Annotated in this window: 108 protein-coding genes (2 of these 108 only partly in view); 66 read left to right on the top strand and 42 right to left on the bottom strand. The window is 57.3% G+C overall.

What is annotated here, in order from left to right:
* Positions 1-62, top strand: the final stretch of a protein-coding gene (locus ACW4YW_RS05735) for a TonB-dependent siderophore receptor (RefSeq protein WP_457136692.1). It extends 2416 nt beyond the left edge of the window; the window shows 62 of its 2478 coding nt (coding positions 2417-2478); its start codon lies beyond the left edge, outside the window; the stop codon is at positions 60-62.
* A 71-nt stretch (positions 63-133) separates the two neighbouring features.
* On the opposite strand, the gene ACW4YW_RS05730 is transcribed toward ACW4YW_RS05735, so the two are convergent.
* From ACW4YW_RS05730 to ACW4YW_RS05660, 15 genes are all read right to left on the bottom strand, one after another.
* Positions 134-541 carry a PIN domain-containing protein gene (locus ACW4YW_RS05730; RefSeq protein WP_457136691.1) on the bottom strand — a complete coding sequence of 136 codons (408 nt, stop codon included), beginning with the start codon at positions 539-541 and terminating at the stop codon, positions 134-136.
* A 3-nt stretch (positions 542-544) separates the two neighbouring features.
* On the bottom strand, positions 545-778 hold the full coding sequence (locus tag ACW4YW_RS05725; RefSeq protein WP_309565747.1) for a type II toxin-antitoxin system Phd/YefM family antitoxin: 234 nt from the start codon (positions 776-778) through the stop codon (positions 545-547).
* 93 nt (positions 779-871) lie between these two features.
* Positions 872-2140 (bottom strand): FAD-dependent monooxygenase, encoded by a 1269-nt coding sequence (locus ACW4YW_RS05720; RefSeq protein WP_457136690.1) that lies wholly within the window; start codon positions 2138-2140, stop codon positions 872-874.
* A complete protein-coding gene (locus ACW4YW_RS05715; protein WP_457136689.1) occupies positions 2130-3443 on the bottom strand; it encodes a hemolysin family protein in 1314 nt (437 codons plus the stop codon). The genes ACW4YW_RS05720 and ACW4YW_RS05715 overlap by 11 nt, the downstream gene beginning before the upstream one ends.
* A gap of 12 nt (positions 3444-3455) precedes the next feature.
* Positions 3456-4433: a lipoyl synthase gene (gene lipA, locus ACW4YW_RS05710; RefSeq protein WP_457136688.1), complete on the bottom strand. Its 978-nt coding sequence runs from the start codon at positions 4431-4433 to the stop codon at positions 3456-3458.
* Positions 4434-4653: 220 nt separating this feature from the next.
* Positions 4654-5355 carry a lipoyl(octanoyl) transferase LipB gene (gene lipB, locus ACW4YW_RS05705; protein ID WP_457136687.1) on the bottom strand — a complete coding sequence of 234 codons (702 nt, stop codon included), beginning with the start codon at positions 5353-5355 and terminating at the stop codon, positions 4654-4656.
* A 21-nt stretch (positions 5356-5376) separates the two neighbouring features.
* On the bottom strand, positions 5377-5670 hold the full coding sequence (locus tag ACW4YW_RS05700; protein ID WP_457136686.1) for an HP0495 family protein: 294 nt from the start codon (positions 5668-5670) through the stop codon (positions 5377-5379).
* A 5-nt stretch (positions 5671-5675) separates the two neighbouring features.
* The gene (locus ACW4YW_RS05695) at positions 5676-6542 is read right to left on the bottom strand and encodes a D-amino acid aminotransferase (protein ID WP_457136685.1); all 867 of its coding nucleotides are present in this window, start codon (positions 6540-6542) and stop codon (positions 5676-5678) included.
* An 11-nt stretch (positions 6543-6553) separates the two neighbouring features.
* On the bottom strand, positions 6554-7711 hold the full coding sequence (locus ACW4YW_RS05690; RefSeq protein ID WP_457136684.1) for a D-alanyl-D-alanine carboxypeptidase family protein: 1158 nt from the start codon (positions 7709-7711) through the stop codon (positions 6554-6556).
* A gap of 50 nt (positions 7712-7761) precedes the next feature.
* Complete coding sequence (locus ACW4YW_RS05685) at positions 7762-8694, bottom strand: septal ring lytic transglycosylase RlpA family protein (RefSeq protein ID WP_407993287.1); 933 nt, start codon at positions 8692-8694, stop codon at positions 7762-7764.
* Between the two features lie 43 nt (positions 8695-8737).
* A complete protein-coding gene (gene rodA / locus ACW4YW_RS05680; protein ID WP_457136683.1) occupies positions 8738-9832 on the bottom strand; it encodes a rod shape-determining protein RodA in 1095 nt (364 codons plus the stop codon).
* Positions 9822-11759: a penicillin-binding protein 2 gene (gene mrdA / locus ACW4YW_RS05675; protein ID WP_457136682.1), complete on the bottom strand. Its 1938-nt coding sequence runs from the start codon at positions 11757-11759 to the stop codon at positions 9822-9824. The genes rodA and mrdA overlap by 11 nt, the downstream gene beginning before the upstream one ends.
* Before the next feature lie 8 nt (positions 11760-11767).
* Positions 11768-12247 (bottom strand): rod shape-determining protein MreD, encoded by a 480-nt coding sequence (mreD, locus tag ACW4YW_RS05670; protein WP_457136681.1) that lies wholly within the window; start codon positions 12245-12247, stop codon positions 11768-11770.
* Positions 12234-13166 (bottom strand): rod shape-determining protein MreC, encoded by a 933-nt coding sequence (gene mreC, locus ACW4YW_RS05665; protein WP_457136680.1) that lies wholly within the window; start codon positions 13164-13166, stop codon positions 12234-12236. The genes mreD and mreC overlap by 14 nt, the downstream gene beginning before the upstream one ends.
* A 122-nt stretch (positions 13167-13288) precedes the next feature.
* Complete coding sequence (locus ACW4YW_RS05660) at positions 13289-14332, bottom strand: rod shape-determining protein (protein WP_230342680.1); 1044 nt, start codon at positions 14330-14332, stop codon at positions 13289-13291.
* A 120-nt stretch (positions 14333-14452) separates the two neighbouring features.
* Here ACW4YW_RS05660 and gatC point away from each other — a divergent pair, with 120 nt between their 5' ends.
* Genes gatC through gatB form a run of 3 tightly spaced genes read left to right on the top strand, consistent with a single transcriptional unit; the run spans position 14453 to position 17654 of the window.
* Positions 14453-14740, top strand: a complete 288-nt coding sequence (gene gatC, locus ACW4YW_RS05655; RefSeq protein ID WP_457136679.1) for an Asp-tRNA(Asn)/Glu-tRNA(Gln) amidotransferase subunit GatC — start codon at positions 14453-14455, stop codon at positions 14738-14740.
* 8 nt (positions 14741-14748) lie between these two features.
* Positions 14749-16221 carry an Asp-tRNA(Asn)/Glu-tRNA(Gln) amidotransferase subunit GatA gene (gene gatA / locus ACW4YW_RS05650; protein WP_457136678.1) on the top strand — a complete coding sequence of 491 codons (1473 nt, stop codon included), beginning with the start codon at positions 14749-14751 and terminating at the stop codon, positions 16219-16221.
* Positions 16218-17654 (top strand): Asp-tRNA(Asn)/Glu-tRNA(Gln) amidotransferase subunit GatB, encoded by a 1437-nt coding sequence (gene gatB, locus ACW4YW_RS05645; protein WP_457136677.1) that lies wholly within the window; start codon positions 16218-16220, stop codon positions 17652-17654. The genes gatA and gatB overlap by 4 nt, the downstream gene beginning before the upstream one ends.
* 23 nt (positions 17655-17677) lie before the next feature.
* Here the strand turns inward: gatB and ACW4YW_RS05640 are convergent, their stop codons facing one another.
* The 3 genes from ACW4YW_RS05640 to pyrE form a co-directional block, all read right to left on the bottom strand.
* Positions 17678-18316: a DUF4124 domain-containing protein gene (locus ACW4YW_RS05640; RefSeq protein WP_457136676.1), complete on the bottom strand. Its 639-nt coding sequence runs from the start codon at positions 18314-18316 to the stop codon at positions 17678-17680.
* A gap of 94 nt (positions 18317-18410) precedes the next feature.
* Positions 18411-18920, bottom strand: coding sequence for a DNA-deoxyinosine glycosylase (locus tag ACW4YW_RS05635; protein WP_457136675.1), 510 nt, complete (start codon positions 18918-18920; stop codon positions 18411-18413).
* A 138-nt stretch (positions 18921-19058) separates the two neighbouring features.
* Positions 19059-19700 (bottom strand): orotate phosphoribosyltransferase, encoded by a 642-nt coding sequence (pyrE, locus tag ACW4YW_RS05630; RefSeq protein ID WP_457136674.1) that lies wholly within the window; start codon positions 19698-19700, stop codon positions 19059-19061.
* 24 nt (positions 19701-19724) lie between these two features.
* Between pyrE and ACW4YW_RS05625 the strand changes: the two genes are divergently transcribed.
* Genes ACW4YW_RS05625 through ACW4YW_RS05615 form a run of 3 tightly spaced genes read left to right on the top strand, consistent with a single transcriptional unit; the run spans position 19725 to position 22428 of the window.
* Complete coding sequence (locus ACW4YW_RS05625; RefSeq protein WP_457136980.1) at positions 19725-20495, top strand: exodeoxyribonuclease III; 771 nt, start codon at positions 19725-19727, stop codon at positions 20493-20495.
* A gap of 39 nt (positions 20496-20534) precedes the next feature.
* Complete coding sequence (locus ACW4YW_RS05620; protein ID WP_457136673.1) at positions 20535-21770, top strand: AmpG family muropeptide MFS transporter; 1236 nt, start codon at positions 20535-20537, stop codon at positions 21768-21770.
* Positions 21763-22428, top strand: coding sequence for a sulfite exporter TauE/SafE family protein (locus ACW4YW_RS05615; RefSeq protein WP_457136672.1), 666 nt, complete (start codon positions 21763-21765; stop codon positions 22426-22428). The genes ACW4YW_RS05620 and ACW4YW_RS05615 overlap by 8 nt, the downstream gene beginning before the upstream one ends.
* A gap of 21 nt (positions 22429-22449) precedes the next feature.
* Here ACW4YW_RS05615 and metW read toward each other — a convergent pair whose 3' ends face one another.
* Positions 22450-23079: a methionine biosynthesis protein MetW gene (metW, locus tag ACW4YW_RS05610; RefSeq protein WP_457136671.1), complete on the bottom strand. Its 630-nt coding sequence runs from the start codon at positions 23077-23079 to the stop codon at positions 22450-22452.
* Positions 23076-24215 (bottom strand): homoserine O-succinyltransferase MetX, encoded by a 1140-nt coding sequence (gene metX, locus ACW4YW_RS05605; protein WP_457136670.1) that lies wholly within the window; start codon positions 24213-24215, stop codon positions 23076-23078. The genes metW and metX overlap by 4 nt, the downstream gene beginning before the upstream one ends.
* Positions 24216-24237: 22 nt before the next feature.
* On the opposite strand from metX, the gene ACW4YW_RS05600 reads away from it, so the two are divergent.
* From ACW4YW_RS05600 to blaOXA, 3 genes are all read left to right on the top strand, one after another.
* Positions 24238-24813: a gamma carbonic anhydrase family protein gene (locus tag ACW4YW_RS05600; RefSeq protein ID WP_457136669.1), complete on the top strand. Its 576-nt coding sequence runs from the start codon at positions 24238-24240 to the stop codon at positions 24811-24813.
* A gap of 216 nt (positions 24814-25029) precedes the next feature.
* Positions 25030-25944: a DMT family transporter gene (locus ACW4YW_RS05595; RefSeq protein ID WP_457136668.1), complete on the top strand. Its 915-nt coding sequence runs from the start codon at positions 25030-25032 to the stop codon at positions 25942-25944.
* 70 nt (positions 25945-26014) lie between these two features.
* Positions 26015-26797 (top strand): class D beta-lactamase, encoded by a 783-nt coding sequence (gene blaOXA / locus ACW4YW_RS05590; RefSeq protein ID WP_457136667.1) that lies wholly within the window; start codon positions 26015-26017, stop codon positions 26795-26797.
* A 32-nt stretch (positions 26798-26829) separates the two neighbouring features.
* On the opposite strand, the gene prmC is transcribed toward blaOXA, so the two are convergent.
* From prmC to hemA, 4 genes are read right to left on the bottom strand one after another with little or no spacing between them, the layout of a single operon-like run.
* Positions 26830-27684 carry a peptide chain release factor N(5)-glutamine methyltransferase gene (prmC, locus tag ACW4YW_RS05585; RefSeq protein ID WP_457136666.1) on the bottom strand — a complete coding sequence of 285 codons (855 nt, stop codon included), beginning with the start codon at positions 27682-27684 and terminating at the stop codon, positions 26830-26832.
* 10 nt (positions 27685-27694) lie between these two features.
* Positions 27695-28126: a DUF2127 domain-containing protein gene (locus ACW4YW_RS05580; protein ID WP_457136665.1), complete on the bottom strand. Its 432-nt coding sequence runs from the start codon at positions 28124-28126 to the stop codon at positions 27695-27697.
* Between the two features lie 6 nt (positions 28127-28132).
* The gene (gene prfA, locus ACW4YW_RS05575) at positions 28133-29215 is read right to left on the bottom strand and encodes a peptide chain release factor 1 (RefSeq protein WP_457136664.1); all 1083 of its coding nucleotides are present in this window, start codon (positions 29213-29215) and stop codon (positions 28133-28135) included.
* A gap of 43 nt (positions 29216-29258) precedes the next feature.
* Positions 29259-30503, bottom strand: coding sequence for a glutamyl-tRNA reductase (hemA, locus tag ACW4YW_RS05570; protein ID WP_457136663.1), 1245 nt, complete (start codon positions 30501-30503; stop codon positions 29259-29261).
* A gap of 297 nt (positions 30504-30800) precedes the next feature.
* Between hemA and rpe the strand changes: the two genes are divergently transcribed.
* The 8 genes from rpe (at position 30801) to hemB (ending at position 39943) form a co-directional block, all read left to right on the top strand.
* Positions 30801-31499 carry a ribulose-phosphate 3-epimerase gene (gene rpe / locus ACW4YW_RS05565; RefSeq protein ID WP_457136662.1) on the top strand — a complete coding sequence of 233 codons (699 nt, stop codon included), beginning with the start codon at positions 30801-30803 and terminating at the stop codon, positions 31497-31499.
* 136 nt (positions 31500-31635) lie between these two features.
* Positions 31636-33120 carry an anthranilate synthase component I gene (gene trpE, locus ACW4YW_RS05560; RefSeq protein ID WP_457136661.1) on the top strand — a complete coding sequence of 495 codons (1485 nt, stop codon included), beginning with the start codon at positions 31636-31638 and terminating at the stop codon, positions 33118-33120.
* A 2-nt stretch (positions 33121-33122) separates the two neighbouring features.
* Positions 33123-35723 (top strand): EAL domain-containing protein, encoded by a 2601-nt coding sequence (locus ACW4YW_RS05555; RefSeq protein WP_457136660.1) that lies wholly within the window; start codon positions 33123-33125, stop codon positions 35721-35723.
* Positions 35724-35778: 55 nt separating this feature from the next.
* On the top strand, positions 35779-36345 hold the full coding sequence (locus tag ACW4YW_RS05550; RefSeq protein WP_457136659.1) for an aminodeoxychorismate/anthranilate synthase component II: 567 nt from the start codon (positions 35779-35781) through the stop codon (positions 36343-36345).
* Positions 36345-37370, top strand: a complete 1026-nt coding sequence (trpD, locus tag ACW4YW_RS05545; protein ID WP_457136658.1) for an anthranilate phosphoribosyltransferase — start codon at positions 36345-36347, stop codon at positions 37368-37370. The genes ACW4YW_RS05550 and trpD overlap by 1 nt, the downstream gene beginning before the upstream one ends.
* A gap of 264 nt (positions 37371-37634) precedes the next feature.
* Positions 37635-38096, top strand: coding sequence for a DUF3465 domain-containing protein (locus ACW4YW_RS05540; RefSeq protein ID WP_457136657.1), 462 nt, complete (start codon positions 37635-37637; stop codon positions 38094-38096).
* A 41-nt stretch (positions 38097-38137) separates the two neighbouring features.
* Positions 38138-38926, top strand: a complete 789-nt coding sequence (gene trpC, locus ACW4YW_RS05535) for an indole-3-glycerol phosphate synthase TrpC (protein WP_457136656.1) — start codon at positions 38138-38140, stop codon at positions 38924-38926.
* A 9-nt stretch (positions 38927-38935) separates the two neighbouring features.
* Positions 38936-39943 carry a porphobilinogen synthase gene (gene hemB, locus ACW4YW_RS05530; RefSeq protein ID WP_457136655.1) on the top strand — a complete coding sequence of 336 codons (1008 nt, stop codon included), beginning with the start codon at positions 38936-38938 and terminating at the stop codon, positions 39941-39943.
* Positions 39944-40103: 160 nt separating this feature from the next.
* Here hemB and ACW4YW_RS05525 read toward each other — a convergent pair whose 3' ends face one another.
* Entirely contained in the window at positions 40104-40736 is a 633-nt protein-coding gene (locus ACW4YW_RS05525) for a hypothetical protein (protein WP_457136654.1), read from the bottom strand.
* A 66-nt stretch (positions 40737-40802) separates the two neighbouring features.
* Complete coding sequence (locus ACW4YW_RS05520) at positions 40803-43178, bottom strand: penicillin-binding protein 1A (RefSeq protein ID WP_457136653.1); 2376 nt, start codon at positions 43176-43178, stop codon at positions 40803-40805.
* 163 nt (positions 43179-43341) lie between these two features.
* Here ACW4YW_RS05520 and ACW4YW_RS05515 point away from each other — a divergent pair, with 163 nt between their 5' ends.
* The 16 genes from ACW4YW_RS05515 (at position 43342) to ACW4YW_RS05440 (ending at position 56158) form a co-directional block, all read left to right on the top strand.
* Positions 43342-44412 (top strand): pilus assembly protein PilM, encoded by a 1071-nt coding sequence (locus ACW4YW_RS05515; RefSeq protein WP_457136652.1) that lies wholly within the window; start codon positions 43342-43344, stop codon positions 44410-44412.
* On the top strand, positions 44412-45002 hold the full coding sequence (locus ACW4YW_RS05510; RefSeq protein WP_457136651.1) for a PilN domain-containing protein: 591 nt from the start codon (positions 44412-44414) through the stop codon (positions 45000-45002). The genes ACW4YW_RS05515 and ACW4YW_RS05510 overlap by 1 nt, the downstream gene beginning before the upstream one ends.
* Complete coding sequence (locus tag ACW4YW_RS05505) at positions 44999-45634, top strand: type IV pilus inner membrane component PilO (protein WP_309565705.1); 636 nt, start codon at positions 44999-45001, stop codon at positions 45632-45634. The genes ACW4YW_RS05510 and ACW4YW_RS05505 overlap by 4 nt, the downstream gene beginning before the upstream one ends.
* Entirely contained in the window at positions 45631-46158 is a 528-nt protein-coding gene (locus tag ACW4YW_RS05500) for a pilus assembly protein PilP (protein WP_457136650.1), read from the top strand. The genes ACW4YW_RS05505 and ACW4YW_RS05500 overlap by 4 nt, the downstream gene beginning before the upstream one ends.
* A 10-nt stretch (positions 46159-46168) precedes the next feature.
* Complete coding sequence (gene pilQ, locus ACW4YW_RS05495) at positions 46169-48340, top strand: type IV pilus secretin PilQ (RefSeq protein ID WP_457136649.1); 2172 nt, start codon at positions 46169-46171, stop codon at positions 48338-48340.
* Positions 48341-48403: 63 nt separating this feature from the next.
* On the top strand, positions 48404-48916 hold the full coding sequence (gene aroK, locus ACW4YW_RS05490) for a shikimate kinase AroK (protein ID WP_457136648.1): 513 nt from the start codon (positions 48404-48406) through the stop codon (positions 48914-48916).
* A 2-nt stretch (positions 48917-48918) separates the two neighbouring features.
* Positions 48919-49998 (top strand): 3-dehydroquinate synthase, encoded by a 1080-nt coding sequence (gene aroB / locus ACW4YW_RS05485; RefSeq protein ID WP_457136647.1) that lies wholly within the window; start codon positions 48919-48921, stop codon positions 49996-49998.
* On the top strand, positions 49995-51113 hold the full coding sequence (locus ACW4YW_RS05480; protein WP_457136646.1) for a deoxyguanosinetriphosphate triphosphohydrolase: 1119 nt from the start codon (positions 49995-49997) through the stop codon (positions 51111-51113). Before aroB ends, ACW4YW_RS05480 begins: the two co-directional genes overlap by 4 nt.
* Before the next feature lie 255 nt (positions 51114-51368).
* Positions 51369-52538: a porin gene (locus tag ACW4YW_RS05475; RefSeq protein WP_457136645.1), complete on the top strand. Its 1170-nt coding sequence runs from the start codon at positions 51369-51371 to the stop codon at positions 52536-52538.
* Positions 52539-52643: 105 nt separating this feature from the next.
* Complete coding sequence (locus ACW4YW_RS05470; protein ID WP_457136644.1) at positions 52644-52883, top strand: hypothetical protein; 240 nt, start codon at positions 52644-52646, stop codon at positions 52881-52883.
* Positions 52858-53289, top strand: coding sequence for a DUF2335 domain-containing protein (locus ACW4YW_RS05465; RefSeq protein WP_457136643.1), 432 nt, complete (start codon positions 52858-52860; stop codon positions 53287-53289). Before ACW4YW_RS05470 ends, ACW4YW_RS05465 begins: the two co-directional genes overlap by 26 nt.
* Before the next feature lie 306 nt (positions 53290-53595).
* Positions 53596-53886 (top strand): nucleotidyltransferase family protein, encoded by a 291-nt coding sequence (locus tag ACW4YW_RS05460; RefSeq protein ID WP_457136642.1) that lies wholly within the window; start codon positions 53596-53598, stop codon positions 53884-53886.
* Positions 53883-54014, top strand: coding sequence for a hypothetical protein (locus tag ACW4YW_RS05455; RefSeq protein ID WP_457136641.1), 132 nt, complete (start codon positions 53883-53885; stop codon positions 54012-54014). Before ACW4YW_RS05460 ends, ACW4YW_RS05455 begins: the two co-directional genes overlap by 4 nt.
* Positions 54011-54232, top strand: coding sequence for a HepT-like ribonuclease domain-containing protein (locus ACW4YW_RS05450; RefSeq protein ID WP_457136640.1), 222 nt, complete (start codon positions 54011-54013; stop codon positions 54230-54232). The genes ACW4YW_RS05455 and ACW4YW_RS05450 overlap by 4 nt, the downstream gene beginning before the upstream one ends.
* Before the next feature lie 289 nt (positions 54233-54521).
* Positions 54522-54827, top strand: a complete 306-nt coding sequence (locus ACW4YW_RS05445; RefSeq protein ID WP_457136639.1) for a transcriptional regulator — start codon at positions 54522-54524, stop codon at positions 54825-54827.
* Positions 54824-56158, top strand: a complete 1335-nt coding sequence (locus tag ACW4YW_RS05440; protein WP_457136638.1) for a HipA domain-containing protein — start codon at positions 54824-54826, stop codon at positions 56156-56158. Before ACW4YW_RS05445 ends, ACW4YW_RS05440 begins: the two co-directional genes overlap by 4 nt.
* A gap of 134 nt (positions 56159-56292) precedes the next feature.
* Here the strand turns inward: ACW4YW_RS05440 and ntrC are convergent, their stop codons facing one another.
* The 4 genes from ntrC to glnA all read right to left on the bottom strand — a co-directional run bounded on the left by ntrC (position 56293) and on the right by glnA (position 60889).
* Positions 56293-57681 carry a nitrogen regulation protein NR(I) gene (ntrC, locus tag ACW4YW_RS05435; protein WP_457136637.1) on the bottom strand — a complete coding sequence of 463 codons (1389 nt, stop codon included), beginning with the start codon at positions 57679-57681 and terminating at the stop codon, positions 56293-56295.
* A gap of 55 nt (positions 57682-57736) precedes the next feature.
* Positions 57737-58834 carry a nitrogen regulation protein NR(II) gene (gene glnL, locus ACW4YW_RS05430; RefSeq protein WP_457136636.1) on the bottom strand — a complete coding sequence of 366 codons (1098 nt, stop codon included), beginning with the start codon at positions 58832-58834 and terminating at the stop codon, positions 57737-57739.
* Positions 58835-58886: 52 nt separating this feature from the next.
* Positions 58887-59375 carry a DUF4124 domain-containing protein gene (locus ACW4YW_RS05425; protein ID WP_457136635.1) on the bottom strand — a complete coding sequence of 163 codons (489 nt, stop codon included), beginning with the start codon at positions 59373-59375 and terminating at the stop codon, positions 58887-58889.
* Between the two features lie 104 nt (positions 59376-59479).
* The gene (gene glnA, locus ACW4YW_RS05420) at positions 59480-60889 is read right to left on the bottom strand and encodes a type I glutamate--ammonia ligase (RefSeq protein ID WP_457136634.1); all 1410 of its coding nucleotides are present in this window, start codon (positions 60887-60889) and stop codon (positions 59480-59482) included.
* A gap of 251 nt (positions 60890-61140) precedes the next feature.
* On the opposite strand from glnA, the gene ACW4YW_RS05415 reads away from it, so the two are divergent.
* Genes ACW4YW_RS05415 through ACW4YW_RS05390 form a run of 6 tightly spaced genes read left to right on the top strand, consistent with a single transcriptional unit; the run spans position 61141 to position 64777 of the window.
* The gene (locus ACW4YW_RS05415) at positions 61141-61596 is read left to right on the top strand and encodes a rhodanese-like domain-containing protein (protein WP_457136633.1); all 456 of its coding nucleotides are present in this window, start codon (positions 61141-61143) and stop codon (positions 61594-61596) included.
* Between the two features lie 8 nt (positions 61597-61604).
* Positions 61605-62417, top strand: a complete 813-nt coding sequence (gene aroE, locus ACW4YW_RS05410; protein WP_457136632.1) for a shikimate dehydrogenase — start codon at positions 61605-61607, stop codon at positions 62415-62417.
* Positions 62414-63103 carry a monofunctional biosynthetic peptidoglycan transglycosylase gene (gene mtgA / locus ACW4YW_RS05405; RefSeq protein WP_457136631.1) on the top strand — a complete coding sequence of 230 codons (690 nt, stop codon included), beginning with the start codon at positions 62414-62416 and terminating at the stop codon, positions 63101-63103. The genes aroE and mtgA overlap by 4 nt, the downstream gene beginning before the upstream one ends.
* A gap of 56 nt (positions 63104-63159) precedes the next feature.
* Positions 63160-63291, top strand: coding sequence for an LPS translocon maturation chaperone LptM (gene lptM, locus ACW4YW_RS05400; protein WP_457136630.1), 132 nt, complete (start codon positions 63160-63162; stop codon positions 63289-63291).
* 7 nt (positions 63292-63298) lie between these two features.
* Positions 63299-64549: a diaminopimelate decarboxylase gene (lysA, locus tag ACW4YW_RS05395; RefSeq protein WP_457136629.1), complete on the top strand. Its 1251-nt coding sequence runs from the start codon at positions 63299-63301 to the stop codon at positions 64547-64549.
* A 39-nt stretch (positions 64550-64588) separates the two neighbouring features.
* The gene (locus ACW4YW_RS05390; protein WP_230348638.1) at positions 64589-64777 is read left to right on the top strand and encodes a YqaE/Pmp3 family membrane protein; all 189 of its coding nucleotides are present in this window, start codon (positions 64589-64591) and stop codon (positions 64775-64777) included.
* Between the two features lie 58 nt (positions 64778-64835).
* On the opposite strand, the gene ACW4YW_RS05385 is transcribed toward ACW4YW_RS05390, so the two are convergent.
* The 7 genes from ACW4YW_RS05385 to purU all read right to left on the bottom strand — a co-directional run bounded on the left by ACW4YW_RS05385 (position 64836) and on the right by purU (position 76180).
* On the bottom strand, positions 64836-66551 hold the full coding sequence (locus ACW4YW_RS05385; RefSeq protein ID WP_457136628.1) for a peptidase domain-containing ABC transporter: 1716 nt from the start codon (positions 66549-66551) through the stop codon (positions 64836-64838).
* Positions 66551-69529: a beta strand repeat-containing protein gene (locus ACW4YW_RS05380; protein WP_457136627.1), complete on the bottom strand. Its 2979-nt coding sequence runs from the start codon at positions 69527-69529 to the stop codon at positions 66551-66553. The genes ACW4YW_RS05385 and ACW4YW_RS05380 overlap by 1 nt, the downstream gene beginning before the upstream one ends.
* A gap of 73 nt (positions 69530-69602) precedes the next feature.
* Complete coding sequence (locus ACW4YW_RS05375) at positions 69603-70940, bottom strand: hypothetical protein (RefSeq protein WP_457136626.1); 1338 nt, start codon at positions 70938-70940, stop codon at positions 69603-69605.
* 27 nt (positions 70941-70967) lie between these two features.
* Positions 70968-72224, bottom strand: a complete 1257-nt coding sequence (locus tag ACW4YW_RS05370) for an HlyD family type I secretion periplasmic adaptor subunit (RefSeq protein ID WP_457136625.1) — start codon at positions 72222-72224, stop codon at positions 70968-70970.
* Positions 72225-72259: 35 nt separating this feature from the next.
* Entirely contained in the window at positions 72260-73033 is a 774-nt protein-coding gene (locus ACW4YW_RS05365) for a hypothetical protein (RefSeq protein ID WP_457136624.1), read from the bottom strand.
* 12 nt (positions 73034-73045) lie between these two features.
* On the bottom strand, positions 73046-74923 hold the full coding sequence (locus tag ACW4YW_RS05360) for a TolC family protein (RefSeq protein ID WP_457136623.1): 1878 nt from the start codon (positions 74921-74923) through the stop codon (positions 73046-73048).
* A 402-nt stretch (positions 74924-75325) separates the two neighbouring features.
* Positions 75326-76180 (bottom strand): formyltetrahydrofolate deformylase, encoded by an 855-nt coding sequence (purU, locus tag ACW4YW_RS05355; RefSeq protein WP_457136622.1) that lies wholly within the window; start codon positions 76178-76180, stop codon positions 75326-75328.
* A 273-nt stretch (positions 76181-76453) separates the two neighbouring features.
* On the opposite strand from purU, the gene ACW4YW_RS05350 reads away from it, so the two are divergent.
* From ACW4YW_RS05350 to ispH, 3 genes are read left to right on the top strand one after another with little or no spacing between them, the layout of a single operon-like run.
* Positions 76454-77014, top strand: a complete 561-nt coding sequence (locus tag ACW4YW_RS05350) for a GyrI-like domain-containing protein (protein ID WP_457136621.1) — start codon at positions 76454-76456, stop codon at positions 77012-77014.
* Positions 77011-77925 carry a CobD/CbiB family protein gene (locus tag ACW4YW_RS05345; RefSeq protein WP_457136620.1) on the top strand — a complete coding sequence of 305 codons (915 nt, stop codon included), beginning with the start codon at positions 77011-77013 and terminating at the stop codon, positions 77923-77925. Before ACW4YW_RS05350 ends, ACW4YW_RS05345 begins: the two co-directional genes overlap by 4 nt.
* Positions 77926-77959: 34 nt before the next feature.
* Entirely contained in the window at positions 77960-78886 is a 927-nt protein-coding gene (gene ispH, locus ACW4YW_RS05340) for a 4-hydroxy-3-methylbut-2-enyl diphosphate reductase (protein WP_457136619.1), read from the top strand.
* 68 nt (positions 78887-78954) lie between these two features.
* Here ispH and ACW4YW_RS05335 read toward each other — a convergent pair whose 3' ends face one another.
* A complete protein-coding gene (locus ACW4YW_RS05335; protein ID WP_457136618.1) occupies positions 78955-79359 on the bottom strand; it encodes a DoxX family protein in 405 nt (134 codons plus the stop codon).
* Between the two features lie 176 nt (positions 79360-79535).
* Between ACW4YW_RS05335 and ACW4YW_RS05330 the strand changes: the two genes are divergently transcribed.
* The 3 genes from ACW4YW_RS05330 (at position 79536) to ACW4YW_RS05320 (ending at position 81852) form a co-directional block, all read left to right on the top strand.
* Entirely contained in the window at positions 79536-79964 is a 429-nt protein-coding gene (locus tag ACW4YW_RS05330; RefSeq protein ID WP_457136617.1) for a GNAT family N-acetyltransferase, read from the top strand.
* 118 nt (positions 79965-80082) lie between these two features.
* The gene (locus tag ACW4YW_RS05325; RefSeq protein ID WP_457136616.1) at positions 80083-81090 is read left to right on the top strand and encodes an SdiA-regulated domain-containing protein; all 1008 of its coding nucleotides are present in this window, start codon (positions 80083-80085) and stop codon (positions 81088-81090) included.
* A gap of 66 nt (positions 81091-81156) precedes the next feature.
* A complete protein-coding gene (locus ACW4YW_RS05320; protein WP_457136615.1) occupies positions 81157-81852 on the top strand; it encodes an FxDxF family PEP-CTERM protein in 696 nt (231 codons plus the stop codon).
* Positions 81853-82215: 363 nt separating this feature from the next.
* On the opposite strand, the gene ACW4YW_RS05315 is transcribed toward ACW4YW_RS05320, so the two are convergent.
* Positions 82216-82896 (bottom strand): ArsR/SmtB family transcription factor, encoded by a 681-nt coding sequence (locus ACW4YW_RS05315; RefSeq protein ID WP_457136614.1) that lies wholly within the window; start codon positions 82894-82896, stop codon positions 82216-82218.
* Positions 82897-83065: 169 nt separating this feature from the next.
* Between ACW4YW_RS05315 and ACW4YW_RS05310 the strand changes: the two genes are divergently transcribed.
* Entirely contained in the window at positions 83066-83452 is a 387-nt protein-coding gene (locus ACW4YW_RS05310; RefSeq protein WP_457136613.1) for a hypothetical protein, read from the top strand.
* Positions 83453-83789: 337 nt separating this feature from the next.
* Here the strand turns inward: ACW4YW_RS05310 and uvrA are convergent, their stop codons facing one another.
* Positions 83790-86609: an excinuclease ABC subunit UvrA gene (uvrA, locus tag ACW4YW_RS05305; protein ID WP_457136612.1), complete on the bottom strand. Its 2820-nt coding sequence runs from the start codon at positions 86607-86609 to the stop codon at positions 83790-83792.
* Positions 86610-86702: 93 nt separating this feature from the next.
* Between uvrA and ACW4YW_RS05300 the strand changes: the two genes are divergently transcribed.
* The 3 genes from ACW4YW_RS05300 (at position 86703) to ACW4YW_RS05290 (ending at position 89708) form a co-directional block, all read left to right on the top strand.
* Positions 86703-88079, top strand: coding sequence for an MFS transporter (locus ACW4YW_RS05300; RefSeq protein ID WP_457136611.1), 1377 nt, complete (start codon positions 86703-86705; stop codon positions 88077-88079).
* A 2-nt stretch (positions 88080-88081) separates the two neighbouring features.
* Positions 88082-88588, top strand: coding sequence for a single-stranded DNA-binding protein (gene ssb / locus ACW4YW_RS05295; RefSeq protein WP_457136610.1), 507 nt, complete (start codon positions 88082-88084; stop codon positions 88586-88588).
* A 154-nt stretch (positions 88589-88742) separates the two neighbouring features.
* Positions 88743-89708, top strand: a complete 966-nt coding sequence (locus ACW4YW_RS05290; protein WP_457136609.1) for a PEP-CTERM sorting domain-containing protein — start codon at positions 88743-88745, stop codon at positions 89706-89708.
* 6 nt (positions 89709-89714) lie between these two features.
* Here ACW4YW_RS05290 and ACW4YW_RS05285 read toward each other — a convergent pair whose 3' ends face one another.
* Positions 89715-91493: a putative bifunctional diguanylate cyclase/phosphodiesterase gene (locus ACW4YW_RS05285; RefSeq protein WP_457136608.1), complete on the bottom strand. Its 1779-nt coding sequence runs from the start codon at positions 91491-91493 to the stop codon at positions 89715-89717.
* Positions 91494-91739: 246 nt separating this feature from the next.
* On the opposite strand from ACW4YW_RS05285, the gene gspG reads away from it, so the two are divergent.
* From gspG to ACW4YW_RS05230, 11 genes are read left to right on the top strand one after another with little or no spacing between them, the layout of a single operon-like run.
* Positions 91740-92168, top strand: coding sequence for a type II secretion system major pseudopilin GspG (gene gspG, locus ACW4YW_RS05280; RefSeq protein ID WP_457136607.1), 429 nt, complete (start codon positions 91740-91742; stop codon positions 92166-92168).
* Position 92169: 1 nt separating this feature from the next.
* Positions 92170-93351, top strand: a complete 1182-nt coding sequence (locus tag ACW4YW_RS05275) for a type II secretion system F family protein (RefSeq protein ID WP_457136606.1) — start codon at positions 92170-92172, stop codon at positions 93349-93351.
* A 14-nt stretch (positions 93352-93365) separates the two neighbouring features.
* Positions 93366-95027, top strand: coding sequence for a GspE/PulE family protein (locus tag ACW4YW_RS05270; RefSeq protein WP_457136979.1), 1662 nt, complete (start codon positions 93366-93368; stop codon positions 95025-95027).
* Entirely contained in the window at positions 95008-95796 is a 789-nt protein-coding gene (locus tag ACW4YW_RS05265; RefSeq protein WP_457136605.1) for a hypothetical protein, read from the top strand. Before ACW4YW_RS05270 ends, ACW4YW_RS05265 begins: the two co-directional genes overlap by 20 nt.
* Complete coding sequence (locus tag ACW4YW_RS05260) at positions 95793-96332, top strand: PilN domain-containing protein (RefSeq protein ID WP_457136604.1); 540 nt, start codon at positions 95793-95795, stop codon at positions 96330-96332. The genes ACW4YW_RS05265 and ACW4YW_RS05260 overlap by 4 nt, the downstream gene beginning before the upstream one ends.
* Positions 96333-96343: 11 nt before the next feature.
* Positions 96344-96928, top strand: coding sequence for a hypothetical protein (locus tag ACW4YW_RS05255; RefSeq protein WP_457136603.1), 585 nt, complete (start codon positions 96344-96346; stop codon positions 96926-96928).
* Complete coding sequence (locus ACW4YW_RS05250; RefSeq protein ID WP_457136602.1) at positions 96925-97524, top strand: hypothetical protein; 600 nt, start codon at positions 96925-96927, stop codon at positions 97522-97524. The genes ACW4YW_RS05255 and ACW4YW_RS05250 overlap by 4 nt, the downstream gene beginning before the upstream one ends.
* On the top strand, positions 97525-99474 hold the full coding sequence (locus tag ACW4YW_RS05245) for a secretin N-terminal domain-containing protein (protein ID WP_457136601.1): 1950 nt from the start codon (positions 97525-97527) through the stop codon (positions 99472-99474).
* 4 nt (positions 99475-99478) lie between these two features.
* A complete protein-coding gene (locus tag ACW4YW_RS05240; protein ID WP_457136978.1) occupies positions 99479-99952 on the top strand; it encodes a type II secretion system protein in 474 nt (157 codons plus the stop codon).
* On the top strand, positions 99952-100332 hold the full coding sequence (locus tag ACW4YW_RS05235) for a type II secretion system protein (RefSeq protein WP_457136600.1): 381 nt from the start codon (positions 99952-99954) through the stop codon (positions 100330-100332). The genes ACW4YW_RS05240 and ACW4YW_RS05235 overlap by 1 nt, the downstream gene beginning before the upstream one ends.
* A complete protein-coding gene (locus tag ACW4YW_RS05230; RefSeq protein WP_457136599.1) occupies positions 100319-100900 on the top strand; it encodes a type II secretion system protein in 582 nt (193 codons plus the stop codon). Before ACW4YW_RS05235 ends, ACW4YW_RS05230 begins: the two co-directional genes overlap by 14 nt.
* A 762-nt stretch (positions 100901-101662) precedes the next feature.
* Here ACW4YW_RS05230 and ACW4YW_RS05225 read toward each other — a convergent pair.
* On the bottom strand, positions 101663-102253 hold the full coding sequence (locus ACW4YW_RS05225; protein ID WP_457136598.1) for a lytic transglycosylase domain-containing protein: 591 nt from the start codon (positions 102251-102253) through the stop codon (positions 101663-101665).
* Positions 102254-102519: 266 nt separating this feature from the next.
* Here ACW4YW_RS05225 and epsA point away from each other — a divergent pair, with 266 nt between their 5' ends.
* From epsA to ACW4YW_RS05200, 5 genes are all read left to right on the top strand, one after another.
* Entirely contained in the window at positions 102520-103311 is a 792-nt protein-coding gene (epsA, locus tag ACW4YW_RS05220; protein ID WP_457136597.1) for an XrtB/PEP-CTERM-associated transcriptional regulator EpsA, read from the top strand.
* 272 nt (positions 103312-103583) lie between these two features.
* A complete protein-coding gene (locus ACW4YW_RS05215) occupies positions 103584-104333 on the top strand; it encodes a PEP-CTERM sorting domain-containing protein (RefSeq protein WP_457136596.1) in 750 nt (249 codons plus the stop codon).
* An 83-nt stretch (positions 104334-104416) separates the two neighbouring features.
* Positions 104417-105817, top strand: coding sequence for a hypothetical protein (locus ACW4YW_RS05210; RefSeq protein ID WP_457136595.1), 1401 nt, complete (start codon positions 104417-104419; stop codon positions 105815-105817).
* A gap of 295 nt (positions 105818-106112) precedes the next feature.
* The gene (locus tag ACW4YW_RS05205; RefSeq protein ID WP_457136594.1) at positions 106113-107672 is read left to right on the top strand and encodes a ShlB/FhaC/HecB family hemolysin secretion/activation protein; all 1560 of its coding nucleotides are present in this window, start codon (positions 106113-106115) and stop codon (positions 107670-107672) included.
* 16 nt (positions 107673-107688) lie between these two features.
* Positions 107689-113961 carry the 5' portion of a filamentous haemagglutinin family protein gene (locus tag ACW4YW_RS05200; protein WP_457136593.1) on the top strand. 3573 nt of this gene lie beyond the right edge of the window, so 6273 of the gene's 9846 nt are visible here — the first part of the coding sequence; the start codon lies at positions 107689-107691; its stop codon lies off the right edge, out of view.

Raw genomic sequence — 113961 nt, 5'->3', positions numbered from 1 at the left:
ATTTGAACAATTATGTAGGCGAGCCACGGAAAGTTTTATTGACCTTAAGGTATAAATTCTGACGTTCGGTTAACGCTCTGGACATTACATCTGACCACTGCCGGTTTTCTACGGCAGTGGTTTTTTGTATTAGTCATTCCACTATCCAGTTTTCCAGAAACAGGCCGGGCACACGTTGAAATTCGCGCTGGTTGTCGGTGACCAGCGTAGCGTCGATCGCAAGGGCCTGGGCGGCGATCCAGAGGTCGTTGGCGCCGATGGGGGTGCCTTGCCGCTCGAGCAGGGCGCGGATACGGCCATAGTGTTGTGCGGTGTCGTGATCGACGCCGATTGGCTGCAGGCGATGGGTGAGTTCGGCCAGCCTGGCGTGGTTGCGTTCGGCGAAAGCGCTTTTTTCCGTGCCGAACTCTAGCTCTCCCAGTACGATGCTGGAAAGCCGCAGGCTGCTAAGCGGCGTGTTTTCCAGATGCCGCTGAACCGTGGGATGGGCTTTTAGCGCTGCAATCAGGATGTTGGTATCGAGCAGGTAAATGACAGCCATGCATTAATCATCCAGCGAGGCGACATCTTCGGCAGGATTGTCACTGGGGGCTTGCAGGTCGTTTTCCTTGTCGGCCCAGAGGTCGCGGAAGGCTTCTGCGGCCATGCGCGGCCGATCCGGCACCAGGCGGGCGACCACCTTTCCGTGTCGTGTCACTGCGATTTCCTCACCGGCTTCGACTTCTGCGAGCAGTGAGGAAAAGCGGCTCTTGGCTTCCACTACCGAGATGTTTTTCATGAGGCCTCCAATTTGACTGGTTAATTATGACTATAAGGTCATATTATCAGTGGGAGTGCATCATGTCATCTTTAACCTTGCTATTTCATGATGCTATGTATGCCGCTGGATGAGTTTCTGCAAAGGGGAAAACAAGCGGGAAGCAGGTTGCGGATTCAATCCCAATGCATAGCGGATGACTTCCCGCTTGAGCAGGCCGTCGTGATCGGCAAGCCTGAGCCCGAGATTGCGTAAGGCGCGCAAAGGGGTGATATTGTTGCTGAAGCCATAGCTGAACGCGTCCATGGCGCGCTGCATGACGAGGTTGGCGAGCTTGCGCTGGCGCTCATAGCCTTGCAGGCGGGACAGTGCGGCAAAGTCGCCGCCTTCTTGCCAGGCTTGCAGCAGAATTTCGCTGAGCACGGCAGCATCCTGGAATCCGAGGTTCACGCCCTGGCCTGCAAGCGGATGGATGGTATGGGCGGCGTCGCCGATCAGCGCGATGCCCTGGCGCGCGTAAACCTGTGCATGGCTGCATGCGAGCGGGAAGCTGCCGCGTTGCACCAATCCCGTTATCTTAGGCAATGCGGCGGGGAAGTGCTGGCGGAACGCTGCCAGCAGCGCATCGTCGTCCAGCGTCAACAGCCGGCGCACTTCGCTTGGGCGGTGGTACCAGACCAGCGAGGCATAGTCCCCGGGCAGGGGCAGCAGCGATTGCGGCCCGTCGGGGGTGAAGCGCTGCCAGGTGATGTCACGTTCGCCTCCTTGGATGCCGACGGTGGCGACCAGCGCATGCATGGGGTATTGCTGGCTATCCAATGCAATACCGGCGGCCTTGCGCACTTGCGAGTTGGCGCCGTCGGCACCGATGAGGAGTCTTGCCTCGAAGGCCTGGTCGCTTTTCAGGCGGATGTGGCTGCCTTCGGGCCGATAGGCAATCTGATCGATTTCGTCCGGGCACAATAAAGTGACGTTGTCGTAACCTTGAATTGCCTCCAGGCAGGCGAGCTGCACCAGCCTGTTCTCGACGATATGGCCGAGCCAGGGCGCATCGACTTCCTCGGCATCGAACAAGGTACCTTGGTCCTGGCGGTTTTCCCAAACCTGCATGCGCTTGAACGGCGCAGTACGCATGGCTTGTATAGCCGGCCATGCCTGGGCTTGCTCAAGAAAGCTGATCGAGGCGGGGCTCAAGGCCGATACGCGCAAATCGGGCGTGCTGGAAGCGTCAAAAGCGGCGGGCGGATGGTTCTCCAGCAGGGTGATCCGCATGCCGCTGGGCGCGAGCCTGGCAGCTAGCGCGCTGCCTATCATGCCGCCGCCGACGATGAACAGGTCGACTTTTTGCGGGTAGTTCACTTCGGCCACTGTATTACTCATCATGCTTCTGCTTCGGGTGGATGCGGACCAGGATGATGCGCGGGCCGTTCATTTTCTTGACGACGATGTCGAATTGCTCGAAGGCGATGCTCTCGCCCTCCTTGGGGATGTAGCCCAGCTTGGACAGCACCAGCCCGCCGACGGAATCGACTTCGTCGTCGTTCTCGATCTCGATGCCCAGGGCGCGTTCCAGCGTGAAGATCGGCAGGCTGCCCTTGCCGATCAGCGTGCCGTCGTCGAGCTTGGTCCAGTCGTTCTGGCTCTGGCGGAACTCGTCGCGGATCTCGCCGACCAATGCCCCCAGCATGTTATCCAGTGTGATGAAGCCCTGGGGTTCCTGCCCCTTGCGCCCGACGATGGCGAAATGGCTGGCCTTGCCTTCGCGAAAGCGGCGGAACAGCTCTATCGCAGGCAGGTCGGGAGAGACAAATGGCGCTGGGTGCACGAAGCGGCTCAGGTCCTGCAATTCGTCCTCTTCAAACTTGGCGAGGAACAGGCTCTTGAGGTGGATGACGCCCTTGACCTTGCCGTCCTGCTCCACAAAAGGATAACGGCTGTAGCGGTGCTGGGAGATGATTTCCAGGTTTTCCTCGAAGCTATTTTTTGCCGACAGGGAAATGGCCTCGTTGAAGGGGCGCATGAGGTCGGCGACTTCCAGGTCGCTGAAATCCAGCGTATGGGCGAGGATGTTCCATTCATCTTTGGTGAGCTCTTCCGAGGCACGGCTGCTGCGCAGGATCAGTTTCAGCTCGTCGGCCGAATAATGGGCGTCGCTGGCATGGCCGGTGCTTAGGCCGAATTTCCGCAATATCCAGTTGGAGCTGGCATTCAGCAGCCAGATGGCGGGGTACATGACCCAGTAGAAAACATACAGGGGGGCGGCCGTCCATAGGCCGACCGTTTCCGACTGGCGTATCGCCATGGATTTGGGGGCAAGCTCTCCCAGTACGATATGCAGGTAGGAGATGGTGAAGAAGGCAACCACGAATGAGATGCCGTGCACGAGTTCGGGGGCGGTGACGCCAACGCTGAACAGCAAGGGCTCCAGTAATTGGGCAAACGCCGGTTCGCCAACCCAGCCCAGGCCGAGTGAGGCCAGCGTAATGCCCAACTGGCAGGCGGACAGGTAGGCGTCGAGCTGGCCATGAACTTTGGCGAGGATGCGGCCGCGCCAGCCGTGGGTCTTGGCAATCGCCTTGACGCGGGTTTGCCGGAGTTTGACCAGCCCGAACTCGGCCGCCACGAAGAAGCCGTTGAGCAGGACCAGGAAGAATGCGAGCAGGATGAGTAGAAGGTTGCTTTCCATGATGGTGGAATGTTAGAAACTGACTCCTGCTTGTTGTGCCTGGTTGTCGGCATGGTAGGAGGAACGCACCATGGGGCCGCAGGCGGCATGGGTGAAGCCCATGGCGAGCGCTTGCTGCTCGAATTCGGCAAAGCGCTGCGGCGTGACGAAGCGCTTGACCGGCAGGTGGTGCGGGCTAGGCTGCAGATACTGGCCCAGGGTGAGCATGGTGACATTATGCGCGCGCAGGTCGCGCATCACTTCCAGGATTTCCTCGTCGGTTTCGCCCAGCCCCAGCATCAAGCCGGACTTGGTCGGCACTTCCGGGTGCAGTTCGCCGAACTCCTTGAGCAAGTCCAGCGAGTTCTGGTAATCGGAGCCGGGACGCGCTTCCTTGTAGAGTCGTGGCACGGTTTCCAGGTTGTGGTTCATGACGTCTGGCGGTGCGGCCTTGAGGATATTGATGGCGCGATCGAGGCGACCGCGGAAGTCAGGCACCAGGATTTCCACCTTGATATTGGGTGAGTAGGTGCGTACTGATGCGATGCATTCGACAAAATGCTGGGCGCCGCCGTCGCGCAAGTCGTCGCGGTCGACGCTGGTGATGACGACATACTTGAGGCGCATCTGGGCGATGGTGCGGCCCAGGTTCTCCGGTTCGTTGGCATCGGGCGGCAGCGGTTTGCCGTGCGACACGTCGCAGAACGGGCAGCGGCGCGTGCAGATGTCGCCAAGGATCATGAAGGTGGCGGTGCCGCCGCTGAAGCATTCGCCGATATTGGGGCACGATGCTTCTTCACAGACAGTGTGCAGGTTGTTCTCGCGCAGCACCTGTTTGATTTCCTGGAAGCGTGCGCTATCCGGCACTTTCATGCGTATCCATTCCGGCTTGCGCATGGCAGGCATGGGAATGATCTTGATCGGGATGCGCGCCATCTTCTCGGCGCTGGTTTCCTTTACGCCCGCGACCTTGCGCGGCGGCGGGACGATGCGTTCGGTAATTTCTGTCATAAGGTGTTCTCGATGGGGTCTGTTCCCGTTTTATTCGTGTCTGCGTTGCTGTGGCAAATGGTGTCAGGCAAGACGCGGGGCGCAGGCAATGGTGATTCCCTTGTCAAGTCCCGCAACGCAGCATGGCGCCATTTGCCACAGCAACCCTAAAGGGCCGGCACCGGTTTTTGCACGGCGCTGCGTTATTCGTCGTTCATTTGGAATGACCAAATTTCTCTCCTCATGCCTTGCTCCGCACAAAAACCGGTGTCGGCGCGGACTCGAATAAAACGGGAACAGACCCCGGACAATCAGTATAGCCTAACTGTGATGTCAATTTATCAAGCAGCTTTTGTGCCGCCGCCTCGGGTGCCAGGCCTACTCCCAGGTCGCGGGCCTGGGTGACCTGCAGGCCTTTGTAGCCGCAAGGGTCTATGGCGAGGAACGGGGCCAGGTCCATGTCGATATTCAGCGCCAGGCCGTGATAGCTGCGCTGGTTCTTCAGGCGCAGGCCGAGAGAGGCAATCTTGGCGCCGTTGACGTATACGCCGGGCGCATCGGCCTGCGCCACTGCCGTGACGCCGTGCTCTGCGAGCAGGGCGATGATACTGTCTTCCATCGCGCTGACCAGCGAGCGGACAGTGAGACTGCTGCGCTTGAGGTCGAGCAAGACATAGATGACGACCTGGCCTGGGCCATGGTAGGTGATTTTGCCGCCCCTATCGACCTCGATCAGCGGAATATCATCCCGGCTCGGCGGGCGCACGGCCTTGCGGTTCAGCCCCAGGGTATAGACGGGGGCGTGCTCGGTGAGCCAGAGTTCATCATTGCTGTGTTCGGTCCTGGACTGTGTGTAGGCCTGCATGGCCTGCCAGGTGGCGAGGTAATCTGTGCGGCCCAGCGTACGGATTACCAAGGGCCGGTTCATGCGCTCATGCTGCATGGGGTATCGCTGTTGCCGTCATCAAAGTACGTATTTCACCTTGGGGTGCGAGGTGAGCGAGCGGTAGATGTCATCCAGCTGGGGCTTGGAGTGCACGAGCACGGTGCAAGTCAGGCTGACGTATTTGCCGCCGGTGCTGGCCCGCATCTCGATGCGCGTGGCGTCGAAATCCGGCAGGTGCTGCTGGATCACGCCCAGGATCAGGTTGGCGAATTCCTCGTGGGCCTCGCCCATTACCTTGATGGGAAAGTCGCAGGGGAATTCGATCAGCGTTTCCTGATCGTCGGGCTTGTTGTCATTGGGCGCATTTGCCATATTGCTTACCTCGCGGGCCTCATTACTTGGTTCTTGAACGCCTGGTACAGCGCATGCATGCGCTTGAATACCGGGCCGGGCTTGCCGTCATTGACCGTTACGCCGTCCAGCGCGACCACGGCAAGCACTTCCTTCGTGGATGAGGTGAGCCAGATTTCATCCGCCGCGCGCAATTGCGCCTCGCTTACCGGGCCGACCTTGAGCGGCATGGCGTTTGCCTGCGCAAGCTCCAGCACCACGTCATAGGTGATGCCGGGGAGCATGAACTGGTTCTTGGGCGGGGCCAGCAATATGCCTTCTTTCACGATAAAGATATTGCTGCTGCTGCCTTCGGTGAGATAGCCGTCTCGCAGCATCAGGGTTTCCGCCACGCCGTGATCCACGGCTTCCTGCCGCAACAGTACATTGGCAAGCAGGGAGATGGCTTTTATATTGCAGCGCTGCCAGCGAATATCAAGTGCCGTGATCGCGCTCACGCCGGATTCCACCAGTTCGCGCGATGGCGTCACCAGGGGCATGCTCATCGCCAACACGGTCGGGCTGACTTCCGGCTGGGGAAACGCCTGGTCGCGCGGTGCGACGCCGCGCGTGACCTGGATATAGAGCGATTGGTCGGTCAGCCCGGCATTGGCTGCGACCAGGCGCGTGCAGACATCATGCCATCCGGCCGTGTCGAGCGGGTTGGGGATACGGATCGCTTCCAGGCTCTGGGCTAGCCGGGCGAGGTGTTCGTCAAGGCGGAACGGTTGTCCCGAATAGACCGGGACGACTTCATACACGCCATCGCCAAAGATAAAGCCACGGTCCAGCACCGGGACCGTGGCCTGAGCCAATGGCAGGAATGAGCCGTTGAGGTAGACGGTTTCATCCATGCGCTGCGGGATTACTCGAACCAGAGCTTGATCGTGTCCAGCAGGCGGCCGAAGATGCCGGCCACTTCCACGCCTTTGGCGGCAACCAGTTTGTGTTCGGCGATGACCTTGTCATCCAGGATGAACTGGATGGTGCCCACCTGCTGCCCGGCGCTTACCGGCGCCACCAAGGGCTGCTGGCTAACCACCTTAGCCTTGACGCGGGCATATTCGCCCTTGGGCAAGGTGATGGAGACGTTCTTGGCCACGGTGGCCACGACATTATTTTCCGCGCCCTTCCATACCTTAAGGCTGCTGACTTCAGCGCCGCGCTTGTACACCAGCTTGGATTCGTAGAACTGGAAGCCGTAGTTGAGCAGCTTCTGGCTCTCTGTCGCACGCGCGGAGTCGGACGGGGCGCCGAGCACGACTGAGATCATGCGGGTGTCGCCGCGCTTGGCCGAGGTGACCAGGCAGTAGCCCGCGCTCTTGGTATGGCCGGTCTTCATGCCGTCAACGTAAGGGTCCAGCCACAGCAGGCGGTTGCGGTTAGGCTGGCTGATCTTGTTATAGGTGTACTCCTTCATGGAGTACAGGCGCTTGTATTGGTCCGGAAAGTCGCGGATCAACGCGGCCGCGAGCAGGGCCAGGTCATGCGCGGTGGTGTAATGCTGCGGGTCGGGCAGGCCGGTGGCGTTGACGTAATGGGTCTCGCGCATGCCCAGGCGCGTGGCTTCCTTGTTCATGAGTTCGGCAAAGCCTTCCTCGGAGCCGGCAATGCCTTCGGCCAGCGTGATGGAGGCATCGTTGCCGGACTGGATGATCATGCCGTGCAGCAATTCGTCGACCGTCACGGGCTTGTTGGGCTCGATGAACATCTTGGAGCCTTCCACCTTCCAGGCCTTGACGCTGACCGGAAGGGTCTGCGTCAGGGTCAGGTGGCCGTTCTTGATAGCCTTGAAGGCCAGGTAGGCCGTCATGATCTTGGTGAGCGAAGCCGGCTCGACACGGGAGCTGCCATCCTGTTCCGCAATCACGCGCTCGCTGTTGAAGTCATAGAGCTGGTAGGACTTGACGGCCAGCGCCGGGGGTTGGGGGATGTCTGCCGCTTGCGCCGTCAGAGCGCTGGTCACAAAGGCGGTCACTGCAGCGATGAGGATCGCTGGCTTGCGGATGGAAAGATAGGACATAGAATCTCTTTAACTCAATGATTTAGGGTTCAAGCCGGCAGCTAACAAACTCACTGGTATACCACGATCGCGTTGGTATTGAGTGTCTGCTTGATTTTTGCCGCCGCTGCCTCGGCCTGCTGGCGGCTGCTGTATGGCCCGAGGCGCACGCGATAAGTTCCGGCATTATACCAATTCTCTACCTGGACATTGTCCGCGAGCTGGTTTTGCTGCAAGGTCTCGACCAGCCGGTCGCCGTTGGCTTTGACCGAGAAGGCGCCAACCTGCACATAGGCGCCGGTGATCGGCTGGTTGGTGACGGTTTCATTCATGGCGTTGGTGAGGCTGCCGTTGCCTGCCTCCGCAGCGGCGGGCTTTGCCTGTTGCTCGACGGTGGCGCCGGCTGGGTTTGAGATCGGCCTGCCATTTTCGTCCAGCGCCTCTACATCGACGATGCCGCTGCCTTTTTCGACCAGGCGCAGCTTATAGGCTGCAGCGTAGGAAAGGTCGATCAGCCGGTTGTCATGGAATGGGCCGCGGTCATTGATGCGCACGATGACGGAGCGACCGTTCTCCGGGTTGGTGACGCGTACGTAGCTCGGCAGCGGCAGAATGGTATGCGCGCCGGTCATGGCGTACATATCGTAGACTTCGCCGCTCGAGGTCTTTTGCCCGTGGTAGCGCTTGCCATACCATGAGGCGATGCCGCGTTGCTTGTAAGGGGTGTGTTCCGTCAGCGGGGTGTAGCGGCGGCCCAGCGCGCTATATGGGCGCATGGCGCGCGGCAGCGGCGTTTCGGCGCGTGGCTTGGCATCCGGAATGCTGTCGATGTCGGCGGGCGGGTTATCGCCAGGGCCGTCATCCAGGTAGTAGCCGCCTTTCTTGGGTGCGGGCTGTGTCGTCGGGGCAGGCTTGCCCGCTTCCGGTTTGACGCTGGTGCCGCCGCCACAGGCCACCAGGGTGAGGGCAATCATGCCAGGAATCAGGTTGCGTATCAGTTTCATGAGGTCTGCAGGCTTTCGACGGCCCGACTCGCTCCTTTCTTTCCTATGAGGTAACAAGCTTCTTATGCGTATGGATACTCATGAGTATGCCAAAACCGACCAGCAAGGTGACCAGCGAGGTGCCGCCGTAGCTGATGAGCGGCAAGGGCACGCCCACTACCGGCAGGATGCCGCTGACCATGCCGATATTAACAAACACATAAGTGAAGAAGGTCAATGTAATGCTGCCTGCCAGCAAGCGGCTGAACGTGCCTTGCGCCTGTGCCGCGATCACGAGGCCGCGGCCGATGATGACAGTGAACAGCAGGATCAGCAAGACGTTGCCGAGCAGGCCGAACTCTTCGCCGAACACGGCGAAAATGAAGTCGGTGGTGCGTTCCGGCAGGAAGTCGAGCTGCGACTGGGTGCCGTTGAGCCAGCCCTTGCCGGCGAGGCCGCCTGAGCCGAGCGCAATGCTGGCCTGGATGGTATGGTAGCCTGCCCCCAGGGGGTCCTGGTACGGGTCGAAGAGGATCTCAATGCGCCGCCGCTGGTAATCGTGCAGCATCGACCAGAGAATGGGCGCCATGACGCCAACGCTGACCGCCGCGCCGATCAGGATGCGCCAGCTCAAGCCGGCCAGGAACAGGACATAGAAGCCGGAGGCGGCGATCATTAGCGAGGTGCCAAGGTCTGGCTGCTTCATGATCAGGCCGACCGGGATGGCTAGCAATATGGCGCCAAAGACATGGTCCTTGAACGTCGCGGCGGATTCTCGGCGGGAAAAATACCAGGCCAGCAGCATGGGTACGGCGATTTTCATCAGTTCCGAAGGCTGTATCTTGGCGACGCCGATATGCAGCCAGCGCCTGGCGCCGTGGCTGATCTCGCCGAACAGCGCGACGCTGATCAGCAGCAGCACGCCCAGCACATAGGCGGGCAAGGCGATACGTTCCAGTATCTGGGGCGAGATATTGGCGGCGATCCACATGAGGCTGAGCGCCACCGTGATGTTGACCAACTGGTTGCTGATCTTGCCCATGCTCTGCCCGGAGGCGCTATAGAGCACGCACAGGGCCAGCATGATGGTGACGATCAGGCAGCTCATCAGGAAGCCGTCGATGTGCTTCACCAGTCGCTTTATCAATTTACTCATCATGGCTTTGGGCCTCCGGAGTGACGGGCGCGCCAACACTGGCATCTTCCACAGCTGGTTTTGCCGAAGGGGGCTCCTTGCCCAGCAAGTAGTAATCCATCACGCGCCGCGCGATCGGCCCAGCGGTGGAGCCGCCATGGCGGCCGTTTTCCACAATCACGGCAATCGCGATCTTGGGGTCTTCCGCCGGCGCGTAAGTGATGAACAAGGCATGGTCGAGGTGTCGCTCGTGCATCTTGCTTTCATTGTACTTCTCATTCTGCTTGATCCCGACCACCTGGGCAGTGCCGGTCTTGGAGGCCATGAGGTATTGGCTGTCGGCTCCCAGCCGCGCCGCGGTACCGCCCGGCAGAGTGACGTCCATCATGCCTTGTTTCACGATCTCGATATTTTTCGGGTTGAGCGCAACCTGGTCGATGACTTCGGGCGAAATGGAATGTACATGGCCGCCCTTGCTCTCCTGGATCGCAGCGACCAGGTGCGGTTTCATGGCTTTGCCGTTGTTGGCGAGAATGGCGGTTGCCTGCGCCAATTGCATGGGGGTCGCGAGCATATAGCCCTGGCCGATGCCGACAATCACGGTTTCGCCCGGGAACCATTTCTGCTTGAAGCGCCGGCCTTTCCATTCCGGGGTCGGCAGCAAGCCGCCCAGCTCACCCTTGATGTCGATGCCGGACGGCTTGCCGAAGCCGAAGTGGCTAACGAACGAAGCGAGCCTTTCTATGCCCAGCTCCATGGCTAGCCCGTAAAAGAACGTGTCGCAGGAAACCGCGATCGCCTTGCGGATATCCACGGTGCCATGGCCGCTGGGCTTCCAGTCACGGTAGCGGTGCGAATTGCCCGGCAATGTGAAAAAGCCCGGGTCGCTGATGCTGAAAGGAGGAGCGCGCTTTCCCGCTTCGAGCCCGGCCATGGCGACGAACGGCTTGAAAGTCGAGCCTGGAGGGTAAATGCCGCGCAACGGGCGGTTGATCAGGGGTTTGTCCAGCGATTCGTTGAGTTCTTTCCAGCTTTCGCTATCGATGCCATCGACGAAAAGATTGGGGTCATAGCCGGGCTGGCTGACGTATGCGAGCACTTCCCCCGTGCTGGGCTCGATCGCCACCAGGGCGCCGCGGTAGTCGCCGAAGGCTTCTTCGGCGATGCGCTGCAATTTGCTATCCACGGAGAGGATCAGGTTGTTGCCCGGGACCGGAGGGGTGCTGGAGAGCACGCGCACGGCATGGCCGCCCGCGTCGATTTCCACTTGCTGAAAGCCGGTGATGCCGTGCAGCTGCGACTCGTAATACTGCTCCAGGCCGCTCTTGCCGATATGGTCCGAGCCCTTGTAGTTCGAGAGGTCGCCGGACTCCTTGAGGTTCTCCAGGTCGCGGTCGTTGATGCGGCCTATGTAGCCGATGATGTGGGAGCCTGATTTTCCTTGCGGATATTGGCGGAACAGGCGCGAGCGGATTTCCACGCCCGGCAGGCGGAAGCGATTGACGGCGATTTTGGCGGCCTCGTCCTCGTTGAGATGCGTGCGGATGGGCACGCTCTCGAAACTGTGGGTCTGGGCACGCAGCTTCTTGAAGCGCTTGCGGTCGTTAGTGCTGACGTCGATCAGTTTCGCCAGCTCGTCTATGGTTTCCTCCACGTTGGTGGCGACCTTGGCCGGCGTGATTTCCAGCGTATAGACAAAGGAGTTCTGCGCCAGCACCTCTCCGTTCCGGTCCAGGATCAGCCCGCGGTTGGGCACGATGGGAACCAGCGAAATGCGGTTGTTCTCGGCCATGGTCTGGTAATGGTCGTATTTCGCGTATTGCAGGTAGACGAAGCGGCCGATGAGGATGCCGAAGCAAGTAATGACCAGCAATGCGCCGGCAGCCAGGCGCGCACGGAAGTCGTGCTGCTCCTTCTGGTAGTTCTTGAGTTCTGAGCGGCGGGATCTCATGCGCAGGATCAGGCCTGGTTGGATCGGCTATCGATACGAAGGCGCGAGAAGCTGACGAACTGCCAGAGCAGGATGCCGCTGACGCTGGGCAGAAAATATTGCCAGCCCGGCAGTTCCCCGCCTGCGAACAGCTTGAGCACCAGGGTAATCACCTGGGTGAGCAGCAGCAGCAGGAAGACGTAGCCGGCTTGCTGCCAGATATTGAACAAAGCCAGGCGCCTCTGGTAAGCCACCGCGAAATAGGAGGTGACGGAGTAAGCGAGCGCAAACTGACCGAACAACCCGCCCGAGATGAGGTCCATGAGCAGCCCGGCAAACCAGGCGGTGCCGATGTTGCACAAGTGCGGCGCGCGCAGAGTCCAGTACAGCACGGTCACCAGGAGGAACTCGGGGCGTATCGTCAGCAGGCTGCCGGACCATGGCAGGATTTGCAGTATCAATGCCAGCAGCAACGACAGGTATACAGGTTTGAAGCTAGTTGTTGACATGGCGTTTCGGCGGCGTTGTTTTTTTGGGGGCAGGCTTGGCCTTCACGGTATTGCTGTCCGCCGGGCGTTCGGCCTGGGGTATGCTGACCAGCAGGAGCTGCCTATGGTGTTCGATGCCTGCGAGGGGCTTGCCGATAATGTGGGCAAATGGCGAATCGGCATCGGTGTCCACTTGGACGACTTCCGCGACGGCAAGTCCTGGAGGGTAGATGCCGTCAATGCCGGAGGTGACCAGCTTGTCGCCTACCCGGATATCGACATTGGCCGGCAGCGAGGGCAGTTCTACCGTCGCATTGCGGCCTTGTCCGAATGCGATCGCCCGCAGGCCGTTGCGCTCGACCTGCACCGGGACGGAGAGCTCCTTGTCGGTAATCAGCGTCACTTCGCTGCTGAAAGGGTAAACGCGCGTGACCTGCCCGACCACACCCGCTTCGTCAATCGCTGCCTGGCCTGCCACGATGTTCTGCCGAGAGCCCAGGTTGACGACGACTTTGTGGCTGAACGGGTCGCGTCCCATATGCAATATCTCGGCGAGCCGTGCCGGCTGGCTGGAAAGCTGTGCGGCGCCCAGCAAGCTGCGCAGGCGTTCGTTTTCAGTCGTCAGCGCCTTGAAGCGCTGCAGCTCCGCCGCATGTTCCAGCGCCTGTTGGCGCAGGTGCGTGTTTTCTTCAGTGAGCGTGGCCTGGGTATGCAGGTAGGCACTCACGTCCTGCGCGAGGTTGAGCGGAGCGTTGGCAATGATCTGCAACGGGTGCAGCAGCGCGATGAATCCCTGGCGGACTTCGACCAGGTAGTTCAGCCGTGCGTCGGTGGCGATCAGTACCAGGGACAGCACGGAAAAGAAGAACAAGCGCGCTGTAGGGCTCGGGCCGCGAACAAAGAAGCCAGTGTGGTGTTGGTGTTCTAAGGCGCGTGGCATGAGAGGTGTGTGGTGGTTGTCTGGTCTAGTGTGCTAGTGGTGTTCCGGAACCTGCGAAGCTCCTGATGATAAAAAACAGGCCATCGTGACATGGCCTGATTCTGTGCTCATGATAACGCAAATTACTCGTAGGCAAACACATTGCCCAGCTTGTCCATTTCTTCCAGCGCACGGCCACAGCCTCGGGCGACACAGCTCAATGGGTCTTCCGCCACGATTACCGGCAGGCCGGTTTCTTCCAGCAGCAGGCGGTCGAGGTCGCGCAGCAATGCGCCGCCGCCGGTCAGCACCATGCCTTTTTCTGCGATGTCGGCGCCGAGTTCGGGAGGGGTCTGCTCCAGCGCGGACTTCACTGCGCCGACAATCGCGTTGAGCGGCTCGGTCAATGCCTCGAGGATTTCATTGCTGGAAATGGTGAACTTGCGCGGCAGGCCTTCAGCGAGGTTGCGACCAGTCACTTCAAGCTCCAGCACTTCGGAGCCAGGGAATGCGGAGCCGATCTGCTTCTTGATCAGTTCGGCAGTGGGTTCGGAAATCTGCATGCCGTAATTGCGGCGGATGTAGTCGATGATGGCCTGATCGAACTTGTCGCCGCCGACGCGCTCGGATTTCGCATAGACAATGCCGCCCAGCGAGATCACGCCGACCTCGGTAGTGCCGCCGCCGATATCCACCACCATGGAGCCTGTCGCTTCTGCGACCGGCATGTTGGCGCCGATCGCTGCCGCCATCGGTTCCTCGATCAGGTAAACCTGACGCGCACCGGCCATCTCTGCAGATTCCTTGATTGCGCGGCGTTCCACCTGGGTGGAGCCGACGGGAACACAGATGATGATGCGGGGGTTGGGGCTGAACAGGCGGGATTCGTGAATCTTGCGGATGAAGTACTTGAGCATCTGCTCGGTGATGGTGAAATCGGCAATCACGCCGTCCTTCATCGGGCGGATCGCCGTGATGTTGGCAGGTGCGCGACCCAGCATGCGCTTGGCTTCCAGGCCGACCGCCAGCAAGGTTTTCTTGCCGGTGGGGCCGCCTTCCTGGCGAATCGCCACCACGGATGGCTCGTCGAGGACGATACCCTTGCCGCGTACGTAAATCAGGGTGTTTGCTGTGCCAAGGTCAATGGCGAGATCGTTGGAAAAGTAACTGTTTAAAAGACCGAACATTATTTGTATCCTGACGAGCTGCCGCAGGCTGTGTGGGCCTTATGTTGCGGCTGAAGATGTGCGTAAAATCAAGGTATAATACCTGATATCTCCTAGAAATTTAAGATTTGGATTGGATAAATGTCACTCAACACACATGACGTCAAAAGGATTGCGCACCTGGCGCGGATCGCCGTCAGCGAGGAAGAGGCCGAAGCGACCCTGGTCAAGCTTTCCGGAATCCTTGGCCTGATCGAGGAAATGCAGGCGGTGGATACCAGCGGAATCGCCCCCATGTCGCACTCCCAGGACGTGGTCCAGCGCCTGCGCGAGGATGCGGTCACCGAAAGCAACCAGCGAGAATTGCTGCAATCCATCGCGCCTGCCGTCGAGAACGGCCTCTACCTCGTTCCCAAAGTCATCGAATAAGTCCTGTCATGATCAATCATAGTTTGAAGCACCTGGCCGGCATGCTGGCCAGCAGGGAGATTTCCAGCGTCGAGCTGACGCAGGAATACCTCAACCGCATTGCGCGTCTCAACCCCGAGATCAATGCCTATATCACGATTAATCCCGAGCTGAGCCTGGCTCAGGCCCAGGCGGCCGACCAGCGCATCGCCAATGGCGACGCGGGGCCACTGACCGGCATCCCGGTCGCGCAGAAAGACATTTTCTGTGCCAAGGGCTGGAAGACCACCTGTGGTTCCAAGATGCTGGAAACCTTCATTGCCCCATATGACGCCGGCATCATCGAGCGCTTCAATGCGGCCGGCGCCGTGAACCTGGGCAAGACCAATATGGACGAGTTCGCGATGGGCTCCTCCAACGAGACTTCCTATTTCGGCAAGGTGCAGAATCCCTGGGATCGCAGCCGTGTTCCCGGCGGCAGCTCGGGCGGCAGCGCGGCTGCCGTGGCGGCGCGCCTCTGTGCGGCTGCGACCGGTACCGATACCGGCGGCTCCATTCGCCAGCCAGCCTCGCTATGCGGCCTCTCCGGCCTCAAGCCTACCTACGGCCTAGCTTCCCGCTACGGCATGATCGCCTTCGCCTCCAGCCTGGATCAGGCTGGACCGATGGCGCATTCCTCCGAGGACATGGCGCTGATGATGAACGTGATGACCGGCTTCGACGAGCGGGATTCCACCAGCCTGCAGCGCGATAAGGAGGACTACACTCGCGAATTGGGCAAGTCGCTGGCAGGCCTCAGGATCGGCTTGCCCAAGGAGTATTTCGCCGAAGGCCTGGATGCCGGCGTGGCGAAGGTGATCGAGGCGGCGGTAGACGAATACCGCAAGCTGGGCGCGGAAATTGTCGAGGTCAGCCTGCCCAATACCATGCTCTCTATCCCTGTTTACTACGTGCTCGCACCGGCCGAGGCTTCCAGCAACCTGTCGCGCTACGACGGCGTGCGCTTCGGCCATCGCGCTGCCGAGTACGACGATCTTATGGAAATGTACTGCAAGAGCCGTGCGGAAGGCTTCGGTGCGGAAGTAAAGCGCCGCATCCTGATCGGCACTTATGTGTTGAGCGCTGGCTACTACGATGCCTATTACCTCAAGGCGCAGCAGATCCGCCGCTTGATCGCGGAGGATTTTGCCAAGACCTTCGAGCAATGCGATCTCATTCTCGGCCCGACCGCGCCTTCTACCGCGTTCAAGTCCGGCGAGAAGGCGGATGACCCGGTCGCGATGTACCTGCAGGATATCTACACCATCGCCGTCAACCTCGCCGGTTTGCCTGGCATGAGCATCCCTGCCGGGTTTGCGCCTGCCGCAGATGGCAAGGAATTGCCAGTGGGCCTGCAGATCATCGGCAACTATTTCGACGAAGCGCGCATGCTCAACGCCGGGCATGCCTATCAACAAGTCACGGACTGGCATACCCGCATGCCTGAAGGAATTGCATCATGAGTAGTTGGGAAGTCGTCATCGGGCTGGAGACGCACGTCCAGCTCAATACTAAATCCAAGATTTTCTCTGGCAGCAGCACTGCGTTCGGCTCCGAGCCCAATACCCAGGCCAACGTGGTCGACATCGCCCTGCCCGGCGTATTGCCCGTGCTCAACAAGGAGGCCGTGCAATGCGCCATCCGCTTCGGCCTGGCGGTGGATGCCGAGATTGCCCCGCGCTCGGTGTTCGCGCGCAAGAACTACTTCTATCCCGACCTGCCCAAGGGCTACCAGATCAGCCAGTATGAACTGCCGGTGGTCGGCAAGGGTTCGCTGACGATCCAGGTCGGCGATGCCGAGAAAACCATCAACATCACCCGCGCGCACCTTGAAGAAGACGCGGGCAAGTCCGTGCATGGCGCCAGCCCGGGCCAGTCCGGTATCGACCTCAACCGCGCCGGTACGCCCTTGCTGGAAATCGTCACCGAGCCGGACATGCGTTCTGCTGCCGAGGCCGTGGCCTATGCGCGCAAGCTGCACGAGCTGGTGCAGTGGATCAATATCTGCGACGGCAATATGCAGGAAGGCAGCTTCCGCTGCGACGTCAACGTCTCCGTGCGCCGCAAGGGAGAGGAAAAGCTGGGCACGCGCCGCGAGATCAAGAACCTTAATTCGTTCCGCTTCATGCAGCAGGCGATTGAATACGAAACCCGCTGGCAGATCGAGACGCTGGAGGACGGCGGCAAGATCGAGCAGGCGACTGTACTGTTCAATCCCGATACCGGCGAGACCCGCGCCATGCGCAGCAAGGAAGAAGCCAACGACTACCGCTATTTCCCCGATCCCGACCTGTTGCCGTTGGCGATCTCGGCGGAAGACATCGACGCCATCCGTGGTACCTTGCCCGAATTGCCATCCGCCATGAAGGCACGCTTCGAGCGCGACCACGGCTTGTCGGCCTACGATGCCTCTGCACTGACCGCCTCGCGCGGCGTGGCGGATTACTTCACTGCGGCATTGGCCGAGTTCGGCGGCGAAGCCAAGCTGGTGGCCAACTGGGTGATGGGCGGCGTGAGCGCCAAGCTGAACGAAGAAGGCCGCGAGATCGCCGATGCGCCGGTATCGCCGGCCCTGCTTGCTGGCTTGCTCAAGCGCATTGCCGACAACACCATCTCCAGCAAGATCGCCAAGGATGTATTCGAGGCGATGTGGGCAGGCGAAGGCGATGCGGACGCCATCATCGAGCGCAAGGGCCTGAAACAGGTGACTGATAGCGGCGCGATCGAGGCTATCGTGGACGAAGTGCTGGCCGCCAACGCCGCCATGGTCGAAGAGTTCCGCGCAGGCAAGGAAAAGGCGTTCAACGCCTTGGTGGGTCAAACCATGAAGGCTTCCAAGGGCAAGGCCAACCCAGCCCAGGTCAACGAAATCCTCAAGCGCAAGCTCGCAGGTTAACGCAATCTACTAGGTTAACCAATCTAATGTGCCGTGCTGGCGCCCTCGCCAGCCGGCACGCCCGTCTTCAATTCAATGAAACGCTTCTTGTCGTTTTCAAAGCGCAAGCGCATGGTTTCCATATGGTGTTTGCGCTCCGCGATTTGCTCATCTATCTTGCCGATGTCGAGCAGGGCGGCCTTGAAATCCTTTTTGAACTCTTTCGGCAACGGCTGGCCGCGCTTGATGTAGCTGGCTTCTGTGTTCTTGAGATCCTGCAGGCGCGCCGTGACGCTGAGCTTGCGCTGTTCCAGTCCTTCCAGCATGGCCTGGTCCATTTGCAGATTGCGGTCTCGCGCGAGGTCGATTTCGTGTTCCGAGCTGTAGACCGCTTGCAAGGTCCTGTCTCGCCTTGCCTGTTCGCTCTTTTTGCCGGGGGTTTCCGATGCTGTGCTGTTGCCCGTGTCGGTTTGCGGCGTGCCGCGGGGGCTGATACTGCTTTCCTTGCCCGAGTATTGGGGCGGCAGGGTGTCGCCATAATGGGTGGTGCCTTGCTCGTCCACCCACTTCATGATCTTGCCGCTGGGCTGCTTGGATTCCGTAGCCGCCCATACGGTACTGGCGTTTAGCGTCAATAGCAGGTATGCCATGACGTTCGCTGGCAGATGCGATCTGCGTAGCATGCCGTTCCTCCCTTTGGAATAATCGTGATTGTTTTGTGCCACTATCGCATGATTTCGTGCCGGATTATACCCTTTATCAAAATAAGGGAATTGTTCAGCCGGCGATCACGGACGTGATCCGTTGCCATTGCGCGAGCTTGTGCTCCTTCTTGATCGAGGCATTGGCGGGGCTGGTGGAAGGCAGCTTGTGGTAATGCAGGTGGGCGGGAATGGTCTGCCGTTTGAGCACGTGGCGGCGAAACGCCTGCTCGGCCTTGCTGCCGTTGAAGAAGATATGCCGGATATGCGGAAATTGCGTAAACAAGGCGCTGAAATCATTGGCAACGATGGAGGCTTCCTCGATGTCGCCGTCCAGGCTGCTGATGCGTATGCATTCCTTGAGTACATCCCATATGCCGATATGCTGCTGGTTCAGCAGCCTTAACCTTTCATGGTATCCGGTCTCGGGCGGAATGTTGAAGATATGGGCGATGAACGGCCAGAACAGGTTCTGCGGATGGGCGTAGTAAGCCTGCATTTCCAGGGAGCGCTTGCCGGGCATGGAGCCCAGTATCAATACCCGGCAACCTGGGGTGATGGCTGGAGGAAAGCTATGGACTAGCATGTGCCGCCGAGGCTTTTCTTAGAGCAGCTAACAAAACCCAGCGCAGCGGTCCTGGCTAGGCGCGCTGCCGCAGGCAGTACAAGTCGTACGGCAAGGCAGCGCAACAACGCCAGGAGCGTTTTGTTAGCCGCGCTTAATCTATTCGACACCATAAGCGCTGCGGTATGCGGCGATGGCGGGGCGGTAGGCCGCCAATTCGCTGTTTTGCTCCAGGTATTGGATCAGGGCGCGCAGGTTGGCAATGCTGATCACGGGCAGCTGATGTTGCTGCTCGACTTCCTGCACGGCTGATAGGGCGCCCAGGCCGCGCTCCTGGCGGTCTAGCGCAATCGCGACGCCGCACGGCGTGGCGCCGCTGGCGGTGATGATGTTGACCGATTCGCGTACCGAGGTGCCGGCCGAGATCACGTCATCGACAATCAGCACCCTGCCTTGCAGGGAAGCGCCTACAATAGTCCCTCCCTCGCCATGGTCCTTGGCTTCCTTGCGGTTGAAGGCATAAGGCACGTTGCGGCCTTGCCGCGCCAGTGCGATGACGATGCTGGCGGCCAGGGTGATGCCCTTGTAAGCCGGGCCGAACAGCATATCGAACTGCACGCCGGAGCGCACAATGGCGGCAGCATAGAATTCGCCCAGGCGCATCAGGCTTTCACCGTCGTTGAACAGGCCCGCGTTGAAGAAGTAGGGGCTGAGCCGACCGGCCTTTGTGGTGAACTCTCCGAAACGTAATACCTGCTTTTGGATGGCGAATTGGATAAAATCTTGCGTTGAATCTGACATGATGAGTGAAGAAAGGTTGTAGTGTTGCGTATTATATCCCTGAATCTCAATGGCATCCGTTCCGCTGCCAGCAAAGGCTTTTATCCGTGGATGCAGCAACAGCAGGCAGATATCGTCTGTTTGCAGGAACTGAAGGCGCAGGAAGCCGACATGACGGCGGAAATGCTGCAACCGGAAGGCTATTACGGCTATTTCCATTACGCCGACAAGAAAGGGTACAGCGGTGTGGGCATTTACTCGCGGCAGAAGGCCGATGCCGTGATCGTGGGGCTGGGGATGGCCGATATCGATAGCGAGGGCCGCTACCTGGAGGCGCGCTACGGCAATTTGAGCGTGGTGTCGCTTTACCTGCCTTCCGGTTCCAGCGGGGAAGAGCGGCAGTCATTCAAGTTCAGCGTCATGGAGCGTTTCATGCCGCACCTCGAGTCATTGATCCGGGATGGCCGCGATGTCGTCATCTGCGGCGACTGGAATATCGCCCACCAGGAGGCCGATCTCAAGAATTGGCGCGGCAACCGCAAGAACTCGGGCTTCCTGCCGGAAGAGCGCGCCTGGCTCACGGATTTGTTCGGCCGCATCGGCTGGGTGGACGTTTACCGCTTGCTGCATCCGGATACCACCGATGCCTGCTATACATGGTGGAGCAACCGCGGGCAGGCGTGGGCGAAGAATGTCGGTTGGCGCATCGATTACCAGGTGGCAACGCCGGCATTGGCTGCCCGGGCGGTCAGCGCCTCGATATACAAGGATGCGCGCTTCAGCGACCACGCGCCGCTTACCGTCGATTACCAATAGTGTTTGGTAGGTCAATCATTTGACAAGTCAGGATACATAATGATCAAGCAAGGCTGGGGGGCTACCCTCAAGGCCGTGGTGAGCGGGCGCATGCTGGTGGCACTGATGATGGGGTTCGCGTCGGGATTGCCTCTGCTCCTGACCGGTTCCACCATGCAGGCCTGGCTCAAGGAGTCTGGCGTGGACCTCGCCATGATAGGCGCAGCGGCGATGATAGGCCTGCCGTATACGCTCAAGTTCCTATGGGCGCCATTGTTCGACCGTTACACCATCCCGCTGTTCGGGCGGCGGCGCGGCTGGCTGGCCCTGAGTCAATTGGCGTTGGTGTTCGCCTTGCTTGCCTTGAGTATGAGCGACCCGGCCAGCAGTTTGTGGGGCGTGGCGGTTGCTGCCTTGCTGGTGACCTTTTTCTCGGCGTCGCAGGATATCGTCATCGATGCCTATCGCCGTGAAAGCTTGTCCGACCAGGAGCTGGGCCTGGGGTCCGCCATGTTCGTCAACGGCTACCGCGTCGGCATGCTGCTCGCTGGCGGTGGCGGCCTGATACTCGCCGACCTGCTGACGTTCCCCAAGATGTACCAGCTGATGGCCCTGTTCATGGGCTTGTGCATCCTGGTGACGCTATTCTCCCCTGAGCCCAGGGAAGCCGCAGGCAGCCCCCGCACCTTGCGCGAAGCTGTGGTGGAGCCGTTCCTGGAATTCTTCAAGCGGCCCGAGGCCATTACCATCCTTGCCTTCATCCTGCTCTACAAGCTGGGCGATACCCTGGCTTCGGCCATCAACGTGCCCTTCTATCTCGACCTGGGCTTCAGCAAGAGCGAGATCGGCGCTATCGCTAAATTGTTCGGCTTCTGGGCTACGCTGATAGGCGGCACCATGGGCGGCATCTGGATATTGCGCATCGGCCTATACCGCTCATTGTGGCTGTTCGGCTTCCTGCAAATGGCATCGACTTTCGGCTTTGTACTGCTGGCGCAGGTGGGATACAACCTGCCCATGCTGACCGGTGTCATCGCTGTGGAGAACTTTACCGGCGGCCTGGGCACCGCTGCTTTCGTCGGCTTCATGGGCGCCATGACCGACAGGCGATTCACCGCCACCCAGTACGCCTTGCTTTCCAGCCTCATGGGCGTGCCGCGCGTGATTCTCTCCACGCCTACGGGATGGATGGCGGGAGAAATTGGCTGGACCATGTTCTTCCTCTTGTGCACCGTGCTTGCCATACCGGGCCTGCTCATGATCCGGCGCTTCAGGAGCTGGGAGCCGCATGCCTGAACTCAGCCTGTTCGCTGCCCTGCTGGTTGGCCTGTTGGGCGGTGGGCATTGTGCGGGAATGTGTGGCGGCATCGTGGGCGCCGTAAGCATGAGCATGCCTGGCAGCCGGCCGCAATGGCGCTTGCTGCTGGCCTACAATCTCGGGCGAATCGGCAGCTATGGCATTGCCGGTGTGATTGCTGGCGCGGTAGGCGCCAGCAGCTTCTTTCTGCAGCACCTCCTGCCGGTCGGCAAGGTGTTGTATGCATTAGCGAATATCATGCTGATTTTGCTGGGGCTTTACCTTGCCAATCTCTGGCATGGCGTGATCGCCCTGGAGCGAATTGGCGCGGTGTTATGGAAGCGGTTGCAGCCGTTCAGCAAGCGCTGGCTGCCGGTGCGCAACATTGCCCAAGCGGGCATGCTGGGCGCGATCTGGGGCTGGCTGCCGTGTGGGCTGGTCTATAGCGTGCTGATCGCCGCCCTGGCGACAGGTAGTCCAGAGCAGGGCGGGCTGCTGATGCTGGCTTTCGGGGTGGGAACATTGCCGACCCTGCTGGCAATGGGCATGGCGGCGGTGCGTCTCAAGGCTTGGTTACAGCGGTTGTGGATCCGGCGCGTCAGCGGCCTGGTGGTGCTGCTGTTTGGCGTGCTTGGCTTGGTGCGCCTCTGGTTTTGAGTCTGTAACCCAGGATTGGGATCAATAACTGATCGGCCAGCCGGCCTGCTCGAAACGGTAGATCGCCAGGCTGCCCAGCAGGTTGGGCATGAAGCTGACGGTGTCGCCTTCGTTGATGACGATGCGGTCGGTGATGCGGATATTCATCTTGGCGCACAGCGCCTCGAAGTCGTCGATGGTGCACAGGTGCAGGTTGGGCGTGTTGTACCACTGGTGCGGGATATTGTCCGACACCGGCATATGTCCGGCCATGAGCTGGATGCGGTGGCGCCAGTAGCCGAAATTGGGGAAGGTGATGATGCCTTGCTTGCCCACGCGCAGCATTTCGCGCAACACGCCTTCGGTATTGACCATCGCCTGCAGGGTCTGAGACAGGATGACGTAATCGAAGGACAAGGAGTCAAACCCTGCCAGTCCCGCCTCAAGGTCCATCTGGATCACATTCACGCCATGGTCGATGCAGGCCAGCACGTTATTGTCGTCCTTGTCCACGCCGTAGCCCTTGACTTCGAGCTTCTCGCGCAGGAACGACAATAGGGAGCCGTTGCCGCAACCCAGGTCCAGTACCTTGGATTGGGGTTGTATCCAATTTGCGATTAACGCAAAGTCGTGTCGATTTTCTGCTTCTCTCACAATTTCCGTTGTGCTCATGTGCTGGCTCCTGTATCGATTTTGGCGAGATAGGCGCGCAGAATCTGGTGGTAGTGCGGGTCGGGCATCAGGAATGCATCGTGCCCATGCGCGGCGGTGACTTCCGCATAGCTGACGCTCAATTCGTTATCCAGCAGGGCCTTGACGATCTCGCGCGAACGCGCCGGCGAGAAGCGCCAGTCACTGGTGAACGATACGACCAGGAAGTCCGCCTTGGCCTTGGCAAGCGCGAGGCTGAGGTCGCCGCCGTGCGTAAAGGCGGGGTCGAAGTAATCGAGCGCCTTGGTCATGCGCAGGTAGCTGTTGGCGTCGAACGCGGTGGCGAACTTGTCGCCTTGGTAGCGCAAGTAGGATTCCATTTCGAACTCCACCTCGAAGTTGTACTTCAGGCTGCCGTCGCGTAGTTTGCGGCCGAATTTCGCGCCCATTGCGTCATCGGAAAGATAAGTGATGTGGCCCAGCATGCGCGCGATGCGCAGGCCGCGGTTGGGCACTACGCTGTGTTCGTAATAGTCGCCGTTATAAAATTCCGGATCGGTCATGATGGCCTGGCGCGCGACTTCATTGAAGGCCAGGTTCTGCGCCGTGAGGTTGGGGGCGGAAGCGATCACCAGCGCATGGCGCACGCGCTCGGGGAAGTCCAGCGTCCATTGCATGGCCTGCATCCCGCCCAGGCTGCCGCCGACGACGGCGGCCAGTTGCCTAATGCCGAGCTGGTCGAGCAGCATGGCTTGCGACTTGACCCAGTCCTCCACCGTCAGCATGGGAAATTTCGAGCCCCAGGGCTTGCCGGTGGCCGGGTTGATGCTGGCAGGGCCGGTGCTGCCGTGGCATCCGCCCAGGTTGTTGAGCGCGATGACGAAGAACTTGTTGGTATCCAGCGGCCGGCCGGGGCCGATGAGGTTGTCCCACCAGCCGGGGTACTTGTCGTCTTCCTTGTGCTTGCCTGCCGCATGATGGTTGCCCGATAGCGCATGGCAGATCAGCACGGCATTGGATTTGCCGCTGTTCAATGTGCCATAGGTCTCGTAGACAATCTCGAACGAGGGTAGCGCTTCGCCGCTTTTCAGGATGAGCGGTTGCTGGAAATGGGCGGTTTGCGGGGCGACGATGCCGACGGATGAAGAATCTTGCATGGATGGGATTATACTATGGCTTATGTCAGACCATCATACCCCGCAAGCGGGTTCTGTGCTTGCCGCTTACCAGGGAATCTCGCCGCAAATCGGGCGGGAAGTTTACATCCATCCTGCGGTGGTGATCATTGGGGATGTGGTGCTGGGCGACCATGCCTCAGTCTGGCCGGGCACCGTGATCCGTGGCGACGTCAACCATATCCGCATCGGCGAGGGTAGCAATATCCAGGACGGCTCCATCCTCCATGTCAGCCATAAATCCAGCTGGGAGCCGGAAGGTTGCCCCTTGGTCGTGGGCGCCAATGTGACGGTGGGGCACAAGGTAATCTTGCATGGTTGCACGCTGGAAGACGAATGCCTGATCGGCATGGGCAGCATCGTCATGGATAAAGTTGTCGTACAAAAGCACGTATTGCTCGGCGCAGGCAGCCTGGTGCCGGAAGGCAAGGTGCTGGAAAGCGGATTCCTCTACCTGGGCAGTCCGGCGCGCAAGGTCAGGGCGCTGACGGAAAAGGAAATCGCCCATTTCATGTATTCGGCCCAGCATTACATGCGCCTGAAGCAGCATTACCTGATGGCTGCCGGCAATGCGCTGTAGACAGCAGTTCTGCCATCGCCTAAAGTAGCAAGCATTATGAATGCCTTCAATCTTCTGCTGATTCTGCGACTGTGGCGGCTACCTGCCATTGCCCGGCGCGTCGGATCATTGCATTGAGTTGTTGATCTTCAGATGGCGATGCGGGCCTTGTCCCGTTGTTGCTGTCTCTCCGTGATAAGGCCTGTGTTTTTGAATGTTTAGATACAGGTTTTCCTTATGCATCCATTTCTTGCAAAATTCTTTTCCTCGCGTCAGCAGGCGTTGGGCGTATTGTTTGCGCTGGTGTCGGCGATTGGTTTTTCCGCCAAGGCGATTTTCGTCAAGCTAGCCTATGTCGAGCCTGTCGATGCGGTGACGCTGCTGGCCTTGCGCATGGCATTTTCGGTGCCGTTCTTCATCGTTGCCATGTTTTACGGACAGGAAAAAGCAGCGGAGATGCAGCGGCGCGATTGGCTTGCGGTGCTGGTCCTGGGCTTCGTCGGATATTATCTTGCCAGCTTCCTGGACTTTCTCGGCCTGCAATACATCAGCGCCGGGCTGGAGCGCCTGATCCTGTTCCTCTACCCGACAATGGTGGTGCTCATCAGCGCGCTGGTGTTCCGCGAACGTATCGGCAGGACGGTGATGGTTGCACTCTTGCTGAGCTATGCCGGCATCGTGCTGGTGTTCGTGCATGATTTCAGCATGAACGGCGATGGCCTATTCCTGGGCGGCGCATTGGTGTTTGCCAGCGCGTTTGCCTATGCGGTCTACCTAGTCGGGGCCGGGCATACCATTGCCCGCATCGGGGCCATGCGCTTCACGTCGTATGCGATGACGGTGGCTTGCCTGGCCTGCATAGCCCAGTTCCTGTTGACGCATCCGCTGGATGCATTGCGGCAATCGGGCCGGGTTTATGTCTTGACGGCGAATATGGCGCTTTTTTCCACGGTATTGCCGGCATTTGCCCTGGCGGCCGCCATGAAGCGCATCGGTTCGATGCGGACCTCGATGATAGGCGCGTTGGGGCCGGTAGCGACGATTTACCTGGCATACGTCTTCCTCGGCGAGCAATTGTCGCTGATCCAGTTCCTGGGGTCGGTGCTGGTGCTGGTTGGGGTGATGATGATTAGTTTGCGGAAGAAGAAGTGATGGGACGACACGCTATCGTCATCATGGCTTGCAAAGTGTGCAAAGGATGATGGGGTGTTGGGGAAATAAAATGAAATATGTATTGGCTATCGTTGTCGCCCTGCTCGTTTTCCCGGTTGAGGCGGCCGGCTGGAAGGAGAGCGACGATATTGGCGCACTTTTCAAGAATGCCGGCATCAACGGCACATTTGTTCTTTATGATGTTGCCGATGATGCATATATTGGTTACAACCAGTCCAGGGCTGAGACGAGGTTTGTCCCGGCTTCAACCTTCAAGATTCCGAATGCGCTGATTGGGCTCTCGGTTGGCGCGGTGAAGGATGTGGATGAAGTCCTGCCTTACGGCGGCCAGCCCCAGTTTATGAAAGCGTGGGAAGAGGATATGGGCTTGAGAAAAGCCATTATCCTGTCCAATGTTCCGATTTATCAGCATCTCGCGCGGCGTATTGGACTTGAGCGCATGCGGGAAAACATCGTGAAAATGGATTATGGGAACCAGGAGATTGGTTCCCAGGTGGATCGTTTCTGGCTGGATGGCCCGCTCAAGGTCAGCGCGATAGAGCAGGCTCGGTTCCTTGCCAGGTTGGCTCAGGGCATATTGCCGTTCCCCGCACCGTTGCAGGCGAGCGTCAGGGAAATTATCCAGGTGGATCAGGGTAAGGACTGGGTGCTATATGGCAAAACCGGTTGGGAGAGTGCCCCTAATCCCGGAGTTGGATGGTGGGTGGGATGGGTGCATAAAAACAATCGTATTTACACATTCGCCTTGAATATGGATGTTCATAACGCCTCTGATGCAGACAAGCGAGTGGCGTTTGGCAGGAAAAGCCTTGCACTGTTGGGAATATTGTAAGCGCAGCGCAGGGCGCATTCGTTTGCAGACGTCTACGCGAGCTGTCCTAGCGTAACCCTTTCATGCCCTGCCAGATCAGTCGCGGTGTCGATATTGGTAAAACCATGGTGTTGCAGGATATTGCGTACCGCAGCGCCTTGCTGGTAGCCGTGTTCCAGCATGAGCCAACCGTTGGGGGTGAGATGGTCCGCGGCTTGTGCACTGATGATGCGGATGTCATCTAAGCCATCTGCACCGGAGGCCAGGGCGGTGACGGGTTCAAAGCGCAGGTCACCTTGCTGCAGGTGCGGGTCGGCGGTTTCGATATAGGGCGGATTGCTGACGATGAGGTCGAAGCGCTGGTCTTTCAGGGCGCTGAACCAGTCGCTGTGCAGTGCTGCGACATTGTGCGCGGATAATTGTCGGGCGTTCTCCCTGGCAATCGCGAGGGCGGCTTCCGAATAATCCACGATGGTGACCTTGGCGTGCGGCCGCTCGAGCGCCAGCGTGATGCCGATCGCCCCTGTGCCGGTGCCCAGGTCTAGAATTCCGCAGGCTTGGTTAACTGAGATGCGATCAAGGGCGGCTTCCACCAGGGTTTCGGTATCAGGCCGCGGGATCAAGGTGTCTGGCGTCACAATGAAATCCCGGCCGTAGAATTCGCGCCTGCCCAGGATATGGGCAACGGGCTCGCCCTTGATGCGCCGGGCGAGCAAGGATTCAAATCGTGCGCGAAGCGCGTCTGTTACGGCGTCGTCGCCATGCGCAATCAACCAGGCATAGTCGACGTTGCCAAGGCTGTGCTGCATGAGGGCGCGGATTTCTATGCGTGACTCAACCATATCCAGGCCGCCAGCTTGCTGCAGGCGGTTGGCGGCGCAGGACATGAGGTTCTTGAGCTTGGCCATGGTCTGGCTGTTAGCGGTGATGGCGCCAGAGGATGGCCACGATCACGATGTTGGCGGCAAATACCGCAAACCCAAGCCAGCTGAAATGCGCGAGCAATTCCAGTATCTCGAATGGCAGGTAAAGGCCCGCGCTGGCCATGCCGAGCACGACGGCCCAATGCCGGCCCAGCCATAGGCCGTAGGCTTCCAGCAGGCGGATGGCGGCATAGAACATGGCGCCGAATGCCAGGGCCATCAGCCTGGGCTCGGTGATATTGCCGGCCCAGTGCAACAGGATGCGTGGGTAATGGTTGGCAGGGTTGAGGTGCAGGTGGCGGACCAGGGTCTCCGCATACGCCTGCCAATCGGCGTTGACGAAGCGGAACAGGGCGAGCGAGGCGCCTAGCACCAATATCCCCTTGCTGGCCTCGAACAGGGCGATCGTGCGCAGGCTGGCGTTCATTCCGGTCTAGTTTTCCTCGCCCAGCGTGGCGAGCAGGTCGGCCTGGTGCTCCGCTGCCAGCGCATTGATCAGCTCGTCCATGTCGCCTTCGGTGATGGCGTCGATCTTGTACAGCGTCAGGTTGATGCGGTGGTCGGTGATGCGGCCTTGCGGATAATTGTAGGTGCGTATGCGCTCACTGCGGTCGCCCGAGCCGATCAGGCTGCGGCGCTCGCTGGCGATCTTCCTCTGCTGTTCGTCCACTTGCTTGGCCTTGATGCGCGCGGCAAGCACTTGCATCGCCTGGGCCTTGTTAGAATGCTGGCTACGGCCGTCCTGGCATTCCACCACAATGCCGGTAGGGAAGTGGGTGATGCGCACCGCGGAATCGGTCTTGTTGATGTGCTGGCCGCCCGCGCCCGAGGCGCGGAAGGTGTCGATACGGATGTCGGCAGGGTTGATGGTGACGTCGCTAACCTCGTCCACTTCCGGCAATACCGCCACGGTACAGGCGGAGGTGTGGATGCGGCCCTGGGTCTCGGTTTCCGGCACGCGTTGCACGCGGTGGCCGCCCGACTCGAACTTGAGTTTGGAGTAGGCGCCGAAGCCTTCGATCTTGGCGATGACTTCCTTGTAGCCGCCGACTTCGGACTCGCTGGCGGAGACGATTTCCACCTTCCAGCGCTGGCGTTCCGCGTAGCGTGAATACATGCGGAACAGATCGCCGGCGAACAGCGCGGATTCATCGCCGCCAGTGCCGGCGCGGATTTCCAGGAAGATGTTGCGTTCGTCGTTGGGGTCCTTGGGCAGCAGCAGCTTTTGCAGCTCCTGAGCAATATCCTCGAGCCTTTGCTTGCCGCTTTCCAGCTCTTCCTGCGCGAATTCCTTCATCTCCGGGTCGGAGAGCATGGCCTGGGCTTCCTTGATGTCGTTGCCGGCTTGCTCGTAGGCGCGGAATTGCTCGACGATAGGCGTGATCTCGGCGTGTTCGCGTGTGATCTTGCGATAGTTGTCGATGTCGTTGGTCGCATCCTCGCTCGACAGCAGGCGATTCAGTTCGTCCAAGCGCTCGCTCAAGGTGGCGAGCTTTTTAATCATTGAAGGTTTCATTGCTGGGAAAATTGGAACACTAAAGGTGAATGTCGGGGTTGGATTAATGATGGATCTGGTACAGCTGGCGCAGCATAGCTTCCAGTTGGTCGCGGTCTTCGCCGCTGACATTATTGAGCGCGTGGCTGGGGCCGTGCAGCAGTTTGTTGGTGAGCGCATTGCTCAATGCGTCCAGCACCTGCGCCGGGTCGTCCCCGCGGGCCAGTAGTTTGCGCGCTTTTTCCAGCTCGCTCAGGCGGTGGCGCTCTGCCTGCTCGCGCAATGCGCGGATGGTTGGCACCGCGCTGCGGGTTTTCAGCCATTGCATGAAGTTGTCCACACGCATGTCGATGATGGCCTCGGCTTCCGCCGCAGCTTCCTGGCGGTTCTCCATGCCCTCCTGCACCACTTGCGCGAGGTCGTCCACGGTGTAGAGGAACACGTCGTCGAGCTCGCCCGCTTCCGGTTCGATATCGCGCGGGACTGCCAAGTCCACCATGAACATTGGCTTATGCTTGCGGTTGCGGATCGCGCGCTCCACCATGCCCAGGCCCACGATGGGCAATTGGCTGGCAGTGGAAGTGATGACGATGTCGAATTCCGCGAGGCGGTCGGGCAAGTCGGCCAGCAGCATGCTGGTGCCGCCGATACTGGCAGCGAGCTCCTGGCCGCGCTCCAGCGTGCGGTTGGCCACCGTCAGCGACAAAGGCCGATGGGCGGCAAAGTGCTCGGCGCAGAGTTCTATCATCTCGCCTGCGCCAATGAACAGCACGTGCTGGTTGTTCAGCGCGCCGAAAATGCGCTGCGCAAGGCGAGTGCTGGCGGCAGCCAGCGATACCGAGTTGGCGCCGATATTGGTATTGGTGCGCACTTCCTTGGCAACCGAGAAAGTGCGCTGAAACAGCTTGTGCAGCAGTGTGCCAAGTGTGCCGGCATTTTCCGCGATTCGCACTGCCTGCTTCATCTGGCCCAGGATTTGGGCTTCGCCCAGCACCATGGAGTCGAGTCCGGAGGCTACGCGGAAGGCGTGCTTGACGGCGTCTTCCTGTGGCAGGGTATACATGTAGGGAGCAATGGTCTGCGGTTGCAACTGATGGTAACCGGCCAGCCATTCCAGGGCTTTTTGCGGGTTGTCGGTGTTGCAATAGAGTTCGGTGCGGTTGCAGGTAGACAGGATGGCGGCTTCGCGGATGCCGTAAGAGTTCAGGTCGCGCAGCGCGCCGCCGAGATGCTCGTTCTGGAAAGCGACGTTCTCACGTATGGAAACTGGTGCGGTCGTGTGATTAACGCCGACTGTAAATAAATGCATCCTGCAATTTTCCTGTATCGCGGCAACTTGAGCAACAATTTCAAGCAATTAAGCTAAGGTAATTGTGCGCGGCAGGCCGCTATCATACTCTCATTTGACGGCATTGAATGAAGCTGTTCATTAGCGGGCGAAATATTGGTGCCCGAATTTTCCTGTCGCCATGGTGCTGAAGCGCCTCGTATCCTAAGTATAAACCTGATTACAGTATGGATTTTGCAATAAGCGTTGCTGAGGCCGGGTGCGTTGACACATTTTCGGTTAAAATAAGGATTTTTTACGCTATACAACCTCAATATCATGGCTAAACCATTCAGAATTGCCCCTAGTATCCTTTCCGCCAACTTTGCCAAGCTGGGCCAGGAAATCACCGATGTGATCACTTCCGGCGCGGATATTGTCCACTTTGACGTGATGGACAACCATTATGTTCCCAACCTGACCATCGGCCCATTGGTCTGTGAGGCGATTCGTCCGATTACCGACGCCATCATCGACGTGCATCTGATGGTGAAGCCGGTGGATCGCATCATCCCCGATTTCGCCAAGGCGGGTGCCAACATCATCACTTTCCACCCCGAGGCTTCCGACCATATCGACCGCAGCCTGTCGCTGATCCGTGACCAGGGCTGTAAGTCCGGCCTGGTGTTCAATCCTGCCACCCCGCTGTCGTACCTGGACTACGTTATGGACAAGGTCGACATGGTGTTGCTGATGTCCGTGAACCCCGGCTTCGGCGGTCAGAAATTCATTCCCGGCACCCTGGACAAGCTGCGCGAAGCGCGTGCGCGTATCGATGCCTACACTGAGAAGACTGGCCGCGAAATCTGGCTGGAAATCGATGGCGGTGTGAACCCTGCCAATATCGCCGATATCGCCCGCGCCGGTGCCGATACGTTCGTGGCAGGCTCTGCCGTGTTCGGCGCAGGCAAGGATACCGATCCTAACCGTTACGACACTGTCATCAGCGCATTGCGTGCCGAGCTGGCCAAAGTATAGGCAGCATGCGCATGAACGCCCGAATCCTGAATTATCGCAGCAGCTGGCGATGGTGGCGCTGAAGTAGCCGCCTTGACCCATGAAGACTCATGGGCGCCACTCAATTAGAAAATCATCAGGATTCGGGAGTTTTTTCATGCTGCAAACCATCAGTCAACAGGAGTTTGATGCCCTGGCGAGCCAGGGTTACAACCGCATTCCCCTGGTCATCGAGACATACTCCGATCTCGACACGCCGCTTTCACTCTACCTCAAGCTGGCTAACCAGCCTTATTCCTACCTGCTCGAATCGGTGCAGGGCGGGGAGCGCTTCGGCCGCTACTCCATCATAGGTCTGCCTGCCCAGGTGCGCATAGAGGCGCACGGCCAGGCAGTCAAGGTGCTGGACCGCGACGCGGTGATCGAAGAGGTGCAAGATGTGAATCCGCTGGATTTCATCCAGGCCTACCAGGCCAGGTTCCGCATTCCTACCTACCAGGGGCTGCCGCGCTTTACCGGCGGCTTGGCGGGATACTTCGGCTACGACACCATCCGCTATATCGAGCGCCGCCTGGCGGGCAAAGCCAAGCAGGATGCGCTCGGCGTGCCTGATATTCTGCTCATGGTCTCGGAAGAGATTGCCGTGGTGGACAACCTTTCCGGCAAGCTGTATTTCATCGTGTATGCCGACCCGGCAAGCGAAAGCGCCTACACCAAGGGCATACGGCGCCTGAGCGCATTGGTGCAGCGCTTGCGCCAGCCGGTGGTTATTCCTGATGCCGCCGCCATGCCGGCAACCGAGGCCCATTCGGAGTTCGGCGAGGCGAGCTTCAAGGAGGCGGTGGCCAAGTCCAAGCAGTACATTTTTGATGGCGACATCATGCAGGTGGTGCTGTCGCAGCGCATGGCCAAGCCTTTCACGGCGCCACCGTTGTCGCTCTACCGTGCCTTGCGTAGCCTCAATCCCTCGCCCTATATGTTCTATTACGACATGGGGGACCACCATGTCGTCGGCGCTTCCCCGGAAATTCTGGTGCGCCTGGAGGACGACACGGTGACCTCGCGGCCGATTGCCGGTACGCGCCCCCGCGGCAAGACCCGCGAGGAGGATGTCGCCCTGGCGGAAGAATTGCTGGCCGATCCCAAGGAAATTGCCGAGCACGTGCAACTGATGGACCTGGGGCGCAACGACGTCGGCCGTGTTGCGCAAGTCGGCAGCGTCGCGGTGACGGACAAGATGGTGATCGAGCGTTATTCGCACGTGATGCATATCGTCTCGAATGTCGAGGGCAAGCTCAAGCCTGGCTTGCATGCCATCGACGTGCTCAAGGCGACCTTCCCTGCCGGCACCCTGAGCGGCGCGCCCAAGGTGCGCGCCATGGAAATTATCGATGAACTGGAACCGAGCAAGCGAGGCATTTATGGCGGCGCTGTCGGCTACCTCGGCTTCAATGGCGACATGGACCTGGCGATTGCCATCCGCACCGGCGTAATCAAGGATGGCATGCTGTATTCCCAGGCCGGAGCAGGCATCGTCGCCGATTCGGTGCCGGAAAACGAATGGATAGAAACCCAAAACAAGGCGCGTGCAGTATTGCGCGCAGCGGAGATCGTACAGGCAGGGCTCGATAACAAGGAGTAGGTATGGCGGCAGCTAACAGCCGGATCTTGCTCCGGCTTATCATTCTGGCACTCGGGTGTTTTGTCGTGGGCATGCTGGGTAGGGTACTGCCGTTCTCCGTCTTGCAGGCTAATCTCGTCTGGCTGCCCGCAGGTGTCGCGGTTGCCGCCATGCTTCGCTGGGGCATGGCCTATTGGCCTGCTGTTCTGGGGGCGCAGCTTGCACTGGCTTTCACGACCTACGACCCTGTTCCCGCCAATGCGCTCTTGATCGTCGCACTGCCGCTGGCCAATACCGTGACCTATGCCTTCACCGCGTGGATATTGCGGTTGAGCGGCTTCCATCACGGGCTGGACAGGATACGCGACATTCCCGTCATGGTCCTTAGCGTTGCTGCGGGGATGCTGGTATCGACCGTGGTCAATGTGGCGATTCTGCATCAGGCAAAGTTGGTCGATCTGCAAGGCGTTCTGCCGTCTTTGTTGTTCGGCTGGGTCGTCAATGTGCTCGGTATGTTATTGCTGCTGCCTTTGCTGTTGAATGTCACCTGGGCGGAAATCCAGAGTTTCTGGCAGCGGCGCGCGCGTTTCACCTTACTGGCCGTGGTCGCGGTGGCAGTGGAGTGGGCGATCTTCCAGCTGGCGCCGAATTATGCCGATCAATACATGTGGTTTGCTTTCCTGGTCCTGCCGCTGGTGGTGTTGATCTCCATGCGCATGGGCATCACCGGCGCCTCCATCGTGGTGCTGGCCTTGTCCATCGTGGCGATGGCATCGGCCCGGGTTGATTACCAGGCCGGGCTGGACTATGCGGGATATCAGCCGGTATGGGCGCTATGGGTGTTGATGAGCACGCTTTCCATCGTCGGCATGCTGATTGCCGCCCTGCAATCCTCGCGCGAGGTGACCGAAAAGGCATTGCGCAACAGCGAGACCAAGTTCAGGGCGGTGATCGAGAATGCCCAGGACGGGATTGTCAGCATTGACGAACAAGGCAGGCTGGTGGAATTCAATCATGCGGCAGAGGTCATGTTCGGCTACCGCCGTGAAGACGTGCTGGGCAAGATGCTGGCGGATACCTTGATCCCGCCTGCGATGCGCGAGGCGCACAGGCAGGGCCACCAGCGCTACCTGACTTCGGGCGTCAGCAAGATGCTTGACCGCAGGCTGGAACTCAGCGCCTTGCGTGCTGACGGCACCGAATTCCCGGTCGAGCTGACCATCACTTCGCTCAAGGAGCAGGGCGTGCCGCTCTTGACGGGATTCTTTCGCGACCTGACCGAGCGCCGCAAGGTCGAGTCCGAGATCCGCAACCTGGCTTTTTACGATGCGCTGACCAGCTTGCCGAACCGCCGTTTGCTGCTGGACAGGTTGCAGCAGGCGATTGCGGCAAGCGTCAGGCATGGCAAGCATGGCGCTGTGCTGTTTATCGATCTGGATAATTTCAAGGCGCTCAATGATTCGCGCGGACATGATGTCGGCGACTTGCTGCTGGTGGAAGTGGCGCGCCGCCTGCGCCAGTGCGTGCGCAACGAGGATACGGTAGCCCGGCTAGGCGGCGACGAGTTCGTGATCGTACTGGAGGACCTGAGCCTCAACCTGGAGCAGGCCATCGCGCAAACCAGGCAGGTCGCGCAAAAGGTCTTGGAGATCATCAATCATCCGTACGAGTTGGGCGAGATCGAGCATCACAATTCATCCAGCATCGGCATTGTCCTGTTCAATGGCAATTTCGTTACCATGGAGGAATTGCTCAAGCGTTCCGATACCGCCATGTACGAGGCCAAGGCGGCCGGGCGCAATACATTGCGTTTCTTCGATCCCGCCATGCAGGCTGCCCTGGAGAGACGGGTCGATATGGAGTTGCAGCTACGCCTGGCGATCGTGCAGAAGCAGCTTAGGCTGTTTTGCCAGGTGCAGGTGGATGCCGAGCGCAAGGTCTTCGGCGCGGAGGTCTTGCTGCGGTGGCAGCATCCAGAACATGGCCTGCTTTCCCCCAAGGAGTTCGTCGGCATTGCCGAGGACAGCGGGCTGATCGTGTCGATAGGCCACTGGGTGCTGTACAACGCCTGCCTGCAGCTTAAGGCCTGGGAGGACCGTCCGGGGTTCGATGGTTTGCAGCTTGCCGTGAATGTGAGCGCCCGCCAGTTCCGCCACGTCGATTTCGTCGACGAGGTCAGGAAAATCCTGCAGAGCACAGGGGCGGACCCCAGCCTGCTCAAGCTGGAACTGACGGAGAGCGTGGTGCTGGACAATATAGCGGATGCGGTTGCGAAGATGAACGCCTTGCGGGAGCTCGGGGTGCGATTCTCCATGGATGATTTCGGCACCGGGTATTCCTCGCTGGCTTATCTCAAGCGCCTGCCGCTCAGCCAAGTCAAGATCGACCGCTCATTCGTACGCGATATCGCCGAGGACGCCAGCGATGCGGCCATCGTGCAGGCCATCCTGGCGATGAGCAATACCCTGGGGCTGAAGGTGATTGCAGAAGGCGTGGAGACCGAGGTGCAGTTCGAATTGCTGCAAAGCTACGGCGGCCGGTTCTTCCAGGGATATTTGTTTGCCAAGCCCATGCTGATACAGGATTTTGAACAGCTGGTGCAGGACAAGGACTTTTTTTTATGATGAATTGCGCCCACAATAACAGGTTCGCCCGGGTGCAAGATGAAGGATGCACATTATGCTGTTGATGCTCGATAACTATGACTCGTTTACCTACAACCTCGTACAGTACCTTGGCGAGCTTGGGCAGGATGTGCAGGTCTACCGCAACGATGAGATCGACCTTGCGGGCGTGGCCGCGCTGAACCCCAGGCATATCGTCATTTCGCCCGGTCCCTGCACGCCTAACGAAGCCGGCATTTCCGTGCCGTTGATCCACGAGTTCGCGGGCAAGATCCCGATCCTCGGGGTGTGTCTCGGCCACCAGAGCATAGGCCAGGCCTTTGGCGGCAGGATCGTCCACGCCAAGCAGCTCATGCACGGCAAGACCTCCGAAATCCACCATGCCGACCTTGGCGTGTTCAAGGGCTTGCCCAATCCCTACACGGCAACGCGCTATCACTCGCTGGTGATCGAGCGCGAGTCGATTCCGGAGTGCCTGGAAATTACCGCCTGGACCGAAGATGGCGAGATCATGGGCGTGCGCCACAAAACCTTGCCGATCGAGGGCGTGCAATTCCACCCCGAGTCCATCCTCACTCAGTACGGACACGAGCTGCTGAACAATTTTCTGAAAGCGTATTGATGAGCATTACCCCCAAGATTGCCTTGCAACGGCTGATTGACCATACCGATTTCACGCATGAGGAAATGCTGGAGGTGATGCAGCAGATCATGGGCGGCGCCTTCACCACGATCCAGATTGCCGGCTTCCTTGCCGGCTTGCGCGTCAAGGGCGAAACTGTCACGGAGATTGCTGCAGCGGCGCAGGTGATGCGCGAGCTTTCCAGCAAGGTAGAGGTGGAGGACAGCAGCCACCTGATCGATACCTGCGGTACCGGCGGCGCGCCCAACAAGGCATTCAACGTGTCCACGGCGTCGGCCTTCGTGGCTGCCGGGGCGGGTGCGCGTATCGCCAAGCACGGCGGGCGCGCGGCTTCCTCCAAGAGCGGCTCCGCCGATGTGCTGGAGGCGCTAGGCGTCAACATCAGCCTCACGCCCGAGCAAGTGGCACGGTGCGTGAACGAGGCAGGGATCGGCTTCATGTTCGCTCCCAACCACCATGCGGCGATGAAGTACGCCGCGCCGGTGCGGCGCGAGCTCGGCGTGCGCACCATGTTCAACCTGCTGGGGCCGATGACCAATCCGGCAGGGGCCAAGCGCCAGGTGATGGGCGTATTCCATCGCGACCTGGTCAGCCTGCTGGCGCATACGTTGAAAAAGCTTGGCAGCGAGCATGTGATGGTGGTGCACAGCGCGGACGAAATGGATGAAATTTCTTTCTCCGCGGATACCTACGTTGCCGAGCTCAAGCATGGCGAGGTGAGCGAATATACGCTCAATCCTGCCCAGTTCGGCATGCCTTTGCATGACATCGACAGCATCCATGTGGAAAACGCCCAGCAGTCCAGCGAGATTATCCTCGGGGTGTTCTCCGGTGCGGGCGGACCGGCGCGCGACATCGTGCTGTTGAATGCGGGCGCCGCCATTTACGTGTCCGGCATTGCGGGCGACTTGCAGGACGGCATAGCGCGGGCTGCGGATTCGCTGGATTCCGGTGCGGCATTGAACAAGCTGCAGCAGCTCAAGGCGCTGAGCCAGGCGGCATGATGCGCCTAGAGCCTGTTCACGATCTTTTCATAGGGTGCGCATGGCTCCAGGACGCGTCCGATCAAGGCGCGGACCGCAGGCAATGCTCATTGCCTTGCCAAGGGCTGCAACGCAGAGCGGGAGCGTCTTGGAGCCATGCCCTTCGGGTTGTCCCGGCAGCGCAGCCGCTGCTGCGTTGCAAATCCTCGCCGGGCAATCAGCACGGCTTCGGTTTGCGCCTTGCATCGACTACACTGCCGGGGCAACGCGCCCTATGAAAAGATCGTGAACAGGCTCTTATGGCTGGTGGCTGCCATTGCAGTCGCCTATACCTTTTTCCATTTCACGCAGCCTGGGCAGCATGCTGTTCCCGCTGACGAGGTTCAGGCGGTATCGGCATCATCCCATGCTGCGGCAAACCAGCGCATGGCGCAGGCGTTCAGCCAGCGTGAGCATGGCGTGGCAATACAATCCGCGGGCGTCGTGAGCAAGGTTCTGCCGGATGACAATGACGGATCGCGCCACCAGCGCTTTATCCTTGAGCTGGACAACGGCATGACGGTGCTGGTGGCGCATAATATCGATCTTGCGCCCAGGCTGGATGGCCTCCGCGCTGGTGACGCCGTGGAATTCAACGGTGTTTATGAATGGAATGCCAAGGGCGGTGTCGTACATTGGACCCATCATGACCCTCGCGGCCAGCATGCGGAGGGATGGCTGCGCTATCAAGGCAGGATGTACCAATAGTCAGAAATGTAGTCAGGATTAACGAAAGCGATCGCAGGGCAATGTCAGACATACTCAATAAAATTCTGGAAGTGAAGCGGGCGGAAATCGATGCCGCGCAACAGCGCAAACCATTGGCCGAGATTGAGGCGGAAGCCTTGGCCCAGCCTGCGCCGCGCCCATTCCTCAGCGCAATTCAGGACAAGATCGCGGCAGGCAAGGCGGCCGTGATTGCGGAAATCAAGAAGGCCAGCCCTTCGAAGGGCGTGATCCGGGAAGATTTTCGTCCTGCCGAGATTGCCGCCAGTTACGCCGGCCATGGCGCTGCCTGCCTTTCCGTATTGACCGACGAGCAGTTCTTCCAGGGTAGTGCCGAATATCTCAAGGCAGCGCGCGCCGCCTGCGATATTCCCGTATTGCGCAAGGACTTCATGATAGATCCCTACCAGGTGTTCGAGGCACGCGCGATGGGCGCCGATTGCATCCTGCTGATCGCGGCAGCGCTTGACCTGCCCCGGATGCGTGAGCTGGAAACCATCGCCCACCGGCTCGGCATGAGCGTGCTGGTGGAAGTGCACAACGGCGAGGAACTGGAGCAGGCCTTGCAGCTAAAGACGCCGTTGCTGGGCATCAACAACCGCAACCTGCGCACGTTCGAGGTGACGCTGGACACGACATTGTCGCTGCTGCCCCGTATCCCTGCACGCAAGACCGTCGTCACCGAGTCGGGCATCTTTACTGCCGAGGACGTTGACTTGATGCGCCGCCATGAGGTGCATACCTTCCTCGTCGGCGAGGCGTTCATGCGCCAGCCTGATCCCGGCCTGGCGTTGGCCCAGGTATTCGCATAAGGAATTCGTATGACCGCATCATCACGCCAGTTTCTCGCCATTCGCCCACGCCGCATGCGGCGGGACGATTTCTCGCGCCGGCTGATGCGCGAGCATGTGCTTACTGCCAACGACCTGATCTACCCTGTATTCGTGCTGGAAGGGGAAAACCGGGTCGAGGAAGTCGCTTCCATGCCCGGCGTGCAACGTCAGAGCATAGACCGCCTGCTGGACACTGCCGGACAATGCGTGGCGCTGGGCATTCCCGCGCTGGCGCTGTTTCCCGTCGTCGACCAGCAATACAAGAGCCTGACCGCGGATGAGGCATGGAATCCCGACGGGTTGGTGCCGCGCACCGTGCGTGCGCTCAAGGCGGCATACCCGCAACTGGGCGTCATCACCGATGTCGCGCTCGACCCTTACACCACGCACGGGCAGGACGGCGTCATCGACGATACCGGCTATGTGCTCAACGACGAGACAGTGGCGATCCTGGTGAAGCAGGCGCTTTGCCATGCGCAGGCAGGGGCGGACGTGGTGGCACCCTCGGATATGATGGACGGCCGCATCGGTGCGATCCGCGACGCATTGGAAGAAGCCGGGCACATCCATACCCGCATTCTTGCCTATTCCGCCAAATACGCCTCCGCCTTTTATGGCCCTTTCCGCGATGCGGTGGGTTCTTCCGCCAACCTGGGCAAGGGCAACAAATACAATTACCAAATGGATCCCGGCAATTCGGACGAAGCCTTGCGCGAGGTAGCGCTCGACCTCGAGGAAGGCGCCGATATGGTCATGGTCAAGCCCGGCATGCCATACCTCGACATCGTACGCCTCGTAAAGCAGGAATTCGGCGTGCCGACCTATGCCTACCATGTGAGCGGCGAATATGCCATGCTCAAGGCCGCAGTGCAGAATGGCTGGCTGGATGAAAGGACCGTGGTACTGGAGGCCATGCTCGGCTTCAAACGCGCGGGGGCAGACGGCATCCTGACCTATTACGCCATGGATATTGCCCGCTGGCTGCGCGAGGCTTAGAACCGCTAACAAAATCCTTCTATCGTCGTTGCTCTTCCTTGCCGTACTAGTTTTGTACTGTCTGCGAAAGAGCGCCTAACCAGAATCGCTTCGCTGGCTTTTGTTAGCGACTCTTGATCGGGAATACATAGCAACTAGGCGCGTTTAATACGATTAAATCTCAGGATAAAGGCTCGCTCTGCTGTATCAGGCTGGCGAGCGCTTCGATATTGGCCCGGCTGGCGTTGCTGCCATTGACCGGGCTTTTTGTCGGCATGCGCATGTCGTCGACCTCGAACACGCTGAGCCTGATCAGCCCGTGCGGGCCTTCCAGGGTGAACACCGGTACCTTCTTGCGCTCCATGCTGCGGCGTTCGCTGATGCGGTAGGATTTCTCATCCGTGGCATAGGGGATTTGCTGGTTGAGCAGGAATATCTCGACTTCCTTCAGGCTGTCCGCGAACAGGTGGATATGCGTTTCTGCGTATTTTCCCGCCGTACCGTCCAGCACCGCGCCGGTCAGGTGCGGGTTGAAGCGTTCCAGCAACTGCATGACCAGCAATGCGTCCTTGCGTAGTTGCAGCAATGCTTCAGGCTGGTCGTCGCTATTGTAGATTTCGTGGTAAACGCGGATTTCTTCCTCGATCTCGCTATTGGTCGGCATGCATTGCGAGTCGGTGACGCCAAGCTGGCGGCTTGCCTTGCGCTTGGCGTGGGCGTAATCGGAGATGCCCTCTTCCGCCATCATGCGGGCAGCCAGCTGCGCAATCAGCTGGCGCAACTGGGATTGGCGATTGCTGCTGTCTTTTGCCATGGTGCAAACGCCCTTCTGAAAATTAAGCTGGCTGCCCGCATTCAGGGAATGCGGGTGCGCAGGATTCTAAAACAGTTGATCCGGCCTCGGCGGGGTATTGTCCTGCTTTTCCGTAGGCGGTGGCGAACCATGCCCGGGAATAGGGAAGCCGGGAATGATGGAGAAAATGGATTCCTCTGGCTCGGGCGGCGGAAATTCATGATAGAAATATTCCATGACGCCTTCGCCATCCCCCTTCGCCTGCATGCCCGTCGCCGGGTCGATGCGAATGGCGCTGACGCCGGCTGGCACTTCCGGTACCACCTCTGGCACGCCCTTGAGGGCGGAACTCATATAGTCGATCCAGATCGGCAGCGCCGCCTTGCCGCCGGTTTCCAGGCTGCCCAGTGACTTGGGCTTGTCATACCCCATCCAGGCGATCGCGACATGTTTCGGGCTGTAGCCTGCAAACCAGGCATCGATCTGGTTGTTGGTTGTGCCGGTTTTGCCTGCCAGGTCGGAGCGGCCCAGGCTGCGCGCGCGCGTGGCAGTGCCCAGGCGCACTACGTCCTGCAGCATGGAGTTCATGATGAAGGCGTTGCGGCCGTCAATCACGCGCGCGGCGCCCTTGCCTGCCAGCAACGGCTTGGATTGCTCCAGTACCTTGCCTCGGCTGTCGACGACCTTGTCGATGATATATGGCTTGACGCGATAACCCCCGTTGGCAAACACCGAGTAGGCCCCGGCCATCTGCCACGCGGTCACCGAGCCCGAGCCCAGCGCCATCGCGAGGTAGGGAGGGTGGTCCTTGGGCGAGAAGCCGAAACGGGTGATGTAATCCTGCGCGTAGTTGACGCCTATGCCTTCCAGGATGCGGATGGAGACCATGTTCTTGGACTTGGTCAATGCCGTGCGCATGCGCATCGGGCCTTCGTACTTGCGGTCGTAGTTCTTGGGCTCCCATGCCGAGCCGCTACCGGTTTCCCGTGCCGAGACCGAGATGGGCTCGTCTTCTATCATGCTGGCCGGGGTAAAGCCTTTCTCCAGCGATGCGGAGTAGATGAAGGGCTTGAAGCTGGAGCCGGGCTGGCGCCACGCCTGCGTCACGTGATTGAATTTGTTGCGGTTGAAGTCGAAGCCGCCGACCAGGGCCTTGACCGCGCCAGTTTCTGGGTCCATCGCCACCAAGGCCGCCTCTGCCTGCGGCAACTGCACGATATGCCAATTGTCGCCCTGGCGCATGATGCGGATGACGGCGCCTGGCTTGATGGTGCGTTTGGCCGCATCTTTCTCGGCAAGCTGCTTCTGCACAAATGCCAACCCGTCGCCGCTGATCTCGATATTGTTGCCGTCCTTGGCGTAGACGCTCACCACTTTGGGCGTGACCTTGGTCACGACGGCAGGCATCATGCCCTGGAAGCTTTCCAGGTCGTCCATGGCGTTATCCAGCCAGTTGCCGCTGCCTGCCTCGTTGGTGCCCGGCGCGACGGTCTTTTCCGGGCCGCGGTAGCCGTGGCGGCGGTCATAATCGATGATACCTTGCAGGATGGCGCGATTGGCGGCTTCCTGGTTGCTCTTGCGGATCGTGGTGTAGATCTTGAGGCCGCTGCTGTAGATGTCATCCTTGTAGCGCTCGTACATTGCCTGGCGCACGATTTCCGCGACATAGTCCGCAGAGAGGTCGCGCATCTTGCGCGACTTGCGGAAGCGGTGCGGCTCCTGCAGCGCTGCTTCGTATTGTTTCTGATCGATGAAGTGCAAATCCTTCATGCGGCGCAGCACGTAGCGCTGGCGCGCTTCTGCGCGCTTGGGGTTGGCGAAGGGGTTGTAGCGGGAAGGCGCCTTGGGCAAGCCGGCCAGCATGGCGACTTCCGCGATGCTGAGCTGGTCCAGCGGCTTGCCGTAATAAACTTGCGAGGCGGCCGCAAAGCCATACGAGCGGTGGCCCAGGTAGATCTGGTTGATGTAAAGCTCCAGGATCTGGTCCTTGGTCAGGTTGTGCTCTATCTTGATCGAGAGCAATGCCTCGCTGAGCTTGCGGGTGGCGGTCTTTTCGCTGGAGAGGAAGAAGTTGCGGGCAACCTGCATGGTGATGGTGCTGGCACCTTCCTTGAAACTGCCGGAAGTCACGTTGGAGATGGCGGCGCGCAGGATGCCCAGCGTATCGATACCGCCATGCTGGTAGAAGCGTTCGTCTTCGGCGGCGAGAATGGCTTGTTTCAATGCCTTCGGCGTCTCGTTGATGCCGATGAAGGCGCGGCGCTCCTCGCCGAATTCGCCTATCAGGTGGCCGTCCTCGGAATAGACGCGCATGGGAACCTTGGGCTTGTAGTCGGTCAAGGCTTCAAGGGAGGGGAGTTCGGGATAGATCAATGTGGCAGCCAGTGCCACCAGCGCAGTTGTCACCAATCCCAGGATAATGCCGGTGAGGATCAGGAACTGCCACCATTTTTTCGGGAGCATTGATTAGGGTTCAGTATTGGTAACAGACGCCGTTATTATAAGTGTCATTACCGTGATTTTAAAATCAAATAATCTGCTTTGACTTCACAGATGCTTGTTGCTAGCATCTAAAGTAAATTATTAGAAATAATTGTAAATAACCGTATTGGAAAGGGAATTTCGTTTGAAATTCGACTTTTTTTCAGAGCGCACACCGCCTCTGATAGGCGTGGACATCAGTTCCAGTTCGGTCAAGATGGTCGAGCTGACACAGGGGAACAAGGGAGCTTATCACTTGCAGGGGTATGCCATTGCCTCCATGGCAAGGGATGCGGTCGTGGATGGCAATATCGTCGGCCTAGACCTGGTGGCGGATGCGGTCAAGCGCGCCTGGAAGCTGCTGGCTTCCCGGGAAAAACGCGTTGCACTCGCTTTGCCGGCTACTGCCGTGATCACCAAGAAAGTCATCATGCAGGCCGGCATGCGCGAGGAGGATATGGAATTCCAGGTCGAGGCCGAGGCCAACCAATACATTCCTTTCCCGCTTGATGAAGTCAACATCGATTTCCAGGTACTGGGTCCGGCACCCAGCAGCGCCGATGAGGTCGAGGTGCTGATTGCCGCTTCACGCAAGGAAAAGATCGAGGATAGAGTCGCTGCGGCCGAGGGGGCGGGGCTCAAGGTGTTGATCGTCGATGTCGAGTCCTACGCGACCGAAGCGGCCTATGCGCTTGCGGCAACCGAGTTGCCTAAATCCGGCAAGGGACAAACCGTCATGGTGGTGGACGTAGGAAGCGCCATGACCCATGTGCACGTCTTCCATGATGGACAACTCGTGCACAGCCGTGAGCAAGCCTTCGGCGGCAACCAACTGACGCAGGAGATTCAGCGCCGTTTCGGCATTTCCAGCGAAGAGGCCGAGATTGCCAAACGCAACGGCGGGCTGCCGGAGAGTTACGAGAGCGAGGTGCTGCAGCCTTTCGTACAGTCGCTGGCACAGGAAGTGGTGCGCAGCCTGCAATTGTTCACCAATTCCACCCAGTACAATAAAGTGGACCATATCCTGTTCGCTGGGGGGTGCGCCGCCATTCCGGGCTTGGCAGCGCTGATCCAGGAAAAAACCCAGGCCAATACCCTGATCGCCAATCCGTTCAACCATATGTCCGTCAATCCGCGCCTCAAGCAATTGCAAGTCATTGCGGATGCGCCGGCGTTGATGATCGCCTGCGGCCTGGCCTTGCGGAGGTTCGACTAATGGTCAGGATCAACCTCCTCCCCCACCGCCAGATCCGCCGCGCCGAGCGGCAGCGCGAATTCAACCTCATGCTGGCATTTGCCGCTGCTGCCGGCGTTGCAATCGTATTCCTTGGCAGTACCATCCTGGGCAGCAAGCTGGATGAACAGACGAATCGCAATGCGCGGCTGGAAACAGCGAGTGCCAACCTCGACAAGCAGATCGAGGAAATCAAGGAGCTCAAGTCGCAAATCCGCAACGTGCTGGACCGCAAACAGATTGTGGAGAACCTGCAAGTCAACCGCAGCCAGTCGGTCATGATGCTGGATGAAATCAGCCGTCAGCTGCCCGAGGGTATGTACCTCAGGGCCTTGAAGCAACAAGGCCACTTGGTGACGCTGGAGGGCGTGGCGGATACCAATGCTCGCGTCGCCACCCTGGTGCGCAACCTTTCCGGTTCCGAGTGGCTGCAGTCGCCCAATCTTGTGGAAATCAAGTCCGCAACCGTAAATGGCATCAGGCAGAACAACTTTACGGTGAATGCCCAGCTAAAGGCGCCGCCATCACCTGAGGATGAGGTGTTAGGCGCGAAGAAGGGCGGTGCACAGTGAACCTGCAGGATTTCAACAATATCGACTTGAAAAATGCCGGCAGCCTGCCCTGGCCCGTCAAAGGTGTCTTGCTGGGCTTGCTGCTGGTGGTAATTGTGGTTGCCGGTTATTGGTTCTTCTGGAGCCCCGCGATGGAAGAGCTGGAGCAGGCGCGGGCGAAGGAAAACGAGCTGCGCGAAACCTTCCTTGCCAAGAAGCGGCAGGCAATCAACCTCGAAGCCTACAAGCAGCAAATGGTGGAAATCGAGCGCACGTTTGGCGCGCTGGTCAAGCAATTGCCCGACCGCTCACAGATGGACGGCCTGCTCACCGACATCAACCAGGCTGGTCTTGAGCGCGGTCTGGAATTCGAACTATTCAAGCCTGGCCAGGAGGTCATTGCGGATTTCTACGCCGAAATGCCGATCTCCATCAAGGTAACCGGTTCCTACCATGACCTTGGCGAGTTCGCAGGCGATATCGCAAGGCTGCCGCGTATCGTCACCTTGAACGATATCGTGATCAATACCGCAGGCAAGGACAGCAAGGACGGCCGACTGGTCATCGAGGCGGTGGCCCGCACTTACCGTTACCTAGACGCGAGTGAGATTGCCAGCAAGAAGCAGGCGGAAAAGAAAGAGGCGCGCAAATGAGCATGAATATTTGGCGTGAGCGCGGGCAATGCGTTCTTACTCTCATGTTATGCCTGTTGCTGAGCGCCTGCGGTGACGGACAGGGTGATGACCTGGACCGCTTCATCCGCGATGCCGGCAATGATATGCATGCGCGCGTGGATCCGTTGCCTGAGGTCAAGCCGTATACCGCTGCGACCTATAATGCCGACGGCATATTGAACGACCCGTTCAAGGCGCGCAAGATCGTCAGTTCGCGCAGCAGCCTGCAGCCCAACATGAACCGGCCGCGCGAGCCGCTGGAGGCTTTTCCGCTGGAAAGCCTAAAGTTTGTTGGCTCCTTGTCGAAGGAGAAGTTGAAGTACGCCCTGATCCTGACACCGGATAACCTGGTTCAGCAAATCAAGGTGGGCGGGTACATGGGGCAGAATTTTGGCATGGTGACCGAGATCAGCGAAGGCGGCGTGAAGCTCAAGGAAATCATACAGGACGAGTTAAGCGGTGACTGGGTAGAACGTATCTCCAGTATTGAGTTGCAGGATTGAGGGTGAACACATGAATATTATAAAGTGGGCCGCTGGGCTGTTTTTTCTGCTATTGATGCCGCTGTCGCAGGCGGCCGAGGAGCAGGCTGAGTTTGCCAATAAGATCGAGAAGATCGACTTTGTTGCCATGTCGGGAGGCAGGGTAGCGATACAGCTGCAGACAACTGCTCCATTGGCAAATCCGCCAGCCGGTTTCACACTCAACAATCCTTCACGCATTGCACTGGATTTCCCGGCCGTCGGCAATGGGCTCGGCAAGAATAATGTGCAGGCGGCGCAGGGCGTGCTCAAGGGCGTGAACCTAGCCCAGGCCAGGGATCGTACCCGCGTCGTGCTGAACCTTGCCAAGATGGTGGCGTACAACACCACCACCCAGGGACGTGAAACCACGATCATCCTGCAGGCAAATGAAGCGAGTGCTGCCAATAGCAATACCGTTGCCCGTTTTGCCGAGGCCAAGGCCGGGGAGAAGTTCCACACCTTGAACAATATTGATTTCATGCGTGGCAAGAATGGCGAAGGCCGCATTGTGGTCGATCTTTCCGACGCCTCTGCCGGGATCGATATCCGCCAGCAGGGCAAGACCGTAGTCGTGGATTTTCACAATACCGAGTTGCCGCAAAATCTCCAGCGCCGGCTCAATGTCATCAACTTCAATACCCCGGTCTTGTATGTCGATGCCATCAAGCAAGGGAATAACAGCCGCTTGGTCATCGAGCCCAAGGGGCTGTGGGAACAGTCGGCCTACCAGGCGGACAAGCGCTTCATCATCGATATCCGCCCTGTCGTGGAAGACCCGAACAAGTTGGTGCAGGGTTCCAAGCCCGGCTATGCGGGCGAGAAGCTGTCGCTGAATTTCCAGAATATCGACGTGCGTTCAGTATTGCAGGTGATCGCCGACTTCACCGGCCTCAACATCGTCACCAGCGATACCGTCACAGGCAACCTGACCCTGCGTCTCAAGGACGTGCCCTGGGACCAGGCGCTGGACATCATCATGTCCAGCAAGGGGCTGACCCAGCGCAAGACAGGCAACGTGATCTGGGTGGCGCCGTCTGACGAAGTGGCCGCCAAGGAAAAGCTCTTGCTCGAAGCCAGCCAGCAGATCGAGGAGCTGGAGCCGATGCGTACCGAAGTCTTCACACTGCGCTATCAAAAGGCCGAGAACTTCAAGAATATCATCAGCGACAGCAAGCAAAAGATCCTGTCCAAGCGCGGCAGCGCCGTGGTGGATGCACGTACCAATACGGTATTCGTGCAGGATACGGTCAAGCACCTGGAGGAAATCCAGAGCATCATCAACAAGATCGACATCCCGGTGAAGCAGGTGATGATTGAGTCGCGCCTGGTCATTGCGGATGAGAAATTCGGCCGCAGCCTGGGCGCGCGTTTCGGTGTGCAGAAGCAGCAGGCGAGCGGGGATACCCGTTACGGCTCCAGCGGTACCCTGGGAAATACCATCACCCAGCGTACCATAGACCCGACGACGGGCGTCATTACGGAAACCATCGCCAACCGGGTGGGTTCCTCCACCTTGGCTACCACTTCCATTCCTGGTACGGTCGGCGTGGGCGTGAGTGCCGATGGCGCGCAGGACTTGAACGTCAACCTCCCGGTTGCAAACGCTTTCGGTAACTTTGCCTTCAGCTTGTTCCGCCTGCCAGCAGGCTTCCTGCTCAATCTCGAGCTGTCTGCGCTGGAAACAGACCAGCGCGGCAAGATCGTTTCCAGTCCGCGTGTCACAACGGCCAACCAGCAAAAAGCTATTATTGAGCAGGGTACGCAGATTCCATATCAACAGTCGACCAGCAGCGGCGCTACTGCGGTGCAGTTCAAGAACGCCTCCCTGAGCCTGGAAGTCACGCCGCAGATTACACCTGACGAGAAGATCATCATGGACTTGGAAGTGAAAAAGGATAGGGTGGGTACGGTTTTTAACACTGTTCCCTCTATCGACACTCAGCGTGTACAGACCCAGGTGCTGGTAGCCAATGGTGAAACGGCTGTACTGGGCGGTATCTATGAGCAGACCGAGCGTAACGACGTGGACAAGGTGCCGTTCTTCGGCGACCTGCCCTTTATTGGCAATGTCTTCAAAAGGCGCGTCAAGCAAAGCGACAAGACCGAACTGCTGATCTTCATTACTCCCAAGGTCATGGACGAAAGCTTGTCGTTGCGTTAGCCATATCTGACAGTTAAGCCAGATTCCCTTAAAATGCTCGCTTGCGTATGGCGGGCATTTTTTATGGCAGCAAATATTTTCTTTGTCGGGTTGATGGGGGCGGGCAAAACCACCATAGGCCGCATTATTGCCAAGCATCTCAACAAGACTTTTTACGATAGCGATCATGAGATTGAGCGCCGTACCGGTGTCAGCATTCCTGTCATCTTCGAGTTGGAAAAGGAAGATGGCTTCCGCAAGCGGGAAGCCACGGTGATAGAAGAATTGAGCCAGATGCAGGATATTGTCCTGGCAACCGGGGGCGGAGCGGTTTTATTGCCTGAGAACCGCAAGCAGCTCATGGAAAATGGTACCGTGATTTATTTGCGCGCCAATGTGCACGAACTCTGGCAGCGCACCCGCAACGACAAGAACCGTCCGCTGCTGCAAAACGACAACCCGCGCAAGAGGCTGGAACAGTTGTTTGCCCAGCGTGATCCCTTGTACCGCGAAGTCGCCTCCATTATTGTAGATACCGGCGGACAGCCGGTGAATGCCATCGTCCACCAGATCGAACAGAAACTTTTATCTATATAACCATGCAAACTTTACACGTAGACTTGGGCGAGCGCTCCTATCCTATCCACATCGGCCGCGGCCTGCTAACCCAGCCAGAGCTGATTTTGCAGCACCTCAAGCGCAAGCAAGTGGCGATCGTCACCAATACCACAGTGGCGCCCTTGTATCTGGAAAAGCTGGCCCAGCCTTTGCGTGATGCCGGTGTCAAGGTCATTCCCATCGTGTTGCCGGATGGCGAGGCCTACAAGAATGCCGCCACGCTCAACCTGATTTATGATGCCTTGCTAGAAAACCGCTGCGAGCGCAGCACCACCGTCATTGCCCTGGGCGGCGGGGTGATTGGCGACTTGGCCGGCTATGCTGCAGCGACGTATTTGCGCGGCGTGCCTTTCATCCAGGTGCCGACAACCCTATTGTCCCAGGTGGATTCCTCTGTCGGCGGCAAGACCGGCATCAACCACCCGCTTGGCAAGAATATGATCGGCGCGTTTTACCAACCGCAAGTGGTGCTGGCCGATATCGATACATTGTCCACATTGCCCGAGCGTGAGCTATCAGCTGGCCTTGCCGAGGTGATCAAATATGGCTTGATCCGCGACGAACCATTCTTCACATGGCAGGAAGCCAACATGCAGAAGCTCCTCGCGCTGGAGACGGAAGCCATGAGCTATGCCATCTACCGCTCATGCGAAAACAAGGCGGAAGTGGTGGCGGCCGACGAGCGCGAGTCTGGCGAGCGGGCCTTGCTCAACCTGGGCCATACCTTTGGCCATGCCATCGAAAATGCCATGGGCTATGGCGTTTGGCTGCATGGTGAGGCTGTGGCGGCAGGCACCATCTTGGCTGCTGATCTTTCATATCGTCTGGGGTGGCTCAATGACGGGGACATCGACCGCATTAAAGCCATCTTCAAGGAGGCCAGGCTACCGATAGAGGCGCCGGCGCTGGGTGTGGAACGCTATCTCGACTTGATGGGGCTGGATAAGAAAGTCGTTGACGGCCAGATTCGCCTCGTGTTGCAGCAAGGCATCGGCAAATCGCTGGTAACCAGCGACTATGATGCCAGCCTATTGAAAGAAACCCTGGCGATCGCTGCATGATCGGATTGGCGCCCTATGCCGCCGACCCGGCCTTGACCAAAGGGCGGGTCCATGAAGAGCCGGCGCCGGCAACACGCAACCATTTCCAGCGCGACCGGGACCGTATCATCCACTCAGGTGCATTCCGCCGGCTGGAATACAAAACCCAGGTGTTCATCAACCATGAAGGCGACCTGTTCCGCACCCGCCTGACCCATAGCCTTGAAGTCGCGCAGATAGGCCGCGCGATTGCACGCAACCTCAACCTGCACGAAGACCTGATCGAGGCGGTGGCGCTTGCGCATGACCTGGGACATACGCCATTCGGCCATGCCGGGCAGGACCAGCTCAACGATTGCATGCGCGAATATGGCGGGTTTGAGCATAACCTGCAGTCATTACGTGTCGTGGACCATCTGGAATTGCGCTACGCCGAGTTCGACGGCCTTAACCTGACGTTCGAGGTGCGCGAAGGCATACTCAAGCATTGTTCCCTGCCCAACGCAAGGCTGCTCGGTGAACTAGGGGAGCGCTTTATCAAAAAGCAGCAGCCCTCACTTGAGGCGCAAGTGGCGAACCTGGCCGACGAGATTGCCTATAACAACCATGATGTCGACGATGGTTTGCGCTCCGGCCTGATCACAATGCAACAGCTTGCCGAGGTACGGCTATTTGCCGAGCAGTTTTCCCTGGTGCAGCGGCAATATCCCGCGTTGGCCGGCCGCCGCCTGATCCATGAAACCGTCAGGCGCATGATCCATATCCTTGTGACGGATTTATGCGAGCAAAGCCGCAGGAATATCGCAGACCATGCCCCCAAGACACTGGGCGATGTCCGGGCGCTTCCGCCGTTGATCGGCTTCAGTCCGGCCATCGACGAGCAGCAGCTTGAGTTGAAGCGCTTTCTCAGGGCCAACCTCTACCGGCATTACCGCGTCAACCGCATGACTTCCAAGGCCAGACGCATCATTGCGGAGTTATTCAACGCCTTTCTATCAGATCCCACCCTGCTGCCTGATGAGTACCAGGTTGCAGATGGCGAGGCACAGCCGCGGGTGATTGCGGACTACATTGCGGGCATGACGGACCGTTACGCGATCCGGGAACACCAGCGGCTCTTCTCCATTTCTGAATAAAAGCTTTAGCATTCTTTTCTAACTGTTTAGCAGGGAAGCGCTTTTTTCATCAAAGATTGGTTGTGGCATTAATCTGTTGCGTAATTGCAACACAATCCCCAGCTCAGCATAAAAAAACCACAAGATTGCTTGCAGCCCCTGAATCGCCTTTGGCATACTGCCCATAACTTCTTTAACAAGAAGTAGGCGAAATACTCTCGAAGCGGTGGTTAAAAAACTGCACGAGAGCAAACTAAAACGCATTAGGAGATATACATGAACAAGAAACTAGGCTTGGCAGTTGCCGGCGCTGTAATGGCGTTTGGCGCTTCCGCTGCAAACGCAGGTATCATCATCCCAGCAGGTGACTGGACCATCGATATCGGTGGTAACGTCAATGCTTACTACACTAACACTCGTTACAGTGGTGATCTTTTTGCTGGTAATGCGCGTAGCAACCAAGTTCAAACAGGTCTTTTGCCATCTGCTCTGGGTATCGGTGGTAAGACCCGTCAGAACGACCTGGATATCGCATTCCAGTTCACATTCTTCACTGGTACTAACTCCAGTGACGGTGTTCGTCAGAGTTCTGCTGGCGATTACAACAGTATCAACATTCGTCAATCTTACTTGACCTTTGGTGATGCTTCCTGGGGTACTATCAAGGCTGGTCGTGACCTCGGCCTGTTCGGTTCCGACGCTATCCTCTCCGACATGACCCTGTTGGGCGTTGGTGTTGGCGCTGGTAACCCTGGCAACTCCACACTGGGCCGTATCGGTTCCGGTTATGTGTACGCTGACTGGATCGGTCAAATTCAATATGCATCTCCTAACTGGAATGGCTTTAGCTTTGCTGTAGCTGCTCGTGAAGGTCTGCGTAATGTTGATACTATCACTGCTGATGACAAGACTCAGCTCGGTTATGATGGTAAGTTGAGCTACGAATGGACTGGTGACTTTTCCGGTAAAGTTTGGGCTGGTTTCCTTACTCAAAAGCATGAAAGTGCTGTTGTAGGTGACTACCGCTCCCGTGGTTATGAATTGGGCGGTAAAATCAATGTAGCAGACTTCGGTTTGGTTGGTTACTACTACGACGGTAAGGGCCTTGATGGTCAAACCGGTGGTGTAGTTGGTGGCCTGCAATTCCGTAGCCCAACTAAGACTGACGACAAGGGTGGTTATGTTCAAGCAACATACAAGCTGCCAGGCGTTGGTACCAAGCTGGGTGTTTCCTACGGTATTTCCAAGTCTGATGATGGTATCTACCAAGGTACTGCAGCCGATTTCGAGAACAAGTCCTGGATTGTTGGTGCTTACCATCCTCTGACCAAGAGCCTGAACCTGGTTGCAGAATACGCACACCAAAAGGTTGAAGTTGATCAAGCTGCTGGTAACACAGATGGCAAGGCCAAGACTATCAGCTTGGGCGCGATCTTGTTCTTCTAGGATTTAAATCGCAAGATTTAGCTTAGAAAGCAATCGTAAAAACGGCACCTTCGGGTGCCGTTTTTTATTTGCAATATCTGGCAGGGTCTTTATACTGATAACACCATGTTAATCATAGATTTCAATAAGTCCATCAAAAGGGCATTTGCTTTTGGCTTTGCGAAAGGGCTATCTGCGCCTTTGATGTTGCATGGACATTTTAAGGCCCCAGATATTCATACGGTAGAGCTTTTGGAGATTCCTGCTATTTCCACTGCGAAAGCAATCAAAAGCGATTGGGAAGCCGTAGGGATGGATATCCAGTCATCCGCACAGCAATATGGCCAGACCACCTCGCAAAAGTAATCCTTCCCAAGACCATCAACAAGACCATTTGGTCGCGCAGCACACCTCGTTTGAAGGCCCGGTGCCTCATCCAACAATCTTGCAAGGATATGAAGATATTTTGCCGGGTGCTGCCGAGCGCATTCTTGTGATGGCTGAAAACCAAAGTCAGCATAGAATTGAGCAAGAGAAAAAGGTGCTAGACGCGAATGAAAAGATAAGGCTCATGCAAGCCGAGATTAATCGTTCGCAGGTTCGATGGGTGGGAGTGAGTGATTTTGTAGGGCAGTTATTTGGTTTAGTCGTCAGTCTGGCGTGTGTGGGTGGTGGCGTGTGGTTGGTTTATTTGGAGCATGATTGGGCAGGTGCTGCTTTGTTCTCCATTCCGATTGCGGGCATCATTAAAGCATTTAAGCAAAAAGGATGACTTGATTAGATAGTTTAAGCGCGGTGCGTTCTTGCCCCAGGAGGTCTCGTCTTGCCCTGGAAAGCGCGATAGCTTTGTCGATTCTATCTAGCTGCCATTTGATGATGCTGTCATTCTATTTCGAAGGGGCGCTTTTCGTTTCTTTTTCTTTTCCCGCGAAGAGCCGTGTATGCAAATTCATGATATCCCCTATCATGCCGGAACTTGATCCGGCATCTTGATAGCGCTGCTCTCTATTGATGTTGAGTTGTGATAACTTTTTGCTACTCTGCGATCACAGTTTAAAAAAGCATAGGAGTCAATGATATGAAGCCTTCAGAAGCCTTGAATAAGCATCGTATCGCTATTCGCCAGGTGGTCGAGGCGAGTCGAGCACAAAATCCCAGGGTATTTGGCTCCGTGCTGCATGGCAAGGACGGAGCTGCCAGCGACCTTGATCTATTGGTTGATACCTTACACGAGACAACATTATTTGATTTGGGAGGTTTGCAAGAGGATTTGGAGGCCTTGCTTGGCATTCAGGTTGATCTTCTAACTCCGGCAGACATCTCGGCTAAATTTCTGGATAAGGTGCTTGCAGAAGCACAGCCGGTATGAATGAGAGCCGCTTGTCGGATTATCTTGAGCACATCTATCAGGCGGCAGTGGATGCGGTAATTTTGTTGATGGATTGGATAAGCACGATTTTCTGGCAGATAAGTGAGCCCAACAAGCTGGAATCATGAGTTTTGTGATTATTGGTGAGGCGGCGGCGAAGGTGATGGGTACTAATGCCGAGTTTGTTGAACAGCATCCCGAAGTTCCTTGGAGAAATATGCGTGGTATGCGTAACCGGATTGCTCATGGTTACTTTGATATTGACCTGGATGTCGTGTGGCAGACTGTTCAACGTAATATTCCAGATTTGGTGAGGCAAATTGGCCTGCTCAGGAAAAGTCTTTGATTTCCTTGGATGGATTCTCGGATACGTTCACATTAAAAAACGGCACCTTCGGGTGCCGTTTTTATTGCCTGTCATCTGCGCAAGCTTTGATTTATCGCTTTTGTTCAGTCTTTCCAAATTTGTGACGAGAAGAAATTGAATAGGAAAAAGATTAAATATATTGGTCCGGATATATTTTATTGATTTTTCGTCAATATATATAAAAATATATTTGATCTAATATTTTTTATATTTTACTCCGTATTTACGCTAGAATATATTTGGTCAGATATATTTTTGGTGAATATTGATGAAAATCCAGATAACGACCATGGCGGAACTTGGTGAGGTGATTCGTGCTACGCGCAAGGCCAATAACATCCGGCTCGATGATATGGCCGGTATGGCTGGGGTCGGGCCTGTGTTCGTGGGGGATGTCGAGTACGGCAAGGAAACCGTCCAAATGGGGCGTGTGTTGCAACTCTTACGTGAGCTGGGCCTCAAGCTCACGGTGGATGTTCCCTTATCTACCGAGCCGTATCTGCAGAAAATACGTCAGCAAGGCGGTCTGGTTCGGCCAAGCAAGCGTAAAGCTCAACGGAGCATCAAGGAATGAGGCGTTCCCTGCGTGCTTATATCAATGGGGCTCACGTCGGCACCTTGAGTGCTGAAAATAATATTTGGCGGTTTGAGTATACGCAGGCTTGGACAGCCGCCGAAGATGGGTATGACTTATCCCCGGCACTGCCACGCGCGGATGCTGCGGGTCGGCCGATGTTGCACGTTGACGGCAGTTCCACCCGGTCAGTGCAATGGTATTTCGATAATCTGCTGCCTGAAGAGGCATTGCGCACTGTATTGGCTGGCCAGGCTGAGGTGGAGGAGGGGGATGCTTTCGGCCTGTTGGCCTATTATGGACAAGAGTCCGCAGGGTCGCTGACCTTGCTGCGCGAAGGTGAGCAAGTGGTCGCGGCTGGGATGCGGCCATTGTCATTGCAAGCATTGTCTGATCGCATCAAGGCGATGCCAAAAGTGCCGCTGAGTGCTAGTTCACCGAAACATATGTCATTGGCAGGTGCGCAGCACAAACTGGCTGTCATCTACAAGGGGGGCGAGCTTTTTGAGCCGGATGGCCCCACTGCATCAACGCATATTCTCAAACCGCAGCACCCTGAAAAAGATGCGTATCCATCTAGTGTCGTCAACGAGTATTTGACCATGCGCGTCGCGCGCGAGGTGGGGTTGAATGTCCCACAAGTGCACCGTGTGTTTTGCCCGGAACCGGTTTACCTGATTGAGCGGTTTGACCGGGTTGCAAACGCTGATGGCGGCGTTGACCGGTTGCACGTGATTGATGGTTGCCAACTGCTTAATATTGACCGTGTGTTCAAATATTCATCGGCCAGCGTCGAGCAACTGGCGCAACTGGTTGGCTTGCTTCAGGTGCCAGCCGCTGGGCGCCAATGGTTTTTTGACTGGCTGGTATTCAATATCCTGATGGGCAACGGTGATAACCATCTCAAGAACGTGTCATTCATGGTTTCCCACGCCGGGATTGTCATTTCACCTTGCTACGACCTGTTATGTACTGCTGCTTACGATACAAAAGCGGTTGATCGTGATTTTGGGGAATGGCCAAAAACAAAGTTTGCGCTCTCTCTGAATTCTGAAGTGAGGTGTTTTTCGGATATCACCCGGGATGTTGTCATCGCTGCTGGTACTGCTCTGGGCTTGGGGCGCCTGACAGCAAAGCGCAGACTGGACTACTTTATTCGAAAAGTGCCGCTTGCCGTCAACAAGGTGCGCAGGGAAATACTTGACGAGAATTCACAGCAAATCGAAGAAGTCCAATGGAGATTAGAGAAGGACTCGCGTATGCTGGGCATTATCGAGAACACTATCGTGAGCACAATGATCAAACAGCTTCGAGAAGTGTCTAGTTCATAATGCCAATTGTATTTGAACCCCGGATTCGCGGTATCTGCAACTGCTATCCCGGCCTTGCGCCGGGTTTCTGCGAGTAAGCAGGATGTTGCGAGGTGCCGGATAAAATCCGGCATCCCGCGGGAGCAGTAGCCAATTTATTCGTCTATCCCCAATTCCTGGATTTTACGAGTGAGTGTGTTGCGCCCCATGCCGAGTTGGGTGGCGGCCTCAATACGGCGTCCGCCAGTGTGTTGCAGCGCCTTGGTGATCAGGATGCGCTCGAATTGTTGGGTGCGGCTATCGAGGATATCGTGCTCGCCACGGTTGAGGGCATCCGTGACTTCCGATGCGAGCGCGTTTTGCCATGAGGTGGCGCTGGTGGGTTTGGCTGCATCTTCCTTGAGCTCGGGCGGCAGGTCGGCAATATCGATGTTTTGGCCAGGCGCCATGACGGTGAGCCAGTGACATACGTTTTCCAATTGGCGCACATTGCCGCTCCAGCTCAGTGTGCCGAGATAACGCAAGGCTGCGGTGGATGGCTGCTTGGCTTCGACGCCCAGCTCGCGGGCGCTATGCTGCAAGAAATGCTTGACCAGCAAGGGGATGTCTTCGCGGCGTTCGCGCAGCGGCGGCAGGCGCAGGCGGATGACATTGAGCCGGTGGAATAAATCCTCGCGGAACAGCCCGAGCTTGACCCTTTCTTCCAAGTCTTGGTGTGTCGCGGCAATGATGCGCACATTGACCTTGACTGGCTGGTGGCCGCCTACGCGGTAGAACTGGCCGTCGCATAGTACGCGCAGCAAGCGCGTCTGCAGGTCGGAGGGCATGTCGCCGATTTCGTCGAGGAACAAGGTGCCGCCGTCGGCCTGTTCGAAGCGTCCGCGCCTTGCGGCTTGTGCTCCGGTAAATGCGCCGCGTTCATGACCGAACAATTCGGACTCGAGCAGATCCTTGGGGATGGCCGCAGTATTGATCGCAATGAATGGCTTGTCGAAACGCGGGCTGTGGCGGTGCAGTGCGCTTGCCACCAATTCCTTGCCGGTACCGGATTCTCCATTGATCAAGACGGTGGAGTGCGAGCGGCTCAAGCGGCCGATGGCGCGAAAGACTTCCTGCATGGCAGGCGCCTGGCCGATGATTTCCGGCGTTTCTTCTTGAATCACGACTTCCGTGGCCTGGCGCATGCTCTCATCGACGGCACGGCGGATGATTTCAATGGCCTGGTCTACGTCGAAAGGCTTGGCTAGGTACTCGAATGCACCGCCTTGAAAGGCGGCAACCGCACTTTCCAAATCGGAGTAGGCCGTCATGATGATGACGGGAATATCTGGATGTCTTTGCTTCACTTCGTGGAGAAAGTCCAGGCCGGAGCCATTGGGCATGCGGATGTCGCTGACAATGACTTGCGGCTCTTCCCTGTTGAGGGCATTCAGGGCTTCTGGTACGGATGCGAAAGTCTTGAAATCCATGTCTGTGCGGGCCAGGGCTTTTTCGAATACCCAGCGTATGGATTTGTCGTCGTCTATGATCCAGATCGGTTTCATGATGGTTACCTGTGTAGTCTGTCTTGGTATTAAAAGTAATTGTTATTGTGTGAATCTATTGTCTTGCAATGTAAGACTTCATCGCCGTGCTTTCAATTGGCAGCAATATGGTGAAGCTGGTGTGGCCAGGCTCGCTTTCACACTCGATCATGCCGTGGTGCTGGGTGATGAAGGTCTGGGCCAAGGTCAGGCCGAGGCCTGTGCCGCCATCGCGGCCTGATACCAACGGATAGAAAATACGTTCGCGGATGTCAGGCGGGATGCCGGGGCCGTTGTCGATGATCTGCAGCTTGATGGCGACCCGGTAGCGTTTCTTTGCCAATGTGACTTGGCGGGCGGCACGGGTGCGCAGGACGATCTCCGGCGCTTCCGCCCCGGGGTTGTTCTGCATGGCTTGCACGGCGTTGCGGGCAATGTTCAGGACCGCCTGGATGAGTTTCTCGCGATCCCCGATCAGTTCCGGCAGGCTGGTGTCGTAATCCCTGCGGATATGGATGCCGCGGGGCGACTCAGCCAGCAGCAGGCTGCGCACGCGCTCCAGTACTTCGTGGATATTGGTAGGCTCGTATTTCGGTACGCGGTGCGGTACCAGCAGCCTGTCCATCAGCAATTGCAGCCGGTCGGCTTCCTTGATGATGACCTGGGTGTATTCGCGCAGGCTGACTTGTGGCAATTCGTGTTCCAGCAATTGCGCCGCGCCGCGCAGCCCGCCTAGCGGGTTGCGGATTTCATGGGCCAGGTTGCGCAAGAGCTCGGCATTAGCTTGTTGCTGGATGAGCATGCGCTCTTCACGCGCGATGCGAAGCTGTTGATCCATATGCTGGAACTCGAGTACCAGGCAGGCCGGCGCCAGTTCCACCGGCGTTACCGTGCAGGTGACGGCGAAAGATTGCTGGCGCAGCGTGGTGATCGGGAACTCGTGCTCGCGGAATGGGCTATGGTGCTTGATCGCATGTTCCATGGCCGAGTCGAGGATGTCGCAACCGGGAAATACGTGTGACACAGGCAAGCCTGCGATTTGCTTGGCACTGATGGCAAACAGCACTTCGGCACCTGGGTTTGCATAGACGACGCGACGTTGTTTGTCGAGCAGGATAACCGCAGTCGATAGATGTTCCAAGCCTGCGAATGAGGGGGGGATTTTATGTTCCATGGCTTGTGTTAAGCAAAAGCCAGGCCAATTGCTTTAACTGAGCCGAAGCCTTTTATTTAAAAGCTTCCAGCTCTTTTTGCAAAAGCTGCACATTACGTTCATGTGCATCGACGTCGGCCTGCAATCGCTGCATTTTTTCCTCAAATTTTGCGACGTTGCGATAAGTTTTTCCGTTGGCGCCACGGTATACCTCAGGTTTGGACTCGCCTTCGGCATAGGCTTTCTTGGCTTCTTCCAAAGCCGCTTTTTCTGCTTCCAGCTCCTCCAGCAGGATCTTCTTGCGTTGATCGTCACGCTTTTTCTGCGTTTGGCTGTCGACGCGCGGGAAGTTGCTGGGCGTCGCCTGAGGCTTGGATTTGGGAGCTGGTGTCGCAGCTGGGGGCGGCGGGTCTATCTCCAGCTTGATGGCCCCTTTGCTGGGGACGTTGGAGTAGGTGACATGGCCGTTCTCATCGACGCTTTTATAGATTTCGGCATGGGCGCTGCCACAAGTGACTGCATATGCAAGCCAAGTAAAAAGGGACAGGCGAATTCTTTTCATGAGATTCAGTGTAGAGCAGAAGTCTGGTGCAGGCAATTGCCGCCGAGGCGGATTCTAGGCATAAAAAAAGCGGGTTTCCCCGCTTTTGTTATGCAATGCGCTGATTAAACGCTGTAGTACAAGCTGAACTCGATCGGATGCGGAGTTTGACGCAGCTTGGTCACTTCTTCCATCTTCAGGTCGATGTAGGCATTGATCCAGTCGTCGGAGAACACGCCGCCGCGGGTCAGGAACTCGCGATCCTTGTCCAGGGCTTCCAGCGCTTGCTCCAGGGAAGAGGCGACAGTTGGGATCGCTGCATCTTCTTCTGGTGGCAAGTGGTAGAGATCCTTGGTGGCAGGCTCGCCGGGGTGGATCTTGTTCTGCACGCCGTCCAGGCCGGCCATCAGCAAGGCACTGAATGCCAGGTATGGGTTGGCGGTTGGGTCAGGGAAGCGTGCCTCGATACGGCGCGCTTTGTCGGATTGCACGAAAGGAACGCGGATGGACGCGGAGCGGTTCTTCGCGGAATAAGCCAGCTTCACAGGGGCTTCGAAGCCAGGTACCAGGCGCTTGTAGGAGTTGGTGCCTGGGTTGGTGATAGCGTTCAAAGCGCGAGCGTGCTTGATGATGCCGCCGATATAGTAGAGCGCGAATTCGCTCAGGCCGGCGTAGCCGTTACCTGCGAACAGGTTCTTGCCATCCTTCCATACGGATTGGTGCACGTGCATGCCGGAACCGTTGTCACCGAAGATAGGCTTGGGCATGAAGGTGGCTGTCTTGCCGTATGCATGCGCCGTATTCAATACGACGTACTTGAGGATCTGGGTCCAGTCGGCGCGTTGAACCAGGGTGCTGAACTTGGTGCCGATCTCACATTGGCCGGCAGTCGCGACTTCGTGGTGGTGAACTTCGACAGGCACACCCAGCTCTTCCAGGGCTACTACCATGGCGGAGCGGATATCGTGCAGGGAGTCGATGGGAGGCACAGGGAAATAGCCGCCCTTGACGCCTGGACGGTGGCCGGTATTGCCGCCTTCGAACTTCTCGTTGGAAGCCCATGCGGCCTCTTCGGAGTTGATCTTGACGGAGCTGCCGCTCATGTCCACGGACCAGTTGATGGAGTCGAAAATGAAGAATTCTGGCTCTGGGCCGAAGAAGGCCGAATCACCGATGCCGCTGGACTTCAGGTAGGCTTCGGCGCGCTTGGCAATGCTGCGCGGGCAACGGTCATAACCCTTGCCGTCGGTGGGGTCCACGACGTCACAGGTGAGGAACAGGGTGGGCTCGTCCATGAAAGGGTCGATGTTGGCAGTCTCTGGGTCTGGGATCAGCAGCATGTCGGATGCCTGGATGCCCTTCCAGCCTGCAATGGAAGACCCGTCGAAAGCGTGGCCTTCAGTGAACTTGTCTTCGTCGAATGCGGAAATCGGCACGGTCACGTGCTGTTCCTTGCCCTTGGTGTCAGTAAAGCGAAAATCGACAAACTTGATGTCGTTTTCCTTCACAAGCTTTAATACGTCGGCCACCGCCATTTGATTCTCCTAGCTCTTTTTGGATTAAGAAGTTAATTAAGCACTATGCTTTGACACTAAGGTGAAGCAGGAACTGTGCCATTGAATTCGCGCAAATTCCCATTTTCACACATAAGGTTATAAAAGAGAAACGCTATGTGTGCACCAAAATATTGCGTTCACTCGGTTTTGTGCACCATACTTGTGCATTGGGAGATGTGGCAAAATTTAACGCTATACTCCGCATTTCTGAGAGGGAAAAGGAGAGAACAATGGAAACGTTGAGTGCCATTTTGCAGAATGCAAAACAGCGTGCCGAGCAGCACGGGCTTCCCTATGCCGGAGCATTGACGCCACAGGAGGCGCAGAAAGTCCTGGAGCTAGCTCCGTCGGCCAAGCTGGTGGATGTGCGCACCAAAGCGGAGCTTGAATTGGTGGGTCGCGTGCCCAATGCGACGCACATCGAATGGGCGTTTTATCCCGGCATGGTGGCTAACCCGGATTTTCTGTCCCAATTGGACAAGCAGGTCGACCACGAGGCATTGGTGATGTTCCTCTGCCGTACAGGCGGGCGTTCCCACAATGCGGCCGTCGTGGCCGCTCAGGCCGGATATGCCGAGGCCTACAACGTGCTCGAAGGTTTTGAAGGCGAGTCCACGCCAGACACCAAGCAACGCGGCAGGATCAATGGCTGGAAGGCTGCCGGCCTGCCTTGGACCAACGCCTGAGGATTTGCATGGATCGTTATGCCGTGATCGGCCACCCGGTGGAGCACAGTAAGTCGCCCTTGATTCATGCCGCATTCGCGCAGCAGACGGGACAGCAGATCGAATACAGCAAGGTGAAGGCGCCCTTGGACGGGTTTGCTGCCACTGTGGCTGGCTTGCAGGCCCAAGGATATGGCGGGGCCAATGTCACCGTCCCGTTCAAGTTCGAGGCCTATTCATTGGCAACCGAATTAAGCGAACGAGCGCGTGATGCCGGCGCGGTGAATACGCTGAGCTTCAAGGATGGCGGCATCCATGGTGACAATACGGATGGAATCGGCCTAGTGCGCGACATCCTGCAAAACCTTGAGTTTTCCCTGGCAGGCAAGCGCGTGCTGCTGCTGGGAGCAGGAGGCGCCGCTGAAGGCGTATTGGGGCCGTTGCTGCATACATATCCGGCATTGCTGTGCATTGCCAACCGCAGCGTGGAAAAGGCCGAGGCGATGGCAGCGCGTGTCAGGCCTATTGATGCCGTGCTGGAAGCATGCAGTTTCGATGCCTTGGTCGGCAAGGCGTTCGACGTCGTGATCAACGCCACCTCTAGCGGCTTGAGCAACGAGCGGCTGCCTTTGCCGACAGGATTGTTTGCCGCTGATGCCTTGGCGTACGACATGATGTATGGGCGCGAAACGCCTTTCATGCAGTATGCCCGTGAAGAGGACGTACATAAAATTGCCGATGGGCTGGGCATGCTGGTGGAGCAGGCGGCAGAAGCTTTTTATATCTGGCGCCAGGTGCGGCCGGATACCTCATCCGTGATTGCCGCATTGCGGGCATCATGATCAGGCGGTTGTTGTGGCGCGGGTTGCTGCTCGCCCTGGTGCTGGTGGTGCTGTACCAGCTTTGGATATTCATGCATATCCTCTGGTGGGTAGAGCATAACCCCTCAAGCAGCGCTTTCATGCGCACCAGTTTGGCGACGTTGCGACAAGACAACCCCGATGCGACCCTCAAGCATCAGTGGGTGGAGTATCAGAAGATTTCCCGCAACCTCAAGCGTGCGGTGATTGCGTCCGAGGACGCCAAGTTCGTCGGCCATGAGGGGTTTGATTGGGACGGTATCCAGAAGGCGTATGAAAAGAACTGGCAAAAAGGCAAGATCGTCGCGGGCGGGTCCACCATCAGCCAGCAACTTGCCAAGAACCTGTTCCTTTCCACCGGGCGCACGCCCTGGCGCAAGCTGGAAGAGGCCGTGATCACCTGGATGCTCGAGCGCATGATGAGCAAGCGCAGGATTTTCGAGATTTACCTCAATGTGATCGAGTGGGGCAATGGCGTGTTCGGCGCCGAGGCTGCTGCGCGGCATTACTACAAGACCAGCGCCGCCAGCCTGAGCGCCGCCCAGGCCGCCAAGTTGGCGGCGATGATCCCGAATCCGCGCTATTACGACAAGCATCGTGAAGCGCGTGGCCTGATCCGCAAGGCGGGCATCATCGAAGCGCGCATGCGCTACGCGGAAGTGCCCTGACGGCATTGCCGAAGCCGCGATGGCCTTGTGTTAAAATAAGCTCTTTGAATCCAAATATGATGCGCCTCTGCTTCCTGATCCTGATTGCAAGCCTGACCTTGGCCGCATGCGGCACCAAGGGCGACCTTTATATCCCGGAAAAGCAGTACCCGCAGGAACCGCAGCCGCAACAACAACCTTCCCGATGAGTTGTCCGTGAATCCATTTCAGTTGAAGAATGGCATCCTGCATGCCGAAAACGTACCGTTGACCCGTGTTGCAGCAGAGTTCGGCACGCCGAGCTACGTCTATTCCCGTGCCGCCCTGGAGAGCGCCTATACCCGTTTTGCAGCGGGGTTTGCAGGCACGGCCCATCTTGTCTGCTTCGCGGTGAAGTCCAACCCCAGCCTCGCGGTGCTCAACCTGTTCGCCCGCCTGGGCGCCGGCTTTGACATTGTCTCCGGCGGCGAACTGGCGCGGGTGCTGGCTGCAGGTGGAGACCCTGCGAAGGTGGTGTTCTCCGGCGTGGGCAAGACCGAAGTGGAAATGCAGGCCGCATTGGATGCAGGCATTTTCTGCTTCAATGTGGAATCTGCCAGCGAGCTGGACCGGCTCAATGACGTTGCTGGCCGCTTGGGTAAGACGGCGCCGGTTTCATTGCGCGTCAACCCGAACGTGGACGCCAAGACGCATCCTTACATTTCCACCGGGCTCAAGAACAACAAGTTCGGGGTCGCGTATGAGGATGCCTTCAGCCTGTACAAGCATGCAGCCAGCTTGCCCAATATTGCCGTGCATGGCGTGGATTGCCATATCGGCTCGCAATTGACCGAGCTGTCGCCGTTCCTCGATGCGTTCGACCGGGTATTGGCGCTGGTGGATCAGCTGGAAGCCGAAGGCATCAGGATTGAGCATATCGATCTCGGCGGCGGTATCGGCATATGCTATGCCGACGAGACGCCGCCTGACTTTGCAGCGTACGCGGCCGCCATGCTGCAAAAGCTGGGCGACCGCAAGGTCAAGCTGGTGTTCGAGCCTGGGCGTGCGCTGGTGGGGAACGCCGGCGCGCTGATTACCAAGGTGGAATACCTCAAGCATACCGAAGCCAAGAACTTTGCCATTGTGGATGCCGCCATGAACGACCTCATGCGCCCGGCGCTCTACGATGCCTATCATGAGATCGCAGCAGTTGAGCCTGCAGCGGATCAAGTTGCTGCCCGGGTTTACGAGATTGTAGGCCCGGTTTGCGAAAGCGGCGATTTCCTCGGCCATGACCGCAAGCTGGCATTGCAGCAAGGCGACCTGCTTGCGGTGTTGTCCGCCGGTGCCTACGGCATGAGCATGAGCTCCAACTACAATACCCGCCCCCGCGCTGCTGAAATCATGGTGGATGGCGACAAGGTGCACCTGATTCGCGAGCGCGAGACCATCGCGCAACTGTTCGCCCTGGAAAAGATTCTGGGCTAAACTGTTGCAACAAGTTTAAAAGACAAAGAGGAGATTGAAATGCGCCTGATTCTTGCCATTTTCCTGCCTTGGTTGCAGTTTTTCACGATTGGCCGTCCGATTGCAGGCATCATTTGCCTGATCCTGCAAATCACTATCATCGGCTGGCTTCCAGCGGCGATCTGGTCCGTGTATGCGCTGAGCGAATATAAAACCGACCAGAAAATCCAGCGGGCATTGCAAAAGTAGGAAACACCCAAAATAAAAAAGCCAGCAATCGCTGGCTTTTTTATTGCCGTTTGATTGATCAAGCGGAACGCAGCAGTTTCTCTTTCGGCCCGTCGGCCGCGACCTTGCCGCCATCCAGGGCAATGATGCGCTGAACCGCCGTCATCATGGCGGCACTGTGGCTGATCATGATCAGGTTGCCGTTGCCCACTACCTGCGGCAGGCGTTGCGCCAGAAGCTGTTCGCCTTCCGGATCAAGCCCCAGGCTGGGTTCATCGAGCAGCAGGATGTTGCTGCTCTGGGCGAAAGCACGCGCCAGGGCAACCTTTTGACGTTGTCCGCCGGAAAGGTTGCTGCCGCGGTCGGCAATCGCCATGGTGAGGGTGAGGCGGCCTTGCTTGAGTTCTTCCTCCAGGCCTGAGGCCCATAGCGCGCTTTCCATGCGTTCGCTGTTCGGTTTGCTGCCTGCCAATAGCAAGTTGGCTTCCAGCGTGCCTGCAAACAGCACGGGCTCCTGCGGCTTGTAAGCCAGCCAGCGCGCACGGTCTGTGGGAGAGATGGCATGCAGTTCGTAGCCGTCGATCAACACTTCGCCTTCATCTGCAATGCTCAGGCCGGCGATCAGCTTGAGCAAGGTGCTCTTGCCTGCGCCCGGACGTCCCAGGAGGCCGATTTTCTCGCCTGCGGCGATATTGAGCGTGACGTTGTCCAGCGCAGCAGGGCGGTCGGGATAGCGCTTGCTTAAACGCAGCAATGTGATGTCGCCCCTCGCCTCCGGCTTGCTGACCTTGAATGAAGCATGCGGGGCGGATTGTTCAATGTCATGGCTGACCCCATGCGCGGCCTTGCCGGATTCCAGCAAGGCATCCATGCGTTTGGCGGAGCGGGCGAAGTCTTCCCATTTGCCCAACACCAAGTACAGCGACGTGACCAGCATCATGGCGCGCGCAGCCAACAATGAGCAGGCGATGAGGCCACCCACGGACAGCATGCGCGCCTCGATCAGGTAGGCGCCAAGCGTCAATACGGCGACGGTGGTAAACGTCATCATGCCGGCGGAAAGCGTGTTGCTATGGCTGGCGGAAAGCCTGCGCGCCGCTTCCAGGTCGCTGACCTTTTCGGATTGCGTGCGCCAGCCCTGCAGCAACCCTGTGACGCCCGGAACGGTGCGCACCACCTCCATCCCTTGCAACACTTCGCCGATATAGGCCATGCGCTGGGTGGAGGTCTGCTCGGCATCGCGGTTGAGGCGCAGAGTCTGGCGTTGCACGAGGTAACCGATGCCGGCGTAAACCAAGGTCAGCACGCCGACCAGGATCATGATGGGCCAGGCAATGAAGCCGATCACCAGCATGTAGAGCAGGTAGAACGGCAGGTCGGCAATCGCTAGCAGATAGGTGGAAGAAACAAAGTTGAGCGCATTGGTCAGGTCACGGTAATGCGCCAGGAACGTCGCGACGCCGCCCGCCGGCATGTCGCGGTCCGCGAGCAGCTTGTGCCACAGCCCTTCATCCGTCTTGCGCGCCATATCCGCCGCAACCCGCTCCACCGTCCAGTTGCGGGTCACGCGCATGCCCACGTCCAGCGCGATGAAGATCAGCATGCCGATCACCAGCGCCCATAACGTCTCGAATACGCCGTTGCTGACAATCTTGTCGTACACCAGCATGGAGAACAGCGGCAGCAGTATCTGACCGCTGTTGATCAATAAGCTGGAGAGGCCGACTTCAAGCCATTGGGTGCGGAGTAGGCTCCATAGGCTGGAAAGCGCAGAAGTATTCTGGCCGTTTGCCATCAGGCAGCTTGCCAATGGACGGTTGCAATAGCATTGGCCGTGTTCCCTAGATCGCTAGCATCGGCATATAGATAGTAAATTGTTTCTCCAGTTCCACCCGAAACTGTATCGTGTGCTCCGACAATAGTGATTGCATCGCTATTGTCGGCTTTTATAGTCAAATCATTTGTTCCGCCTGTGATTTTGTTGACAGTCAATGCATCGATGGAGAAGGTTGTAGAAACCCCTTCACGCACATCGATGACGTCAATATTTTTCACCTCGGCGCGACCTGCTGCGGTAGCGCCGCCTGTACGGAAAGTCGAGAAGTTGAATGTGTCAGTAGTGAGCCCTTGGAGGACAAGAGTGTCTGTATCACCGGCTCCACCATCAATCAACGTGAATCGCTTGCTATATGAACTGCCGCCGCCAAGCGCCTCATCTACTGATGCAGTGATGGTGTCATTGCCTTGACCTCCTTCAACGATGTCGTTACCACCCTGACCAGATCCTGACACAATGATGGTGTCATTGCCATTGCCGCCACGAATTGTATTATTTGCAGTGTTGCCATGGATGATGTCATCACCTTGAGTGCCAATGACATTCTGAATAGAGCTCAATGTATCATTACCGGCATATTTGACATCAGTAATATTGGCAGTACCGGAGTCCAGCCTTATGTTTCCGTTGCCGGCTACATAAGAATAATCAACCCAGTTATTGCCGCCGCCGCCATTAAGCACATTATTGCCTCCGCCAGCTACCAGCGTGTCATTTCCAGAGCCACCGGTAAGCCTATTGTTATGCAGGTCGCCGATTAGCAAGTTGTTCCCTGTGGTTGCCTGCAGGTTTTGAATGTTGATGAGCTCATCGCCTGTTGCATGGCCCGTGGCGTTGCCTTGATAATAATTGCTGCCGCCAACCAATACTTCATCAGTCAAGGATACTTTTACACCTCCACCATCGGTGTATCGTGCAGTGTTGTTGTTTCCGCCGCCTCCATCCAAAATGTCTGCACCAGCGCCGCCCTCTAGCGTATCGTCGCCTGTCCCGCCAACAATTTCATTGTCACTGGCGTTACCGATTAATTCATTATCGGCGGTTGCTGAGCCGATGATGTGCGTAAACCCACTTAATGTGTCAGTAGGCGCAGTTCCAACTTTCCCAGTACCGGCAGATAGATCAACTTTTACTGTGCCAGAAGTTGCAGCATGCTCGTAACTCACCGTATTGGTCCCCGTACCACCAATCAGCGTGTCTCCAGTGGCGCCTGTGTTGGCAATGCCTTCAATCGTATCGTTACCTGCACCGCCTTCGATGCGATTTGCATTTTGATCACCGATCAGAAGATCGTCTCCTCCTGAACCAATAATATTTTCTATGTTAGCAAGTGTGTCTTTTAGATTGTTATTGGTTAAATCGCGGGTCTCTCCATTGCGCAGGTCAACATAAACGGAGTGGCTTGTTGCATATTCCACCGTGTCGGTGCCGGTTCCGCCATCAATCGTATTGCTACCATCGCGGCTGATGATTCGGTCGTTGCCCGAACCGCCATTCAGGATATTGTCACCGCCACCGCTGTCGATGGTGTCATTGCCGGCACCGCCATTGATGGTGTCATTCCCGGCGCCACCTGTAATCTTGTCGTTGCCTGCTCCGGCATTGACGAGGTTGTTGCCATTGCCTGTCTCTATGTCATAGCCAATGCCGTTGGCGGGCAATACCAGCCAGGATTTTCCATCCACGCTCACGTTGAAGTCGTCTGGACTGGTAGCATCCTTATAGCGGAAGTAAAAGTTTTCTGAAAACTTGAGTCCAACGGATTGAATGTCGCCTAACACTTCAGCACGTAGTACAAAGTCCTTTATATCAACTGGTGTGCCATCTGGAGTTAAGTCGTACACAATCTCGATATCCCAGCCACTAGCACCTTGCAAGGCAGAAGCTGGGATAGTCCATGTATCTGTCCCCGAAGCTAGTGATTGCCCATTAAGCAACAGATCGAATCCAGCAGGCTTATCCCCGGTTAATGTAATCGTGATTTCATCAACGTTATCAATGCCATTGGTATTCAGGAAAAAGGTTTTATTCCATTGTGTTTCTGTAGCAAAGTCGCCATTCAGGTCAATGACGTCATCTCCTGTGCCGCCTTTAATGATTTGCCTAGTGGCTTGGTTTGCCGGCGTTGATGCATTGTCCAGGACAGTCTTTTGCTGATCCTGGTCGAGGCCGGTCAGGTCGGGACGGGAGCCTATGGGATTATTTTCTGTACCGTTGATGCCTGCCAGATTGTCTCCGGTCTTGAATTCCGAGCTGACAAACAGTCTGCCACTCAATACTGGCAAACCGTTGTATTCGGGGTTTAGAGGCGGGGGAGCGGATTCACCCTGTTCTACACGGTTACCCAGGCGATAGGTCGATGGCTGGTCTATCCGTGGGGGCACAATGGCATCTATCATTTCGCCGCTGTTGTTGCCGCGGCCGTTGATGCTGCCGCGCTGTACTTGCGCAGCTTGAGGCAAGGTGGGCGCTTGTGGCAATGGGGCAGCAGGCGCTGTAGGTGCCGATGCATGGTTGTTCAGCGCCATGAACAGCGAGGCGTAGTCGATCTCGTCAGGCTGCAGCTCGGTCAGGCGGGTATCGATGTTCTCGCTGATGATGCGCAGGTTGCCGGCATCAGCGGCGTCGACGGTGCCGACCTGCTGGAACAGCTCGGTCAGGCTGGTGTTGAATTTGTCGCCGTCGAACTCGACCTTGGGGGCGTCGACCTCCAGGGCGTCAAGCGCGCCGTTGGGGATGATGATGTAGCTTCCATCGGCAAACCCCAGTACCAGGTCGACGTCGGCAACGTCTACCGATTTGAGGGCACCATGGCTTTCCGTCAGGCGGATGATGCCGTCTGCATCCGCATGTACGCGCGTGACATTGGTCACGTGGTTCTGCTTGGTGCTCGGACCGTTACGCTGTTCGGTGACTGCGGGTTGGGTAATTGCCATGGTAGTTCTCCTTCTTTAATTTGCTGCCCGGCTATTGCCGGGACACTCAAAGCTTAAGGCAGGGCCGTCGTCATCAACGGCGTTGCTTGCCTGCCTCTTCCAGCAGGCTCGCCAGCACGGCGCGTTGTTCGGCAGGCGAGAATCTGTCCATCATGTTGGTGATGTTGGTGCGTAGCTCCATCGAGTCGTCCGTCATACGCGTCATCATGTCGCTCATGCGAGAGAGATCGGTTCCCTGCCGCGCAGTGGTCTGGATCAATTCGGAGAAATGGTCGTTGAGCTGGGAGAGCATATCGGCGTTGCCGCGCTCCATCATGCTCAAGATTGTGCCGAGTTGGCGGCCCACGCGTTGCAATTCGCCGCGGAATTGCGATACCGACTCGTTGTGGTCCGCCATTGCGCGCATCATCTCGCTGCGTTGCTTGTTGAAGTTGTCCAGCTCGGCTTGCAAGGCACGGTCCTGCAGGCGTGAAGACTCACTCAGGCGTTCCTCGATGCGGCGCAGCACGCGGATTTCCTCGGTGGCCACTTCGCGGCGGAACTTGAGTTCCGCAGGGTCCATGTTGGCAAGATAGCCCGTGCTGCCGGCAGTACCGGACTCGATGACCACTGTTTCGCCATCTGTAGTGGTGGCGACATTGCCACCTTGGCCGTTGTTGGCAAGGCGTGCAATCGCTTGTTCGATGTGCTGGGCCACTTCGGAGCCGAGGATGGAGAGGACTTCCTGGGTACAGCGGCGCACGGCCACCATCATGAAGCCCAACACGATGGAACCGAGCAGGCCGAACAGGGAGGCCGAGAAGGCGATGCCCATGGAACGCATCGGGGCGCGCATGCGCGATACCATGTCGCGGAAGACTTCGACCGGACTGTCCACGCCGACGTTGATGGTGGCGAAGCTGGAAATCAGCACCGCAATGTCGTCCAGGGTCGCCAGCAAGCCGATGAACGTACCCAGCAGGCCCAGGCCGACCAGCAGGCTGGTGAGGAACTGCGGCAAGGCGTTGCGGTTGGTCAGGCGGCGGCCGGCACTGTTGAGTTCCGCATCAATGGCGACCTGTTCCTGGTGGGCGATGCCGCGCCCGCTGGAGGTGGCCATCATGCGCAGCACGTATGCGATGTCGCCATCGTAAGCCTGTGCCCTATCCTGCAATTGGGCTGGGCTCTCGCCGGATTGCACGGCGTCGGTATAATCCTCCAGCTTGCTTGCTTCCTTTAGCAGGCGGCGCACATTGAACAGGATCAGGATGCCGCCGAGGATGGTGATAAAGAAGATGGCGTAATTGATCTGCGGGTGCGGATTCTCGACCAGCGTCTTGAGGATGGCCTCATGATAAACGGCAGCCCCGAGCAAAAGCAGCACAAATGGCAAAGCCGCGTAAAAGTAATAAATTCTTAGTCGCTTCAGCATGTGGAACTTACCTTTAACAAATAATCTTTATCTCGGATCGCGGAATACGCGATCCCCAAAACGCATCATCGGCGACAGCAGGTAGGAAAGCACGGTGCGCTTCCCCACGACAATATCCGCCGTCACTGACATCCCCGGCGAAATCGGGCCGGCGGTTTTTGCCAGCTTGATTTCGCTGATGCTCCCTACATCTACCCTCACCCGGTAGTAATACCCTTCACGCTCGTCGAACAGCGTGTCCGCGCTCACTTCGGTGACCTTGCCGGGCAAGGCGCCGTAAGTGGCATAGTCAAATGCGCCGATGCGCACCCGCGCCGGCAAGCCGTTGCGCAGGTTGGCGCGGTCGTCCGGCCTGGATCGTGTTTCCACCACGATGTGCTCGTCTTCCGGGGTGATCTCCAGCAACGGCTCTCCCGGCCTGATCACACCGCCCACCGTCGACAGCATCATGCGGTTGACGAATCCTGCCATCGGCGCGCGTACGATGTTGCGGTCCAGGCGATCCACATTGGTCTCGAATTCCAGCGTGGACCTTTGCAGCTCTGCCCGCACATCAGTCAATTGGGCCGTGGCATCCGCACGGAAGCGCGCCCAAAGTTCGCCTATCTTGGACTCGATTTCCGCTTGCGCCGCCTTCAGGCGGGGCAACGCCGCTTCTGCTTCGCGCAGTTGCGACTCCATGCGTTGCAAGCGGCTTTCCGCATCCAGCAACTCCATCTTCGAAGCTGCGCCGTTCTTGTTCAGGCCTTCGATCAGCCTGTGCTGCTGGCGCGCCAGCTCTATCTCCGAAACCAGGTTCCTGCGCCGGGTCTCGATCTCGGCAATCTCACCGCGGCGCTGGGCGCTTTGGTCGCGCAATACGCGGGATTCTTCATTCACGCTGGAAACCCGCGCCTGCAGCGCTGCGGCTTCCACTTGCTTCACTTCTGCGTCATGCAGGTCGGCAGGGAACTCGATGCTGCTCTTGCCGCGTGCTTCTGCCAGCAACCGCGCCTCGCGGCCTCTCAGGGCATCGCGCTTGGTGCGCTCCTGGCCCAGGTCGGAGCGTGCCTTGATGTCGGAAAGCTCGATCAATGGCTGGCCTGCCTTGACGACTTCGCCTTCCTGTACCAGGATGGTCCTGACAATCCCGCCTTCGAGGTGCTGCACGATCTGCGCCTTGCCTGCCGGCACCACGCGCCCTACCGTGCGCACGATCAGGTCAACCCGTGCCAGGGCTGCCCAGGCGACTAGCGCCATGACTGCGAGGACACTGACCAGGACAAAGGCCCGGGAAGGTGTCATGGCATTCCATTGTTTGCGTAGCCAGCTCATGCAGTTCAGCGATCTGCTGAAGGCTTATTGCCAGCCGGTACGACCGATACCAGCGAGCTGTCCGACCTGGCGTTGCCATCTACGATGGAAACGCGGATCCGGTCTGCGGGCAGCTTCATTTCGATCAACAGGTTGCGTACCGCCATTGCGCGATAGAATGCAAGGCGCCGCGCTTCAGTAAAGCCCGGGGGCACGTTGACCTCCAGGGTCGCGCCGCCGCTCTCCACGATGGCTTGCAATGGGCCGCGCAATTCATCGGCCTCGTTGGTGGAGATAGTGATGGCATCATCGACAAAGTCGACGACCAGGCCGCCCTGGGAGCCGGTGATAGTCATGTCGGGCTCTTCGGCTCGGATGGTGGCGGAAACCACGCGGCGCGGGCTGTCGCGGCCGGCAGATTTTTCATGCTGCAATGCGGCCAGTTCCTGCTTGAGGCGGCGTGCCTCATCGTCCTTGCCTTTGAGCGCGGCGAGTTGCTTTTGCAATGCATCGACCTGCAATCGCAGGCGGGCGGCATCGTCATCGGATTGATGCGAGGTGGATTCCACTGCCTCCATATCGGAAGGCGTCAGCTGGGAGACCAATTGCTGTTCCTCGGTCGGAGGGGCTACCGGTGTTTCGGCGCTGATATGGCGGCGTCCCAGTTCCATGGCGAAGATGAACACGGCAATGGTGAGGATCACCACGACAAACAGCAGGTTCAGCACCAGGTTGCTGACGGCATCGACGTAGCCGGGCCAGAAAATGCCTGAGTCTTCCTGTTCGTTATCAATCTGCATGGCGTTCTCTCACTATTCCTTGGGCAGCGGTGTGGCCGTGCCTTCTTCCAGCGGGTTCAGCGGCATTGTCACGGCATCGTCCGTGCTATTAGTGGCCGGGCCGAAGCCAGGCGTCTTGTTGGCGGCGACCACGGTCATGGGCTGCGATTGGCCGAGCAGGCGGTTGATTTGCGACAGGGCGTCAATTTCCTGCGCATGCAGCGTCACCAGGCGGGTACGCGCCTGGTATTGGCGGTCGTAGACATCCAGCAGGTCCAGCAGGGATTGGTTGCCCGCAAACATCTTCTCCGACATGGCGTTGGCTGCCGACGTGATGGCGTTCAGTTCACGATAGCCCGCCACCAGTTGCTCGCGGGAGGATTCGAGGATGGCGTATTGCGAGATCATGGCCTGGCTGATCCGGCGCTGCAGGTCGTCGAGGCGGTAACGCACTTCCTCGATGCGCGATAGTTTTTCCTTGGTCATGTAGTAATCGCTGCCGCCGTTGAGCAGGTTCCAGTTCAATACCACCATGAATCGTTTGTCGTCCTGTTCGCCCACGGGGCCGCCGGCGTTGTCGGTGGTCCACCTGGAAAGCTCCAAGTCCAGGCGCGGGGCATAACGGGAGCGTGCGACGTTCTGGTCGATCTGGGAAGCACGCAACTCTTCGCGTATCGAGGCGATATCGGGGCTGTTGTTCATCGCGATCTTGATGGCGTCGGCAGCCGTGGGCGGGATGACGCCCATGTCCTCGCGCTCAGGCAGGCGGATGTTTTGCGGCGCGACGTTGGTCAGGCGCAGGAATTCAATACTGGCGGCCGAGTGGGCGGCTTCCTGCTGGGTCCGTGCCGAACGGGCGGATAGGCTGCGCGCACGCACGCGTTCGCGGTCGGCATCGCTGGAAGCGCCCGCGGTGGCACGCTTGTCCACGTAGGTGAACAGCTCGTTGAGCTGATTCTCGTAACCCAGCGACAAGTCGGCAATCAGCCGGCTGGTGGTCAGGCCGAGGTAGGCGTTGACGGTGGAAAGCCAGGCATCGCCCTGGCTGCCGCGGCGGCTTTCCTCGCGCGAGTTGATGACGGCCTGGCGGCGCTTCCAGTCATAGATGCTGGGCAGGTCCATTAACGGCTGGCGCAAGGTGATCACGCGGTCGGTACGGGTATGGTGCGACTCCTCCATGCGGGAGCCGGTGCGTGCGTCGATGGCGGAGGAGGGCGACGATATCTCGCGTCCCTTGCCGTAGCGCACGGAAAGATTGGGCAGCAGCAGGCCGCGTGCCTGCTTTGATTGCGCTTCGGCCTGGTTCACGCGCTCGTCGGCGATATGCACGTCGCGGCTGAAATCCACGGCGGCATCGGTGGCCGAACGAAGATCCATGGTGTCGGTGACGCTAGCCGGCAATTGCGCAGAGTGGACTTGCTCCGCGTATTCGCTGCTTAGGTATTCATTGTGGATCTCATTGGCAACCGCCACGGGGATGGTGCTGATGCCGAACAGGCGCGACAAGTGCAGTTCATCGACCGCGGCCACGGATTGGGCCTGGGTCGGCAGGTCCAGGTTGAGCGATTGCAAGCCAATCGGCGCGACACGGGTTTGGGCTGCCTGCTGTGGTTGAACTGCGTTGCCTACGGGCGCAGGCGCTGCGGGAGGCGCGGCCAGCTGCTCGGGCGTTGTCGGCGCGACCACCAGCTGGGGCTGTTTCAGGCCCAGCTCGGTCGCCTTCACCGCTTCGCTTGCGGCATTGGCCGCTGCAGTAGCGGCGCTGGCTGCGGCCGTCGCGGCTGCGGCAGCTGCATTGGCTGCCTCAACCGCCGCATGGGCGGCGCTCGATGCAGTCTGCAACGCGCTGGCGGGTGCGTTGGTGATTTCCCCTTGCGGTTCGGCAGCCCAGGCTGCTGTCACCACTAACATAGGCCATGTACATTTAAACATGAAGTGTTTGCGGTTGTTTAACACGTTCAACCCTTAGTGATTTTTATAGATAACCAGGCGGGATTTTTCCCTACCTGTTGTTTCAATCTAGCTCAAAACCCATTGCTTGAATGTCAATCATTGTGAACCGCACCGGACTTCCGTTGGCTCACGCGATTGGCAGCAACTCATCACAGAGCATTTATTGCGCCAATGTGATGAGCCGCGGGCTAGTCTAATGATGTACTAGATAAATGTCATTGTTTTTATAGGGTTTTTAGTCCTATCGGACTATGGGGGCATCTTGAAGGCGACGCTGAGGCGGGATGGCGGACGATCAAAATCCAGCGGCGGAATGTCGACATTCCGTCACTGTTGTCGGCTTCTCGGCGGCTTGTCCGCTCAATCGAAGATCACGGTTTTGTTCGCGTAGAGCAGGATGCGGTTTTCGATGTGCCAGCGCACCGCACGGGATAATACGACGCGCTCAAGGTCGCGGCCTTTCTGGATCAGGTCTTCGACCTGGTCGCGGTGGGAAATGCGGGCGATATCCTGCTCGATGATGGGGCCTTCGTCCAGGACTTCCGTGACATAGTGGCTGGTGGCGCCGATTAGCTTGACCCCGCGCTCGAAAGCGCGGTGGTAGGGGCGGGCGCCGATGAACGCTGGAAGGAATGAATGGTGGATGTTGATGACGCGATGCGGGTAGCGCTTGACGAAATCCGGCGAGAGAATCTGCATGTAGCGCGCCAGTACGATGAGGTCGACCTGGTATTCGTCGAATAAGGTGAATTGCCGCGCTTCTGCCTCGGCCTTGTTTTCCTTGGAGACTTCGATATGGAAGAAAGGAATGCCGTAGAACTTGGCGAGGTTTTCAGTATCGCGATGGTTGCTGATGATGAGCGGGATGTCGCAATCCAGCTCGCCGCTCTGGTGGCGGTGCAGCAGGTCGACCAGGCAGTGGTCATATTGCGAGACCATGATCGCCATGCGCGCGCGGCGCTGGGAGCCCTTGAGTTCCCAATCCATGCTGAACTGGTCGGCTATCGGCGAAAAATGCTCGTTGAAGTTGTCGAGGTTGACTTTTGCGCCGTCCAGGTCGAATTCGACGCGCATCAGGAACAGGCTGTTCTCGGCATCCTGATGCTGGTCCGCATGCAGGATGTTGGCATCGTGGCGATAAAGAAAATCGGCAATCGATGCGACGATGCCCTTGCGGTCGGGACATGTCACAAGTAGGGTTGCGGTGTTTTTCATCGTGGCTCTGGCGGCATTAAACGCAAAAGCCGCCATTATACTGGGATTTGATGCGCATTGCCCGGCGACGATTTGCCGCTTGCGCCTCTAGCGAAAAGATCGGCAACAGCCTCTCATGCAGGCAATCCGGCTTGCCTGCGGAGGATTGAAAGTTATGATGAAGACAAGCCGTGTCTGTGGTATCGTTTGCCAGTAACAATAACAGTAGCCTCAGCCTGTTGTTCAGGCCCGCAAGGCGCGTTGCGGACAATTGTCTGATGGTAAGCCAAGACCGTGAAAAAACAATTACCTTATTTCCTGCTGGTATTCCTGATTCCTGTAACCTTGGTGTTGTGGTGGTGGGGCCTGTTTTCATCTGCCGATGTCGAGATTGCCGAGCGCGGCAATTACCGTTACGCCTACCTGGAGGCAGAAGGGCCGTATTCCAAGCTTTCCAGCAAGCAGGAAGAGGTGTTGCACGAGCTGGTGGAGCAGAACATAAAGCCCGGCCCGGAAATCACCCTGATCTTCAGCGACCCGCGCACCACGCCGTACAAGGAACTGCATGCGCGCGCAGGGTTCATCATTGACGCCGACGCCAAGCCGGCCGCACCGATCCAGGTGGATACCGTGCCTGTGCGCAAGGTGTTTGTCGCGAGCATCAAGGCACATCCCTTGCTTGCTTACGGCAAGACGTATTCCAAAGTGCTGGATTTCGTCAAAGCCAAGGATACGACCTTGAACCTGCCCACAGTGGAGATCGTGGACGATAGCGTGCTGAGTGTCGAAATGCCGTTGGAGCCTGTCGAGGAAGTGGAACAGAATACGGAACGCAATGCGGGAGAATCGCCTTGAACTTCATTGCACTGATTGGCGCGCTGGCGCTGACTTATTACCGGCCTCATCGCAAGCTGGACTGGTTGCAGGAGATCGTTGCGCCGCTGGTTCAGCTGCTCGAGCGTAATTTCAACGGCGGCAACCGCCTGCAGGGCATTACTGCCTGGGCATTGGTCGTGCTGTTGCCCAGCCTGCTGGTCGGCGCGGTCTATTACGTGCTGTTGCAGGTGAATGCGATTCTCGGCATCGTATTCGGCGTGGCGCTGCTTTATTTCACCTTGCGCTTGAGCCAGTTCGGCCCGCGTGCGGAGGAAATCATTGCCGCATTGCGCACTGGCAATATCGACGAGGCCCGCCTCTTGCTGGGGCAGTGGGAGAAAATCGACAGTGACAGCTTCACGCTAACGCAAGTGGCGCAGGTGAGCGTGGAGACGGTCTTGTCGCGTTCGCATTACGGCCTGTTTGCGCCGATTTTCTGGTTTGTCATCCTGGGTCCGGCTGGCGCGTTGTTCTACCGGCTATCCCATATCGTTACCATGGAATGGCAGCCGCATGAAGTGACGCCGTTCAATGACTGGGCGCGCAAGGTGTTCCGCTGGCTGAACTGGCCGCCCGCATTCGTGACCGCGGGCAGCTTTGCAATTGTAGGGGATTTCGAGGATGCGATCTATTGCTGGCGCTCCCAGGCGGAGACCTGGTCGGACAAGGCGATGGGCATGATCCTCGCGAGCGGCGCAGGCGCATTGGGCGTGAAGATCGGCGAGCCGTTGCCGATGAACGGCATTTTGGTGTTCCGCCCTGAAATCGGCTTGGGCGATGCCGCCGATGCGGACTATCTGCGTAGCGCGGTGGGCCTCGTCTGGCGCGTGCTGGTATTGCTGATCGGATTATTGCTGCTGCTGACGTTTGCCCACTGGCTGGGCCAGTGACAAGCGTTGCAACGAGCGACATTGTAGAGAGACTATGGATATTGTATTAGCCAACCCGCGCGGGTTTTGTGCAGGCGTAGACCGCGCGATCATTATTGTCGAACAGGCGCTGGAGAAGTTCGGCGCGCCTATTTATGTGCGCCACGAAGTGGTGCACAACAAGTTCGTGGTCGATGACCTCAAGAAAAAAGGCGCGATCTTTGTTGAGGAGCTGGATGAGGTGCCTGCCGGCAATACCGTGATTTTCAGCGCGCACGGGGTTTCCAAGGACGTGCGTGCCGAGGCGGAAGCCCGCGGCCTGCAGGTATTCGACGCCACTTGCCCATTGGTGACCAAGGTGCATATCGAGGTGGCCAAGATGCGCGCTTCCGGCAAGGAAATCATCATGATCGGCCATAAGGGGCATCCCGAGGTGGAGGGCACCATGGGCCAGTCCGAGGGCGGCATGTACCTAGTGGAGTCGCCGGAGGACGTGGAGACGCTGGAGGTGAAAGACCCGGCGCAATTAGCCTATGTGACGCAGACGACCTTGTCGATCGACGATGCCGCCTCGATTGTGAGCGCGCTCAAGGCCAAGTTTCCCGAGATCACCCCGCCGCGCAGCGATTCCATCTGCTACGCGACCCAGAACCGCCAGGATGCGGTCAAGGTCATGGCGCGGGATTGCGACCTCGTGATCGTGGTAGGCTCGCCCAATAGCTCCAATTCCAACCGTTTGCGCGAGGTGGCGCAGAACCAGGGGATCGAATCCTATATGGTCGATAACGCCTCTTTCCTCGATCCTGCCTGGATCGTCGGCAAGAAACGCGTAGGCGTGTCCGCGGGCGCTTCCGCCCCCGAGGTATTGGTGCAGGAAGTGATCAACAAGCTCAGGGAACTGGGGGCTGCCGAGGTGCAGGAGCTCAACGGCGTGGTGGAGAACGTGGTGTTCAAGATACCGCGTAACCTGGCCGAGGCTTGAAGTAGCTAGGATTTAAAATAAAAAAAGGGCGGTCAAACCGCCCTTTTTTGTGTGCATGGGTTGCGCGGTCAGGAGGTCTTGCGCAGGTTGTCCAGGCTGTATGCCGTCGGCGTATGCAATGCCAGGGTGATATAGCCACCGGCCAGTGCAAGGTACTGCATCAAGCCGATCAAGCCGCTGCCGGGCGTAGGGTCAGGCAGCTTGAGGAAGATGGCGACGAAGATCGCATAGACTGCCAGCACATAGGCGGACAGTTTGGTCTTGAAGCCCAGCAATAGGCTGAGGCCAAATATCAACTGCACCAGGATCATCAAGGGTGCAAAAACGCCCGGCAGGCCGAAGTGGCCGAGGTACATCAGATATTGCTCGTAACCGCTGGGGTTTTGAAAGATGATCGCCAGCTGGAACAGGATGGCGACCAGGAAAATTTGCGCCAATAGAATACGTCCAAGGAAACCTAAAAACTTCGTCATCGTCTTACCTTCTCGTCCAAGTACACAAACATGTGTCTACGTTAATTTTTATATCGATTTCATCAATCGAGGCGAGCATAGATGATGCCTGTAAGCGCCATGCACCGCAATACTTGTGAAGGCTGCATGGCTGGGCTGGCATGAATTTCCCTCACAAGAAAAGAAAGAACACTGACATGAGCTTTTATGTAAGGCAGGCTGACTGGATCAGCGATCAAGCGCAGATATCGGCGATTCGCCAGCAAGTTTTCATTGACGAGCAGCATGTGCCGGCCGAACTGGAGTGGGACGGCCTGGACGAGACCGCCCTGCACCTGCTTGCCGTCGCCGAGGATGGCAGGTCGATCGGGTGTGCCCGCATCCTCAGCGACGGCAGCATTGGCCGTATGGCCGTGTTGCAGGGCTGGCGCAGGCAAGGCGTCGGCCATGCGCTATTGCAGGAGGCCATCGAGTTGTGCCGGCAGAACGGCTGGTTCGATATCCACGTTTCCGCGCAAACCCACGCGCTCGCCTTTTATGAGCAGGCCGGATTCCACGGCATCGGCGAGGAGTACATAGACGCCGGTATCCCGCATCAGGCCATGAAGCTGCACATCAGCAACTAGTCGTTTTTTCTTAAGCCGCTAGTTCGAGCCGCATTGCGCAAGCCAATGTGGCCTATTTTCTTTCTGCATTAAGGCAGCATTTCCCTCGCCTGTTTCAAGACTAGGCGCAGGACTATGCATGCCTTCATCCTACTGTCTTTTGCCATCCGCAATATTCCTCCCGCTTTATCGTCAATCAACAATATTTGCATCACCATTTTTAGGGGAATTTCAAATGATCGCGCGTACCTTGGTACTGCTCGCCGGGCTTTCCATTTCTACCCTGGCGCTTGCCCAACCATCTCTCAATCTTTCCGACTACACCCTGGGATATCGATTCAACCTACCCGGCCAGATAGGCATGGTAGGCGAAGCCTCGGCCATTACCTACAACTGGGATACCGGCACCCTGTTCGTCGTCGGCGATGAGGCTGAAGCCATCGTCGAAGTGACCAAGACCGGCGAGGTTGTCGGTTCCATGAAGCTGAATTTTGGCTCCAGTTTCGATGCCGAATCCTTGACCTACATCGGCAACGGACAGTTCGCCCTGGGCGAAGAGCGTACACAAAGCGTGTATCAAGTCACTTATGAGGCCGGCACGGCACTGAGCCTGTCCTCGATAACGCCTGCCTACTCTTTCGGCAGCTACAGCAACAACGAGGGCTTGGAAGGCTTGAGCTGGGATCCGCGCAATAACACCTTGATCGCGGTGAAGGAAAAGAATCCACAAGCCGTTTACCAGGCCGATATTAACTTCAATGACGGCACAGGCAGCCACAATATCCTGTTCGATGCCTCCCTGCTTGGCGTACTGGATCTTTCCGATGTGCAGGTGCTGGGCACCGTGCCTTCATTCCTCGGCACCGGCCTGGACGACAACCTGCTGATCATCAGCCAGGAGTCGCGCCTGCTGCTGGAAGTGACCCGTACCGGCGAAGTGCTGAGCTCTATTGATCTCCGTCGTCTGAGCGGTACCGCTGAAGGCGTGACGATCGATGAGCTGGGCAATATCTATATCGTGGATGAACAGCCTCGCGTGTTTGTATTCCTGCGGCCAACCCCAGCCGTGCCTGAGCCTGAAACCTATGCCTTGCTGCTGGCCGGTCTTGGCCTGCTTGGCTTCGCTGCACGCCGCCGCGCTGCATAAAGATTCTTCTGTAGTGCCTGTGTTGTTGTTTTTTTAATAATATTTTTCAAATCAGAGAGGTTAATCATGAATGTCATCAATAAATTGATTGCTGCCGGTGTTCTCGCTGCCAGCGCTTTTACCGCCGTTCCTGCTTTCGCGGCTAACGCCTACAACGTCTATATCACCGAGTGGAACTACCAGAGCCGCGTTGCGGATGAAAAGGGCGAGTACATCGAGATTACCAACCTTGGACAAACCGATGTCGACTTTACTTACTGGAGCTACGACGACGACAGCCGTCAAAGCTTTACTTTCGATCTGTCCGATTTCGGTATCGTCAAGGCTGGCGAGTCCGTCATCCTGACTGAAATCAGCGCTGACTTGTTCCGTACCCGCTGGGGCCTGGACGACTCCGTCAAGATTATCGGCAACCTGAACCCTAACCTGGGCCGCGCTGATGAAATCAATATCTACGATGCCGATGAAAACCTGGTGGACCGCCTGACCTATGGCGACAATACCATTGGCGGTATCCGTGCCCGTTACAACAGCGGCATTCCTGGCAGCGTAGACGTGCTGGGTGAAAACAACGTACACGGTTGGGTATTGTCACAAGTGGGTGACTCCGAAGGTTCCTGGCGCTCCACAGTGGGCGACATCGGTAGCCCAGGCCAGACTAACCTGACTATCGCTGCTGTGCCGGAACCAGAAACTTATGCCTTGTTGCTGGCAGGCCTTGGCTTGGTAGGTTTTGCAGCACGCCGCCGTAAGGTAGCTTGATAGCAGTAAGCTGAAAGTAAGTGCTATTTAATGAAAACGGCTCTCCATAAGGAGGGCCGTTTTTTATTTAGGGCGAGTGTAACAAAGCCAAGTATGGTCTTGACGTTGACTTCCCCGTCTGGCTGCGCCGAGTAGCGCAGCTTTTAATGGAAACAGGATTTGGCTGGCAAGCGAAAGGCAACGATTCGTTAGCTTGCGATAATGGTCATGTCGTTTGCAATTTAAATCCAGGCAATCGACATTTGAATCAAAAATCTGTAAAGAATTTAACAAGTTAACTTGGGATTTGTAACTTAAATTTGAAATTGAACAGATTCTTTGTAATTGAGTAAGATTTAACTAGTGAATTGTTTTATATAGTAATTATTGAGTATCTTCAAGCATATCTATGGGTAAGCCTACAGCCCGCCACTCATGAACGCCACCGATCAAGCGCTGTGCTTTAAGGCCATTTGCTTGAAGAATCGTGACTGCTTCAGCTGAGAGTACACAATACGGGTCGCGGCAATACGCGATAATCTGGATATTTTCTGGCAACTCCCCCAGCCGAGGCACCAATTCTTTTAGCGGAATATTGATGGCATCGGGGAGATGGCCTTGCAAGAACTCCTCGTCTGGGCGCACATCCAGCAGCACTATCGACTCATCTGTCATGCGCCGTACCAACTCCTGAATGGAAATGGCCTCCATCTGTTCACGCTGGTAACGGCTGTCCAATAAGACCTGGCGGATGATGCCTTGCTGAAACTCAACATAATCCCTTAAGGCGACCAAGATATTCGCCAGTGGGCCATCCCCCAGTCGATACAACATATGTTTGCCTTCTCGCCGCGTTTGGACGAAGCCCGCACGCTTGAGATGCTGAAGGTGCTGGGAAGCATTGGCAATCGACAGGCCTGCCAACTCTGCCAAACGTTCGACCGACTGCTCCCCTGTTGTGGCATGGTCTAGCAACGTCAGGCGATGGGGGTGTCCCAGAGTCTTCGCCAGCTCGGCAAGAGGCGCGAGCCGACTAGAGACATGGGGTGGATCAGATGTGTTCATTGACAGTACGATAGCATTCCACTAACATTCAATCAATAAATTGAATGTTGAATATAGCTCTGAATCGGTGCTTTTCGGTTGAGTGTTTGTCGCGTCCTGGTCGAGGTGTCACTGATGATTCTGATCTCTGATGAGACATTGATGGCTGAATTATTTTATAGGAGTTGCAATGAATGAGGTTCTCAGTGGTGCCGGTATACACTCACTTTGGTCATGTTTGGTGATCGCCATAGCTGCAAGCAGCATCTCCTATAGCATTACCCACACTGAATTGTTTTCTCCCTTACGCTCTTGGAGTCAAAAACTCGGGCATATGATTGAGTACCTCTTTAGCTGCTTCTATTGTATGAGTCACTGGGTTGTTTTTGCTGGAATACTGATTTATAGGCCAGTCCTGATAAGCAGCGACTACTTGGTCGTTGATCTGCTCGTCTCCGCATTTTTTACAATTGCTATCTCAGCATTTATTTCCGGGTTTATTTTCAAAGTCTTTCTGACTGCGATGGCGATGAAAATCAAAGAGAAGGAAATCAAGGAAATCCTCTCCAAAAAATAAGCAAGGGAGAAAGCAGAGGATAACTACATTACAGCTAAAATTGCTTCGATCTGGAGTTAAAGTTGCCAAACTCTGGAGCTGAGTTACAAATGCAGCTCCAGAGTACTCTCTGAACCAACATCCACCTACCAATCACCACAAACTCAGCGGCTTCTAGTCTTCATCCCTACGGCGGTATGATGCAAGAATGGGTTTCGCCGCGCGGGGCGAACCTATTTCTTTTGTTTTGCCAAAAGAAAGTAGATGAAGAAAGCGAGGTTTCCGTGCAGTCAGACGGGGAATCCAACGTCAAACCCACACTTGGCATCGCTGCGCTCGCCCTTGTATGGATGTTGTTTCAGCGTTTCAGCATTGGCTTGAGGTATTTCCCGGTGTAACTGGCCTTGGTATCTGCTACTTCTTCCGGCGTGCCGCAGGCAATCATGGTGCCGCCGCCATCGCCGCCTTCCGGGCCCATGTCGATGATCCAGTCCGCGGTCTTGATGACATCCAGGTTGTGCTCGATGATGACGATGGTGTTGCCGTGGTCGCGCAGACGGTGCAATACGTCGAGCAGCAATTGGATGTCGGCAAAATGCAGGCCGGTGGTGGGTTCGTCGAGAATATAGAGGGTCCTGCCGGTATCGCGCTTGGATAGTTCCAGCGCTAGCTTCACGCGTTGAGCCTCGCCGCCCGACAAGGTGGTCGCGGACTGGCCCAGCGTGATGTAGCCCAAACCGACATCCAGCAGCGTCTGCAGCTTGCGTGCGACGACGGGTACGGCATCGAAGAATTCGCGCGCCTGCTCCACGGTCATTTCCAGCACTTCGCGGATGTTCTTGCCCTTGTAATGGATTTCCAGGGTTTCGCGGTTGTAGCGGTGGCCCTTGCAGACGTCGCAAGGCACGTAGACATCGGGCAGGAAATGCATCTCGACGCGGATCACGCCGTCGCCTTGGCAGGCTTCGCAACGACCGCCCTTGACGTTGAAGGAGTAGCGGCCGGGACCGTAGCCGCGGGCGCGGCTTTCCGGCACGCCGGCAAACAGGTCGCGGATGGGCGTGAAGACGCCGGTGTAGGTGGCCGGGTTGGAGCGCGGGGTACGGCCGATCGGACTTTGGTCGACATCCACCACCTTGTCGAAGAATTCCAAGCCGGAGATTTCCTCGAAAGGTGCGGGCTCGGTCGAGCTGCCGTAAAGGTGGCGTGCGACCACGCGGTACAAGGTGTCGTTGATGAGCGTGGACTTGCCCGAACCCGAGACGCCGGTGACGCAGGTGAGCAGGCCGACAGGTAGGGCTAAGTCCACGTTCTTGAGGTTGTTGCCGTTGGCTTGTGTCAGCTTGAGCCAGCGCTTGGGATCAGGGGTATGGCGCTTCTTGGGCACGGCGATTTCCTTGGTGCCGCTGAGGTACTGCCCGGTGAGTGATTGCGGATTGTGCTGGATTTCGGCCGGTGTGCCTGCCGCCACGATGTTGCCTCCATGTTCGCCTGCCCCCGGGCCGATGTCGACGACATAGTCTGCTTCCATGATGGCATCCTGGTCATGCTCGACGACGATCACGCTGTTGCCGATGTCGCGCAGGCGCACCAGGGTCTGCAGCAGGCGGTCGTTGTCGCGCTGGTGCAGGCCGATGGAGGGCTCGTCCAGCACGTACATGACGCCGGTAAGGCCGGAGCCGATCTGCGAGGCCAGGCGGATGCGCTGCGCTTCTCCGCCCGAGAGGGTTTCGGCGGAGCGGGACAGCGACAGGTATTCCAGCCCGACGTTGGTGAGGAATTTCAGTCGGCTGCTGATCTCCTGCACGATCTTGTCCGCAATGGCGAGCTTCTGCCCAGTCAGCTCGATATGCTCGAAGAAATGCAGCGCCTGGCGCAGCGGGGCCTCGCACACCTCATGGATGTTCTTGCCGCCTACCTTGACGTGGCGCGCCTCGCGGCGCAAGCGCGTGCCGCCGCAATCCGGGCAGGCTTGCGAATTGAGGTATTTGGACAGTTCCTCTCGCACGGTGATGGAGTCGGTCTCGTGGTAGCGGCGCTGCAGGTTGTTGAGGATGCCTTCGAAGGTATGGGATTTTTCATACAGCTTGCCGCGTTCGTTGAGGTACTGGAAAGTGATCGCTTCCTTGCCGCTGCCGTTGAGCAATACGTCCTGCACCTCGGCAGGCAGCGCCTCGAACGCCAGCTCAAGGTCGAAGCCATAGTGCTGGGCAAGGCTTTGCAGCATCTGGAAATAGAACTGGTTGCGCTTGTCCCAACCCTTGATCGCGCCGCTGGCAAGCGAGAGGTGGGGGAAGGCGACCACGCGCTTGGGGTCGAAGAAGCTGATCTGGCCCAGGCCGTCGCACTTGGGGCAGGCGCCCATCGGATTGTTGAAGGAGAACAGGCGCGGCTCCAGCTCCGCAAGTGAGTAGTCGCATACCGGGCAGGAGAACTTGGCGGAAAACAGGTGTTCCTTGCCGGTATCCATCTCCAGCGCCACGGCCTTGCCGTCGGCAAGGCGCAGCGCCGTCTCGAAGGATTCCGCAATGCGCTGCTTGACGTCCGCGCGTACCTTGAGGCGGTCCACGACGACGTCGACGTTATGCTTCACGGTCTTGGCCAGCTTGGGCACGCTGTCGAGTTCGTGAATCTCGCCATCCACGCGCACGCGCACGAAGCCTTGCGCCTTGAGCTCCTCGAACAAGTCCAACTGCTCGCCCTTGCGGTTGCTCACTACGGGCGCGAGGATCATGAGCTTGGTGTCCTCCGGCAGCAGCAGGACGCTGTCCACCATTTGCGAGACGGTTTGCGCTTCCAGCTTGATGCCGTGGTCCGGGCATTCCGGATCGCCTGCGCGCGCATAGAGCAGGCGCAGGTAATCGTGGATTTCCGTGACCGTGCCCACGGTGGAACGCGGGTTGTGCGAAGTGGACTTCTGCTCGATGGAGATGGCGGGCGACAGGCCTTCGATCAGGTCGACATCGGGCTTGTCCATGCGCGCGAGGAACTGGCGGGCGTAGGCGGAAAGGGATTCCACATAGCGGCGCTGCCCTTCCGCATACAGGGTGTCGAATGCCAGCGAGGATTTGCCGGAACCGGACAAACCGGTAATCACGATCAGCTTGTTGCGGGGCAGGTCCAGCGAAACATTTTTCAGGTTGTGCGTGCGGGCACCGCGTATACGTATGTAGTCCATGGGGTAGGGGCTGTTTACCTTGAGTTTGGTTAACGTCTGATGGGGCAACCTGTTAATATACGCAACTTCGCGTGTTGAATTCAATGATTTTTAATGTCACAGCCTGAACGCATGTCCCCGGTTGAACTACGGTCCACCCTGAGCTTGGCCTCGATCTACGGCCTGCGCATGCTGGGCATGTTCCTGATCCTGCCGATCTTCGCCATTTATGCGGAAACCCTGCCGTCCGGGCATGACCATTTCTATATCGGCCTGGCGCTGGGGGCCTACGGCCTGACGCAGGCCTTGTTCCAGTTGCCGTTCGGCATGGCGTCCGACCGTTTCGGCCGCAAGACCATGATTTACATCGGCCTGCTGATCTTTGCGGTCGGCAGCTTCGTCGCCGGCATGGCGGACGACATCCATACCATCATCATCGGCCGCGCCATCCAGGGTGCGGGCGCGGTATCCGCGGCAGTGACGGCATTGGTCGCCGACCTCACGCGCGAGGAGCACCGCACCAAGGCGATGGCAATGATAGGCGGCAGCATCGGCATCACCTTTGCGCTGTCGCTGATCCTCGGGCCTACCCTGAACCAGTGGATCGGGGTTTCCGGCATCTTCGTGCTGACCGGCATCCTGGCCTTGCTGGCGATGCTGGATATCAAATACCTGGTGCCGAATCCCGAAGTCAGCCGGTTCCATTCCGATACCCAGGCCGCGCCGGCCAAGCTGGGGCCTGTATTGCAGGATACGCAGCTGTTGCGGCTCAATTTCGGCATCTTCGCGTTGCACGCCTCGCACATGGCGATGTTCGTCGTGGTGCCGTTCGCGCTCAAGCAGACCAGCGGGCTGAGCGAGAATGACCATTGGATGATCTACCTGCCGATCATGGTGATTTCCCTGGTCCTCATGGTGCCTGCCATCATCGTCGGCGAGAAAAAGGCCAAGCTCAAGCAGGTATTCATCATCAGTGTCGCCGTGATGCTGCTGGCCGAGCTTGCATTCGGCCTCATGATCGACAGTTTCTGGGGCATCATGGTGGCGCTGACCACCTTCTTCATCGCCTTCAACGTGCTGGAGGCGATCATGCCTTCCACCATTTCCAAGCAGGCGCCTGCCGCCGCCAAGGGTACGGCGATCGGGGTGTTCAACACGGCGCAGTCGTTGGGGATATTCGTTGGCGGCGTTTCCGGCGGCTGGCTGTCCAGCCAGTACGGATATACGGCGGTATTCGCCTTTTGCGGCGCGCTCATGCTGTTATGGCTTGTGAGTGTGTCTACAATGCGCGCACCGGCGGCAGTACGTAGTAGAATGTACCACCTGCCGGAAGGGCACGCGCATGATGCGGCGCAATTGTCGCGGCAGCTGGCGGCGCTGCCCGGCGTGAAGGAATCGGTTGTCTTGCCCGCGGAGGGCATGGTGATATTGAAAGTGGATATGCAGGCGGACTGGGATGATTCCGCAGCGCTGCAATTGATAAGGGGTTAAGGATGGCATCGGTCAATAAAGTAATCTTGGTAGGCAACCTGGGCCGCGACCCGGAAGTGCGCTATATGCCCAACGGCGAGGCGGTGGCCAATTTCAGCATTGCCACCACCGACAACTGGAAAGACAAGAATGGCCAGCGCCAGGAGCGCACCGAGTGGCACAATATCGTCATGTACCGCAGGCTCGCGGAAATTGCCGGCGAGTACCTGAAGAAGGGACGCCCGGTCTACATCGAGGGCCGCCTGCAAACCCGCAAGTGGCAAACCAAGGAAGGCCAGGACCGTTACACCACCGAGATCATTGCCGACCAGATGCAGATGCTGGGTGGGCGCGACGGTGGAGGCAGCGGCGGAGCGAGCTATGACGGTGGCGGCGATGACTTCAACCAGGACTACAGTCAGTCTGCCCCCAGGCAGCAGGCAGCGCCGGCGCAGCGTCCGGCGCCCGCTGCATCCAAGCCGGCCGGCGGCAGCAACTTTGATGATTTCGAGGACGACATTCCGTTCTGAATATAAGGCAGTGTTGAATTATCCAAGGCCCCGTTTCTACGGGGCCTTTTTATTTGGATTGCAGTGAAGCATGTATCTCTCGATAAAATGCTATTGAGAATTATTATTAATAATATGTATAATGATTCTCAATCATGATTTTGGGAATTGCATCATGCATTCACTACACCAGTCCCTGAAAACAGCCTTGATCGTCGTTCTTGCTTTGATCTCAAGCTCGGCCCATGCGCTCGATATCATTTTTGATTACCGCTTTGATCGAAACGGCTGGTTCAGCACCGATAGCGATGCGGGGTTGATGCGGCGCGACGTGTTGCAGCAGGCGGCTTCCGTATTCAGCGGCTTGGCCGACAACCTGTCGGCAATCCAGCCTGGCGCAGGCGATAGCTGGAGCGTGAGGTTCCAGCATCCCAGCTGGAACAGCTGGATCGAGAATGTCACTGTCACCGATCTATATGTGCCGGAAAACAGCTTGGTGATTTTCGTCGGCGCATCTTCCTTCAACGGCGCTGTGCTTGGCGCTGCCGGTTCTGGCACCGTGCGTGCCCAGGGCAGCCAGGAGTTCGTGGATACAGTGGCGGTACGCGGCCAGGAAGGCGCGCAGGCCGATGTGCCCACCGATATCGGCCCGTGGGGCGGTTCCATCTGGTTCAACAGCCAGTTCTCATGGTATGCAGGCTTGGATGAGGGCGGCCTGGCTCCCGGTCAGCCGGATCTGCTGACCACGGCGACGCATGAAATTGCGCACCTGCTGGGTTTTGGCGCTTCTGCTGCCTGGGATGCCCTATTGCTGTCTACGGATAACGGCTGGGTATTCACCGGGGAAAATGCCGTCGCCGCATATGGCGATCTTGTACCTGTCGACGGGGTAGGCGCGCATTGGGCCTATGGCGTGCAGGGTACGATAGATGGCGAGCTGGTACCCAACCTCATGGACCCGGGCACCCAGTTCGGCAACCGCGAATATTTCAGCGATCTTGATTATGCGGCGCTGGCTGACATCGGCTGGAAGGTGAGCGCGGTGCCCGAGCCTTCGACTTTCTGGATGCTGCTGCTGGGGCTGGTCGGGGTGTTCGGCCGCTGGCAGCGCAAGCAGTCGCGTGCCATCGCCAAGAAATAAACCCGCCTAAATATTGGCCAGCGAATGCTGGTTGGCCTGGTATTTGTATTCCGTCACCCAGCGCGTGAATTTTTCTGCCGGCAGCGGCTGGGAAAAGCGGTAGCCTTGCACGAAGGTGCAGCCGCTGCTTTCCGCCCAATGCAGCTCCACGTCTGTCTCCACGCCTTCCGCCACCAGTTCCAGTGACATGCTGCGCGCCAATGCCGCGATCGTCTTGACGATTTCCACATTGATCGGCTCGTGCTCTATGCCTTTGATGAAAGACTGGTCGACCTTGAGCCGGTCGATCGGAAATTTGCGCAGGTAGCTGAGGTTGGAATAGCCGGTGCCGAAATCATCAATCGCCAGCTTGATGCCGAGCCCGTGCAGCTTGCGCAATGTGCGCACCACCGCATCGGCATCCTGCATGAACATGCTCTCGGTCAGTTCGAATTCAAGATAGGCTGGGTCGATCCCCGTTTCGGTGACGATGTTTTCCACCATCTCGCAGAAATCGCTCTGGTAGAACTGCATCGCGGAAATATTGACGGAGATGCGCATAGGCTGGAACCCGGCCTGCAGCCAGGCCTGGTGCTGACGGCAGGCTTCGCTGATCACCCATTGGCCGATCGCCACGATCAGGCCGGTTTCCTCGGCAATCTCGATGAAGTGGATTGGTGTGAGCAGCCCGCGTTGTGGATGATGCCAGCGTATCAGGGCTTCCTTGCCGACCACCCTGCCGCTGTCGAGCGCAATTTGCGGCTGGTAATACAGTTCGAACTCGTTGCGCTCGATGGCCAGGCGCAGGTCGGTTTCCAGCGACATGCGGTCTAGCGAGTACAACTGCATGCCCGCGGCATAATGGCGATAAGTGTTGCGCCCGCTGCGCTTGGCTTCGTACATGGCCGCATCGGCCTTGACCAGCAGGTTGTTGGCGTCCTCGTCGTCGAGCGGATAGATGGCGGTGCCGATGCTGGCGGAGATGAAGACTTCGCGCCCCATGATCTGCTGCGGCAGCTTCAAGGTGTCGAGGATGCGCCAGCACAAGCTGTCCAAATCCTTCTGGCTACTGATGTTGTCCACGATGATGGTGAACTCGTCCCCGGAGAGGCGGGCCACGGTGTCCATCTCGCGCGAGCATCGGGTCAGGATGCCAGCCAACGCGATCAGCAATTGGTCCCCAAAGGCGTGACCCATGGAATCGTTGAAGTGCTTGAACTTGTCGAGGTCGATGAACAGCAGGCCGACTTGCGCATTGGTGCGGCAGGCTTCCGCCAGCGTCATCGACAGCCGGTCCATGAACAACACCCGGTTGGGCAATTTGGTGAGCTGGTCGAAATGGGCCAGGTAGAACAAATTGGCCTGCTTGCGCTGCGTGATTTCATCGAGCAGGTCGTGACCGTTGGCGATGCCGGCGTATCTGCCCTGCTCCGTGACAATGAAGCCGCTCACCATATGCTGCATGCCCGCATCGATGATGATGCGCGAGATGTCGTCAATCGAGGTGTGACTGCTTACTACAAGCGGTTTGCGGTTCATGAATTCGGCAACCGGCTTCTTGCCGTAGATTTCATGGGTATAGGGCTTGATGAAGGTTTCCATGAAGGCGTGCCGTTCCACTATTCCCACCGGTTGGTGCTGTGCGTTGACCACGGGCAGGGCAAAAATATGCTGGTTTTCCTGGAAGATGGCCAGCACCTGCAGGCAGGGCATGTCGTCCAGTACGGGCGCCACCGTCCGCAACAGGCGTTTGACGGTGGGATTGTCGTCACTGTGGCTGAATCTGAAATGGGTTGCAGTGTTCATGAGGCAGGGTGCCGGGCCTTCGTATGGGGAAATCCGTATGGGCAAATCAAAGCGACCAAGTGATCACGATGTGCCGTCCAGATTATGCACGTTAAGGTTGCAGAATTATGACAGCTGGCTGCAACGGAAGGCTTGATTGGCGCCAGCAGCTGCCTGGGTTGGGTTTAATGAAAACGTCATAAATCGTGGCTATGCTGGGCATCAAATCTTACGTATGAACGCCAGGTGGAACCTGGCAATGCCGCTATGAAGAACCCCTATTCAATGAATCAGCGCCAGGCTGGATTTACCTTGCTGGAGTTGCTGGTGGTACTCGTTATCCTGGGTTTGCTGGTCGGTTACGTGGCGCCCAAGTATTTTGCCCAGCTCGGCAAATCCGAGGTCAAGACGGCACGCGCGCAGATCGGCGCGCTGGAGAAAGCGCTGGATCAATACCGGCTCGATGTCGGCCACTATCCTACCACCGAGCAGGGCCTGCTTGCGCTGAACACCGCGCCTGCGGGCGAAAGCAAATGGGCTGGGCCCTACCTGCAGAAGAGCGTGCCGAACGATCCCTGGGGCCGGCCTTATCAATTCAAGTCGCCCGGGGAGCATGGGGATTTCGACCTCTATTCTTTGGGCAAGGACGGCCAGCCCGGCGGTAGCGATGACAACATCGATATCGTGAACTGGTGATATGCGCTATCAGGTACGGGCGATAAGCGCGGGCCGCCTGGTTTCGCTGGAGTTTGAAGCCCAGCATGCGGAAGAGGCGGCCGCCAAGGCGCGCAGCCAAGGCTACGAAGTCCTGGCGACCAAGTCAGGTGCGCAAGGCCTGGCCAGGAGTAAGCGCACACGTTTTCCCTTGTTGCTGTTCAGCCAGGAACTGTTGTCGCTGCTCAAGGCAGGCCTGGGGCTGGTAGAGTCGCTGGAAGGTATTGCGGAGAAAGAACAGCGATCCGAGATCGCCCAGGTGCTCAAGGGCGTGCTGGACGCGCTATACCGCGGGCAGACATTCTCGGCCGCGCTCGCAGCCTATCCGTCCGCATTTCCTGGCTTGTATACCTCCATGGTCAAGGCCAGCGAGCGTACCGGGGATTTGCCCGAGGCCTTGTTGCGCTACATTGGTTACGAGCAGCAGGTAGAGGTGTTGCGTAAGAAACTCATCGCTTCCTCCATTTATCCCTTCCTCCTCATCACCGTGGGCGGCCTGGTGGTCCTGTTCCTGCTGGGCTACGTCGTGCCGCGCTTTTCCCGGATCTATGCCGATGCGGGCGAGAACCAGGCCTGGATGCTCAGGCTGGTGCTGGGCTGGGCCGATATCATGGAGGCCCATGGGCAGAGCCTGCTGCTCGGGGGCGTGGTTTTCCTAGGGCTGGTTGTGGCGGCGCTCATGCGCCCCGGGGTGCGCGGGCGCATCATGACCATGTTATGGCGCTTGCCGACGATAGGCGAGCAAATGCGCGTATTCCAACTGGCGCGGTTCTACCGCACGCTGGGCATGCTGCTGGAAGGCGGCATCACCATCAAGCAGGCGCTGGAGATGGCGCGTGGCCTGCTGACGGCCTCCATGCACCAGAGCCTGGACAAGGCAGCCGCATTGATCCGCGAGGGACGGTCGATTTCAGAGGCGATGGAAGCTGCCGGGCTGGTGACGCCGGTCTCGCTGCGCATGCTGCGCGTCGGCGAGAAAAGCGGCGAGATGGGCAAGATGATGGAGCATATCGCGACTTTGCATGACGAGGAAATCGCACGCTGGCTGGAGTGGTTCACCCGCTTGTTCGAGCCGCTGCTCATGATCTTCATCGGCCTCATCATCGGCGCGGTCGTGGTCATGCTCTACATGCCGATCTTCGAACTTGCCGGGAGCCTGCAGTGAGCACGGCGGAAACGATGTTCAGCCAGGCGCGCATGGCCGAGGCCCGCAGCCTGGCGGCGAGCAGCAACCGCAGCATGATGGATATGCTGCAGGGGTTGTCCGCCCTGGACGACCAGGAATATGCGGCAGCTCTGGCGGGGGCCGTGCAACTGCGGCTTTTCAGCATGGAAGCCATGCATGCGATGCAGCCCGCCTTCGATGTGATGAGCTTCACCATGGCCAGCCGCCTGCAGTGCCTGCCCTTGCGTGAAAACGATACCCTCTGGCTGGTGCTTGCCGACCCGTTCGACCAGACAGTGCTGGATTGGGCCGCGGAATGGATCCCGGAAAGCTTCCATACCGGGATCGCGCATTTCCGCGATATCCAGGCTTACCTGAGCCGGCACGAGGAAGACCTGCGTGCCATGGATGGCAACCTGATTGCCACGGGCGAGGCTGCCGAGGCGAACAATACGGATGTGGAGCACCTGAGCCTGCAGAGCATCAACGCCGACAGCAGTCCGGTGATCCGCATGGTGAATTCCACGCTGTACGACGCCTTGAAGGCCGGCGTGAGCGATATCCACATGGAAAGCGTGGCCGCCGGGCTGGTGATCAAGTACCGCATCGACGGCGTGCTCGTCCATGTTGGCAGCATGCAGGGCGCGGACATGGCCGAGCAGGCGGTGTCGCGCGTGAAGATTCTTGCCGAGCTCGATATCGCCGAGCGCCGCGTGCCGCAGGACGGCCGCTTCAAGGTGATGATGCAGGGGCGCGACGTGGATTTCCGCGTATCCATCATGCCGAGCATCTATGGCGAAGATGCCGTGCTGCGGGTGCTGGACCGGAAATCCCTCTCCGACCAGGCCAAGGGGCTGTCGCTCAAGCAACTGGGCTTTGACGACTACATCATCGAGGATTTCCGCCGGCTGGTGCGTGAACCCTACGGCATGGTGCTGGTGACCGGGCCGACCGGTTCCGGCAAGACCACTTCGCTGTATGCGGCCATCAGCGAGGTCAACCACGGCCACGACAAGATCATCACCATCGAGGACCCGGTGGAATACCAGTTGCCGGGCGTACTGCAGATCCCGGTCAACGAGAAGAAGGGGCTCACCTTCGCGCGCGGCTTGCGCTCCATCCTGCGCCACGACCCGGACAAGATCATGGTGGGCGAGATCCGCGACCCGGAAACAGCCCAGATCGCCGTACAGTCGGCGCTCACCGGGCATTTGGTATTCACCACCTTGCACGCGAACAATGTCTTCGACGTCATCAGCCGCTTCCTGCACATGAACGTCGAGGCCTACAGCCTGGTGGCGGCGCTGAACGGCGTGATGGCGCAGCGCCTAGTGCGCCTGGTGTGCCCGCATTGCGCTGAAGCGGTCGAGGCCAGCGATGAGCTCTTGTTGCAATCCAGGATCACGCGCGAGCAGGCAGCCCATTACCAATTGCGCCAAGGCAAGGGCTGTGGGCATTGCCGCGGCAGCGGTTACAAAGGCCGCAAGGCGATTGCCGAGCTGCTGGCGCTGGACGACGAACTGCGCGAGATGATCATTGCGCGCGAACCCTTGCGCAAGCTCAAGGAAGCTGGCCGTGCGAGGGGCATGAAGAGCCTGCGCGAGGCAGCGCTGGAGGCCGTCGCGCGCGGCGAGACCACACTGGAGGAGATCAACCGTGTCACTTTCGTGGCGTGAGCGCCTGCTGCCAGGCTGGTGGCGGCCTACCGTGGTCGTTCATATCCAGCCTCGGCATATTGCCTGGTCGCGCCAGTCTGGCGGAATCAAGCCCAGGATTCTTGACCAAGGCATAGTCCATGCCGAGCAGCATGGCAAGGATGTGCAGCCGTTGCTTACCGCATTGCCGCAAGCGTTGCGCGAGGCCGGCGCCGCAGGTGCGCGCGTGGAGCTGGTGCTGTCGAACGCCTTTATGCGTTATGCCATCGTGCCTAACCCGGATGGGGCTGCCAACGGCGAAGAGCTGACGCTGCTGTGCCGCCATGCTTTCCAACGGGTCCATGGCGACATTGTCGCGGAATGGAATATCCAGCTCAGCCTGGCCGCGCTTGGCGGCAACGGGCTTGCCAGCGCGATGGACCAGGATTGGCTGGGCGCCCTTAAGCAACATGTAAAAACGGAAAAAGGGCAGCTCATCAGCGTGCAGCCGCTATTGGCACATGCCTTCAACCGTCTTGCCAAGGCTGGGCAGGAGGGCATCTTTGTGCTGCGCGAACCCGAGCGGCTATGCCTGCTGGCCTGGCAAAACCGCAGCTGGTCTGCGGTGCAAATGCAACCTGTGCTTGCCGATTGGCAATCTGTACTGGAAGCAGGCTTGCGTCGGTTGCGCCTGCAACTGGAGCTGCCGGAATCCACGCCAGTGCAATTATGCGAGCTGGTGCAAGGCGATATGCAGCCGCGCATGGCAGCCTGGCGGGCGGATTGGTCCTTGGCGGGAGGCGTGGCATGAGGCTGCAGCTCGACCATGCAGTTGCAGCTAGCCAGGGAGCACGTTACCAAGCCAGCCTGCTTGTTGTCGCGGCCCTGGCATTGCTGTGTGGCTGGCAACTAATGGATATGCGCGCCGAGCGTGCGGATATCGAACAGAGGTTGCAGCAAGTGCAGGAGGCCCGCAAGCCGGTGCAGGTGGCCGCCATCCAGCCGCAGGCATTGTCGGCCGTGCAAAAAGCCGAGATCAAGGAAGCCAATGGCATACTGGACGAGCTGGGCAGGCCATGGCCTGCCTTGCTGAACCGACTGGAACAGGTAGCCCAACCGGAAATCGCCTTGCTGGCGATACGCCCCGATGCAGCCAAGGGCAAGCTGCGCCTCAAGGGGGAAGCCAAGGATGTCGCTTCGCTGCTGGCTTACCTGCAGCGGTTGGAAGCTGTACCGGAAATGCATGACGTCGTGCTCGACGAGCATGAAATGATGGAAAAGCCGGAAGGCGAAGGCATGGCGCATTTTATCCGTTTTGGCATTACGGCTCGGTGGGGGGCTGTGTGATGCAGCCCGGCATGGCTTCGTCCCTGGATTTCAAGCGGCTGCAATGGGTTGCGCGCCGGGTGCAGTATAGGCTGGGTTGGCCCGGGATGGCCTTGGTTGCACTGCTGGTGGCGACGGTATGCCTGGTGGCGGTGTGGCTGGTGCCTTTGCAAACCGAGATCGCGCAACTGCGGCAGGAGTTGGCAATGCAGGAGGCGGCGTTACGCCTGCATCCCCAGCCGCAGCACCAGCCCGTGAGCTCCCCGGAACAGGCATTGGCGCAGGAGCTGGCCGAGTTCGATGCGCGCTTTCCCGGCATCAAGCAATTACCGGAAGAACTGGGCGTGTTGTTCCGCCTTGCGGAAGGCCATGGCCTGCAAGTGGTCAAGGGCGAGTATTCACTATCGGAGAAAAAGCAAGGCAGCGTGCGGCGCTTCGAGGCCAGCGTGCCGGTGCAAGGCAGCTACCAGTCGGTGAAGGCGCTGGTGCTCGATATATTGGACGCCTTGCCGAACGTGGCGTTGGCAGAGCTTGGTTTCGAACGCGGTGAATCGTTGGAAGCCGAGGTCAAGACGCGTTTGCGCCTGGTGTTCTTTATCAGGAAGCGTGCGGCATGAAACTGCCATTCAAGCGCCAATGGCTGATGGTACTGGGTTTGCTGGCAACGCTGGCCCTGGTGTTCAGCATGGAAGATGAGGAAGATGCCGGGCTGTTGCCAACCGCCCGGCCCGCGCGCTCCCAGGCTGCGCCATCAGCGCAGTCTCCTGTCAGCCAACATACCGAAAACCGTCAGCATTACCTTGACTGGGGCTTGTTGCAAGGCCGTTCCGTCGCGACGGGAGCGGAGCAGGTGCAGGCGGATCTGTTCAGGCCCCAGCGCTGGTATGTGCCGCCGCCCAAGACGGCAGCTGAGCTGGCCCCGCCGCCGCCAGTGGCGCCGCAGCCAGGGTTTGCCTATATCGGCAAGCTCGAGGACGGGCCGCAGGGCACTGTCATTTTGCTGGCGAGCGCCAACCAGCTCTATTCGGTCAGCGTCGGCAGCAATATCGACCGTGCCTGGCGCTTGGACAAGGAGGACGACCAAAGCCTCCAGCTGACCTATTTGCCGCTCAACCTGCCCAAGACGCTGCTCAAGAAGAGCAAGCCGGCGGCCGACGTTAATCCTGCCAGCCATTTGCCGGGGGATCCGGATGATTTACAGGGGAATCTTTAAATGTTGTCTAGTTATGCATGGCGCGTCACTGGCCTTGTCAATGTAGTGCTGGTGTTGTCTTCATGCGCGCTGGCGCCCTGGCCCAAGCCTGGATTCCCGGGCGATACGCCCGAGGAGAAAATCACCAACACCCAGGCGGAGCGTGAGAAAAAGCCCGAAGGCGTGAAAGAGCTGCAGCGCGTGCGTGTGGCGACCGAGCAGGGCGTCAACCAACTTCTGACCGAAGCCGAGGCGGCATTGCGCGACAGGCGTATGGCGGATGCGGGGGAATTGTTCCGCCGCGTGTTGGCGATCGAGCCCGACAATCCCAGGGCGCAATCCGGGCAATTGCTCATCGAGAGCACCCGCAAGCATACGGAGCAGGTGCAGCACGCAAGCCAGTTGCTGGAAAAGGGCGAGACAGACGCCGCGCGGGATATCCTGCACCAGATATTGCTGGAGGCTCCCCAGCATGAGGAGGCCTTGCGGCTGCAGCGGGAAATCCGCCAGCAGCGCGCCCATGTGCGCATGGAGCCGCCCAAGCTGAAGCCTGCCTTTAATAAGCCGGTGAGCCTGGAATTGCGCGATGCCAATATCAAGATGGTATTCGAGGCGTTGTCGCGTGCCACGGGCATCAATTTCATCCTCGACAAGGACATCAAGCCCGAGACCAAGGCCACGGTATTCATCAAGAAGTCGCCGATCGACGAGGCGATCGAGATGGTGCTGGCAACCAACGGCTTGCAGAAAAAGGTGCTGTCCGAGAATACCGCGCTGGTATTTCCCAACACCGCCGCCAAGCTCAAGGATTATCAGGACCTGGTGATCCGCAACTTCTACCTCACCAATGCCAAGGCCAAGGATGTGTCCGCTATGGTGAAGACCATGCTCAAGACCAAGGACATCCATACCGACGAGCGGCTCAACATGATCGTGATCCGCGATACGCCCGAAGTGGTGCGCATCGCCGAAAAGCTGGTGGCGGCAAACGACCTGGCCGATCCGGAAGTGATGCTGGAGATCGAGGTGATGGAGGTGACGCGCGAGCGACTGCAGGAGCTGGGCATAGAATACCCGACCTCATTGACCGCCTCCGCCGGTCTCTCGATCGAGGCGATGAGGAGCAACAATTCGAGCACCTACCTGTTTGACGCCAATCCCAGCCTGAATTTCAAGAAGACGACGGGCGATATCAATATCCTCGCCAACCCGCGCATCCGCGTGCGCAACAACGACAAGGCACAGGTGCTGGTGGGCGACAAGGTGCCGGTGATCACCACCGTGGCGACGGCCGGGGTGGGCTCGTCCCAGACCGTGCAGTACCTGGACGTCGGCCTCAAGCTGGAAGCCGAACCGCGCATCACGCTGGACGATTTTGTCAATATCAAGATTGCGCTGGAAGTCTCTTCGCTAGGCACCTCCACGACATTGCAAGGCGGCGGCGTGGTGTACCAGATCGGCACCCGCAACGCGAGCACCCTGTTGAGGCTCAGGAACGGGGAGACGCAAATACTGGCAGGCCTGATCAACGACGAGGAGCGCAAGAACACCAGCCGCCTGCCCGGGCTGGGCGACATCCCGTTGCTGGGGCGCTTGTTCTCCAACCAGATCGATAACCGCAAGAAGACCGAGATCGTGCTCGCGATCACGCCACGCGTGGTCAACAACATCAGCCGCCCTGAATCCGAAGTGATGGAATACTGGTCCGGCACGGAGAACGGCATCAGCGACCATCCGCAGATCAATGTGCCCGGCACCGGCGCTGCCGGCAATATGAGCCCGCGGGAAATGATGATGCAGCGCTTGCGTCCTGCAGAGCCCGTTGCTCCCGAGCCGGAACCAGCTCCGGCTCAGGCCGAAGAAAGCCAGCCGGCGCAGGATAACTTCATGTCCACCCAGCCCAAGCCGGTGGTTCCCCTGGTGACGCCGGAGGTCGTGGTGCCCAAGGCTGCGCCGCAGCAGGCCCAATAGCATGATGCCGCGCCAGGCCGGGTTTACCTTGATAGAGCTGGTGGTGACGCTGACCATTGTCAGCATCCTCGCCAGCGCCTTGATCCCGCTTGGGCAGTGGAGCGTGAAGCGCCAGCAGGAGGCCGAATTGCGGCAGGCATTGCGTGATATCCGCAGCGCGATCGACGCCTACAAGAAAGCGGTGGAGGACGGCAAAATCATTGTCAATGCGGATGCCTCCGGCTATCCGCCCAGCCTGGAAGTGCTTGCGAATGGCGTGCCGGATGCAAGCAGCGAAAAGAAGCGCCTCATCCGTTTCCTGCGCCGCCTGCCGCGCGATCCGATGTTCCCGCAAAAAGACGTGCCCGCGCAGGATACCTGGGGCAGGCGCAGCTACGCCAGCCCGCCCGATGCGCCGCAAGCGGGCGTGGACGTGTTCGACGTGTATTCACTCAGTACCGGCACCGGCCTCAACGGCATTGCCTACCGGGAGTGGTGATGCAAGGCAAATATTTGCGCGGGTTTACCCTGGTCGAGCTGCTGGTGGTGATGGCTATCCTTATGCTGTTGCTGACGGTGGCGGCCCCCAGGTATTTCAACGGCATTGAGCGCGCCAAGGAGTCGGCATTGAAGCAGACCCTGGTAGTGGTGCGCGATGCGATCGACAAATTCCATGCGGATAACGCGCGCTATCCCGATTCGCTGGAGGAACTGGCCGAGCGCAAATATATCCGTGCAATTCCCATCGACCCGATCACAGAAAGCAGTGAAACCTGGCAACTGATCGCCCCGGAGGAGGAAATGCCGGGCGAGTTGTACGACCTGCACAGCGGCGCGGAAGGACAGGCGTCGGATGGCTCCCTCTATGCCGAGTGGTAGCATACAGCGCGGCTTCACCTATATCGGCCTGCTCATGATGATCGCGGTAAGCGGCATCGGCTTCGCAGCGCTTGGCGAAGTCTGGCATACCGCATCGCAGCGCGAGAAGGAAAAGGAGCTGCTGTTTGCCGGCGGGCAGATACAGTCTGCCATCCAACGTTATTACCAACAGACCCCCAGTCCGGTCAAGCAATATCCGGCCCGGCTCGAGGACCTATTGCTCGACAGGCGCGGCCCCAAGCCCCAACACCATTTGCGCAGGATTTATATCGACCCGATGACCGCCAGCAGGGATTGGGGCTTGATCAAGGAGCAGGAACGTATCATCGGCGTCTACAGCCGCTCCAAGGCCCGGCCGTTCAAGCAGGATGGATTTGACGAAGCACAGCAGGCGTTCTCCGGGGCGAAGAGTTACCAGGATTGGGAATTCTCTGCCAGGCAGGGGGGCGGCAATGCCAATGCCCGCAACCCGGTCAATACCGGCATATCTTCGGCTCCCGTATCGACGCCTGCTGCTGCCAGCCCATCTGCAGCAGGCCGTGGCAGAATTCTGAAAAGTGCCAATTGAGGTGTTGCGTCAACGCGGCTCTAGCCTGCCATAGTTGCCTGGGGCGGTGTTCAATAGTTATCGGCAGTGTTTAAGATGAAATGAAAATGTTAGGGCGAGCGTAGCGATGCCAAGTGTGGGTTTGACGTTGGATTCCCCGTCTGGCTGCGCCGAGTAGCGCAGTTTTTAATGGATTAAGGACTGGCGTCTGTCTGAGCGCAGCGAGTTCAGCCAGTCCCCATTAAAAGCGAGCAACGCAGGTTGCCCGGAACAAAGTGTAGGGACGCAGACAATCGGGTCGCCTTTTCTTTGGTCCTGTTTCTTTTGGCGACGCAAAAGAAATGGACTCGCCCGGCGAGGCGAAACCCATCCTCTCGCTAATCACAATATGGATGCAGACTAAAAACCGTTAAGTTTGATTGGGTTAAGGGTTGGAGCTTGGATAGTAAGTTAAGCAACTATGGTCTTGACCACTATCGTAGGTGATTGACCCATTGCCTTTCGCTTGTCAGCGAGTCCCTTTATTTTGCTTCGCCAAAATAAAGGAACCAAACAAAAGGCGACCCCGGAGTCTGCGCCGAGAGCAAGCTCCCGGTCCCCTGCGTTGCTCAATCTGTCTGGGAGCTTGCTGAACTCGCTATCGCTCAAACAGACGCAAGCTCTTTTTCCAGACAGATCTGCGCTACTCGACGCAGCCAGACGGGGAGCCCAAAGTCAAAAGAAAAAGAAAAAGCAACGGCGACTTGGCTTCGCTGCACTCGCCCTTGGTTTTGTGAGTTGGGCTTAATTGGTGTTACCGCTGATGCGCCGATATTCCTGCAATACCTTGGGCACGTAAGCCTGTGTTTCCGCAAAGGGCGGGATGACATTGCCATGCCGTTTTACCGTGGCTGGGCCGGCATTGTAAGCGGCAAGCGCTAGGCTGATGTCGCCGTTGAATTCACGTTGCAATTGACTGAGGTAGCGCGCGCCGGCCATGACGTTCTGTCCAGGGTCGTCAATATTGCTCACTCCCAGTTGGCGTGCCGTGGCTGGCATCAATTGCATAAGTCCTGTTGCACCGCGGGGGGAGACAGCCAACGGCTGGTAGCCAGATTCCGCGTTGATGACGGCATGCAGCAAGGCGGGGTCAAGCTGGGTGGCACGTGCGGCAGTTGCAATCACGTCATGGAAAGGCAAAGTGCTTGTATTGGCCGCAGTCGGCGTGGCGGCGGATTCGCTGATGTGCCATGCGCAATCGTGCGATACCCCTGTATTGGAAATATACAGCGCCTCGTCGCTATCGCCGTGCAGGCAGATATCAGCGCGTGATTCCGGTATCAGGGATAACCAGGTCCAGAAGGCCAATATGAATATTAAACCAAGTTTGCTCATGCCTGTTAGGGTGCCGAATCGATATGACATGCCCATGACGTTTGCAAAATGCGGGACTAGTTCTTTGTGACTACAGTGGGCCGATATTTTGTCATGTGTTGTTGCTATAAACCTATGGGTAAATTGTGAGAGATATGCTGTAGGTGGAATATCTTTTGACATTGAAATAAGAATGCCACGCCGTTTTCACGGGATTGAAACCTGAGTGCCAGAGAATGCACGCTGGGGAGGACGGTATTTTGCTGCAACTACAATCAATCGGGGTTATGGACAACTATAACAAGGATCTCACGCCGGATCAGGCTAGTGCTTTTCTGGAAGTGGTTGATGCGTCCTTGCGTATTAAGAAGAAGGCGCAATTTTTTTCTTGGCTGCAGGGTCATTTTCAATTCTTGCTGCCGCATGAAGTGTTGCTATGCGGTTTTGCCATCGGTGCGGGGCGGGTGTTTTCGCTGGAGACGTTCAGCAGCACGCGCTATGTGACGGATGCGCATGTGACGATTGCCATGCAGGAGGAGTCCGGCGTAGTCATGAAGGCCATACAGGCCTGGCAGCAGACATCCCAGCCCGTGTTGGTCGACCCCTATCTCAAGGACGGCCATTTTGGCAGCTTCACCGTGCCCAAGATCGACCATGGCAACCTGCAGGAAAGCGAGTTGCGTAATATTGCAGCTTACGGATTATCTTCTGCCGATGGCAGTATCTCCTCCTTCTTCTGTTTTTCGCGCGTTTCCGGCGAGCTGAACGCCAATCACGCCTATATGCTGGAGTTGCTGGTGCCTTATCTGCATTCCGTACTGATGCGCGTGAGCGATAGCGTGGCCAATATCGGCGAGGTGTTGGGTGACGGGGCCACTGCAGGCTTGATTACCGCCCGGGAAAAAGAAATCCTGCAATGGGTACATACCGGCAAGAGCAACTGGGAAATTGCCACGATCCTGGAAATTAGTCCGTTGACCGTGAAAAACCACATGCAGAACATCCTGCGCAAGCTGGATGTGCAGAACCGCAGCCATGCCGCAGCCAAGGCTTCCCGCCTTGGCCTGATCCGTCACTGATCATTGCCTGTCTGTTCGTTTGTTGCGGTGCCTCAGCCAGGCGCATACGTCATTTTTCCCCATCAATCGTGCTGGTTTTGCTCCAGCGCTGCCTAGTCCTAAAGAACTAGGTCGACACCATACCCACTTCATATTCTGTTTTTAAGATGCTCTCAGTCGCGAATTTTGAGAAGGCGCAGTTGAGTACGTTCGGTAGTGTGCGGCGTGACGAATGTAGCGGCTCAAAGATTTTTCGTTTCAGTTTTTTATGTCAATTTTCGGGAGTTATGACAATGAATATCAAGATGAAGGCTTTGATTGCTGCCGCTGTTGCAGCAATGAGCGTTTCTGGTGCAGCGAATGCTGCATTGACCACAGGGGCTACTGGTAATAGTAGCTTGGTATTGGCTGTGTGGGATGTAACAAATAAGGTTTCTGTAACCTTTGACCTTGGGTTTGATTATGCAGGTTTCTCTGCAGGTTCTACAGGTTCTTCAACAAGCTTTAGCTGGGATTTAACCTCTGGTAGCTACGCCGATGTATGGAATGTTCTTGGTGGTGACAACTTGTTATGGGGAGTTGTTGCAACAGATTACAACGGTAGCATTACTGAAGCTGGGTCCATGGGATTTATCTCAACAGTAAAAGAAGGACAAAGTTTGTCCTCGACATTGGCAATGGCCCAGTTTGGCCGTCCAATGGCCAAGTTTGACGAGTACTTGGTTGATAACAATGAAAAGGGCAATGTTGCTAGTGCTGGTAATGCTTATGCAGGTACCTTTTTTACAGGTAGTAAGCTTTTCAATTTCGGTCCAGTAGTGCTTGATGCCGTAGGTAACGAGCAAGGTGTTGTGCAGTATTTTAGTGCTGTTGGTGCAGCTGGTCGTCTAACTTATGTTGAGTACGATGCTACATTCAAGCTCGATGCTAATGGTCTTTTAACATACACCGTAGCTGCTATACCTGAGCCTGAAACATATGCTTTGTTGCTTGCTGGTCTCGGCCTTGTAGGTGCTGCTGCACGTCGTCGCAAGTCTACCTAATTTTCCTCAGTGACTCTGTTTCAAAAGAGCAGAGTCACATTTCAAAGTTTTACTCAACTAAATACTGATATTGGGAGATTCAAATGCAAGTCAAACAATTGATCCTGGCCGTTGCGGCCACCCTTGCTGCCGGTTCCGTTCTGGCCGCTCCTGTCACACCTGCACAGATTGGTTCTGCACGTGCCGCTGGTACATTGCAAGAAACTTGGATTTCAGGTGCCTCTGCCCCTACATTTAACATTTTCCGTGGTTTTGAACTGGGTTGCGATGCAAATTCCGTATCCTTGTTCTCCAATTCTAGTTCCGATAGCAATGTGCGTCCTGGTTCCTTGGGCAACTATGCCGCGTATGCTTGTACACGTGGCGGTGTTGTGTCTGTTGTTTACCACACTGTATTCGATGGTTCTTTGAATGCGTATGCTCCTCATGTGAGCGGTACTCAGTTGCAGCGTCTACGCCGCCTGGATCAAGCCAGTTGTCAAGTTGCTACAGGCGCTTTCCCTGGTCATGTAAACTATAAGAGCTGCCAACTGGTAAATCCAGTAGCCACTCCTGATGGCGCGATCAACAAGCCAGCTGGTGGTTTCTCTGATGTGGAAGCTTCTCTGTTCGGTCTGGATGTTTCCTCCGCTGGTACCGAGGCAGAAGCCTATGTTGGTCAAACCTTTGGTGTTGCTGTCAGCTTGCCGCTCTACAGAGCATTACAGGCTGCACAAGGACTGACTGCTAACGATGATCCAGCCAATGCGCCTAATATTTCTTCTGCTCAATATACTTCTATTGTTGCCCAATTCTCTGGATATCAAACTGATTGGTCTCCAATCTTGGGTGCTGCAGGGGCAGGCAAGGCGATTTATCTGGAGCGTCGTGTGCCTAGTTCCGGTACCCAAGCCAGTTCCAACGCACATTTCTTGAAAAATCCTTGCTCTGATGGTGCATCAGCTAGTTTGCAACCTGCTGGAGCAGCTGATAGCGTGTCAGGCTCTTTTGTTGTAACTGAGCACAGTGGCTCTGGCAATGTGAAGGCTGCCTTAACAACTCGTGGTACTAATGGCCAGTTCGCTATCGGTGTCTTGTCTCTGGAAAACAACTGGCGTACTGATAGTGAAGCCAACCAGGGTTACCGTTATGTGAAGCTGGATGGCGTGCACCCAGAAGCTGGTACTTTTGATGGCAATAGCAATGGCACTGCGGATGGTATCGAATTTGCCCGTGAAACCGCCATCAACGGTGATTATGGCTTCCATATCGAAATGCGCTCCTTCGTTGCCAATACTGCTGACGCATTCGGTGCTCAGTTGATTCCTGAAATCACGTCTGCATTGGGTAGCCCAGCCAATTGCGCTGATGTTCCACGCGGCCTGACCCTGAACCCACTGGGTGGTTCCATCTGCAGCAGCGCAGCTACTCCAGGCGAACTGCAAGTGACTGCCAAGGGTACTCGCTTCGGCAACAATTGCGCACCGCAGCAATTGTTCTTCTAAGTTGGTAAAAACCAGGGTGTAAACCCAGCGTAGTACTCAGGCACTTTCCTGCATTCGCAGGAAAGTGCTTTTTACTGTACTCGTCATCGCTATGTCATGTGCGCTTCCTAAGATAGCAGCGCTTTTGGCATGTGTATTGAGATGATAAAACCCGAGAACGGCCAATCAAGCATGTTGGTTAAGCAACTATACCCAGCTTGTTTTATTCGCCATTTTCCATCTATGCAAACCTGAGAAAGTAGCAAGCGTGCGTTTATTTTTGTTGTGGATGACTGGATTGTTGAGCATAGCCTTCATGGGAGGGCTCGCTGTGGCTGAGGATGGCGTGGATGCTCCTCGAGAGGTTGCCCCCGATGCGATCGAGGAGCAGCCCAGGTTCGACATCATGGAGTTCACCGTGAGCGGCAATACCGTATTGCCCGTTGGCAAGGTTGAGGAGGCGGTGTATCCCTTCCTGGGCGAAGGCAAGACGATTGACGATGTCGAAGCTGCACGCGCGGCGCTGGAGAAGACTTTCCATGATGCAGGTTACCTGACGGTGTTCGTGAACACGCCGGAGCAGGAAGTCAGCAACAAGGTGGTCAGGCTTGAGGTGCTGGAAGGCAAAGTCGAGAAGCTGCGAGTGGTCGGTGCAAAGTATTATTCCCTGGGAGCCATCAAGCGCCGGGCACCTGACCTGGAAGAAGGAAAAGTGCCTTATTTCCCCAATGTGCAACGCCAGCTGGCCAGCCTGAATGCCCAGCCTGATCGCCAAGTTGCGCCGGTATTGCGGCCAGGCAAGACGCCGGGCAAGGTGGAGGTGGATCTCAAGGTGGAGGACAAACTGCCGTTGCATGCCAGCTTGGAGCTGAATAACCGCTATATCGCCAATACTACCCATACCCGCCTAAACGGTTCGATACGTTACGACAACCTGTGGCAGCTGGACCATAGCCTGAGCCTGAGTTTCCAGGTCACACCAGAAGACACCAATGAAACGCGAGTGTTGTCGGCAACTTATCTTATTCCAACGCCAGGCGGGGATTACTGGGCATTTTATGGCGTCGTTTCACGCAGCGACGTGGCCGCAGTGGGCGATGTCAATGTGGTCGGTAACGGTAATATCCTTGGATTACGATATATTCATCCGCTGCCAGCACCGGCCTTGTCAGGCTATTTTCATAATCTGACCTTAGGAGTGGACTACAAGGATTTTGATGAGTCCACGCGCTTGATCGGTAGCGGTTTCAATACTCCAATCAGTTATATGCCGTTTTTTGCTGGTTATGACAGCAGCCTGAACACGGAAAAGAGTACGACTCAATTTAACCTCGGATTGACGTTTGCGATACGTAATTTCGGCTCTGACGAACAGGAGTTTGCCGATAAGCGTTCCTGGGCGGAAGGCAGCTTTGCCTATTTGCGTGGCGATATCAAGCATACCTACAAATTGCCCAAGAGCTGGGAGTTGTTTGGCCGTGTTTCAGGCCAGGCTGCCAGTGCCCCGATCATTGCCAATGAGCAGTTCGTCGTCGGCGGCGCAGATAGCGTGCGTGGTTATTACGAAGCCAGCGCACTCGGCGACAAAGGCTTGTTCGCTACTGCCGAGTTGCGCACGCCATCACTTGCAAAATACCTCAACATGGACGGCAGCCTGGTGGGCTCGTTGTTCTATAGCGCAGGCCAGGTCCGTATCCTGAAACCGCTGCCTGAGCAGGAAAGTGTGTTCAATCTGGCTTCGTTCGGTATCGGGCTGCAACTGAAGAACTGGCATGGATTGACAGCTGGATTTGATTACGCGCGCGCATTGAGAACGGCGGGTTTTGTCGACAAGGGCGATCACCTGCTGCATTTCAGAGTGGCGTACGACTGGTAAGGATGGGAGAAGAGTCATGAATCAGGGTGTATTTCGTCTGGTGTTTAATAAACGTCTGGGGACATATGTTCCCGCGCACGAGATGGCGCGGACGGTTGCACGAACTGGCAGAGGCGCACGTGCCCGCAGGCGGGTCTTGGCTGCGCTCATGGCATCCATGGCATCGGGCAGCGTGCTGGCTGATTTGACTCCGTTGCCTAGCTCAGGCTTGATCATGGGAGGTGGCGCATGGAGCAACGCATACGTTTCCGGTGCAACGCCGACCGTGACGACAATCCAACAGCTAGCACCGCAAGCGATCGCAAATTGGAGCCAGTTCAATCTTGCCCGCACCCATACACTCAATATCAACCAACAGACGAATTGGTCGATGCTGCACCGGATTCATGACCTGAATCCCAGCGTGATTGCAGGCACCATCAATGCCCCAGGCACCAATTATTTCGTCAATACCAATGGCATTATCTTCGCCAATGGCGCACAGATTAATGTAGGGTCCTTGATGGCAGTGACTTCTGCCGATATGAATGACGCCCTGTTTACCAACGGGCTGTTGTCCAAGTTGGGGAATGCGCCAGTATTCAGCAATACCGGTGGTTTCATCAAGGTTGAAGCTGGCGCTACCCTGAATGCCGCCAGTGGTGGGCGAATTACTCTGCTGGCAAAGGATGTAGAAAACCATGGAGTGATCAATACCCCTGACGGGCAGACGATTCTTGCTGCTGGAGAAAAGGTATACCTCAAGTCCAGTACCGATCCAGCCGGCTTGTTGGTGGAGGTAGACTCCGGCGGTACGGCAACCAATTTGGGTGAAATTATTGCTGATCGTGGCAATGTTACTTTGGTGGGCTTGGCTGTGAATCAGCAAGGCAAGATATCAGCCAGTACCTCGGTACGCGCAAATGGTTCTATCCATCTTCTTGCGCGCGACTCTGTCAATGTGTTACCGGATGTCAGCGGTTATAACTACCAGGCGCAACGGTTTGGTACCGTAACTATCGGCGAGGGCAGCGTGACCGAAGTGCGTGTGGAAACTGGTGATAAAGAGGAAGTGCTTGTCAGCCAGACCTTGGCGCCATCACGCATCAATATCGAAGGGAGAGCCGTCAATATCAATGGGCTTGTTCGCGCCAAGGGAGGGGAAATTAATATCTCTGCCAAGGCGGGAACTGAGACTGTTCAGGATCCTGTACGTGTCTTTCTTGATCAGCATGCAACGCTGGATGTTTCTGGTGTGGATGCGACTGCCGCGATGGAGAAGAATCAGCTTAAGGTTCAGCTGTTTTCTGATCAGTTGAAGGATACTCCTGTATTGCGCGGTGGGGCCTTGTTTGGTGAAACCGTTTATCTCGATGCGCGTAAAGGTACTGACTTGTTCGATATATCACCTTTGCTAGCATTGCGTACACAAACGGTAGCAGAGCGGATGAGCAAGGCTGGTACCGTGAACATCACTTCTCAAGGCGATGTGGTGACTAAAGCAGGGTCTGTGATTAATGTTTCTGGCGGTGTCATCGATTATGCTGCTGGCTTCATCCGTGAGAGTTTATTGCGTTATCAGGGTAGTCTCACCGCTATTTCTGATGGAGACCGCAATGTTGCCTATGATGGGTTGGCTGATGTCTTCAAACTTACCGACCAGAAATGGGGTTGGACATATCGAAAAGAACTCAATCCCAATGGCAAAGGAACATGGCAGGCGGCCTATCGTGAAGGTCAGGATGCTGGGACGGTCAATATCACGACTGCACGCCCGGCTATGCTGGCAGGCAACATGCAGGCCGATACACGTACGGATGTTACCCAGCGGACCAATCTTCCTGATGGTGGCAAATTCAACCTGACTACTACACAAGGTACGGTGCGTATCCAGGCATCTCAGGCGGAAGTTGCCGAAAATTTTGGTGTGCAGGATGTCAATACCAGTACTGAAACCATTGTAGGCACTGGATTATTGAATACCGGCTTCAATCACTTACATGTCAACAGCCTGGGAACAATTGAAGTAGATGCAGCTGTCAACACGCTACCCAATGGCTCTGTCAATTTAAAGGGCGGCGGAGTCAATATCCATCGTAATATCGTGACGGCTGGGGGAGATATCACCGTTGCAACGCAATTGAATGATCAGTCCATTGTCGTGGATGATGGCGTGAAGCTTAGCACAGCAGGAAACTGGAATAATGATAATCCTCGTGTAGCTGGTGCGATGCAATCTGCAATTGCATTAAATGGTGGCAATATTAGTCTCTCGGCCAGCAAGGATGTGGTATTAGGGAAAGGCGCCGTCCTAGATGCTAGTGCGGGCGCCTGGTTGAGCAGCAATGGCACATTGCGTACCGGTAATGGTGGCGATATCAGTCTGGATGGGCAGTCAGTTTCTCTGGGCGGTACAGTGCAAGCTTATGGCTTTGACCTTGGCGGTAATTTCTCTGTATCAACAGCACAAAATGTACAGATTGGTGGCCAATCATCTTCGTCAACAGACTTCTGGTTACAGGCTGGCTTCTTTGAGCAGGGAGGATTTGCGTCTTACACTGTCAAGAATACAGCCAATGGTGGCGAGTTCGTGATTGGGGATGCGACAGGGAAATCTACCGTCATCCATCCCAAGATGCAGACGCTGATGATGCGTCCTACGTATGGTAGCAAGGTCAGTGGAACCGATATGTCTGATGTGGCGAGCACTGTGTTGCTATCCGAGGGGCAGCGCGCATCTTCGGCAGTGCATTTCTCGGCTTACGGTGGCGATGAGTCATTGGCCAATCTTACCGTCTTGAAGAACACGGTTATTCGTACCGATAGTCCAGACCTGCAAGGTAGAGCGGGAGCGATTAGTTTAGAGGCAAGCCGGCAATTGACGATGTTGGGCAGCTTGTTTTCGTCTTCTGGGGCGATTCGGCTGAGTTTGGTCGGAGAGGTGGATAAAGTCGCCTATGATAATCAGCAGAGCATCTGGATAGGTGGCGACTCCATCATTAGTGCGACTGGAAGTTATGTCAGGCCGCCCGCTACGGTACCAACATTAGGGCAGGCTAAAGTGCTGGATGGTGGCACGATTACCATCAGTGCTAACAAAGGCTTTGTGGTGGCAGAGCAGGGGAGCATGCTGGATGTCTCGGGTACATCGGGGGCTGTTGATATTGATACTGGTCGTGGCGTTCAACGTCAGGTATTGAATGGATCTGCGGGCAGTATTGCCATCACGGCACGAGAAGGTATGGTGCTAGATGGCAGCTTCAAAGGTCAGGCGAGTGGGACTGGTGAGGCTGGTCGACTGAATCTGGCGCTGAAAGGCGACCTGGTTGATTCTTCGCAAGCGCCAAACCCGCCTAGAGGTGAGCGAGTATTTACCGTTACGACAAACAAGGAAGTTGTTGGTAGTGGCCTGAATGTACGTGATAGCTTGGCAGCTTTTGAAGGCAAGGCACAAGTTTCCACCGAGCAGATCAATGCTGGTGGGTTCGATCATGTAGCGATTGAAAGCACGACCGAAGGCCGCGCGCCCGATGCTGTCCAGCGAGACCGTATTTTGCTGGAAAGCGGTGTGAAGCTTGTTGCACCCGAAACATTGTCTCTTACTGCCTCTGCATTTGAAGTCGGAGGCAACGGTGTTGCTGAAGTAGATGCCTCGCACGTGACGCTGGCGGCGCCTATTCTTAATAATCACGTGCAGACCGGTAATGGCACATTCAAAGTCAACGCTGATTTCATTGATGTGAATGGTACTGTCAATCTTTCCGGTGTCAGTCAGGCTGAATTGAATAGCCGTTTGGACATTCGTCTGCGGGGGCTGACATTTGATAATGCTGGGTCCTTGAAGAGCAACGGCAATTTGACATTAACAGCGCGCCAGGTCTATCCCGTGACCAACAGCAGCTTTAATATCGAGGCGTTGGGCGCTGAGAGCAATATCAATATTTATTCCAGCGGTCTCGCGTATCAACCTGTATACAGTGCCGGTGGCAAACTGGGATTGAAAGCCGTGACTATCCGGCAAGAAGGCGTACTGCTGGCGCCATTGGGTCAAATCACTCTGGATACAGCCGATGACAAAAATCTGATATTGGGTGAAAAAAGCCTGACTTCCGTATCTGCCGCGGGCTTGAGTATTCCTTACGGCACCACCATGCAAGGCGGAACTAGCTGGAGCCTGCCCAATAGCTATGGCAATACGCCGTTGGAGAAGCGTATTACCTTGAACGGCAAGGATATTGACCTCAAGGCTGGCGCAGTGATCGATATCTCCGGTGGTGGAGATACGTTTGCCTATGAGTGGATTCAGGGTATAGGCGGTTCATTGGATATTTTGGCACAGCAAGGTTATTACGCTATCAAGCCTGGCATGCAAGGCGAATATGCCCCTTATGACTATGACTACAGTAAAGATAACGCTCCAGATATTGGAAAAGCAGTATATCTGTCTGGTATAGCTGGCTTGCCTGCTGGTTACTATACTTTGCTTCCCGCACGTTATGCATTGTTAGAAGGCGCTTACCTGGTGCAAGCAGCGCCTGGCCAAAATGTACGCCAAGGCACTAGTACCTTGTTGCACGATGGATCTAGTTTGGTGTCCGGATACCAGACCAATATCAACCGTAGTAGTCGCAACGCGCTTTGGGAAACATTCCGTGTCACCAATGGCAATGTATTCCGCACTGCGACTGGCAGTGTGACACGTGCACCGGCTGAATACATGATCAGCAGTGGCAATACTTTCTTTACTGAACAAGCCAATGTTTCTGGCTTGGTTGCGCCAAGATTGGCGATGGACGCAGGGCAGCTGATATTGTCTGCCACCAATACCTTGACGTTAAACGCCACTTTGAAGACAGATCGGCCTGCCGAAGGACGTGGCGCCATGGTGGATATTGTCTCTGACAAGATCAGTGTGGTGTCTGAGATCGGGGCGGATGATGGCAGCTTGCAGATCAAGGCAGATGCGCTTGGCGCCATGAATGCCGAAAGCATTTTGCTAGGAGGTTCCCGCCGCCAAGGCGATGAAGCCGTCGAGATTACGACAATTTCTCGTGAAGTCACGTTTGCTAATGATCAAGATCATGCGCTCGAGGTCAATCAGTTGATTGCTACGGCCTCTGACAATGTCACAGTGGAAACGGGTGCAGTGATCAAGGCGGAGGGAGCCGCTAGCCAGAACAATACTGTATTAAGGGTGAATGGTGATGGTGCATTGCTAGCAGTGTCGGGTAGCAATGATGTGGTATTTGACCGTGCTGGCGCATCCGGTAATCCCGTGAGCGGTGTGCTGGATATCCAGGCAGGCAGCCAGATTAATGCTACGCGGTCATTGGTGTTGGATGCGACGGCTGCTTCCAATCTCAATGGTAGCGTTCGTGTCAATGATGGCGGCTCAGTGACGCTGGGAGCGCAGAGCATCGTGCTGGGTATGCCGGCAGTGGATGTGACTGGCATGCGTGTTGACAACAATTTGTTAGCGAGTTTTGGCAATTTGCGTCAGGTTACCCTGAATAGCCATGGCAATCTGAATCTTTACGGCGATGTGGAGTTCGGCAGCAAAAATCTGGATGTCACGATCAATGCGGCTGGTATTGTCGGGCATGATCTTGCGCAAGCTGATGCAGCCAGTTTGCAGGCAAATCAACTGGTATTGAAGAATTCGGCTGGCGCCACGTTGACAACAGCACCTACACGCAGCGGTACGATAGTAGTGGATGCCAACAGCATACGTGTGGAAGGTAAAAATGCAGCAGCGAGTGGCAATGCCGCCAACACCGGTAATGTTGCTATCAGTGGATATGACAATATAACGCTTGCCAGCGCTGGAGAGCTGACTTTTGGTGGTATAGGTAATCTGAATTTAGATGCCGCAAGCACAAACATGACCACGGCTCGCATCTCTGCTGATACAGGCAGCAATTATGCAATCAACGCAACAGGTGGCTTGGTAACGGCATCTAATGGCAATGCCTTGGAGCAGTCATCTGCGGGGCTGGGTGGCAAGCTTAGCCTGACAGGAAACGAAGTCCAGCTAGGCGGTAGTATCGAATTGGCCTCAGGTCAATTAACTGCACGAGCCACACAGGGTGACCTCAATGTGACATCAGATGCGCGGCTTGATACGGCTTCGCGTGCCATAAGTTTTGACCGCTTCACGCGACATACTCCTGGCGGCACAGTGGCGCTGCAGTCTGATCAAGGGAATGTCGCTGTCGTCACTGGTGCAGTGATTGATGTTAGTGGTGGCGAGGGAGGTAATGCTGGGACGGTGACAGTGAGTGCCGCTGGTGATGTCAATATCGCAACGGGT

Source organism: Methylobacillus pratensis, assembly GCF_054072455.1.
Note: the sequence above shows the minus strand (reverse complement) of the source record. Positions and strands in the feature narration are given on the sequence as shown.

Coding starts and splice junctions, on each gene's coding strand:
- ACW4YW_RS05730 (WP_457136691.1), bottom strand. CDS start 541: ATGGCTGTCATTTACCTGCTCGATACCAACATCCTGATTGCAGCGCTA.
- ACW4YW_RS05725 (WP_309565747.1), bottom strand. CDS start 778: ATGAAAAACATCTCGGTAGTGGAAGCCAAGAGCCGCTTTTCCTCACTG.
- ACW4YW_RS05720 (WP_457136690.1), bottom strand. CDS start 2,140: ATGATGAGTAATACAGTGGCCGAAGTGAACTACCCGCAAAAAGTCGAC.
- ACW4YW_RS05715 (WP_457136689.1), bottom strand. CDS start 3,443: ATGGAAAGCAACCTTCTACTCATCCTGCTCGCATTCTTCCTGGTCCTG.
- lipA (WP_457136688.1), bottom strand. CDS start 4,433: ATGACAGAAATTACCGAACGCATCGTCCCGCCGCCGCGCAAGGTCGCG.
- lipB (WP_457136687.1), bottom strand. CDS start 5,355: ATGCAGCATGAGCGCATGAACCGGCCCTTGGTAATCCGTACGCTGGGC.
- ACW4YW_RS05700 (WP_457136686.1), bottom strand. CDS start 5,670: ATGGCAAATGCGCCCAATGACAACAAGCCCGACGATCAGGAAACGCTG.
- ACW4YW_RS05695 (WP_457136685.1), bottom strand. CDS start 6,542: ATGGATGAAACCGTCTACCTCAACGGCTCATTCCTGCCATTGGCTCAG.
- ACW4YW_RS05690 (WP_457136684.1), bottom strand. CDS start 7,711: ATGTCCTATCTTTCCATCCGCAAGCCAGCGATCCTCATCGCTGCAGTG.
- ACW4YW_RS05685 (WP_407993287.1), bottom strand. CDS start 8,694: ATGAAACTGATACGCAACCTGATTCCTGGCATGATTGCCCTCACCCTG.
- rodA (WP_457136683.1), bottom strand. CDS start 9,832: ATGATGAGTAAATTGATAAAGCGACTGGTGAAGCACATCGACGGCTTC.
- mrdA (WP_457136682.1), bottom strand. CDS start 11,759: ATGAGATCCCGCCGCTCAGAACTCAAGAACTACCAGAAGGAGCAGCAC.
- mreD (WP_457136681.1), bottom strand. CDS start 12,247: ATGTCAACAACTAGCTTCAAACCTGTATACCTGTCGTTGCTGCTGGCA.
- mreC (WP_457136680.1), bottom strand. CDS start 13,166: ATGCCACGCGCCTTAGAACACCAACACCACACTGGCTTCTTTGTTCGC.
- ACW4YW_RS05660 (WP_230342680.1), bottom strand. CDS start 14,332: ATGTTCGGTCTTTTAAACAGTTACTTTTCCAACGATCTCGCCATTGAC.
- gatC (WP_457136679.1), top strand. CDS start 14,453: ATGTCACTCAACACACATGACGTCAAAAGGATTGCGCACCTGGCGCGG.
- gatA (WP_457136678.1), top strand. CDS start 14,749: ATGATCAATCATAGTTTGAAGCACCTGGCCGGCATGCTGGCCAGCAGG.
- gatB (WP_457136677.1), top strand. CDS start 16,218: ATGAGTAGTTGGGAAGTCGTCATCGGGCTGGAGACGCACGTCCAGCTC.
- ACW4YW_RS05640 (WP_457136676.1), bottom strand. CDS start 18,316: ATGCTACGCAGATCGCATCTGCCAGCGAACGTCATGGCATACCTGCTA.
- ACW4YW_RS05635 (WP_457136675.1), bottom strand. CDS start 18,920: ATGCTAGTCCATAGCTTTCCTCCAGCCATCACCCCAGGTTGCCGGGTA.
- pyrE (WP_457136674.1), bottom strand. CDS start 19,700: ATGTCAGATTCAACGCAAGATTTTATCCAATTCGCCATCCAAAAGCAG.
- ACW4YW_RS05620 (WP_457136673.1), top strand. CDS start 20,535: ATGATCAAGCAAGGCTGGGGGGCTACCCTCAAGGCCGTGGTGAGCGGG.
- ACW4YW_RS05615 (WP_457136672.1), top strand. CDS start 21,763: ATGCCTGAACTCAGCCTGTTCGCTGCCCTGCTGGTTGGCCTGTTGGGC.
- metW (WP_457136671.1), bottom strand. CDS start 23,079: ATGAGCACAACGGAAATTGTGAGAGAAGCAGAAAATCGACACGACTTT.
- metX (WP_457136670.1), bottom strand. CDS start 24,215: ATGCAAGATTCTTCATCCGTCGGCATCGTCGCCCCGCAAACCGCCCAT.
- ACW4YW_RS05600 (WP_457136669.1), top strand. CDS start 24,238: ATGTCAGACCATCATACCCCGCAAGCGGGTTCTGTGCTTGCCGCTTAC.
- ACW4YW_RS05595 (WP_457136668.1), top strand. CDS start 25,030: ATGCATCCATTTCTTGCAAAATTCTTTTCCTCGCGTCAGCAGGCGTTG.
- blaOXA (WP_457136667.1), top strand. CDS start 26,015: ATGAAATATGTATTGGCTATCGTTGTCGCCCTGCTCGTTTTCCCGGTT.
- prmC (WP_457136666.1), bottom strand. CDS start 27,684: ATGGCCAAGCTCAAGAACCTCATGTCCTGCGCCGCCAACCGCCTGCAG.
- ACW4YW_RS05580 (WP_457136665.1), bottom strand. CDS start 28,126: ATGAACGCCAGCCTGCGCACGATCGCCCTGTTCGAGGCCAGCAAGGGG.
- prfA (WP_457136664.1), bottom strand. CDS start 29,215: ATGAAACCTTCAATGATTAAAAAGCTCGCCACCTTGAGCGAGCGCTTG.
- hemA (WP_457136663.1), bottom strand. CDS start 30,503: ATGCATTTATTTACAGTCGGCGTTAATCACACGACCGCACCAGTTTCC.
- rpe (WP_457136662.1), top strand. CDS start 30,801: ATGGCTAAACCATTCAGAATTGCCCCTAGTATCCTTTCCGCCAACTTT.
- trpE (WP_457136661.1), top strand. CDS start 31,636: ATGCTGCAAACCATCAGTCAACAGGAGTTTGATGCCCTGGCGAGCCAG.
- ACW4YW_RS05555 (WP_457136660.1), top strand. CDS start 33,123: ATGGCGGCAGCTAACAGCCGGATCTTGCTCCGGCTTATCATTCTGGCA.
- ACW4YW_RS05550 (WP_457136659.1), top strand. CDS start 35,779: ATGCTGTTGATGCTCGATAACTATGACTCGTTTACCTACAACCTCGTA.
- trpD (WP_457136658.1), top strand. CDS start 36,345: ATGAGCATTACCCCCAAGATTGCCTTGCAACGGCTGATTGACCATACC.
- trpC (WP_457136656.1), top strand. CDS start 38,138: ATGTCAGACATACTCAATAAAATTCTGGAAGTGAAGCGGGCGGAAATC.
- hemB (WP_457136655.1), top strand. CDS start 38,936: ATGACCGCATCATCACGCCAGTTTCTCGCCATTCGCCCACGCCGCATG.
- ACW4YW_RS05525 (WP_457136654.1), bottom strand. CDS start 40,736: ATGGCAAAAGACAGCAGCAATCGCCAATCCCAGTTGCGCCAGCTGATT.
- ACW4YW_RS05520 (WP_457136653.1), bottom strand. CDS start 43,178: ATGCTCCCGAAAAAATGGTGGCAGTTCCTGATCCTCACCGGCATTATC.
- ACW4YW_RS05510 (WP_457136651.1), top strand. CDS start 44,412: ATGGTCAGGATCAACCTCCTCCCCCACCGCCAGATCCGCCGCGCCGAG.
- ACW4YW_RS05500 (WP_457136650.1), top strand. CDS start 45,631: ATGAGCATGAATATTTGGCGTGAGCGCGGGCAATGCGTTCTTACTCTC.
- pilQ (WP_457136649.1), top strand. CDS start 46,169: ATGAATATTATAAAGTGGGCCGCTGGGCTGTTTTTTCTGCTATTGATG.
- aroK (WP_457136648.1), top strand. CDS start 48,404: ATGGCAGCAAATATTTTCTTTGTCGGGTTGATGGGGGCGGGCAAAACC.
- aroB (WP_457136647.1), top strand. CDS start 48,919: ATGCAAACTTTACACGTAGACTTGGGCGAGCGCTCCTATCCTATCCAC.
- ACW4YW_RS05480 (WP_457136646.1), top strand. CDS start 49,995: ATGATCGGATTGGCGCCCTATGCCGCCGACCCGGCCTTGACCAAAGGG.
- ACW4YW_RS05475 (WP_457136645.1), top strand. CDS start 51,369: ATGAACAAGAAACTAGGCTTGGCAGTTGCCGGCGCTGTAATGGCGTTT.
- ACW4YW_RS05470 (WP_457136644.1), top strand. CDS start 52,644: ATGTTAATCATAGATTTCAATAAGTCCATCAAAAGGGCATTTGCTTTT.
- ACW4YW_RS05465 (WP_457136643.1), top strand. CDS start 52,858: ATGGCCAGACCACCTCGCAAAAGTAATCCTTCCCAAGACCATCAACAA.
- ACW4YW_RS05460 (WP_457136642.1), top strand. CDS start 53,596: ATGAAGCCTTCAGAAGCCTTGAATAAGCATCGTATCGCTATTCGCCAG.
- ACW4YW_RS05455 (WP_457136641.1), top strand. CDS start 53,883: ATGAATGAGAGCCGCTTGTCGGATTATCTTGAGCACATCTATCAGGCG.
- ACW4YW_RS05450 (WP_457136640.1), top strand. CDS start 54,011: ATGAGTTTTGTGATTATTGGTGAGGCGGCGGCGAAGGTGATGGGTACT.
- ACW4YW_RS05445 (WP_457136639.1), top strand. CDS start 54,522: ATGAAAATCCAGATAACGACCATGGCGGAACTTGGTGAGGTGATTCGT.
- ACW4YW_RS05440 (WP_457136638.1), top strand. CDS start 54,824: ATGAGGCGTTCCCTGCGTGCTTATATCAATGGGGCTCACGTCGGCACC.
- ntrC (WP_457136637.1), bottom strand. CDS start 57,681: ATGAAACCGATCTGGATCATAGACGACGACAAATCCATACGCTGGGTA.
- glnL (WP_457136636.1), bottom strand. CDS start 58,834: ATGGAACATAAAATCCCCCCCTCATTCGCAGGCTTGGAACATCTATCG.
- ACW4YW_RS05425 (WP_457136635.1), bottom strand. CDS start 59,375: ATGAAAAGAATTCGCCTGTCCCTTTTTACTTGGCTTGCATATGCAGTC.
- glnA (WP_457136634.1), bottom strand. CDS start 60,889: ATGGCGGTGGCCGACGTATTAAAGCTTGTGAAGGAAAACGACATCAAG.
- ACW4YW_RS05415 (WP_457136633.1), top strand. CDS start 61,141: ATGGAAACGTTGAGTGCCATTTTGCAGAATGCAAAACAGCGTGCCGAG.
- aroE (WP_457136632.1), top strand. CDS start 61,605: ATGGATCGTTATGCCGTGATCGGCCACCCGGTGGAGCACAGTAAGTCG.
- mtgA (WP_457136631.1), top strand. CDS start 62,414: ATGATCAGGCGGTTGTTGTGGCGCGGGTTGCTGCTCGCCCTGGTGCTG.
- lptM (WP_457136630.1), top strand. CDS start 63,160: ATGATGCGCCTCTGCTTCCTGATCCTGATTGCAAGCCTGACCTTGGCC.
- ACW4YW_RS05390 (WP_230348638.1), top strand. CDS start 64,589: ATGCGCCTGATTCTTGCCATTTTCCTGCCTTGGTTGCAGTTTTTCACG.
- ACW4YW_RS05385 (WP_457136628.1), bottom strand. CDS start 66,551: ATGGCAAACGGCCAGAATACTTCTGCGCTTTCCAGCCTATGGAGCCTA.
- ACW4YW_RS05380 (WP_457136627.1), bottom strand. CDS start 69,529: ATGGCAATTACCCAACCCGCAGTCACCGAACAGCGTAACGGTCCGAGC.
- ACW4YW_RS05375 (WP_457136626.1), bottom strand. CDS start 70,940: ATGCTGAAGCGACTAAGAATTTATTACTTTTACGCGGCTTTGCCATTT.
- ACW4YW_RS05370 (WP_457136625.1), bottom strand. CDS start 72,224: ATGACACCTTCCCGGGCCTTTGTCCTGGTCAGTGTCCTCGCAGTCATG.
- ACW4YW_RS05365 (WP_457136624.1), bottom strand. CDS start 73,033: ATGCAGATTGATAACGAACAGGAAGACTCAGGCATTTTCTGGCCCGGC.
- ACW4YW_RS05360 (WP_457136623.1), bottom strand. CDS start 74,923: ATGTTAGTGGTGACAGCAGCCTGGGCTGCCGAACCGCAAGGGGAAATC.
- purU (WP_457136622.1), bottom strand. CDS start 76,180: ATGAAAAACACCGCAACCCTACTTGTGACATGTCCCGACCGCAAGGGC.
- ispH (WP_457136619.1), top strand. CDS start 77,960: ATGGATATTGTATTAGCCAACCCGCGCGGGTTTTGTGCAGGCGTAGAC.
- ACW4YW_RS05335 (WP_457136618.1), bottom strand. CDS start 79,359: ATGACGAAGTTTTTAGGTTTCCTTGGACGTATTCTATTGGCGCAAATT.
- ACW4YW_RS05330 (WP_457136617.1), top strand. CDS start 79,536: ATGAGCTTTTATGTAAGGCAGGCTGACTGGATCAGCGATCAAGCGCAG.
- ACW4YW_RS05325 (WP_457136616.1), top strand. CDS start 80,083: ATGCCTTCATCCTACTGTCTTTTGCCATCCGCAATATTCCTCCCGCTT.
- ACW4YW_RS05320 (WP_457136615.1), top strand. CDS start 81,157: ATGAATGTCATCAATAAATTGATTGCTGCCGGTGTTCTCGCTGCCAGC.
- ACW4YW_RS05315 (WP_457136614.1), bottom strand. CDS start 82,896: ATGAACACATCTGATCCACCCCATGTCTCTAGTCGGCTCGCGCCTCTT.
- ACW4YW_RS05310 (WP_457136613.1), top strand. CDS start 83,066: ATGAATGAGGTTCTCAGTGGTGCCGGTATACACTCACTTTGGTCATGT.
- uvrA (WP_457136612.1), bottom strand. CDS start 86,609: ATGGACTACATACGTATACGCGGTGCCCGCACGCACAACCTGAAAAAT.
- ACW4YW_RS05300 (WP_457136611.1), top strand. CDS start 86,703: ATGTCACAGCCTGAACGCATGTCCCCGGTTGAACTACGGTCCACCCTG.
- ssb (WP_457136610.1), top strand. CDS start 88,082: ATGGCATCGGTCAATAAAGTAATCTTGGTAGGCAACCTGGGCCGCGAC.
- ACW4YW_RS05290 (WP_457136609.1), top strand. CDS start 88,743: ATGCATTCACTACACCAGTCCCTGAAAACAGCCTTGATCGTCGTTCTT.
- ACW4YW_RS05285 (WP_457136608.1), bottom strand. CDS start 91,493: ATGAACACTGCAACCCATTTCAGATTCAGCCACAGTGACGACAATCCC.
- gspG (WP_457136607.1), top strand. CDS start 91,740: ATGAAGAACCCCTATTCAATGAATCAGCGCCAGGCTGGATTTACCTTG.
- ACW4YW_RS05275 (WP_457136606.1), top strand. CDS start 92,170: ATGCGCTATCAGGTACGGGCGATAAGCGCGGGCCGCCTGGTTTCGCTG.
- ACW4YW_RS05270 (WP_457136979.1), top strand. CDS start 93,366: ATGTTCAGCCAGGCGCGCATGGCCGAGGCCCGCAGCCTGGCGGCGAGC.
- ACW4YW_RS05260 (WP_457136604.1), top strand. CDS start 95,793: ATGAGGCTGCAGCTCGACCATGCAGTTGCAGCTAGCCAGGGAGCACGT.
- ACW4YW_RS05255 (WP_457136603.1), top strand. CDS start 96,344: ATGGCTTCGTCCCTGGATTTCAAGCGGCTGCAATGGGTTGCGCGCCGG.
- ACW4YW_RS05250 (WP_457136602.1), top strand. CDS start 96,925: ATGAAACTGCCATTCAAGCGCCAATGGCTGATGGTACTGGGTTTGCTG.
- ACW4YW_RS05245 (WP_457136601.1), top strand. CDS start 97,525: ATGTTGTCTAGTTATGCATGGCGCGTCACTGGCCTTGTCAATGTAGTG.
- ACW4YW_RS05240 (WP_457136978.1), top strand. CDS start 99,479: ATGCCGCGCCAGGCCGGGTTTACCTTGATAGAGCTGGTGGTGACGCTG.
- ACW4YW_RS05235 (WP_457136600.1), top strand. CDS start 99,952: ATGCAAGGCAAATATTTGCGCGGGTTTACCCTGGTCGAGCTGCTGGTG.
- ACW4YW_RS05230 (WP_457136599.1), top strand. CDS start 100,319: ATGCCGAGTGGTAGCATACAGCGCGGCTTCACCTATATCGGCCTGCTC.
- ACW4YW_RS05225 (WP_457136598.1), bottom strand. CDS start 102,253: ATGAGCAAACTTGGTTTAATATTCATATTGGCCTTCTGGACCTGGTTA.
- epsA (WP_457136597.1), top strand. CDS start 102,520: ATGGACAACTATAACAAGGATCTCACGCCGGATCAGGCTAGTGCTTTT.
- ACW4YW_RS05215 (WP_457136596.1), top strand. CDS start 103,584: ATGAATATCAAGATGAAGGCTTTGATTGCTGCCGCTGTTGCAGCAATG.
- ACW4YW_RS05210 (WP_457136595.1), top strand. CDS start 104,417: ATGCAAGTCAAACAATTGATCCTGGCCGTTGCGGCCACCCTTGCTGCC.
- ACW4YW_RS05205 (WP_457136594.1), top strand. CDS start 106,113: ATGGGAGGGCTCGCTGTGGCTGAGGATGGCGTGGATGCTCCTCGAGAG.